Genomic DNA, 98,449 nt, shown 5'->3' on the forward strand with positions numbered 1-98,449 from the left:
TTCATGGCGTTTGGCAACGACATGGACAAGCACATCTATCTGCGCAACATCCAGGATACCAACGAGACGCTGTTCTACCGTCTGCTGCACAACCACTTGACCGAGATGCTGCCCATCATCTACACCCCGACGGTGGGCAAGGCGTGCGAGGAGTTCTCCAACATCTATCGCCGCGCCCGTGGCCTGTTTATCTCCTATCCGGACAAGGACAGGATCGATGACATGCTGCAAAACGCCACCAAGCAGAACGTCAAGGTGATCGTAGTGACCGATGGCGAGCGGATCCTGGGTCTGGGTGATCAGGGGATCGGCGGCATGGGCATTCCCATCGGCAAGCTCTCCCTCTACACCGCCTGTGGTGGCATCTCGCCCGCCTACTGCCTGCCGGTGGTGTTGGATGTCGGCACCAACAACCAGCAACTGCTGAATGACCCCTTCTATATGGGGTGGCGCAATCCGCGTATCTCGGGGGATGAGTACGCCGAGTTTGTCGATGCCTTCATTCAGGCGGTCAAACGCCGCTGGCCCGACATCCTGCTGCAGTTCGAGGACTTCGCCCAGAACAACGCCATGCCGCTGCTTAACCGCTACAAGAACGAGCTCTGCTGCTTCAACGACGATATTCAGGGCACTGCAGCGGTGACCTTGGGCAGCCTGATCGCCGCCTGCAAGGCCTCCGGCGCCAAGCTCTCCGAGAAGCGGGTTGCCTTCCTCGGGGCGGGCAGCGCCGGTTGCGGTATCGCCGAGCAGATCGTGGCGCAGATGAAGGCCGAAGGGCTGACCGATGCGCAGGCCCGCAGCCGGGTCTTTATGGTGGACCGCTTTGGTCTTATCACCGACAAGATCCCCAACCAGCTCGACTTCCAGCGCCGTCTCTCCCAGCCGGTGGAGCGGATCAAAGACTGGCCAGTGGGGGACAATATCTCCCTGCTGGAGGTGATGGAGCACGGTCGCCCGGACATCCTGATCGGGGTATCCGGCCAGCCTGGGCTGTTTACCGAAGAGGTGGTCAAGACCATGCACAAGCACTGTGCCCGTCCCATCATCTTCCCGCTCTCCAACCCCACCTCCCGGGTCGAGGCGACGCCGGCAGACCTCATCCGCTGGACCGACGGTCAGGCGCTGGTGGCAACCGGCAGTCCGTTTGCACCGGTGGAGCACAAGGGCAAGCGCTACGTCATCGCCCAGTGCAACAACTCCTTCATCTTCCCGGGGATCGGCCTTGGCGTCATCGCCTCCGGCGCCACCCGGGTGACCGACGCCATGCTGATGTCGGCCAGCCGCGCGCTGGCGGAGTGTTCGCCGCTGGTGAAAGGGGAGGAGGGTTCTCTGCTGCCGGATCTGGCGGATATCCATCAGGTCTCCCGCTACATCGCCAAGATGGTGGCCAAGACCGCCATGCTGCAGGGCAAGGCGGTGCAGACCCCGGACGAGGTGATCGATCAGGCCATCGACGCCAACTTCTGGCATCCGGAGTATCGCCGCTACCGCCGCACCTCGTTCTGATTTCTGCGAGAAGATGCAAAGCAAAAGGGATGCCTCGGCATCCCTTTTTACTGCACGTCTGACATGGTTATCGCCTCAAGATCAACTACTCGCTGGCGCCCTGTACGCCGGTGACGCGCACCTCGACCCGGCGATCCGGCCCAAGGCAGTCTATGAGGGCGGCTCTGGCCTTGATGTCGTCACACTGGTTGCCGGTGACCGGATTGCTCTCGCCATTGCCCTGAATGCTTACCTTGTCGGCAGGCAGCCCTTTGTTGATCAGAAAGTCGGCAACGGTTTGGGCCCGAGCTTCTGACAACCTCTGATTGCTGGCATCCGAGCCGATACGGTCGGTATATCCCATCACCACCGCACTGCCATCCTTGGGTTGTACATCGACGATCTGCTGGTAGAGAGCGTCCAGCGCGCTCATCCCCTCCGGTTTTAGGTCCGCTTTGCCAAAGGCGAACAACACATCGGAACTGAGGTTGAAGGTCTGATCTACCACCTCCGGTTCGGCCGGTGGCGGGGGGACCACGACCGGTGCGGGCGTGGGAGCCGGCTCTGTCGGCTGGCTGCGATTGGGATGGATCACTACTTCCAGGGTTGCTGTGCTGATGTCGCTGACCCAACGCTGGGTGCCGCTGTTTGCCTTGTCATTGTCAGGATCATCGCCGACCCTGACCAGATAACGATACCTGGCCTGGAGATCGACCCAGTCATGGAGCCGGGCCGTCACTCCCAGACCTGCCAACGGTGCCAGGTTGTCGTCCCCGCCATTGATCGATTCAACGTGATAGATATAGCCACCACCCTCGGCAAACACCGAGAACATCTCGCTGAGCGGCAAACGACCAATCACAGACAGGGTAGCTCCCTTGCTGTTGAACTCATGACCGCTGATATCCCAGTCACCTGTGGAGAGGTAACCAATTTCGGCGCCCAGGTTCTCCGTGAAGTTGTAGCCGCCAAACAGGGAGAGCGCAGTCGCATCCTTGCTGACATCCTGGCTGAAATCATTCAGATCGTGGGCTATCGCCCAGCCACCGCCTATCCCGGCATACCAGTCATGGACCGGTACCGCTTGTGCGCCTGTGCTCGCCAATGCCAGTGCAATCCACACAGGTTTTAATCTTATGTTCATCGCGTATCCTCGTCGATGTGTGGTTTAGTGGGGCTGCTTGTTGGTCAAACCCCACACTTATGTATAGGTGACAGGTTGTATTTAACCACTCAAGAGGTGTGGATTGCGGCCATAAGTGAACCTATGTCACTGAAACCATGCGGGAAGAGGAAAGATAGCCTGAGGTGGGCGGCATGGAAGACAATAAAAAGGAGGCCATATGGCCTCCTGCTTATCCAGGTGATCAGGATTATTGTGTGACTTGTTGCACACCGGTGACGCGCACTTCAACGCGGCGATCCGGCGCCAGGCAGGAGATCAGCTGAGCCTTGCCCTTGACGCTGTTGCACTGGGTGCCTGTGACCGGATTGGCTTCACCGCGGCCTTCGATGGCAACTTTGCCAGCCGGCAGGCCCTTGCCAACCAGGAAGTCGGCTACGGTACGGGCGCGTGCTTCGGAGAGTTTCTGGTTGTAGGCGTCAGTGCCGATACGGTCGGTGTAACCGACGACCACGGCACTGCCATCTTTTGGCTGTACGTCGACGATCTGCTGATACAGGGTGTTGAGCGCTGCGACACCTTCTGGCTTGAGGGTGGATTTGCCAAAGGCAAACAGCACGTCAGAGCTCAGGGCGAAGTTCTTGTCAACCACCACAGGTTCTGGGGTTGGCTCGGGTGCTGGTGCCGGAGCGGGGGCCACGTAAGTGGTGCGGTTCGGGTGCATCACCAGCTCCAGGGTTGCGACGCTCATGTCGCTCTCCCAGGTCTTCTGCTCGTCACCCAGACTCCACATGTAGCGGTAGCGGGCTTGCACATCGATAAGGTCGGAGAGCTTGGCTGTCACCCCCAGACCGGCCAGCGGCGCAGTGCCGTTGTCGCTGTTGCCATTGCCGTTGACGTGGTTGAAGTAGGCACCACCTTCGGCAAACACCGAGAAGATGTCACCCAGTGGCAGGCGGGCGATACCGGAGAGGGTTGCACCCTGGGTTTTGAAATCGGCACCGTCAACGCCCGCTTTACCGGCGTAGAGGTAGCCCAGTTCAGCTGCGTAGTAGTCGTTGAAGTTGTAACCGCCGAACAGGCTCAGCGCAGTGGCGTCTTTGTCAGTGTCTTTGCCAAAATCATCCAGACCGTGGGCATATGCCCAGCCTGCACCAACACCGGTGTACCAGTCATCGGCAGCCTGAGCTGTGGTGCCTGCGGCGGCCAGCGCCAGTGCAATCAGGGTAGGAGCCATTTTGAGTTTCATCGGTTTATCCTCGTTGTGTTAGCCCATGTCGGGCAATGCACTTGTTTTTATTGCTGCGAAAAATCGCCAGCAAAGTGGATAGCGAAGGCTTTGGACTCTCATGATGCATTGGCGTCATGGACAACAGACCGGACAAGAAGCGCTTTTTAGTGCTTATCCAATACCTTACAGGCGCAACTACTTTATGCTTTCGGGGCGGGGCAGGCAAGGGTAGGGAGGCGGGAGTGAGGGATGATGCAAGCGAGAATGAGGCAAACAAAAAGGGATGCCGCAGCATCCCTTTCTTTTGCATTATCTGAACGAGGTCAGATTATTGCTGAACTTCTTGTACGCCAGATACGCGAACTTCTACGCGACGATCCGGAGCCAGGCAGGAGATCAGTTGAGCTTTAGCGGTGATACCGTTGCACTTGGTGCCGGTAACCGGGTTGGCTTCGCCACGACCTTCGATGGCAACCTTGCTGGCAGCCATACCTTTGCTCACCAGGAAGTTGGCAACGGTACGGGCACGGGCTTCAGACAGCTTCTGGTTGTACGCGTCGGAACCGATACGGTCGGTGTAACCAACAACAACAGCGTTGCCATCTTTCGGCTGGAACTCAACGATCTGCTGGTACAGCGCATTCAGGGCTGCAACGCCTTCCGGCTTCAGAGTCTCTTTGCCAAAGGCAAACAGCACGTCTGAGTTCAGTGCGAAGTTCTTCTCTACAACTTGCGGAGCAGGAGCCGGTGCTTCTTCAACAACCGGGGCAGCTACCGGAGCTACGTAGGAAGTGCGGAACGGGTGGTATACCGCTTCCAGAGTAGCGATGCTCTGGTTGGCCTTGTAACGCTCACCGTTGGCGTGCAGGTCAGCCACGTCCCACATGTAGCGGTAACGAGCTTGCAGATCCAGCGCGTCATTTACCTTGTAGGTCACACCGGCGCCAGCCAGCGGGGAAACTTTAGTGTCGCTGGTGCCCAGGCCGTCGGTGTGACCCCAGTAGGCGCCGCCTTCAGCGAACAGGGAGAAGTCGTTGCCAACCGGCATACGGGCGATACCGGACAGGGTGGCACCCTGGCTCTCGTAACGGTTGCCGTCGGTGTTGCCACGACCGGTGTACTGGTAGCCCAGTTCGGTACCGAAGTTTTCGGTGAAGTTGTAACCCATGAAGGCGTTGGCGGCAGCCGCGTCTTCCTGGCCTACATTGGTGCTTTCCAGCTTGTTCAGGCCGTTGAAGTGAGTAGCACCGACACCGGCACCGAAGTAGATGTCGTCAGCGGCGTGAGCAGCGGTAGCACCCAGAGCAGCCATGGCGATGGCGATCATGGAAGGAGCCATTTTCATCATAAAAAAATCCTCGTTGAGATCGCACGTTATTCACGTGCTTCACACTTTGTAATTTATGTAAGCTGCAGGCTCCGCCGTACGGCTGGCGTCGAGTCTGGCAGATGACCCGGTACAACCGGGTTGCACACTCTCCTGGTGTGTCGAGTGCGCTGGCATGGCACGCAATGCGTGAGAAACCACTGCCAGGCAACTGATGTCATTCCGATGACGAGGCGCACTCTATGCCGATTTTAAAACATGATCAAGCTCACAAATGAGCCTTGTGGCAAATTGTGTCGTGACCTTAAATGGCTGTTTATCCAGATTAATTAGTGATCCAGATAGGCCCTGTGCAGTTTTTTTTCCAGTTTCATATAGGCCTGAACCCAGTCGGAGTGCGGGTTGGCAGGGTTTGCTCTGGCAGTGAACACCTCGAGGTAGTCTGCTTCCGTTGCACTTTTCAGCAGGGGAGTAAACGCCATCAGGTAGTGGCGGGCCAGATAGGGATCCAGGGGCCAGATGTTGAGGATGGCTCGTGCCACAGGCTGAACCGCGGCTGAACAGATGAAATGGCGGTGTCCCGCCTCCAGCCAGTCGGCCATCTCGCACATGCCCGATTCAGCTACCAGACCACCATCACCCGGGGCGCTTGCCAGCGCAATAGACTGGCCATTTACCGTGGTGAGCTCTTCATTGTTATGCAGGGCACCATCGTGGCTGCGCAAGGGTAGGTTATGCGATTCCTGTTCAAGAAACAGGCTGCAGCTCTCCGGCAGGGCGGCCAACAGCTCGCTGGCCTGGCTGGACATCAAGGCCGGAAGCCAGAATGCTTCGGCACGATATTGTGCACCTTGACTGAGCTGTTGTTGCAATTGGGCCGGGTCAGAAACCGGGTGCAGGCGAGAGATAATGCCGGGAAACGCCATACTTATTCCTCTTAATGGGTAGCTGGCGGATTATACGAGTTATTCTGGTGGCAACAATAAAGGTTTCTTTTCGAGACTGTTTACCTGAGACAGCTGAGCGATTACCATCCCCCGTTGAAGATAAGGGTTGTCGCCGAAAGGCGCTCATAAAGATAGAGGCTCGACCATAACGAGTCCGTACAAAACTGATACACTTGACTACGAGTCGTCGCGAAAAATAAAGACGGATTTAATCCGTCAAACGGAGTATGGAACATTATGAATTCAAATATCGTCACTGTTGGCAAGAAGATCCGTCAGATCCGTGAAGCGGTCGGTTTGAGCCGTCCGAAGTTTGCTGATTTGCTCGGTGTTCCCCCCACAACCCTGAAAAACTACGAGCTGGGTTACCGTGAAGTTGGGGGCGCCTTCCTGGTTGCCCTGGCGCACCACCCGGATCTGCACAAGTTCACCCTCTGGCTGCTGGCAGACAAGAAAGTCGCCGAAATCGGCCAGATTGGCCCGGATGACCTCGCCAAGGCGTGATCATCGATGTGAATAGAAATGCCGCCTTCGGGCGGTATTTTTTTGGGTCGCCGATCGATATTTTGATCTAACACGCTTTGAATTATCCATGCAGGCCAACGAGAATAAGCGGCCCCGAAAAGTGGGCCCCTGGTGGTATCTGGCCACCTGAACACTATTACATTCAGGATGATATGAGCAATCGTATGGAGTATGGGTATGAGCAGTAATGAGTTGGATAAACGCTATGGCCTGATGACTGCCATTGCGATGGTGGTCGGCGTGGTGATCGGCTCCGGTGTCTTCTTCAAGGCCGATGATGTACTGCGTCTGACTGGCGGTAATCTGGCCATTGCGCTGCTGGCATGGGCGCTGGGGGCATTTTCGATGATCTTCGGCGCGCTGGTGTTTGCCGAGTTTGCCCAGCGGATCGAAAAGTCCAACGGTATCGTCGATTATGCCGAAGCGGCATACGGCAAAATGTTTGGTTATCTGGTGGGGTGGTTCAAAGGCGTACTCTATTACGCCCCTCTTTCCGCCATCCTTGCCTGGGTCGCCGCTCTGTACACCATGATCTTGCTTGGTAGTGATAATCCGACCAACTCTGGTGCGACCTGGATACTGGCGGCTGTCTATATGACGGTCACCTATCTGATCAACTTCTACACCCCGGTCCTGGCGGGGAAGCTGCAAGTGGGCTCTACCCTGATCAAGTTGATCCCGCTGATCCTGGTTGCCATTGTGGGCACCATTTCAGGCTTGCTCAATGGTGTCACCGTGACCAACTTTGTGCAGGCAATGGATGGGATAGGAAGCACCGGAGGCACGCTGGCCACGGCCGTGGTTGCCACCGCCTTCGCTTATGAGGGGTGGATCGCCGCCGTGACCATCAACAGCGAAATTCGCGATTCCAAGAAGAATCTGCCCAGAGCACTGGTGATTGGCACCCTGATAGTCTTTGTGGTCTATGTCACCTATTTTCTGGGGATCGCCAGCGTCTTGCCGACGGACGAGATAGTGGCGCAAGGGGATAACGCGGTTAATCTCGCGACAACCAGCCTGTTTGGCGGGACTGCCTCGACCATTTTGACCGTGTTCGTGATTATCTCCTGCCTCGGCACCCTCAATGGTTTGGTATTGGCGACCATGCGTATCCCCTTCTCGCTGGCGATCCGCAATCAGGGGCCAGCCCCCAAGTGGATGAGCCGTATCGAACCGCATCACCACATGCCAATCAACTCGGCCCTCGCGGCAGCGCTGTTGTCGGTGATCTACTCAGTGCTGTGGTACTGCAGCATCAACGAGACATTCGGTCGTTACATCGCCCTGGACGAGATGCCGATCGTGCTGATTTATGGCCTCTATCTGTTCCTCTATGTCTGGTACATGCGCACCTTTACCGAGTTGGGCTGGATAAAGCGGTTTGTGATCCCGACCTGCGCCACCCTGGGCGCGCTCATCATTCTGTATGGCGGTATCACCAATCCCAGTCTGGGACTCTATCTGCTGGTCTCTGTGGGGGTGATTCTGCTCGGGTTGCTCTTCTACCGTAAGGAGTAACCGGGTAAGTAAGTTGAAAAAAAAGCGCCGAATGGCGCTTTTTCCATGTGTAAACCGCTGCATGTCGACAACTAACTGCCCAGCAACCCGAGGCGGCCTAGTTCATCCTTGAGCTGATCGAGATTGCGCTCGACACAGGCTTCCCCCTCGTTGATAGCATCGCTGGCGCGATGAAAATCCATGATGGAGAAGCTGCCAAGGCGCGGGCAGAGCTGGATCTCCGGCGGGTCACCGGCCATCCGGGCGCGGGTGATCCGCTCCTGCATGATGTTGATGGAGCCACTCATCACGCTCCACAGACCGGGGGTGGCTGGCGCGGATTCACCGCGATTGAGCCACTGGCTGAGCAGACCGCCGCTGCCGGGTTGATCCGGCTCGTCGGTCCAGGGTTGGTGCATATCGGTGTTGAGGTTGACCGCAATCACCACCTCGGCCCCCATGGCGCGGGCCAGCGAGATGGGCACCGGATTGACCACGGCGCCATCGACCAGCCAGCGGTCGTTGATCCGGGTCGGGGTTAGGATCCCCGGCATACCACAGGAGGCGCGCACCGACTGGCGCAGCGGGCCCTGTTGCAGCCAGATCTCGCGGCCGGTATCGAGCTCGGTGGCGATGCAGGCGAAGGGGATGGGCAGGCTCTCGAGATCGGGATCCCCCAGATGGCTGGCGGCAAGACCAAACACCTTTTCGCCGCGAAACAGACCGCCGGAGAGGGCCGGGTCGAGCAGGCTGACCACCTGCAGGCGGGTAAAGCCGCGCACCCAGGTTTCCAGCCGATCCAGTTCTCCGGCGGCATAGGCGGCACCGACAAAGCTGCCGATGGAGCAGCCAGCGATCAAATCCGGTTTGATGCCGAGACGTTCAAGGGCGCGGATGACGCCGATATGGGCCCATCCTCTGGCGGCGCCGCTCCCGAGAGCGAGCCCAACGCGGGGTTTACGTGGCACGACAGTCCTCCAAAAAAGGGGTTGAGGGCTCAGCTTACTCCGAGAGTCAGGAGGCGTCATCCTGCCATCTTTCGCTGCGGTTGCGACCGTTGGCCTTGGCCTGATAGAGCGCCACATCGGCGCGGCGTACCGCTTCGTGCAGGGGAAGGTTCTCCTGGTGGGGGAGATAGCCGAGGCTGATGGTGACCTCTAGCTCGGGTTCGATGGCGGCCCAGTCGTGATCTGCCACCGCCTTTCTCAGTCGCTCCGCCAGCTCGCCGAGCTGTGTTGCATCACTGCGGCCAATCAGCAGCAGAAACTCCTCGCCCCCCCAGCGGATCAGGCGGTCTGTGGGCCCAAGCTGCTGCTGGCAGATCTGCACCAGCCGGATTAGCACCATATCCCCCACGGCATGGCCAAAGTTGTCATTGACTCGTTTGAAGTGGTCTGCATCGAACATCAGGATCCCCGCTTGCAGCCGGGCCAGCTCTCCCGCCTGCTCCAGTAGCACCACATAGTGGCGGTTGAAAGCGCCGGTAAGGGCATCGTGGCAGGAGAGGTAGTTGAGCCGCTCGTTGAGGCGATGGGATCTCAGGTTGGAGAGGACGGCCAGCAGCATAAAGAGGATGGCGAGCAGGGTCGGCGCGGACTGGCAGAGCATGGCCCACACCAGCGGTAGCAGGGTCACGCTGTGCACCAGCCGCAACGGGGTATCAGGTATCGCCATGGTCAGCTGCAATGTGCCTTGCCGCCATTGATATTCGCCGGTCGGTTCGGTGTTTTGCGGCGCCACGGGTTGGCGCGCGCTGCTGGCCAGCACCTGGTGGTACTGATTGAGCAGCAGATATTCCCCCAGCGCCGGGGTCATCTGATCGAGCTGCTGCTGCAGGCGGGCGAGCAGCACATCCATGTTGATCATTCCCACCAGAGTTCCCTCTTTGTAGAGGGGCTGGGACATGGTGACCATGGGGCCGCGCCCGATAAAGTCCTCATAGGGGCGCGAGAGAACGGTCTTCTTGTCCGGATTGGTGCTGTGCAGCGCATCTTGCCAGAAGCTCTTCTGGTAGATGGTGGGATAAAAGCGAAACCGGCTGGAGGGTTGCCAAGGGTAGAGATAGATAAAGTTGTCCACACCGGTGAAGTAGACCCAGGCGATCTCGTTGCCAAGGCGCTGGCTGGCGGTGGCAAGCAAGGGGGAGAGGCTCAGGGCCAGATGAATGCGTGCCTCACGCTCGCTGCCGGGGGGCGGCAGCGGGCCATCACCGGTGAGGTTGCCTGCCAGTCCGGCAGGCAAATCACCGGGGAGCTTGTCGAGAGCCAGCCCCTCTGGCAGCGCCTCGATATGGCGATAGAGCTGGCGGGTGAGCACCGACTGGGGGTCGCTGCGCAGTCGCTCCTCAGCCTGCCCGCGCATCGCCTCCAGAAATACTTCGGTCCGTTTGAACCGATCCCGCAGGTAGATGGCACTGTTGAGGGTATCGCTTTGATAGAGGCGTTCAATCTGTTTCAGGCTTTGCCACAAAGTCAAACCAATCAGCAGGATGACCACGGCGAACAGGAGCCAGGTCAGGCGTGTGAGAAAACGGTGGCCAGACATGTTGGGCATAGGCAGTCAGTCGGGTTGCGAAGGAAATTGTCGTTAGTGTATGCGATGTGGTGTGAAAACAAACTGAACTACCTGAAACCGGGTGAGTTCACCATGCACCTGTTACGTTTTGTCACATTTATACATAGTCACGGCATAGTCTGGGGCTAAAATGGCCCCCACTCAGATTTCCCCTTCTTAACACTTCATGGATTGTTTGATGAAAATGCGTATCTGGATTGGCCTCGGCCTGCTCTCTCTGGTAGCGGCCATCTGGTGGGCGGTTGGCCACTTGCAACCAGCAGCCAAAGCCCCTTCCCGCGAGATAAATATTCGTACCCAGACCGTCGAGCAGAGTCTGGCCGAGCCGACTCTCAAGCTGGTAGGTAAACTGGCGGCCAACCACTCGGTGGTGATCACTCCCGAGGTGACCGGGCGCCTGGTCAAGATTGCGGTGCAGTCGGGTCAGCAGGTCAACAAGGGCGATACGCTGGTCGCGCTGGATGCGGGCAAGCAACAGGCGGAGCTGGCCGAGCAGAGTGCCAGTCTGCGCGACGAGAATCGCAAGCTGACCGAAATGCGCAAGCTGGTCGCCCGTGGAGCCGTCACCCAGTCGGTGCTGGAGGGGCAGGAGGCCACCGTTGATCAGGTGCAGGCGCGGGTCGATGCCGCCCGTTACGAACTCTCCCTGCGCACTCTCACCGCTCCCTTTGCCGGTACCGTGAGCCTGATTGATTTGAGCGAAGGGGCCCTGGTCAATAGCGGCGATACCCTGCTGCACCTCGACGATATCGACACCCTGCGCCTCGATCTGGCAGTGCCGGAGCGCTACCTTTCCCTGCTGCGCCCCGGCATGGCGGTGACAGCGACCAGCGCAGCCTGGCCGGATCAGCGCTTTAACGGCACCCTCACCACCCTCGATAGCCGTATCTCCAACGAGACCCAGAACATCAAGGCGAGGGTCGAGTTACCCAATAATAACGGCCAGTTGCGCCCGGGCATGCTGCTCAACGTGGAGCTCTTGCTCCCCTCCCGCCAGCTCACTCTGATCCCTGCCCAGTCGGTGGAGTACGCCGGCGAGCAGCGTTTCGTCTATCGCCTTGAGGCCGATGGCCGGGTCAAGCGGGTGCCAGTGGTGCTCGGCGAGACCGAGGGTGAGACTGTCTGGGTTACCGAGGGGCTGAAAGTCGGCGATCGCATCGTGGTCGAGGGGCTGGTCAACTTGCGTGATGGTGCCAAGGTGCACGATCTGGCGGAGGTAAATGGCTGATGTGGCTCTCCGATATCTCAGTACGCCGACCGCTGGTGGCGGTGGTGCTCAGCGCCCTGCTCAGCGTGTTCGGTCTGGTCGCTTTTAGCAAATTGACGGTGCGGGAGATGCCGGACGTGCAGATCCCGTCGGTCTCCATCACCACCACCTATGAGGGAGCGGCTCCCGCAGTGATGGAGAGTCAGGTCACCAAGCCCATCGAGGATCAGCTCTCCGGCATCAGCGGTATCAAGAATATCAACTCGGTGACCCGCAAGGGGCGCTCGATGATCACGGTGGAGTTCAAGCTTGGCTGGAACATGGTGGAGGGGGTCTCCGATGTGCGTGACGCCCTGACCCGTGCCAAGAGCAAGCTGCCGGAGGATGCCGACGACCCGCTGGTGACCAAGGATAGCGGCAGCGGTGATGTGGCGGTCTGGCTCAACTTCAGCAGCAGCCAGATGGACCGCACCGCCATGACCGACTACGCCAACCGGGTGCTGGTCGACCCCTTGAGTCTGGTGGACGGGGTGAGCGAAGTAGCGCTATCCGGCGATCTCACCCAGGTGATGTATGTGCGGCTGCGCCCGGCCGACATGGCTGCGCGCGGCGTCACGGTGGCGGATGTGCAGGATGCCCTCAAGCGCGAGAACATCGAGCTGCCGGGCGGCGAGATCCGCAACAACTCCATGACCATGTCGGTGCAGATTGCCCGGCTCTACCACACGGCTGAAGATTTCCAGCAGTTGCAGGTGCGTACCGCCGCCAACGGTCAGAGTGTCTATCTGGCCGACATTGCCGATGTGGAGGTGGGAGCCAAGAACGAAGACAGTGCCTACCAGCGCAATGGCCGCGAGAGTCTGGGTATCGGCATCGTCGCCCAGTCCACCGCCAACCCGCTGGCGGTGGCACAGGGGGTTGAGAAGAAGCTGGTGGAGATGCAGCGCTTTCTGCCGGAGGGGGCCAAGCTGGAGGTTGACTACGACTCCACCATCTTTATCAAGCAGGCCATCGACGAGGTATATGAAACATTGGCCATCTGCGCCGTGCTGGTGGTGGCGGTGCTCTATCTGTTCCTCGGGCAGGGGCGCACCACCCTCATTCCTGCCATCACGGTACCAGTGTCGCTCATCTCCGCCTTTATCGGCGCCTGGTATCTCGGTTTTTCCATCAACCTCATCACCTTGCTGGCGCTGATCCTCGCCATCGGTCTGGTGGTGGATGATGCCATCGTGGTGGTGGAGAACATTCACCACCATCTGCAGCGGGGTGAGTCACCCCTGCTGGCGGCCTGGCACGGCACCCGCGAGGTGGGCTTTGCGGTCATCGCCACCACGGCGGTGCTGGTAATGGTCTTTATCCCCATTGCTTTTATGGATGGCATGGTGGGCAGGCTCTTTACCGAGTTTGCGATGTTGCTTTCGTTGGCGGTGCTCTGCTCCTCGCTGGTGGCGCTGACCCTCACGCCAGCCATGGGCTCCTGGCTGATGCGCCCGCTCGACAAGCCGAACCGGCTGACGGCGGCCCTCGATCGCGCTTTGGGCCGGATGGAGGGGCACTATCGTCATCTGCTGCAGGGGCTGCTGCGTCGCTCGCGCTGGATGCCGCTGGCGCTGCTGCTCTGTCTGGCCGGTATCGGTGCCCTCTTTACCCAGCTGCCTAGCAGTCTCACCCCGACCGAGGATCGCGGTGTGGTCTTCGTCTTCGTCAAGGGGGCGGAGGGGACCAGCATCGAGCGGATGAAGCGCAACATGCAGCAGGTGGAATCGACCATCATGCCGATGCTGGGCCAGGGGGTGGTCAAGGCGATGAGCTTCAGTACCCCCGCCTTTGGCCGTGGCGGCGATCAGACCGGCATGGTGATCATCCAGCTCACCGACTGGGCCGAGCGTGATGTGACCGCCACCGAGTTTTCCCGCTCGCTCGGGGCCAAGCTGTCGGTTATTCCCGATGTGATGATCCGCACCTTCCAGCCAGGCTTCCGTGGCGGCTCTACCGCTGCGGTGCAGTTCGTGCTGCAGGGCAACGACTATGCCGAGCTCTACCAGCAGGGGCTAGAGCTGCAAAAAGCAGCGCAGGCCAGTGGCCTGATGATAAGCCCGGATCTCGACTACGCCGAGAAGACTCCTGAGCTGCAGGTGACCGTCTCGCGCGACAGCGCCAGCCAGCTCGGCATACCGGTCTCCACCGTTGCCAGCACCCTGCAGGCGATGTTGGGCGGGGTGAGCAAGACCACCTATGTGGACAGGGGCGAGGAGTATGACGTCTATCTGCGCGCCAACCAGAAGGAGTTCAACGGCATCTCGGATCTCGGCCGCATCTACCTGAAAGCGGCCAATGGCGAGATGGTGAGCCTCTCGACCCTGGCGACCGTCAAGCAGGTGGCGACCGCCAATCGCCTCAACCACTATCAGCGCCAGAAGGCGGTGACCCTGACCGCCGATGTGGCACCGGATCACACTCTGGGCGAGGCGCTCGACTTCCTCGATGGCTGGGCCAACGAGCATCTGCCGAGCGGTATGACGGTGGATTACGCCGGTGACTCCAAGGATTACCGCGACAATCAGGGGGAGATGGCGATGGTCTTCGGCCTCGCCCTGCTGGTGGTCTATCTGGTGCTGGTGGCCCAGTTCGAGAGCACCCTCACCCCGACTGTGGTGATGATGACGGTGCCGCTCGGCATCTTCGGCGGTCTACTTGGCCTCTGGTTGACGGGGCAGGAGATGAGCATCTACAGCCAGATCGGGATGATCATGCTGATCGGCATGGTGACCAAGAACGGTATTCTCATCGTCGAGTTCATCAACCAGTTGCGTCAGCGCGGTGAAGGATTCGAAGAGGCGATCATCGCGGGTTCGGTGCGCCGTCTGCGGCCGATCTTGATGACCTCGCTCACCGCCATCATCGGCGCTGTGCCGCTGATGCTCTCCATGGGGGCTGGCTACGAGAGCCGGATGGCGGTGGGGACCGTGGTCTTCTTCGGTCTCTCCCTGGCGACTCTGGTTACCCTGCTGGTGGTGCCCGCCACCTACCACCTGATCGCCCGTCACGCCAGCATGACCGGGCAGCGGGATCAGCAGGTAGATGAGGCGCTGGCCGCCAGGGGGGACACTTCTGAGCCATAACGGCAGTGTCCGATGCCAGCTTTGACTGGGGCCGCGGAGCGTATCAGTCCGCACCCGCAAGCGTGCAGAGCCCGATAGCCGGCTCTGCACGCGCCATCCCCCCGGACTGATAGCCCGTCGAGTGGTTAATCTTCACAACAAACCACTGGTCAAGTGGCTCGACAAACATCACGGTTCTACGGTGTGGCCGGTTACGGAGCCGTGCCGTGCGTGAAGCGGCCTATTCCCCGATCCCCCTCATCATCTCTTTTTCCCCTCCATTTCTGCGGCTTGAGAACGTTTTTACCTAATTGGCACTTTTATTGCTTTTGGTCCGTCAGCGTCAATGATTTGTCTGGGGACAGAAAATGGAAATTAGTGCAAGCAGCCTGATGCAAGAGATGCAGGCTCTCAAGGTAGAGGCCGGTGCAACCCCGCTGTCACAGCCTGGCCGTCAGGTGACCTCCGATTTTGGCCTGCTGTTGCAGCAGGCGCTCGGTAACGTCAACGAGTTGCAGGGCGCAGCCAATGATCTGCGCACCCGTTTCGATATGGGCGACAAGTCGGTGGATCTGGCCGAGGTGATGATCGCGGGCCAAAAATCCTCCATCGCCTTTGAGGCGACGGTGCAAGTGCGCAACAAGATGGTTGATGCCTACAAAACCATCATGAATATGCCGGTCTGAGCGATGACCGTGCATCATGACATGTCAGCAATAAGGACATAAATCGTGGCTACTGACCAAAATGGCGATCTGCTGATAAACGATGAGGGCACCGCCGCCCTCGATGCCAACGAGCAGAAGAGCTCGGCACTGGGATTCTTGTCCAATACCGATGTACTGCGCCAGATCACTCTGATCCTGGGGCTTGCCATCTGCCTGGCCATCGCCGTCTTCATCCTGCTGTGGGGCAAGGAGCCGGATATGCGCCCTCTTGGCACCTATACCACTCAGGAGCTGGTCAAGACCCTCGACTTTCTCGATCAGCAGAAGATCCCCTATGAGGTCGATGGCAAGAGCGTGCTGGTCAGTGCCGAGAACTTTGCCAGTATCCGGTTGGCACTGACCCGGGCCGGCCTCACCAATGCGGCCGATGTAGCCAATGGTGGAGAGGATATTCTGCTCAAGGACTCCAGTTTCGGTGTCAGCCAGCGGATGGAGGCCGAGCGCCTCAAGTTGAGTCGCGAGCGCCAGTTGGCGAGCGCCATTGAACAGTTCCAGAATGTGGCCAAGGCCCAGGTGCTGCTGGCCATCCCCAAAGATAACGTCTTTGCCCGCAACGAGCGCAAGCCCAGTGCTACCGTGGTACTCAACCTGAAAGGGGCGGCACTGGGGCAGGGGGAGGTGGACTCCATCGTCGATATGGTGGCCTCTGCGGTACATGGCCTGGAGCCGACTCGTGTCACCGTCACCGACCAGAATGGCCGCCTGCTTAATTCCGGCTCCCAGGATCCCGTCTCTGCCCAGACGCGCAAGGAATTTGCGATGCAACAGAAGCAGGAGCTGGAGTACAAGCAAAAAATTGACGCCATTCTGATCCCGGTGCTTGGCGCCGACAATTATACGGCGGAAGTGGATCTCTCCCTCGACTTCTCCCAGCAGGAGCAGACCCGCAAAACCTACAACCCGGATCTGCCTGCAGTGCGCTCCGAGATGACGTTGGAAGAGAACAGCTCCGGCGGCAGCAATGGCGGAGTGCCGGGGGCTCTCAGCAACCAGCCCCCTGCCGCGTCCAATATTCCTGAACAGGCCACTGGCGGTGATGGGGCCAGCGCTGCTGCCTCGGGGCGTTCTCGCAAAGAGGCGACCCGCAACTTCGAACTGGATACCACCGTCAGCCATACCCGGCGTCAGATGGGGGGCATTCGCCGCATGACCGTCTCGGTCGCGGTGGATTACAAGGCGGTGCCCGGTGCCGACGGGGCTGTGACCCGCGAAGCGCGCACCCAGGCGGAACTCGATACCCTGCGCCGTTTGCTGAGCGGTGGCCTTGGCTTTGATGTGACCCGTGGTGATACCCTCGAGGTGGTCGCCATTCCGTTCAATCGTCCCGAGCTTGATACCGTGGCCGAGGTGCCGCTCTACGATCAGCCCTGGTTCTGGCGTGCGGTACGGATTGCCGCCTCGGTACTGGTGATTATTGTCTTGATCGTCACCGTGGTTCGCCCCATGCTCAAGCGGTTGCTCTATCCGGATGCCAAGCCGGAAGGGGAAGTGGACTTTGACAACCACACCGTATTGGGGGGTGACGACGAGCTCAGCTTGCTGGCAGCCCAGGTTGAGGGAGAGCAGGTATTCGGGGTGCGCGATGGTCAGCTGAAACTGCCGGATCTGCACCGTGACGAAGATTTGCTCAAGGCGGTGCGTGCGCTGGTGGCGAACGAACCGGATCTGGCCGCTCAGGTCATTAAAGAGTGGGTAACCAAAGATGCCTGAAGAAACTAAAAGCCAGGTGACCGGCAACGACATTACCGACAGCCAGCGCCAGTTGCTGGATCAGATGTCCGGTATGGAGATGGCGGCTGTATTGATGTTGAGCCTCAACGAAGAGGATGCCGCCCAGATCTTCCGCCATCTCGAACCCAAGCAGGTGCAGCGGCTCGGTATGTCGATGGCCTCCATGTCCGATTTCAGTCACGATCGGGTGGCGGCGGTGCACCGTCAATTCATCGACGATATCCAGAAGTACACCAACATAGGTATCGGTAGTGAAGACTTTGTGCGCAAGGCGTTGGTGGCGGCCCTTGGCGAGGACAAGGCGAGCAACCTGGTGGACCAGATCATTCTCGGTTCCGGCGCCCGTGGCCTCGATTCGCTCAAGTGGATGGATGCCCGTCAGGTGGCCAGCATCATCCAGAACGAACACCCGCAGATCCAGACCATAGTGCTCTCCTATCTGGAGCCGGAGCAGTCCGCCGAGATCCTGAGCCAGTTCCCGGAGCAGGTGCGCCTCGATCTGGTGATGCGTATCGCCAACCTCGAAGAGGTACAACCGGCGGCACTGCAAGAGTTGAACGACATCATGGAGAAACAGTTCGCCGGTGCGGCCGGTGCCCAGGCAGCCAAGATGGGCGGCCTGAAGGCAGCCGCCAACATCATGAACTATCTGGATACCAATATCGAAGGCCAGTTGATGGACTCCATCCGCGAGTCGGACGAAGAGATGAGCCAGCAGATCCAGGATTTGATGTTCGTGTTCGAAAACCTCATCGATGTGGACGATCGCGGTATCCAGACTCTGCTGCGGGAAGTGCCTGGGGATCTGTTGCAGCGCGCCCTCAAGGGGTCCGACGATCAGATGCGCGAGAAGATCTTCAAGAACATGTCGAAACGGGCGGCAGAAATGCTGGCAGACGATCTGGAGGCCATGGGGCCGATCCGGGTCTCCGAGGTGGAGGCTGCCCAGAAGGAGATCCTCTCCATCGCCCGCCGTCTGGCGGATGCCGGCGAGATCATGCTGGGTTCCGGCGGTGGCGAGGAGTTCCTCTAAACCATGGCCAACTCATGTAACCTGTCTGCCGCCCAGTATGTTGTCTTGGCAAGGAGCGGCGCGAATAGATGAACAACAAGCTGCGTGGTTATGTGCGGCCTGAAGGGGAAGAGACCCGGGTAGAGGCCTGGGGCTGGCCCGAAATGGACGTGGTGGCTGAGGCCGAGACCAATGCGCTCGGTCTTGCACCTGACTGGTATCAGCAGGAAGAGGAGGTGGTGGAGCCGGAACCCGAGCAGGAGCCGACCCCCAGCATCACCGCCGAAGAGCTCGAAGCGATCCGTCAGGCCGCCTGGGAAGAGGGACTGACCGAAGGGCGCGAGGCCGGTTTTGCCAAGGGGCTCGAAGAGGGCAAACTGGAAGGATTGCAACAGGGTCATGCTGCAGGTCTCGAACAGGGGCGCGAGGAGGGGCTGGCCATGGGGCGCGATCTGGTGGAGCAGGAGATCGCCCACTGGCAGGGTCTCGCCGCACGCCTTGCCAATCCCCTGAGCGCGCTGGATCTGGCGGTAGAGCAGCAACTGGTCTCGCTGGTGATGCAACTGGCCCGCGCGCTCATTCGCCATGAAGCAGAGACCTCGCCCCGCATCCTGCTGGAGGCGCTCAAGGAGGGGCTGGCGTTGCTGCCTGCCGCCGAGCAGGGGGTGACTCTGATGCTGCATCCCGATGACATCACGCGAATCGAGCAGGCATTTGGCGCCGACGAGTGCGCCAAGCGGCACTGGCGACTGCAGAGCGATCCCACCCTCTCCCCCGGCGATCTGCAACTGGTCACAGAGCTCTCCAGCATCGATCTGACCCTCTCCGGGCGCATCGATCAGCTGCTGCGCAACTTCTTGCGGGACAATGCGTCGCAGAAACCGGCCTCGCAGGATCCACGCCCATAACCGATGCCGGACGTTACCGTCCGGCTGCACTTTTTAGCTTCCAGGAGGCCAGATGAGCGGCTCGCTACTGAACCGGTTGCAAGGGTACAAGGTACGCGACAGCGCCCCCAAACCGCCGGTTGCCGGCAAATTGACCCGGGTGGTGGGGCTGACCCTCGAAGCCATCGGCTGCCGTGCTGCCATCGGAGCCTTGTGTCGCATCGATACCCTGGATGGGACGCTGGAGGCCGAAGTGGTGGGGTTCTCGGGCGATCGCCTCTATCTTATGCCGAGTGAACAGCTCAAGGGGGTTATCCCTGGTGCCCGTGTGGTGCCCATCACCGAAGAGCACGGTATTCCTGTTGGCATGAACCTGCTTGGTCGGGTCATCGACGGCATCGGCCAGCCGCTTGATGGCCTCGGCCCCATTATATCGTCCCGGACGGTGCAGTTTGCCCAGCACCGCATCAACCCGCTCTCTCGCCGCCCGATCCATCAACCGATGGATGTCGGGGTACGCGCCATTAACGCCGTGCTGACGGTGGGGCAGGGCCAGCGGATGGGGCTGTTTGCCGGTTCCGGTGTCGGTAAATCGGTGCTGCTGGGCATGATGACCCGCGGCTCGGTGGCGGATGTGGTGGTGGTCGGCCTCATCGGTGAACGGGGCCGGGAAGTTAAAGAGTTTATTGAAGACATTCTGGGAGAGGAGGGGCGTGCCCGCTCCGTGGTGGTAGCGGCTCCCGCCGATGCCTCGCCGCTGATGCGGCTCAAGGGGTGTGAAACGGCGCTGGCCATTGCCGAGTATTTCCGCGATCAGGGGCTTAATGTGCTGCTCTTGATGGACTCTCTTACCCGTTACGCTCAGGCTCAGCGGGAGATCGCGCTGGCGGTGGGCGAGCCGCCAGCGACCAAGGGCTATCCACCGTCGGTATTTGCCAAATTACCGGCGCTGGTGGAGCGGGCAGGCAACGGCAGTGACGGCCAGGGCTCCATCACGGCATTCTTCACCGTATTGACCGAGGGGGATGACCTGCAAGATCCCATTGCCGATGCGGCGCGGGCGATCCTCGATGGCCACATAGTGCTGTCGCGCGAGCTGGCCGATGCGGGCCACTATCCGGCCATTGACATCGAGAAATCCATCAGCCGGGTCATGCCCATGGTCACTTCACCTGAGCACATGGAGTTGGCGCGCACCCTCAAGCAGTTTTACTCCCTCTATCAGCAGAACCGGGATCTCATCACCATCGGTGCCTACAGTCAGGGTTCCGACCCCCGCATCGACCGCGCCATCATTCAAAAACCCTACCTGGATCAGTTCTTGCAGCAGGGGATGCGCGAGGTCATTCACTACGATGATGGCCTGCAAGCCTTGCAGATGGTGGCGATGCCCTTGATGCGTTGATGACGGTTGGGAAGAGAGGGTGCGACTATGAGTAAAGGGTTGCTATTGTTGGCAGAGCGGCTGGCTGAGGCAGAGCAGCAGTGTGCGCTGGCGCTGGTGAAGGCGCAGCAGGATCTCAAGCTGTTTATGGATCAGCAAAATGCCCTCAACCAGTACCGCCAGATCTACCACCAGCAGTGGACCGATCGCGGTTTACAAGGGATTTCGCCCCAGCAAAACAGCCAGTATCACGCCTTTATCAACAAGCTTGAGCAGGCGGCGACCCAGCAATACGAAGGGGTGCTGCAGGTGCGTCAGGCGCTGGAGCAACGTCGTGGAGAGTGGCTGGCTGCCCAGCAGCGACGCAAGGCGGTAGAGCTGTTGCTGGAGAAGCAGGCGAGCCGCGAGCAGCAGAAAGCTCTGCGTCAGGAGCAGAAGATGCTGGATGAGTACGCCATGTTGCGGCGTTTTCATCAATCTGGCCTGTAACTTGCTTTGATCTGGACATTGTCGGCGGCCATCTCGTAGGGGGCCGCCAGAATTCAGGGATGCCATCATGATGCAGACAGTGTTGACACAAACGCCTTCGGCTGCGGCCAACGGATTGGACAAAGCGCCTCTGAGCAGCTCAGTCGAGAGCAATGGCATCGATCTGGGGGGGCGCGACAGCAAGGGTGATTTCGCCACTCTGATTGCCAAGGCCCGGAACAGCGAACAGGGCGCCGCCGAGGCTACTCAGGGCGATAAAAATGTCCGATCAGCCAAATCTTTGGCGACCGAGGGCGCCTCTCCCAAAGAGGAGGCCAGCAAGGAGCAGGAGCCTGGCGCCGACAACAAGGCGGAGGAGCTCCCTGCCACCGACTTTCTGCTCCGTCTGCAAGACTCCCTCAAGCTCGATACCTCGCTAGTGACACCCCAACTGGCGGTGGCGGCCCAACAGAGCGCCACTGCGGCAGACGGCAATCCGTTGCCGCAAGAGGGTGCGCTGGAGGGGATTGCGCTTGATGAAAGCGAGCAGTCCCCTGCAACTGTCAGGACTGTACGCCAACTTGCCGATCAGTCCGGGGCGCAGTCGCTTCTGGCTACGACTGGTAAATCTTCCCTTGAAACTCCGGTTTCACTCTCTGCAGGAGGAGTGATTGAGCAGGGCGACGCCTCGACCGCCGTACTGTCCTCCGCTCCCAACACTTCTGAGGGGAAGGATGCCGCCGCCACCCAAGATGGTCAGCCCGGGGAGAAAGTCTCTGCCAAGGGTGAAACTCTCGGGGCAGATGGCAAGCTCACCAAGCCCCTTACGGGGGCTGAGCGGATGGCCCAACTGGCCAGGGTGTTGCCGGTTGAGGCGTCCGCCAATGCGGCAAATAGTGGTGAGTCACCCGCAGTGAAAGAGGGAGATGACAGCAAATCCGACCCCGCTGCCAGCAGCGTCGTGACCGGCAAGGGACAAGCTGCTCAAGCCACGACTCAGGGGGCGGTGCTCAAGGCATTCGGTGAGGGGGGCAAACAACCAGATGCGGGTAGCTCAACCACTTCTACTGCCGTAGAGAGCACCGCTAATGGGTCTGGCAAGGGAGCTGATAAGAGTAGCGCCGAGGGGGGACAGCAGGCAGCGACAACCACATCCTCCAATCCAGGTGCGGCGCAAGTGACGACAGTGCAAAGTGCCACAGCCCAGAGCAGCGTGACGGCAAATGTGACGACTCAGACCGATAGCGCTGCCGCACCCGTGATGGTGGCGCCGCAGCAGGTGTTGGCGCAGTCCGAATCTCAGGGGCCGCAAGCGCCGCTGTCGAGCATTTCAGCCGGGATCAGGCAGATGGAAGTGACGGGCACCGACGAGGTGCGCAAAGCGGTTTCGCTTGAGGTAAAACCGAAGGCCGGTGAGTCTGAGAAGAGTCTTGTCGCTACGACATCGAGCAGCGAGAGCAGCCAGAGCCAGACTGTACAGCATGGCCAGAACAGCCAGCCTCAGCCCCAGGTGGCCGACAGCCGGGCGCCCGCCGCTGAGGGCACGTTGCGCCGTGAACCGCAGAATTTACCCCATTTGAAACTGTCTAGTCAGGAAGCACCCGCCGAATTGCACCAGAAGGTAAACCTGATGCTGGCCGACAAGCTGCAGCAGGCCGAGCTTCAGCTAGACCCCATCGGCCTTGGCAAGATGAAGATCAAGATCCAGATCGACGCATCCAGCCAGGCGAGCGTCCATTTTGTAGTCCAGCACGGACAGACCCGTGAGATGCTGGAGCAGGCGATGCCCCGTCTGCGTGAAATGCTGGCGGGGCAGGGGATCCAGCTTGGCCAGACCCAGGTGCAGCAGCAGTCACAACAGTCACCGCAGCAACAACAGCAGGGTCAGTCGGCGTTTGCCGGGCAGGGACAATCAGGAGAGGGACACTCCGGTCATAGCCATCTTGACGGGGAGGTCACTACGACCAACCCCAATTTGTCGGTGGAATCGACAAACGGTTCAGGAATAGATTTCTATGCTTGATGCAATCCCGAGTAAGTTTATGATATCGAACAAGTTTGAGACTAGGGTGGACAAGGGATGGCTGACGATAACGAATTGACGCTAAAAGACCCTGCTGCGGGCAAGAAAAAGAAGCTGATTATTATCATTGCCCTGGCGGTCATTTTGCTGGGCGGTGGTGGAGCTGGCGCCTGGCTTATGCTGTCCGGCTCGGATACCCCCCCTGCCGAAGCGGCGGAGGGTGCTGAGGCCAAACCCAAGGTGGAAGCACCCCAGCCATCCCTTTATGTCGGGATGCCGCGTCCCTTTGTCTTCAACGTCGCGGGAGCCCAGCGGGATCGACTGGTGCAGATCAAGATCCAGCTGATGGTGCGCGGCACCGCCGACGAGACGCTGGCCAAACAGAATATACCCCTGATTGAAGGCACCTTGCTGCGGGTGTTCAGTGCAGCCAGTGCCGAACAGCTGATGACCTTTGAAGGCAAGGAGAAGCTGCGCAAGGATTCACTGGAAGAGTGCCGTCGGGTGCTTAAGGACCTGGTCTCTTCCCCCGTTATCGAACAAGTGCTGTTTACCGGCTTTGTAATGCAGTAGGTGAAGCGTGAGCGATCTGTTAAGTCAGGACGAAATTGATGCCCTCTTGCACGGTGTCGATGATGTCGAAGAGGAAGAGATAGGCGGCGCCGGAGACCCCGGCGTTGCCCAGTTTGACTTCTCCTCCCAGGACCGCATCGTCCGTGGCCGGATGCCGACCCTGGAGCTGGTGAACGAACGTTTTGCTCGCCACATGCGGATCAGCCTGTTCAACATGATGCGTCGTACCGCCGAGGTCTCCATCAACGGGGTGCAGATGCTGAAGTTTGGTGAGTATGTTCATACCCTGTTCGTGCCGACCAGCCTCAATATGGTGCGTTTCCGGCCATTGAAAGGAACCGCACTCATCACCATGGAGGCACGACTGGTTTTCATCCTGGTGGAGAACTTCTTCGGTGGTGACGGGCGCTACCACGCCAAGATTGAGGGGCGCGAGTTCACGCCGACCGAGCGACGGATCATCCAGATGCTGCTCAAACTGGTGTTTGAGGATTACAAGGATGCCTGGGCGCCGGTGATGGACGTAGGGTTCGAGTATCTCGACTCTGAAGTGAACCCGGCGATGGCCAACATCGTCAGCCCGACCGAAGTGATTGTGGTGAGCTCGTTTCACATCGAACTCGATGGTGGCGGCGGCGATTTCCACGTGGCCATGCCCTACTCCATGCTGGAGCCGATCCGTGAACTGCTCGATGCCGGTGTACAGAGTGACAAGGGTGACACAGACGTGCGCTGGAGCAAGGCGCTGCGCGACGAGATCATGGATGTAAAAGTCGAGTTGAGGGCCAAACTGCTGGAGACCGAGCTTACACTGCGTGAGCTGATGGAGCTGCAGCCGGGAGATATTATTCCGGTCGACATGCCTGAACATCTGCTGGTTTATGTGGAAGATTTGCCCACCTTCCACGCCAAGATGGGGCGGACGAAGGAGAATGTGGCGCTCAAGATCACCGACAAGCTCAAGCGCCCGGAAGGGGTCAAGACCGAGATGCATCTGGTGACCCGGGGCGGTGTACGTATCGATGGTGAGGCCGAGCTGGAAGAGCTTGAGCGCAGCATCGAAGAACAACAGCGTTAATCGACGGTTTGCGGTTATGGACTGTCACGAAGCGGTATAAGGAAACAAGATGAGCGGAACAGAGGAAGAGGATCTGATGGCTGATGCCTGGGCGGCAGCACTGGAGGAGCAGGTGACGGCGGAAGCCAAACCGGCTCCGCTGGAAGAGCTCAAGGACGATGCTCCCATCAGTGCCGAGGAGCGGCGCAAGCTTGACACCATTCTGGATATTCCGGTCACCATCTCGATGGAGGTCGGTCGCAGCCAGATCAGCATTCGTAATCTGCTGCAGCTCAACCAGGGCTCGGTCGTGGAGCTGGATCGGGTGGCAGGCGAGCCGCTGGACGTGCTGGTCAACGGTACCCTGATCGCCCACGGCGAGGTGGTGGTGGTAAACGACAAATTCGGTATTCGCCTGACCGACGTCATCAGCCAGATTGAACGGATTAAGAAACTCAAATGATGCGTCTGCTGCTGTTGTGGCTGCCATTGCCGGTGTTTGCCGAGGTGGGGGGGGCCGCCAACCCTCCCAGCCTGAGTTCCTGGCTGCTCTCCAGCCTGATGGTGATCGGGCTTATTCTGGTGCTGGGTTTCTTGCTCAAGAAGAGCAAAATTGCCACCGCCATGGGGGGCGGGCAGATGAGAGTGATTGCTACGCTGCCTGTGGGCTACAAGGAGAAGTTGCTGGTGGTCAAGGTGGGTGAGCAGCAGCTGCTGGTCGGCGTAACGCCGCAGCAGGTCAACTTTCTCTATCGGCTGGAGGAGCCGCTGGACGAACAGCAGCCGCAGGCATTTTCCCAGCAGCTGGGTAAGTTGATGGGCAAACATGAAAAAAACTAACGGCTTGTTGTGGCAAAGCGGATTGCTGGCCAGCCTGTTGATTTCGCTGCTTTGCGCCTGGCCTGCGTTGGCGCAGGACGGCATGTCGGCAGTGACCGTCAAGACCATGGGGGATGGCTCTCAGGAGTACAGCCTGACCCTGCAGGTGCTGGCGTTGATGACGGCACTTTCGTTCCTGCCGGCAATGGTCATCATGATGACCTCGTTTACCCGTATCATCATAGTGTTGGGTATCTTGCGTCAGGCGATCGGTCTGCAACAGAGCCCCTCCAATCAGGTGTTGATCGGCATAGCCCTGTTCATGTCGTTCTTCATCATGTCGCCTGTGCTGGATCGCATAAATGACGAGGCACTGCAGCCCTATCTGGCCGAAACCATTGAGGCCAAGGAGGCGCTGGAACGGGCTGAATTGCCCATCCACCAGTTCATGCTGGCCCAGACCCGGATCAAGGATCTCAATACTTTTATGGAGATCGCCAACGTGCAGGTGGAGAAGCCTGCCGATGTGCCGCTGCGGGTGCTGATCCCGGCCTTTGTCACCAGCGAACTGAAAACAGCCTTCCAGATTGGCTTTATGCTGTTCTTGCCGTTTCTGGTCATCGATCTGGTGGTCGCCAGTATCTTGATGGCGATGGGGATGATGATGCTCTCGCCGATGATCGTCTCGTTGCCTTTCAAACTGATGCTGTTTGTGATGGTGGATGGCTGGAACCTGATCCTGGGTTCGCTGGCCAACAGTTTCGGACTGGGTGCCGGTTAACCGGTCCCATGCAAGGAGCCCGAACATGAGTCCAGAAACCTTTGTCGATGTATTTCGTGAGGCGCTCTGGCTGGTCAATATCATGGTCAGCGCCGTGATCCTGCCCAGCCTTGCTATCGGGTTGGTGGTAGCCATCTTTCAGGCCGCCACCTCCATCAACGAACAGACCTTGAGCTTTCTGCCCCGTCTCATCGTGACCCTTTTGGCCCTAGGGATTGGTGCTCACTGGGGAATGCAGAGTCTGATGGACTTCTTCATCCTGATGGTCAATCAAATTCCCGAGGTGGTGGGGTGACCTATACCACCGCTCTGATCATGGAGTGGTTGTCGTCCATTCTCTGGCCACTGGCTAGAATAAGCAGCCTTTTCATGGTGATGGCGGTATTTGGCAGCCGGCTGGTCGCCGCTCGGATCAGGTTGGGGCTGGCGGTAGCCGTGACGTTTCTGGTTGCTCCTCTGCTCCCTCCCATGCCCCCAGTGGAGCTCTTCTCTGCCGGCAGTTTTCTGGTCTTGGGCCAGCAGCTGTTGATCGGTATTGCGCTGGGGTTGATGACCCAGTTTCTGATGGAAAGCTTCGTGATGGCGGGGCAGGTGATAGCCATGCAAACCAGTCTGGGTTTTGCCACCCTGGTGGATCCGATGAATGGCCAGTCGGCCCCTGTGGTCGGTCAGTTTTATCTGATGCTGGCGACTCTGGTATTTCTGGCGCTTGATGGTCATCTGGTGATGCTACGCCTGGTTATCCTCAGTTTTGAGACGCTACCCATCTCCGATAGCGGTCTGTCACTCTCTTCTATGCAAACCCTGAGCGCGTTCCTGGGGGTCATGTATCAGGCCTCGCTGGTGATGGCCCTCTCTGCCATCGTGGCGCTGTTGCTCATCAACTTCGCTTTTGGCGTGATGACCCGGGCAGCCCCCCAGCTCAATATTTTCAGTATCGGTTTTGCCGTCAGCATGATGTCGGGTTTGCTTATCCTCTGGCTTACGATCGGCGGGTTCCTCGGCCATTTCGACACCTTGTGGGAGCGGGTGCAGGAGGTCAGTTGCGAGCTGATTGACACCCAATGTTTCGGAGGTGTCAATGGCTGATACCGACCAGGAACGTACCGAACAACCCACGGGCAAACGACTGCAACAGGCCCGTGAAAAAGGGCAGATTGCACGTTCAAAGGAGCTGGGAACAGCCAGTGTGCTGTTGTCAGCCGTATTTGGCCTGCTGTTTATCAAGGGTTACCTGGCGAACGCCATGCTCAAGGTGGTGACCATGGGCTTCACGCTGAACAGAGAGCAGGCTTTCGATCCCAATGCCATGGTTGCCATGGTGCCGGCGCTGCTGGGGGAACTGGTGTTTCCGCTCGGATTGCTATTCGCTCTGGTCGCTATTGCAGCTTTTATCGGCAATATCCTGATGGGGGGGATGAACTTCTCCACTGAAGCAATGATGCCGAAATTCAGCAAGATGAGCCCCATCAGCGGGTTCAAGCGGATGTTTGGGGTGCAGTCGCTGATTGAGCTGGTCAAGTCCATCGCCAAGGTGGTGTTCATCACCCTGTTTGCCTGGTGGATGCTCTCCAGCCAGTTTGATCATCTGCTCAACCTCTCCATGGAGGGATTCCCCGGTGGGATTATAGATGCCCTCGACCTTTTTTTGTGGATGCTGATCATTCTTTGCTGTGCCCTGTTGCCTATTGTGGCCATCGATGTGCCGTTCCAAAAATGGAACCATATGCGTCAGCTCAAGATGACCAAGCAGGAGGTGAAGGACGAGTTCAAGGATAGCGAGGGTAAACCCGAGGTAAAGGGCAAGATCCGCCAGTTGCAGATGCAGATGGCGATGCGCCGGATGATGGGGGATGTACCCAAGGCTGATGTGGTGATCACCAACCCGACTCACTACTCGGTAGCGCTCAAGTATGATGCGGGCAAACCCGGTGCTGCGCCCAAGGTCTTGGCCAAGGGAACTGATGAAATTGCAATGAAGATCAGGGAGATAGCTAGAGAATACGAGATACCCATCATGCCGTCACCGGCCTTGACCCGGGCTATCTACCACTCTACCGAGTTGGGCCACGAGATCCCGGAAGGGTTGTTTGCGGCGGTTGCCCAGGTTCTGGCCTATGTCTTCCAGCTCAAGAAATTCCGCCGTGGCCAGGGGCGCCGTCCTCAGCCGCTGGCTAAAGATCTGCCCATTCCGACCGAATATCGCAAATGACAAAGTTCTGACGTTGTCAAAATAAATTCATTGCATTTCAATGTGTTGCATTGTTGGCTTAATGTTTGCTTTAATCTGGCACCAGCAGGTTGACATTGAGAAGAGCGATGGAATTCAAGGCAGTATTGGGCCAGTTAAAACAGTCTCGGGGAGTATTGAGCAAAGGCCTTGGTACCCCTCTGCTGGTATTGGCCGCGCTCGGCATGGTGGTGTTGCCCATCCCGCCACTGATGCTGGATGTGCTCTTCTCCTTCAACATTGCGCTCTCTATCGTGGTGCTGCTGGTATCCGTCTATACCCGGCGCCCCCTCGAATTTGCTGCTTTCCCGACCGTATTGCTGCTGGCCACCTTGCTGCGGCTGGCATTGAACGTAGCCTCGACCCGGGTGGTGTTGCTGGAAGGTCACAATGGCAGTGCAGCGGCAGGCCATGTGATCGAGGCATTCGGTAATGTGGTGATCGGCGGTAACTATGCAGTCGGCATCATCGTCTTTACTATCCTGATGATCATCAACTTTGTGGTTATCACCAAGGGGGCCGGGCGGATCGCGGAAGTGAGCGCCCGTTTTACTCTGGATGCGATGCCGGGCAAACAGATGGCCATCGATGCCGATTTGAATGCCGGCCTCATCAACCAGGAAGAGGCGAAGAAGCGTCGCCAGGATGTGACCCAGGAAGCGGACTTCTATGGCTCTATGGATGGTGCTTCCAAGTTCGTCAAAGGGGATGCCATTGCGGGCATCATGATCCTCTTCATCAACATCATCGGCGGCTTTATCATCGGGATGATGCAGCATCATCTTACCTTCAGGGAGTCTGCCGAGATCTATACCCTGCTGGCGATAGGTGACGGTCTGGTGGCGCAGATCCCCTCCCTGTTGCTCTCTATCGCCGCCGCCATCATAGTGACCCGTCAGAATACCGATCAGGATATGGGCACGGCGGTATTGGGCCAACTGTTCGACAATCCCAAGGCCTTGATCATCTCTGCCGGTATCCTGCTGATGATGGGACTGGTGCCGGGGATGCCGCACTTCGCCTTCCTGAGTCTGGGGGCGATCGCTGCCGCTGGAGCCTGGTGGCTGCTGCGCCGCGAGAAGCTGGCGGTAGCCAAAGCAGCCAGCGGCGAGTTGATGCCGACCAGTACTGACCAGCCATCGCATGAACAGAAAGAGTTGAGCTGGGACGATGTGATGCCGGTAGACATCATCGGGCTGGAAGTGGGTTACCAGCTAATCCCGCTGGTGGATCGCAATCAGGGGGGCGAACTGCTCAACCGGATCAAAGGGGTGCGCAAGAAACTCTCGCAAGAACTGGGCTTTCTGGTGCCTGCCGTCCACATCCGCGACAACTTGGATCTGGCACCAAATCAATATCGCATTACCTTGATGGGAGTCAGTACCGGCGAGGCCAGCGTCTACCATGATAAAGAGATGGCCATCAACCCGGGGCAGGTATTCGGCCAAATTCAGGGGATTGCTACCCGGGATCCCGCGTTTGGACTTGAAGCAGTGTGGGTAGCCAAGGAGCAGGTGTCACAGGCGCAGACCCTGGGGTATACAGTGGTGGATACTGCGACCGTAGTTGCCACCCATTTGAGTCAGATCTTGACCAACCATGCCTCACTGTTGCTCGGCCATGACGAGGTACAACAACTGCTCGACATGATTGGCAAACACCAGAGCAAGTTGGTCGAAGGGTTGGTACCGGAAGTGATCAGCATGGGTAACCTTGTGAAGGTATTGCAGAATTTGCTCAATGAAGGGGTGCCAATCCGCGATATGCGCACTATCCTGCAGACCCTGGTTGAATACGCGCCGCGCAGTCCGGATCCGGAAGTGCTCACCGCGGCTTGCCGGATTGCCCTGCGTCGTCTGATTGTGCAGGAGATTGCCGGCCCAGACCCAGAGCTACCGGTGATAACATTGGCACCTGAATTGGAACGTATATTGCATCAATCCCTGCAGGCGGGTGGAGGTGATGGTGCCGGTATTGAGCCGGGTCTGGCGGAGCGAATGCAGCGCTCGCTGGTGGAAGCCACTCAACGACAAGAATTGGAAGGCCAACCGGCCGTGCTTCTGACATCGGGGATCTTGCGCAATACCCTGGCAAAATTTGTCAAGAATGCCATTCCTGGGTTGCGTGTTCTGTCTTATCAGGAAGTGCCCGACGACAAGCAGATCCGCATCGTCAGTGCGGTAGGGCAGAACTAGTTAGCGGAGACGATGGGTGAAGATTAAGCGGTTTTTTGCCAAGGACATGCGAACGGCTCTGGCCGAGGTCAAGGAGACGCTCGGGCCTGACGCTGTCATCATGTCCAACAAGAAGGTCACCGGAGGGGTAGAGATAGTCGCCGCAGTCGATTATCAATCCCAGGTTCCGGGGCCCAAAGATGCGCCGGTTCGCCGTCAGCTGAACGATGAGAGTGTCAATATTTCGTCTGCTGCTCGGCAGATGACCCGCCCCGAGCCCACAAAGGTTCAGGAACAGAACGAACATTATGCCGATACCCTGGCAGCCTTGCTGGCGCGCCAGCAGAAGCTCAAGCCGGGCAATGGGGCGCCAATGGGCAATACCCAATCGGCCGGTCTGGCCGCTGCCAATGCAGCGCCCAGAACATTGGCCGAGCAGGGGCAATGGGGCGCCGCCCCGGAACCTGTCAAGCCCAAAGCCCGGGTTGCCTCCGCCCAGCGTTCTTCTCAACCTGCTCAGCGGGATCAGGAGATGGAGGGGATGCGCAAGGAGATGGCCAGTATCCGCAAATTGCTGGAGCACCAGATCTCCGGTCTGATGTGGCAGGAAGTTGAGCGACGTGAGCCGATGCGGGCTCTGCTGATCAAGGAGCTCAAAAAGATGGGCTTTGACGATGCGTTTGCCGATCAACTGGCGGGGCTGATCCCTGAAGACATGCCCATCCATCAGGCGATGGCCCAGTTGGCGGAAGTGTTGACGGCTCAGCTCAAGATCAGCGAGGACGAGATTTTACGTCAGGGGGGCGCCGTTGCCCTGCTGGGGCCGACCGGGGTGGGCAAGACCACCACCATCGCCAAATTAGCCGCCCGTTTTGCCATGAAGTATGGTGCCGAGCAGGTGGCCCTTATCACCACTGACAACTACCGGATCGGTGCTCATGAGCAATTACAGACTTATGGCCGGATCATGGGCTGTCCGGTACGTCAGGTGCGTGATGCCGAAGAGCTGGCCAATGCCCTCTATCAGTTCCGCCACCGTCGGCTGGTATTGATCGATACGGCAGGCGTGGGGCAGCGGGATATCCGGCTGACCGAGCAGCTCGATACCCTGGTCAAGAATGCCAAGGTGAGGATCCGCAGCTATCTGGTGATGTCGGCAACCTCCCAGCGTCGGGTAATGCAGGAAGCGGTTGACCATTTCCGGCGCATTCCCTTGAGCGGCTGCATACTTACAAAGTTGGATGAGAGTCTGAATCTGGGCGAAGTAATTAACGTGTGTATCCAGAATGCCTTGCCTATCAGTTACATCACGGATGGGCAGCGGGTTCCGGAAGATATTCAGGTTGCCAATGCGGCGCAGCTTGTCGGCGCGGCCATGGGCTCGCTGGAGCGAGAAACAGAAGAGCCCTATTTCTGGGGCACAGGCTTTGGCGAGGCCGAAGATTCGGAGTTTTATGAGTAACATGTATATGGATCAGGCGAGTGGTCTGCGCAAAATGCGTCAAAACAATCGAGTAAAAGTGATCGCCGTTTCCGGTGGTAAAGGTGGCGTGGGCAAGACCAACGTGACCCTGAACGTGGCCGGAGCCATGGCGGCCCAAGGCAAACGGGTAATGGTGCTGGATGCTGACCTTGGTCTGGCCAACGTCGACGTCATGCTGGGGCTGCGGGTTCATCGCAATCTCTCTCACGTGCTGGCAGGTGAGTGCACTATCGACGACATTATCGTTGAGGGACCGTATGGCATGATGATTGTGCCTGCAACCTCGGGGACCCAGTCCATGGTCGAGCTTTCACCGGTACAACATGCCGGACTGATCCGCGCCTTCAGCGAGATGAAGACCCAGGTCGATATTCTGATGGTGGATACGGCGGCGGGGATCTCGGACATGGTGTTGAGTTTCACCCGTGCTGCGCAGGACATCATGGTGGTGGTGTGTGACGAGCCGACTTCCATTACCGATGCCTATGCCCTCATCAAGATCCTCTCCAAAGAGCACGGTGTATTTCGCTTCAAGGTAGTGGCAAATATGGTGCGCAGCCTGCGTGAAGGGCAGGAGCTTTTTGCCAAGCTGACCCGGGTAACCGATCGTTTCCTCGATACGTCACTGGAACTGGTTGCCTGCGTGCCTTATGACACCAATCTGCGTGCCGCCGTGCGCAAGCAGAAACTGATTGTCGAGGCGTTTCCCAAGTCGCCGGCGGCTTTGGCTTTCCGCGCATTGGCCAACAAAGCAGCTAGCTGGCCGGTACCAAACCAGCCTGGCGGTCATCTGGAGTTTTTCCTGGAGAATCTGTTGCAGACTCAGGCCACCACACAGGAAGGTTCCCGTGAATAAAGCCCAAGCGTACTTGCGTCATCAGGATTCCTATCTGCTGGTAGAGCGCCATGCTCCACTGGTCAAGCGGATAGCCCAGCATTTGCTGGCTCGCCTGCCAAGCAGTGTCTTGCTGGATGACCTGATACAGGCAGGTATGATTGGGCTGCTCGAAGCGTCACGGAACTTTGATGGTAGCAAGGGAGCCAGTTTCGAGACCTATGCCGGGATCCGTATCCGTGGTGCCATGCTGGATGAGATCCGGCGTGGTGATTGGGTGCCCCGTTCCGTGCATCGAAACAGCAGAGCGATTGCCGAAGCGATCGAAAATGTGGAGCAAGCCAATGGACGGGATGCTCGCGACGCGGAAGTCGCAGCGCAAATGGGGGTCTCTCTCGCTGATTATCATGTCATGCTGCAGGATGTCTCCTGTGGCAAGATCATCGGTATCGAGGATCTGGGGGTCAGTGAGGATGTGATCGGTAACCCTGATGAAGCTCCGTCAGGCTCGGGGTTTGATGAACTGGCCACAGAACGATTTCAAATTCAACTGTCGGAGCAAATTGGTCGCTTACCGGAGAGAGAAGCCCTGGTTCTCTCTCTTTACTACGATGAAGAGCTGAATTTACGTGAAATTGGCGAGGTTTTGAATGTGAGTGAGTCGCGCGTGAGTCAGATACATAGTCAGGCAATGCACAGACTACGCGCTCGTTTGAGAGATTGGCATCTATAAGTGTTTGTACTGGCTACACTGAGATGAAACTCTAAGGCATAATCCGCATGACACAACCCGTTTTTAGCATCATGTAAGTGAGCCACTGAGGTGGCTATTGAGGAGGGAATTTTGGACAAGAACATGAAAATCCTCATTGTTGACGATTTTTCAACGATGCGCCGGATTATCAAGAACTTGCTTCGCGACCTTGGGTTCAACAATACCCATGAAGCGGATGACGGCAACACAGCATTGCCGATGCTGAAAAATGGTGATTTCCAGTTTGTGGTTACCGACTGGAACATGCCAGGCATGCAAGGTATCGACCTGCTGAAAGCCATTCGTGTCGATGAAAAGCTCAAGCATCTGCCGGTACTGATGGTGACGGCAGAAGCCAAACGCGAGCAGATCATCGAAGCCGCGCAAGCCGGCGTTAACGGTTATATCGTCAAGCCTTTCACTGCAGCAACGCTCAAAGAAAAACTCGACAAAATTTTTGAACGCCTTGGCTAAGGAGCAGCAGGGATGATGGCCAAAACGAAAGCAATGATTTCGCTCGACCAGGCAAGGATGCTTGTTGCTCATCTGGAGCAAGGTGAATTCGAGCTGGCCGATGAACTGCTTGCCAATGTATGTGCCCCCAACGCAGCCGATCTGTTTGAAAAAGTTGGTCAGCTGACCCGACAACTGCATAACTCACTTCAAGAATTTCGTCTCGACCCCCGAATTCCCGATTTGGCCACCCATGACATTCCCGATGCGAGGGAGCGCCTCAATTACGTCATAGATATGACCGACAAGGCTGCTAATCGCACCATGGATGCGGTAGAGGCCAGTCTGCCAATAGCGGATCGCCTGAATGATAATATCCAGCTGGTGATGCCCAACTGGAATGCACTGATGTCCAGAGATATGAGCGTGGGGCAGTTTAAGTCCTTATGCCATCAACTTGATGATTTCATTAAGGCTTCTGAGTCAGATGCCGATAAGTTACGACAACTGCTGACAGAAATTCTGATGGCACAAGACTTTCAGGATTTGACAGGCCAGATGATCCGCAAGGTCATAAAACTGGTTCAGGAAGTTGAAACAAAATTAATAGAAATGCTGACTATGTTTGGTGAGGCTGCAGCTGAGCATTCAACTCGTACTCTCCCTGTGAATGGGATTGAAGCCGAAGGCCCAATCATGAATCCAGAGGCGCGTGCCGATGTAGTCAATGGTCAGGATGATGTGGACGATCTGCTGTCTAGCTTGGGATTCTAATGGAGTGACGCATGGCCTTCGAAGTTGATGAAGACATACTGCAAGACTTTCTGGTCGAAGCATCCGAAATATTGGAACAGTTGTCTGAGCAACTGGTCGACTTGGAAAAGCGGCCTGATGACAAGAATCTGTTAAATGCCATCTTTCGCGGTTTCCATACAGTAAAAGGTGGTGCCGGTTTCCTGTCTTTGGGGGAGTTGGTTGACGTATGCCACGGCGCTGAAAACGTATTTGATATCTTGCGTAATGGCAAGCGAACCGTGACTGCCGAACTGATGGACGTGATCCTGCAAGCGCTGGACGCCATAAACGTCATGTTCGCCCAAGTACAAAACCGTGAAGCGCCAAGTCCTGCGTCTGATGATCTGCTCCATGACCTCCACGAGTTGTGCAAGCCTGAAGGAGAAGAGCAACTCCGAACCGCGACAAGTGGCGCTATTGCCATGGAGCAGGAGGCTGTCACTCCTGTTGTTGAGGTTGTCTCCGACCCCGAGGTTGTTGAACCGATAAACCAGGCCAGCGATCCTGCTCCTGTTAACGGGGGCGGATCCATAGACGAGATTTCAGCTGATGAATTCGAGCGTCTGCTGGATGAGCTGCATGGCGTGGGGGGCACACCAACCAAGAGTGCGGCAGGAGCGACTGTTGCTGGCGAATCTGGCGATATAACCGATGATGAGTTTGAGGCCTTGCTGGATCAACTCCATGGTCAGGGACAGCACATGGGGGCGCCAGAGGTGAATCCTCTGAAGTCGGTGCAAAAAGAGGTGGACGAGCTTATCGATGATGATGAGTTTGAACGCCTGCTTGATGAATTGCATGGTCGTGGCCAAGGTCCTCAGAGTAGTATGGCACCTGCCGCACCTGCCGCACCTGCCGCACCTGCCGCACCTGCCGCACCTGCCGCACCTGCCGCGCCTGCCGCGGTGACTGCGCCCAAACCGACAACACCTGTAGCCAAACCTGTACAGGCTGACCCCGCAAAACCTGCCGAAGCAGCCAAGGCATCAGCGCCTGCCGCCAAGGCTACGCCAGCTCCTGCCGAAAACAGTGCAGTGCAAAGCGATACGACGGTGCGGGTGGATACCAAGACCCTTGATGTCATTATGAACATGGTAGGTGAGTTGGTACTGGTTCGTAACCGGCTGGTGAGTCTGGGTATTGCCAGTAATGATGAAGAGATGTCAAAGGCGGTTGCCAATCTGGATGTGGTAACGGCTGACCTGCAAGGTGCGGTGATGAAAACCCGCATGCAGCCAATCAAGAAGGTATTTGGTCGTTTCCCGCGCGTGGTGCGTGATCTGGCCAGAACCCTCAAAAAAGAGATTGAGCTGGTGATGGTTGGGGAAGAGACCGACCTCGACAAAAACCTGGTGGAGGCGCTCGCCGATCCTCTTGTTCACCTTGTTCGCAACTCCTGCGATCACGGGGTCGAAATGCCGGATGTGCGAGAGAAAGCGGGCAAGCCGCGGCAAGGGACGATCACCCTTAGCGCCTCCCAGCAAGGCGATCATATCCTGCTTTGCATTGAGGATGATGGCGCCGGGATGGACCCGGAAAAACTCAAGTCTATTGCGATCAGCCGCGGTGTGCTGGATGCAGATACTGCCGCGCGCATGAGTGATAACGATGCCTATAACCTGATCTTTGCCCCCGGATTTTCGACCAAGTCCGAGATCTCCGATATCTCTGGCCGTGGTGTCGGAATGGATGTGGTCAAAACCAGTATTGTCAGCCTCAATGGGTCAGTGCACATCGATTCTACCTGGGGTAAAGGCACCCGTCTCGAAATCAAGGTTCCGTTGACGCTAGCCATTCTGCCGACCCTGATGGTTGAAGTGGGTGAGCAGACCTTCGCGCTTCCCCTTGGTTGTGTGAACGAGATTTTCCATCTGGATCTGAAGAAGGCCAATATGGTCGATGGTCAGCTCACCATCATTGTGCGTGATAAGGCGATTCCCCTCTTTTATCTACACAAGTGGTTGATCCGTGGTACCAACAAGCGCTCACGTCAGGATACCGGGCATGTGGTGATCGTGCAGATTGGCACTCAGCAAATCGGGTTTGTGGTCGACAGCTTGATTGGTCAAGAAGAGGTGGTGATCAAGCCGCTCGATAATCTGCTGCAAGGCACCCCTGGCATGGCCGGGGCGACCATTACCAGTGATGGTGGAATTGCCCTTATTCTGGATGTGCCGAGTCTGCTCAAAGCATATGCGCGTAGACATTAATCGCTCAGGCCCAAGGAGTTAGAAAAACAACAATGGCAGTCAAGGTATTAGTTGTCGACGATTCGAGCTTCTTTCGCCGTCGGGTGAGCGAGATCATCAATCAGGATCCCATGCTGACGGTGATTGATACGGCCCAGAATGGACGTGAGGCGGTGGACAAGGCCATGTCGCTGCGCCCTGATGTGATCACCATGGACATCGAGATGCCCGTGATGGATGGTATCAGTGCAGTGCGGGAGATAATGGCCAAGTGCCCAACTCCCATTCTGATGTTCTCCTCACTGACTCATGAAGGCGCCAAGGCAACGCTGGATGCACTGGACGCCGGTGCTCTTGACTTCTTGCCCAAAAAATTTGAAGACATTGCCAGAGACAAGGACGAGGCGGTCAGACTGTTGCAACAACGGGTGAAGGAGATTTCCCGCAAGCGCTTCCTGATGACATCCGCTGCTCGCCCCAAAGCATCTGAACCGGTTCGTCCGCTAGGTAGCACAGCCGCCAGAGCTCCTGAGCGTCAGTCTGAGCTGCAACGCACTGTACCAAGTGCCTCATTCAAGCGAAGTGGCAAGAGTTATCAGTTGGTGGCGATCGGGACTTCTACCGGCGGCCCGGTAGCCTTGCAAAATGTGCTGACCAAGTTGCCGGGGGATTTTCCTCACCCAATCTTGCTTATCCAGCATATGCCAGCCACCTTCACCGCAGCTTTTGCTGCCCGTCTGAACGGATTATGCCAGATAGGTGTCAAGGAGGCCGAGGATGGAGACGTCCTCAAACCGGGCCATGCCTACCTGGCTCCCGGTGGCAAGCAGATGCTGTTGGAGGGTCGTGGTGCAGGCGCCCGTATTCGCATCGTTGATGGCAACGACAAGGTAAATTACAAGCCTTGCGTGGACATTACCTTTGCCTCTGCGGCCAAGACCTATGCCGACAAGGTATTGGCGATTGTGCTAACCGGTATGGGGGCTGATGGCCGTGATGGTGCCAGACTGCTGAAAGAGCAGGGCTCTACAATCTGGGCTCAGGATGAGGCTTCCTGCGTGGTATATGGCATGCCTCAAGCGGTTGCAAAGGCAGGTATTGCCAGTGAATCACTTCCTCTGGACAAGGTGGCCCAGCGTATTCTGGTTGAGTTGGGGCGCTAATCATGGGCTTGCTCGGTCTGCTCCTCGCACTGGGGGCTATTGCTATTGCCCAGCTGTGGCATGGTGGCTCCCTGTTGACGTTGTTGGACGGGCCTGCTTTTCTCATTGTTCTTGGCGGTACAGTTGGTGCCGTTACATTGCAGACCCCTGCCAAGTTTGTTTTGCTGGCATTGCGCCAGTGTCTATGGATTTTCAATCCGCCACGGCAGGATCTCTCTGCCCAGGCTGAACGGCTACAATCCTGGGCTGCCTTTGCACGCCAGCAGGGGCTGCTGGCCCTCGAAAATCAGGCTGAGCAGGAGGAGGACCATTTTACCCGCCAAGGGTTGAACATGATTGTCGATGGTGTCTCCACGGAGGATATTCGCATGTTGCTCGAAGCCGATATCGATATCGAGCAGGAGCGTAATGAACATGCGGCCCGGGTGTTCGAAGCCATGGGGGGATATAGTCCGACTATCGGGATTATCGGCGCTGTCTTGGGCCTTATCCAGGCCATGTTTCATCTTGAAGAGCCATCTGCTCTGGGGGCTGGCATCGCAGTGGCATTTGTGGCAACCATCTATGGTGTCGGGTTTGCCAACCTGATCTATCTACCGATAGCCAACCGGTTGCGAGCGTTTCACTATCACTATGCACTGTTTCAGGAGATGACCCTGGAAGGGCTGTTAGCCATTGCCCATGGTGAGAATGGTTTACAGGTTGAACGTCGGCTCAGGGCCTATTTGAAAGGAGAGTAGCCATGCGCAAGCGCTATCGTTTGCACTTGCAGGGGCGTGAACACCTTGACCGCTGGCTGGTCTCCTATGCCGATTACATGACGCTGATATTTGCTCTGTTTGTGGTGCTCTACTCTGTTGCGCTGGTGAACAAGGACAAATATCGTGCGGTGATAGATGGCATGAGTCAGGCGTTCAGTGTCATGCAGTCTCGCAGTGATGGTCTGCTGGAGGGGCAGGGCAATTCACTGTTGGAGAATGCTGTTTCTGCCTCCCCCTCGTTGCTGGAAAGCGCAACGTCCCCCTCTCCTTCACTTGCCCCCATTTCTGGTGTCCCTGTGCTGCAAGATGGCACGACACTTGCCAAACTTGATATGCAGTTGCAAGAGAGCATGGGGTCACTGGTGGATGCCGGGATAGTCAAAATGACGCAAGACGAGAACTGGCTGACTGTGGAACTCAGTTCAGGTCTGCTGTTTGGCAGTGGTAGCGCCTTTATGGGACCGAATGCTGCACCGGTAATCAATACTCTTTCAAGTATTCTCAAACCGGTCGATAACTATGTAAGGGTTCGGGGATATACAGATAACCAACAGATAAATAATGAAATTTATCGTTCTAATTGGGCGCTTTCTGCTGCGAGGGCCGAAGCGGTGCTCAATGGCTTGATTGCTGATGGCATCGCACCCCAGCGTCTGGCATTTGAGGCATATGGCGAGTTTTCCCCTTTTGCCGATAACAGCACCGAGCAAGGCCGGCTGCAAAATCGCAAGGTTGTGGTCGCAATCTCCAAATTCGCCTGGGTGCCGCCAGCTCCTGTGTCGGTAAAGCCCCCGGTGGTTGCCGAGCCGGTTCCTGCGGTGCAGCAGGCGGTGGATGCTGGAGAGATAAAGGTTATCTCTTTGCCCGGTGGCGGCATACGTATAACAACAAGGCAGGATTGATACAGTGATTGTTTGGACGGTTGCCAACCAGAAAGGTGGTGTGGGTAAAACCACCACAGTGGTCTCGCTTGCCGGGATCCTGGCCCAGCGTGGTCAGCGAGTGCTGTTGATTGACACCGACCCTCACGCCTCGCTGACTGCATATCTTGATTTTGATTCAGATCGTCTGGATGGAACCCTCTATGAGTTGTTTCAAGCTGTCAAACCGACAGCCGAGCTTGTCAATAAACTGACGCTTAAGACCAAGTTCGAGAATATCAATTTACTACCCGCATCTATTACCCTGGCGACTCTTGATCGGGTAATGGGAAATCGTGAGGGAATGGGGCTGGTGCTGAAGCGGGCGCTGCTGCGCATTCAGGATCAATATGATTATGTGCTGATCGACTGCCCGCCTGTGCTTGGGGTGATGATGGTCAATGCGCTGGCTGCCTGCGATCGTATTCTTGTGCCGGTTCAGACCGAGTTTCTCGCTCTCAAAGGGTTGGAGCGGATGATGAAGACATTCGAGATCATGCAGCGTTCCAAGCGTGACAAGTTCCGTTATACCGTGATCCCGACTATGTTCGACAAGCGTACCCGGGCCTCACTGATGACCTTGAAATCGATCAAGGATCAATATGGTGAATCGGTGTGGAATGCGGTGATCCCTATTGATACCAAGTTTCGGGATGCCAGCTTGTTGCACATCCCTCCATCCATTTATTCCCCCGGGAGTCGTGGTACCTATGCCTATGAGACGCTGCTCAACCATCTTGATGCCCTTGAACGGCAACGGGTTCATGAGGTGACGGCATGAGAGATACCATTCAAGTACGGGCAATGGATGACTATTTCCACTCCCTGCTGCTCGATGAGCCGCTGGTCATGGATGAGGTGGAAGACGTTCAATCCGCCCCTGTTTTACAGTTGCAACGTCAGCCCCAGAGTGTCCCCGAGGTGGTCGCTGCACCTTATTTGGAAAGCGATCCACGGCTTGCCCAGCTCGGTGAGCTATTGGCTCAGGTGGGACAAGTTCAGTTTGAAAATGATGCCTTCACTCAGGAGGTGACACTGACGGCCCCATTGGAGATTGTGGCCGAGGAGTCATTGTTGCCGGTTGAGCCTGAATGGCCTGAGGAGGTGCTGCTGCCCGAAGTTGCAGAGCCCCACACCACCATCTTGACTGAAACTGCGTTGGAGGTTGCTCCGGTAGAAGCAACTGAACCTGTCACTTGGGAGAATATCGATACCGGTAAAGAGTTTCAGGCCCTCTTTTTTGAAGTCGCGGGCGTGACGTTTGCGGTGCCGTTGACCGAGCTTGGTGGTATTCACCAGCTGGGCGAGATCACCTCCCTGTTTGGCCAGCCGGGCTGGTACAAGGGGATCATGACCTCCCGCGAGCAGAAGATGAATGTGGTCGATACCGCCCAGTGGGTCATGCCGGGTCAGCATCTCGAGATGGATGATTACAAGTATCTGATTATGCTGGGTGAATCCCCTTGGGGGCTGGCTTGTCATCATCTCAAAGGGACTGAATTGTTACACCGTGACCAGGTTAAATGGCGCCATCAGGAGGGCAAGCGCCCTTGGTTGGCGGGCATGGTCAAAGAAAAAATGTGTGCCCTGTTACACGTTCGTGAACTGCTCTTGTTGCTGGAGCGTGGGGTTAACATAGAAGGTCGCTGATAACTTCTGCAATCGAGCTGTTTTATTGCTAGTTTTAGCAGTAGACGTTTTCATAAAAGGAATAAAAACATGACAGAAAAGCGCAATATCGCACAGAATCTGGCCGAAGATGAAGTGCTGCAATGGGTAACCTTCCAGCTGGAAAACGAAACCTACGGCATCAATGTGATGCAGGTTCAGGAGGTGTTGCGCTACACCGAAATTGCACCGGTGCCGGGGGCGCCTGAGTACGTACTGGGGATCATCAACCTGCGTGGCAATGTGGTGACTGTCATCGATACCCGTTCCCGTTTCGGTCTGCCTTCCGGTGATGTGAGCGAAAATTCCCGTATTGTTATCATCGAGGCCGAGAAGCAGGTGATTGGCATCATGGTCGACAGCGTGGCAGAAGTGGTATATCTGAAATCTTCCGAAATCGATGCTGCTCCAGCTGTAGGTACCGAAGAGAGCGCCAAGTTTATTCAGGGGGTGAGCAACCGCGATGGGCAACTGCTGATCCTGGTTGACTTGAACAAGCTGCTCTCCGATGAAGAGTGGGAAGATATCGGTTCCCTCTGATAAGTAAGGTGATGTTTTGATAATCGAGATGGTTGCCTTGGGGATGTCCCTGATTGCCTTGGCGTTTGCCTCTTATATCTGGTTCAAGAGCAAGCGTAGCAAGCAGGAGTCCGAGGCTAGTGTGGCAACGCTGCAAGGTCAGTTGGAAAGCTTGCGCAAGCAGATGATGGAGCTTCATACCGGCGCCATCGGCATGGGACAGCGGTTACAGTCGGTAGAAGGGGCGATGCAGCAGGTCAATGAACGCCAGCAAGAATTGACCATGCAGGATCCCGAGCGACGGCTTTACAGTCGAGCGGCCAAGATGGTCGAACTGGGCGCCGACCTTGATGAGGTCATGAGTGAGTGTGAGTTGCCAAAGGCAGAAGCCGAGCTCTTGATATCGTTGCGAAAAGGCCGCTCTTGATGATTCAGGAAGGCAACTTGCCTTCCTGAATTTTTTCTGTTGCATGTATGGCGCTCTTTCATGGAGCGCCATGTACAGTGATCGAGAAGAATAGTTATTTGCTAATACTGGTTTGTTATGAGGTTTCCAGTTTGATCTATTTGGATGCCTTTGATTGTCATCATTTTCCACGCCTATTTTTCCTTGTGCGCGATCTTCTCCACAAAAACAGTGGATGAAGGGCATCTTGGAAAAGACGTATTCCAATACTGTGTTAAGATGCAAGCCGCTTCATTTTCTCTGAAAAAATCTCCATGCTGCTTCAAGTTAACAATCTGAGCTGCGTGCGTGAAGATCGCACTCTGTTTGAACATCTCTCCTTTGCGGTAGTTCCCGGTGATCTGGTGCAAATTGAAGGTCCCAACGGGGTTGGCAAGACCAGCCTGCTGCGTCTGCTGACTGGCCTGTCTCAGCCGTTTTCCGGTGAAGTGTGCTGGAATGGTGAAAATATTCGCCATTGCCGTGATGAGTACCATGCCAATCTGCTCTATCTCGGTCATCAGCCCGGGGTCAAAGCTGCCTTGACTCCGCTCGAAAATCTCGCCTTTTACCAGAAGCTGCATCATGTATCCCGGCAGACAGTGGATTTGTGGCAGGTGCTTGCCCAGGTTGGGTTGGCCGGTTTTGAAGAGAACCCGACCGGACAGCTCTCGGCAGGTCAACAGCGTCGGGTGGCTCTGGCCAGGCTCTGGCTCAGTGACAAACCGGCTCTCTGGATCCTGGATGAGCCTTTTACCGCCATTGATAAGCAGGGGGTCAAGGTGCTGGAGAGGTTGTTTCTGGCTCATGCCGAGCGGGGGGGGATGGTGATCCTCACCACTCATCAGGATATGACGCTGATGCAGGGTCGACTGAAAACACTCTCGCTTACGCCCTTGCTGCAGGAGTAGTTTCGATGTTGCGTGCCGTCATGTATTTGATCCACCGCGAGTTATTGATGGCCCTGCGCCAGCGTGCAGATATTCTTAACCCGCTCTGGTTTTTCCTTATTGTCATCACCCTGTTCCCACTCGGTATCGGCCCTGAGCCCAAGTTGTTGGCTCGCATTGCTCCCGGCATCATCTGGGTGGCAGCCTTGCTGGCGGCCATGCTGTCGCTGGAGCGACTGTTTCGCGACGACTTTGGCGACGGTTCGTTGGAGCAGATCATGTTGATGCCCCATTCACTCGGGTTGCTGGCGCTGGCCAAAGTGATTGCTCACTGGTTACTGACTGGATTGCCGCTGCTGCTGATTTCGCCCTTGCTGGCAATTTTGCTATCGCTGGATATGAACAGTTATCTGGCGGTAGTCGCCACTCTGGCTCTCGGCACACCGGTGCTGAGCCTGCTCGGTGCAGTCGGGGTTGCCCTGACGGTCGGGTTGCGCAAGGGCGGAGTGCTGCTCAGTCTGCTTATCCTGCCGCTCTATATTCCGGTACTGATTTTTGCCACCTCTGCAATTGATGCGGCGGGGATGGGCTTGCCCTATGGCGGACAGCTTGCCATTCTGGCCGCCATGCTGGTTGGTGCCCTGACGCTGACGCCGTTGGCCGTTTCGGCCGCATTGAGGGTCAGTCTTAACTGATGATCTATTGGTAGAACGCAACATGGTTTCGCATGGGGCATTCTTTTCCAGAAATAAAGTTGCGATGGATCAAGCGGATTGCCGCTTATTGCTTTCGAGGTATTTGATGTTATCCCGAGGTCAGTATGTTAGGCCTCGCCAAACAATTAATAACAAAAAGGTTTGTGAGTTATGTGGAAATGGTTGCACCCTTACGCTAAACCCGAACGGGCCTATCGGCTGGCTGGGACCCTGTTGCCCTGGTTTGCTGTGATAAGTCTGCTATCGTTCATCATCGGCACTGTCTGGGGACTGGCTTTTGCACCCGCCGATTATCAGCAGGGTGACTCCTTCCGGATCATCTATATCCATGTTCCTTCCGCCATTCTTTCGATGGGGGCCTACTCCACCATGGCAGTTGCCGCCTTTATCGGGCTGGTATGGCAACTGCGGATGGCGGACATGACGGTGGCGGCTATCGCACCTGTCGGCGCTGTGTTCACTTTTATTGCACTGTTTACCGGTGCCGCCTGGGGCAAGCCCATGTGGGGAACCTGGTGGGTGTGGGATGCACGGCTCACCTCTGAGCTGATCCTGCTGTTTCTCTATCTCGGCGTGATTGCCCTCTACAACGCCTTCAGTGACAAGGTGGTTGCTGGCCGTGCTGCCGGCATTCTGGCACTGGTGGGGGTGATCAACCTCCCCATCATTCACTACTCGGTGGAGTGGTGGAACACCTTGCACCAGGGGGCCACTATCACCAAGTTTGACAAACCCTCCATCTCTCCCGAGATGCTTTGGCCACTGCTCATCATGATCTTGGCGTTTGTTGCCTTTCTCGGGGCCCTTACCCTGATGCGTTTTCGAAACGAGCTCTTGATGCGGGAGTGGCATCGTCCCTGGGTTCAAGAGATTGCCGAACAGGAGAAGTAAGCATGCACTTTGCCTCATTCAGTGACTTTTTGGCGATGGGCGGTTACGCCTTCTACGTCTGGCTCTCCTTCGGTCTGACCCTGCTCTGTCTGGTCGGTATCATCATTTCTACCCGCATGAAAACCCGTCGTCTGTTTAATGAGTTACGCAGCAAGCAGGCACGCGAGAGCCGTCGCAAGGCGGCCCGGCAGATGGAGAACACCCTATGAACCCGAGACGCAAAAAACGCCTCACCATCATTCTGGCCATCACCCTGGGCCTCGCCACCGTGAGCGGCCTAGTGCTTTACGCCCTCAGTCAGAATATCGACCTCTTCTATACCCCGAGCGAGCTGGTGGAAGGGAAGGGGCCGGACAAGATCAAACCGGAAGAGGGGCAGCGCCTGCGCATTGGTGGTCTGGTGGTCCCCGGCACTGTCAAGCGCGATCCGAACAGCCTCAAGGTTAGCTTCAACCTGATCGACAATGGTGGTCATCAGGTGATGGTGCAATTTGATGGCATCCTGCCGGATCTGTTCCGCGAGGGGCAGGGGATTGTGGCGCAAGGAACTCTCAAGGATGCCACCACGGTCGAAGCGTTCGAGGTACTGGCCAAACACGATGAAAACTACATGCCGCCAGAAGTGGCCGATGCCACCAGTGGCATGCACTTCAAACCTGAATACACCGATGCGCAGTTGAAGGGGAATAAGCCATGATCCCGGAATTAGGACAGTTTGCGCTGATCCTGGCCTTTGCCACCTCCCTGTTGCTGGGTAGCTATCCGCTGCTTGGCGCAAGTCGGGGGCGTCTTGGCATGATGTCGGCGGCTCGTCCGCTCGCCTATGCCCAGTTTTTGTTGCTGCTGCTGTCGTTTCTCTGCCTGACCTGGGCCTTTATCGATAACGACTTTACCGTGCAGTATGTGGCCACTAACTCCAACAGCTTGCTGCCGCTCGCCTATCGTATCTCGGCGGTGTGGGGGGCCCACGAAGGTTCCCTGCTGCTGTGGGTACTGACCCTAGGTGGCTGGACTGCGGCGGTAGCCATGTTCAGCCGCCGTCTGCCGCTCGATGCGGTGGCGCGGGTGCTCGGCGTGTTGGGGCTGATCTCGGTCGGTTTCACCGCCTTCGTGCTGTTCACCTCTGATCCCTTCACCCGCACCTTGCCCTATTTTCCGGTCGATGGCCGTGACCTCAATCCGCTGCTGCAGGATCCGGGTCTCATCTTCCATCCGCCGATGCTCTACATGGGTTATGTAGGATTCTCGGTGGCATTTGCCTTCGCCATAGCCTCATTGATGACCGGTCGTCTTGATGCAACCTGGGCCCGCTGGTCGCGCCCCTGGACCATGGCGGCCTGGGTATTCCTGACCCTCGGCATAGTGCTGGGCTCCTGGTGGGCCTACTACGAGCTCGGTTGGGGCGGCTGGTGGTTCTGGGATCCGGTAGAAAATGCCTCCTTCATGCCCTGGTTGGCGGGTACCGCTCTGCTGCATTCGCTGGCGGTGAGCGAGAAGCGCGCCACCTTCAAGGCGTGGACCGTGCTGCTGGCCCTTTCGGCCTTCTCGCTGAGCCTGCTCGGTACCTTCCTAGTGCGCTCCGGCGTGCTGGTGTCGGTGCATGCGTTTGCCTCCGACCCGACCCGCGGCCTGTTTATTCTCGGCTTCCTGCTGGCGGTGATCGGTTCATCCTTGCTGCTGTTTGCCTTTAAAGGTTCGCAGGTGAAAAGCCACGGCAAGCATGAGCTGTGGAGTCGCGAAACCCTGCTGCTTTGTAACAACATCATGCTGGTGGCTGGCCTGCTGACTGTGCTGCTTGGCACCTTGCTGCCGCTGGTGCACAAGGAGCTGGGGCTGGGGAGCATCTCTATCGGTACTCCCTTCTTCAACCATATCTACAGTTGGCTGATCATTCCGTTTGCCCTGCTGCTGGGGGTTGGTCCGCTGTTTCGCTGGCGCCGCCAGGAGCTTGGCGAGCTCAAGGGCAAGGTGATTCTTGCGCTGGTGCTGAGCCTGGCAGCAGCCCTGCTGTTGCCGCTGATCTTTGCCGAAACCTTCAAGCCGTGGGCTGCGGTGGGGATTGGTCTGGGGGCCTGGGTCATCGTTACCAGCCTGCAGGAGACCTGGGTGCGCGCGACCCACAAGCACAGCTTTGCGGTCGGTGTGCGCAAGCTTGGCAACAGTCACTGGGCTATGATCCTTGGCCATGTGGGGCTGGCAGTCAGCATCATAGGTATCGCCTGCACCCAGAACTACAGCATCGAGAAGGATCTGCGGATGCAGGCGGGTGATCGGGTGCACTTTGCCGATTACGAGTTCGTTTTTGCCGGGATCAAAGAGAAGAACGGCCCCAACTACGATGGCTTCAAGGGCGTGCTGGAAGTGCACAAAAATGGCAAGCAGGTCGCCCTGCTCAAGCCCGAGAAGCGGATGTACACAGTGACCCGGATGCCGATGACCGAAGCGGCCATCGATGCCGGTTTCACGCGAGATCTTTATGCGGCCCTTGGCGAGCAGCTAGACAACAATGCCTGGGCAGTGAGGATCTACTACAAGCCGTTCGTGCGCTGGATCTGGTTCGGCGGCGTCTTTATGGCTATCGGTGGCGTGCTGGCGATGCTCGACAAGCGTTACCGTTTCGGCCGTCGTGAGGAGGAAGCCAAGGCATGAACAAAAAGGTCTGGTTGTTTTTAATTCCCTTTATCGTTTTTTTGCTGGGGGCTGTGTTCCTGTTCAAGGGGCTCTACTCCGATCCCACCAAGCTCGAATCCGTGATGGTGGGCAAGGAGGTACCGGTGTTTACCCTGCAGGACATTTACGATCTGAACAAACAGCACGATCGCAGTATCCTGACCGGTCGCCCCATGCTGCTCAACGTCTGGGCCACCTGGTGCCCGACCTGCTACGGCGAGCACACCTACCTCAAACAGTTGGCAGGGCAGGGCATTCCCATCATCGGCATGAACTACAAGGATGAGCGCGACAAGGCGATCAAATGGCTGGCGGAGCTGGGCAACCCCTATCTGGTCAATCTCTATGATCCGGACGGCATGCTGGGACTGGATCTTGGGGTGTACGGCGCGCCGGAGACCTTCTTTATCGACAGCAAGGGGATCATCCGTTATCGCCACGTGGGGGATATCAATCCCGAGAACTGGGTGTCGACCCTCAAACCCATCTTTGATGCCATGAAGTGAGGGGCGTGCTGATGAGAGTATTTATTGCTTCCCTGCTGCTGTTGCTGGGATGGGTGGTACAAACGCCGGTCATGGCTGCTATCGATGTCTACACCTTCGACAACGACAATCAGGAGCAGGTCTTTCGCGAACTGACCAAAGAGCTGCGCTGCCCCAAGTGCCAGAACCAGGATATCGCCGATTCCAATGCGGGGCTGGCCAAGGACTTGCGCGACAAGACCTACCAGATGGTGCGCGAGGGTAAGGATAAAGAGGAGATCGTGGACTATATGGTTGCCCGCTATGGCAACTTTATTCTCTATAACCCGCCCCTGATGGCATCGACCCTGATCCTCTGGCTTGGCCCGCTGTTAGTGATCGTTATCGGCATCGGCGTGGTGGTGATACGTAGCCGACGCTCTGCGGCAACGTCAGAGCCTGTGGAAAGCACCCTGAGCGATGAAGAGCAGCGTCGCCTGGCCGAGCTGCTCAAAGAGGAAGAGAAACAATGACCGCCTTTTGGATTGTGATTGCGGCCCTGCTGGTGCTGGTGAGTCTGGCTCTGGTGTTACCGTTGTGGCGCAGTGAGGGAAACCAGAGCATCAGTCGCTCGGCGCTCAACAAACAGCTCTATCGTCAGCGCTTGCTAGAGATTGGCGAGGAGCGAGAGCAGGGTGTGCTTGCCGAGGAGCCCGAATCGCTGGTCGAGTTGCAGCGCAGCCTCTTGGATGATATTCCCGATGTGGAGCAGACAGCCCGCAGTGGCAAGAGTCTGAGCTGGATCCCAGGTGTGCTGGTGCTGGTGGTGGTGAGCCTGGGTATCTACTACAAGCTGGGTTCATGGCAGGAGGTGAGCCGCTGGCAGGATGCCAGCAACCGTCTTGGTGAGCTCAGCAACCGCATTCTGGTGGAGCGTGATGCCCAGGTAACCGAGCAGGATCTGCTGGACTTCACGCTGGCACTGCGTACCCGCCTAAAGGATGAACCGAACGACTACCGCGGCTGGTTGCTGCTCGGACGTTTGGCGCTGGATGGCAATGATCCCGAGATGGCCAACGATGCGCTGTCGCGTGCCTACAAGCTTGCTCCCCAGAAATCGCTGGTGGCGGTGCCCTATGCCCAAGCGCTGATGATGACGGGGGAGGAGGTGCAGGCCGATGCACTGCTGCGTGCAGCCATCGCGCAGGAGCCTGATAATATCGAGGCGCGCTCCGTCTATGCCTTTATGGCGCTGCAGAAAGAGGACTTCCAGACCGCGCTGTCTCGCTGGCAGGCGATGTTGCCCTTGATGGAAAAAGGCTCTCCCCGTTATGTGATGGTTGAGCGCTCCATGGAGTATGCCCGCACGCAGCTCAAGCAGCGTGGCATAGAGGTGACGAATTCAGGCGCAGCCAAAACGGGAACAGAGCAGGTAAAGCAGTCTGACGTTAATGAGGGAGAGTTCCCCATCCACATCACGCTGGCTGCGGGCATCCAGATGCCGGAAGATGCTCACCTCTTCGTCTTTGCCGTGGTGCCCAACGGACCACCCATGCCCATCGCGGTGAAACGTATCGCTGGGCCAACCCTGCCTGTCACCCTTTCACTGGGGGATGGTGACGCCATGATGGAGGGCAGCAAGCTGGAAGCGTATCCAGAACTGCAGTTCAAGGCGCGTCTCTCGCGTGGTGGCAATGTGATGAACAAGGAAGGAGCCTTCGAAGGGGTATCCGTGCCGGTCAAGACGGCCGAGATCCCTGCTGCTCCGATTGACATCCGCATCGATCACGCCCTCTAATATGCCTTTGGATAACCCGGCTCCTGGATAGGGGCCGGGTTATCTATACTTCTGATAAATCAAAATAAAACGTCAGGACAATCATATGTATCTTCGTTCAGGGGCCATACTGGCAGCCCTCTTGCTGGCTGGCTGTGCCGGTGGTCCACCCAAGCCTGGCCCAGAGAGTCTGGATCTCAATCCCGGCATGAATAATCCGGGCGCAACCAGTACGGCGGCCGATCCGCGCGATCCCTTCCAGGGGGCCAACCGGGCCATGTGGGCGGTCAACTATGATGTGCTGGAGCCCTATGTAGCACGTCCTGTGGTACATGCTTACGCTCGCTATATTCCGGTGGGGGTGAAGGATGGCATTGCCAACTTTGTTGCCAACTTTGATGAGCCAAGCAGCATGGTGAACCATCTGATCACCGGTGATTTGAAGGGGGCAGGGACCAACCTGGGGCGCTTTACCCTCAACACCACCGTCGGTCTGTTGGGTATCTTCGATGTGGCCAAACATGCCGGCCTCGAGCGCAACAAGCTGGAGATGGACACAGTGCTGGGCAGGGCCGATATCGGTAATGGTGCCTACATCATGGTGCCTGTTTACGGTCCGACCACCACTCGGGAGCTGGTTGGTGACACCATTGACACCATCTACTTCCCCTATGCCTTGCTGACTATCCCGTTAAGGGTTACTCATTGGGTTCTGGATGGCTTGGGCAATCGCGCCAAGCTGATCGATCAGGAGCGGATCATCGACAACTCCCTCGACCCCTATGCGCTAACCAAGGACTTCTACCTGCAATATAACCAGGGCAAGGTGACGGGCAAGCAGACCGAGCTGAAAGCGTCTCAGCAAGAGCAGGCCGACGATGCCAATCTGGATGAATACATGGACGAGCTGGACCAGTAAACTGGCTATCTCGATATGTAAAAGGCGCCTGCGGGCGCCTCTTTCATTTACGCAGCCATCTAGATATAAAAAAACGCCCCGCAGTGCGGGGCGTTTTGGCAAGCGAGGCTGATTAGGCAGCCAAGTTCTTGGCCACGAATTCCCAGTTAACCAGAGCCCAGAAGGTTTCCATGTACTTCGGACGCAGGTTGCGGAAGTCGATGTAGTAGGCGTGCTCCCACAGGTCAACGGTCAGCAGCGGGGTGGTACCGGCTTCAGTCAGCGGGCAGCCAGCGTTGGAGGTGTTGACGATAGCCAGAGAGCCGTCAGCTTTTTTCACCAGCCAAGTCCAGCTGGAACCGAAGTTGCCGATGGCTGATTTGGTGAAGGCATCTTTGAACTCGGCGAAGGAGCCGAATGCCTTGTTGATAGCATCAGCCAGGGCGCCAGTCGGCTCGCCACCGCCATTCGGGGAGAGGCAGTGCCAGTAGAAGGTGTGGTTCCAGATCTGGGCGGCGTTGTTGAAGATGCCGCCGTTGGAGGTCTTGATGATCTCTTCCAGAGACTTGCCTTCAAACTCGGTACCCGGCACCAGATTGTTCAGGTTGACCACGTAGGTGTTGTGGTGCTTGCCGTGGTGATATTCCAGAGTTTCCTGGGAGATGTGCGGTTCCAGAGCGTTGATTGCATAGGGCAGAGCGGGAAGTTCGAATGCCATTTTCTACTCTCCATTGGCTGGACCGTGCGAAGGCGACGGTTGCAAGACATTGCGTACTCTTTTCTATATGTGAAAAGAGTTGTTTTTAAAATGATGGGGCTGGGTAGCCCAAAGCCAAGGGATTGTAGCAGTATCAAAGATGGCCTAACAACTCTTGATTGGCGCCATGATCGCGATCAATCCTGTGTGGGTTCTTTGCGCAATTCGAGCCGGGTCACCCCTTTGTCAGTTTGTGCTCGGGCAAGATTGCAGTAGAATGGCCGCCGAAATCGCTCTAGTGAGGCACCTATGGAAACTATTGAAAAGATTAAGCAGCAGCTGGCTGACAACCCCATCATCATCTACATGAAGGGCTCCCCCAAGCTACCCAGCTGTGGCTTCTCTGCCCAGGCCTCCCAGGCTCTGATGTCCTGCGGCGAGCCGTTTGCATACGTTGATATCCTGCAAAATCCGGATATCCGCGCCGAATTGCCAAAATTCGCCAACTGGCCGACCTTCCCCCAACTGTGGGTTGAAGGTGAGCTGATCGGTGGCTGTGACATCATGATCGAGATGTTCCAGGCTGGCGAGTTGCAGGCTCTGATCAAAGAGACTGCTGCCAAGTACAAGAAAGATGATGCTGCAGCTGAGTAATCGGTTCGGTATTGTCGAGAGGGAGCCACACTGGCTCCCTTTTTTATTGTCCCGGTTCTGGCAGGCAAGCAACTGATTGCCGGTTGCAAAAAGCAACACAATTGCCCTGAAAAATCTAATCTTTACGGCTTTGTTTTGGAGTTGTTTATTATATTATTTTCTAATCTCTGATTACTTTTTTTAATCCATTTGGATTCAAGTGTTGCTGCCATCACATTTTTTGATAATTTCACCGTAACGCAGTCTCTTTGTAGATTCTTTTGTGTTTATGCTCACATTAATTGCAAGTGATAGAACCTAGTATCGCTTCGCCCTGTGAAATAAAACCCTACAAATTAATAAATTAAAAGAGATTTGCGATGAAGATGTATAGCAATCTGCCCATTGGTCTTCATGATATCACTGAAGCCAAAAAAAGACTGACCAACCATATATACAAGACCGCGCAATTACCCTCTAACTACATCAGCGAACGTTGTCATGGCGAGGTTTACCTCAAGCTTGAAAACATGCAACGTACAGGCTCTTTTAAAATTCGTGGCGCCTTCAACAAGCTCAGTTCATTAAGTCTGGAAGACCGACAAAAAGGTGTTGTCGCCTGCTCGGCGGGTAATCATGCCCAAGGTGTATCACTCTCCAGTGCTATGCTGGGAATTGATGCCAAGGTGGTCATGCCTTGCTGTGCCCCCAAATCAAAAATTGCTGCAACCAGTGACTATTCAGCCAAAGTGATCCTCCATGGAAATAGCTTCAATGACACCATTGCCAAAGTCAGCGAAATCGTGGAAATGGAAGGCCGCGTATTTATCCCCCCCTTCGACGATGCAAAAGTGATTGCCGGTCAGGGCACCATTGGCCTGGAAATTATCGAAGATTTGTATGATGTCGATAACATCATAGTGCCGATTGGCGGTGGTGGTCTGATTGCCGGTGTCGCCATGGCCATCAAATCCATCAACCCGACTATCCGGGTGATTGGCGTGCAGTCGGAGAATGTCCACGGCATGGCGGCTTCATACTACGCAGGCACCATTACCAATCACAGAACCAGCAGCACGCTGGCTGATGGCTGTGACGTGGCAAGACCCGGCACCCTGACCTATGAAATTGTCAAAGAGCTGGTCGATGACATCGTTCTGGTCACTGAAGATGATATTCGCCACAGCATGGTTGACCTTATTCAGCGCAACAAGGTGATTACCGAAGGGGCGGGAGCTCTGGCCTCGGCAGCGCTGCTGAGCGGCAAGCTGAAACATTATGTCGAAGGCAAAAAGACCGTCAGCATTATTTCGGGTGGCAATATTGACCTGACCCGGATCGCCGAAATTATCGAACAGAACAATATTCGTCAATTTAGCCTGTAAGGAATGCAGTCATGATATTAGACAGTGTTGTCACTGGCAGTAAAGAGAATACGCGTGCATGGCGTAAATCGGATACCACATGGGGATTAGGTCTGTTCGGTACTGCTATCGGGGCGGGGGTCTTGTTCTTTCCAATCCGGGCCGGATATGGTGGCCTGATCCCAATATTAATCATGCTGGTGCTGGCTTACCCCATTGCATTTTATTGCCACAGAGCGTTGGCCAGATTATGTCTTTCTGGCAGCAATCCATCGGCAAATATTACCGAGACCGTTGAAGAGCATTTTGGCAAAATGGGTGGGGTAGTAATTACCTTCCTCTATTTCTTTGCCATTTGCCCACTGCTGTGGATATATGGTGTGACGATCACCAATACCTTTATGGCATTTTGGGAGCATCAACTACAGTTGGTTCCGCTTAATCGAGGTGTGGTTGCACTGGCATTGTTGATGTTGATGGCATTCGTGATCTACTTCGGTAAAGATCTGATGGTCAAGGTGATGAGCTATCTGGTCTTTCCCTTTATTGCCAGTCTGATCGTTATCTCTCTCTCCCTTGTCCCGTACTGGAACAGTGCCGTCTTTGATCAGGTCAATCTGAGCGAGATATCGATGTTTGGTCACGATGGTATTCTGGTTACCGTCTGGCTGGGGATCTCCATCATGGTCTTCTCCTTCAACTTCTCGCCGATTGTCTCCTCTTTCATCGTCTCCAAACGGGAAGAGTATGAGCAGGAGTTCGGTCGTGATTTTACCGAGAAGCGCTGCTCGAAGATTATCTCCGGTGCCAGCATGCTGATGGTGGGCGTGGTGATGTTCTTTGCCTTCAGCTGCCTCTTTACCCTGTCACCGCAAAATATGGCGGAAGCCAAAGCCCAGAACATTCCGGTGCTCTCCTATCTGGCCAACCACTTCTCTTCAATGACGGGCAGCAAGTCTGCGTTTGCCACCACTTTGGAGTATGCGGCGTCCATCATTGCACTAGTTGCCATCTTCAAATCCTTCTTTGGCCACTATCTGGGGACGCTGGAAGGGTTGAACGGCCTCATCCTCCGCTTTGGCTACCAGGGCGACAAGAGCAAGGTTTCCAGTAAAAAACTCAACATGGTCAGTATGTTGTTCATCATGGGCTCCACCTGGCTGGTTGCTTATGTGAACCCCAACATCCTCGACCTGATTGAGGCAATGGGGGCGCCGATCATCGCTTCCCTGCTCTGTCTGCTGCCGATGTATGCCGTCAACAAAACACCTGCGCTGGCCAAATATAAAGGCCAGGCCAGCAACGTGTTTGTCACCATCATCGGTGTGCTGACCATCCTGAATATTGTTTCCAAGCTGTTCTGAAAACCTTTTCTGCAAGTCATCAGCCATTCAGACCCTGACCTCTTGGCGGGGTCTGCATGGCGCAGTCAGAAGCGCGCAATAACCGGTTCTTGGTTGGTCCAATTATTTGGGCCCAGGGCAAGACTATCCGTTATTTGGCCACCACAAACAGTGGTAAATATGTTCTGACTGCAGTGACTCGACAGCATAAATATCGAGGCGATGTAATGAAGTTTGATTCGTTGGTTCTGGTTATCAATTGCGGCTCTTCGTCGGTCAAATTCTCGGTACTGGATAGTAAAACCTGCGAGGTGGTGATCGCCGGCATGGCCGATGGTATCGAGACCGAACATCCCCAGCTGAAAATTGATAAAAACCCGGCCACCCCCTTGCCGGAAAACAACCATAGCTGCGCATTGGCGGCGATTGCAGAAGAGCTGAAACTGCGCGGTTTGCTCGATGCTATCACCCTGGTGGGCCATCGCATTGCCCATGGCGGCAATGAGTTCAGCGAAGCGGCCATCATTGACGAGCGGGTACTGGCCAAAATCAGGCAGGTCTCGCCACTGGCCCCGCTGCACAACCACGCCAATCTGAGCGGCGTGATGGCCGCCCGCCAGCTATTTCCCGACCAGCCCCAAATTGCGGTATTTGATACCGGCTTTCACCAGACCCTGAAGCCGGAAGCCTATATCTATGCGCTGCCTTATCAATATCTGCAGGATTACGGCGTGCGCCGCTATGGCTTCCATGGTACCTCCCATCGCTATGTGGCCGAGCAGGCCTGCGTATTTATGGGGCTGGATGAGCAGCATGCCGGTCTGGTCATCGCCCATCTGGGCAATGGCGCCTCTATTTGTGCAGTACAGGATGGCAAGAGCGTCGATACCTCGATGGGGATGACGCCGCTGGAGGGGCTGATCATGGGCAGCCGCAGCGGTGATATCGATTTTGGCGCGCTGGCCTATATCGCCAGCAAGACGGGGCAATCCATCGAGGATATCGAGCGGGTATTGAACAAGCAGTCCGGCCTGCTGGGTATTTCGGGGCTCTCCTCGGATATGCGGGTATTGGAAGCGGCCTATCACGAAGGACATCCCGGGGCAAAATTGGCCATTCACGCTTTTGTCCATCGTATTGCCCGCCATATCGGCGGCCATGCCACCTCATTGCGCCGGCTGGATGCCGTTATTTTCACCGGCGGGATCGGCGAGAACTCGGCCTTTATCAGAAAGCTGGTATGCGAACGACTTCAGGTATTTGGCGTAGCGATCAGCGAGCCGTTTAACCAGCGTCCCAATAGCGAGGGCTGCCGGGTGATTTCGGCGGCAGAGTCCATGGTGCTGGCGGCAGTTATTCCCACCAATGAAGAGAAAATGATCGCGCTGGATGCCATTCGTCTGGGGCAGCAGGTTCGTCAGGCCGAGTGCGTCTGACATCTTCCACTGTAGTGTCATGAGTAGTGAATGAGGTTTATTTGATGAAAGTTGATATGCAATTGGATCAGGATAAATTCCGTCAGGCATGGCAAGGGTTTGCCGGTGAAAACTGGAAGCACGAGATCAACGTCCGTGATTTTATCCAGCAGAACTACACCCCCTATGAAGGTGACGAACAGTTTTTAGCAGATGCGACCGAATCGACCACCACCTTGTGGAACAAGGTGATGGAGGGGATCCGCATCGAGAATGCCACCCACGCGCCGGTCGATTTTGATACCAATATTGCCACGACCATCACCGCCCACGGGCCGGGCTATATCGAGCAGGGGCTGGAAAAAATCGTTGGCCTGCAAACCGACAAGCCCCTTAAAAGAGCACTGCACCCGTTTGGCGGCGTAAATATGATCCGCAGCTCTTTTGAAGCATATGGCCGGGAGATGGATCCCGATTTTGAATATACCTTCAGCGAATTGCGCAAAACCCATAATCAGGGAGTGTTCGACGTCTACTCTCCCGAGATGTTGCGCTGCCGAAAATCGGGAATTTTGACCGGTTTACCGGATGGTTACGGCCGTGGTCGCATTATCGGAGATTATCGTCGGGTCGCGCTCTATGGCATAGATTATCTAATCCGTGAGCGGGAGCTGCAGTTTGCCGATCTGCAACCGGCGCTTGAGCGGGGAGAGCAGCTGGAGCAAGTGATCCGCCAGCGCGAGGAGCTGGCCGAGCACAAGCGGGCACTGGTGCAGATCAAGCAGATGGCGGCCAACTACGGCTTTGACATCTCCGGGCCGGCACGCACTGCCCAGCAGGCAGTCCAGTGGCTCTACTTTACCTATCTGGCGGCGGTGAAGTCGCAAAATGGCGGGGCCATGTCCCTCGGTCGCACCGCCACCTTCCTCGACATCTATATCGAGCGGGATCTGAAGGCGGGGCTTATCAGCGAGCAGGATGCCCAGGAGCTGGTCGATCACTTCATCATGAAGATCCGCATGGTGCGCTTCCTGCGCACCCCCGAGTTTGACTCCCTCTTCTCCGGCGATCCCATCTGGGCCACCGAGGTGATCGGCGGCATGGGGCTGGATGGTCGCACCCTGGTGACCAAGAACTCCTTCCGCTACCTCCACACCCTCAAGACCATGGGGCCGGCGCCCGAGCCCAACCTCACCATCCTCTGGGCGGAAGGATTGCCGCGGGCCTTCAAGACCTATGCGGCCCGCGTCTCCATCGATACCTCATCCCTGCAGTATGAGAACGATGACCTGATGCGCACCGACTTCGAGAGCGATGACTACGCCATCGCCTGCTGCGTGAGCCCCATGGTGATCGGCAAGCAGATGCAGTTCTTCGGTGCTCGCGCCAACCTGGCCAAGACCCTGCTCTATTGCATCAACGGCGGCGTGGACGAGAAGCTGAAGATCCAGGTTGGTCCGAAAGTGGCGCCCATCATGGACGAGGTGCTGGATTACGAGACCGTCATGGCCAGCCTCGACAGCTTTATGGATTGGCTGGCGGTGCAGTACATCAGCGCGTTGAACCTGATCCACTACATGCACGACAAGTACAGCTATGAGGCCTCGCTGATGGCGCTGCACGATCGCGACGTCTATCGCACCATGGCCTGCGGCATTGCCGGTCTGTCGGTGGCGGTCGATTCGCTGGCGGCCATCAAGTACGCCCGGGTCAAGCCGGTGCGCGATGCTGACGGGCTGGCGGTCGATTTCGTGATTGAGGGGGAGTATCCCCAGTACGGCAACAACGACGAGCGGGCCGACTCCATTGCCTGCGATCTGGTCGAGCGCTTCATGAAGAAGATCCAGGCGCTGCCGACCTACCGCAATGCGGTACCGACCCAGTCGATCCTGACCATCACCTCCAACGTGGTCTATGGCCAGAAGACCGGCAACACCCCGGATGGCCGCCGCGCCGGTGCCCCGTTTGCCCCGGGGGCCAACCCGATGCACGGTCGGGATCGCAAGGGGGCGGTTGCTTCGCTCGCCTCGGTGGCCAAGCTGCCGTTCAAATACGCCAAGGACGGGATCTCCTACACCTTCTCCATCGTGCCGGGGGCGCTCGGCAAGGAACCCGCCAATCGCGAGAACAATCTGGTGGGGCTGATGGATGGCTACTTCCATCACGAGCGGGATGTGGAAGGGGGGCAGCACCTCAACGTCAACGTGATGAACCGCGAGATGCTGCTGGATGCCATCGACAATCCGGACAAGTACCCCAGCCTGACCATCCGGGTCTCCGGCTATGCGGTGCGCTTCAACGCCCTGACCCGCGAGCAGCAGGACGTCATCTCCAGAACTTTCACCAACATGATGTAACTCTCATGCCCGGGGTGAGCAGGCTTGCTCCGGGCCTACTTTTTGTTTGTCAGCACGAGGAAGTAACAGATGCGACAGGTTATCACTACCAAAGCGGCGCCGGGCGCCATCGGCCCCTATGTGCAGGCCACCCGGATTGGCAACATCCTCTACACCTCCGGTCAGATCCCGCTGGACCCGGTGAGCGGCGACGTTGCGGAGGGGATCGAAGCGCAGACCCTGCGCTCCCTGCAAAACGTACAGGCGATTGTCGAGGCGGCAGGCGGTCAGGTGCGCAACATCATCAAGACCACGGTGTTTGTCTCTGATCTGAACGACTTTGCTGTGGTGAATCAGGTCTACAACGACTTTTTCACCAAGCACGATGCCATGTATCCGGCGCGATCCTGTGTGGAAGTGGCCCGCTTGCCGAAGGATGTAAAGATCGAGATTGAGGCGATTGCTGCGCTGTAACCCCATCGGGTGTGGGTCAGCAAGCCAAAACAAAGCGGCTGCCATTGGCAGCCGCTTTTTCTATCTGGTCATCGGGCTGATCAGGCGATTCGCTCGATACGAGCCATGTAGAAACCGTCGAAGCCGGTCTCGGACGGGCTTACGGTGTGATCGTCACGCAGACGGAAGTTCTCGTTGGCCGCGAGGAACTTGTCCACCTGCTGGCGGTTCTCCTGCGGCAAGATGGAGCAGGTTGCATAGACCAGCAGACCACCCACCTTCACCATCTGGCTGTAACGCTGCAGGATTTCTTCTTGCAGCGCGACCAGCACCGGCAGACGCTCGGCGGTATCACGCCACTTGGCATCCGGATTGCGCTTGAGTACGCCCAGACCGGAGCAGGGCACGTCCAGCAGTACGCGGTCGGCGCTCTCTTTGAGGCGCTTGACGGTCTTGCTGCTGGTGATGACCCGGGTCTCCACGTTGTGGGCACCGGCGCGACGGGCGCGCTGCTTGAGGTTCTCCAGCTTCCACTCTTCCACATCCATCGCCAGAAGACGGCCTTTGCCCTGCATCATGGCGGCGATGTGCAGAGTCTTGCCACCGGCCCCGGCGCAGGCGTCGATGACGCGCATGCCCGGGGTGACCTCCAGAGCCGCAGCAACCAGCTGGGAGCCTGCGTCCTGCTGCTCGAAGCAACCATCGGCAAAGGCCTTGGTACGGAACAGGGCGGCGTCCGAGGTGACCTGCAGGGCAGTCTCCACACCATCAACCGGAATGGTGGTGACCTGCTCTTTGGCCAGAATGGCTTGCAGCTCATCACGGGTGCACTTGAGGGTGTTGACCCGCAGGTAGCGCTTGGGCATCCAGGCCAGAGCGGCACGCTCGGCAGGCCAGGCTTCACCCAGCTGTTCGCTGCCCAGTTTCTCCAGCCAGGAAGGGCAGCCATCCATCAATACCGGGTTCTTCTTCGCCTCGGTCAGACGGCGGCGGAATGCTTCTTCATTGAAGCGATCCAGGGTCGGGTTGTTGGGCTGGGCAATTTTGTGGAAGGCGTGCCAGCTGTGTAGCAGCGGCCAGACATTCTTTTCGGCCTGACGGACCTGGATGCCGGTCAGGAAGCAATAGAGGCTGAGACGACGCAGCAGGTCGCCGGTGACCAGGGCAATCCTTGCCTGTTCTTGCGGTTTGAGTTCGATGCCGGAGAAGTGACGGGCATAAGCGCGGTCGAGGGTAAGACCCTGACCGAGCACATCGTCAACAATGGCAACGACCAGATCCCCGAAACGGGGCAACAGTGGGGATTTGAGCATGAGATTAACCTTGGCCAGATAAAGATGAACCGCACCTTTGTGAAGAGGGGCAGTTCTAAAATTGACAAATCCGCGCAATGATAGGGGTTAGACGGGGTTGGCGCAACACTCCCACTCGGGAATGGTGGAAAGGGTTGCTTCAGCTTTGTATTGATGTGGCCGAATAAAAATAAAGTACAGGCCGCAATTCAGGCGATTGCATTAATACAAGGACTAAAAACAATGCATGTGACGAAATACTCTACGGTTGCCTTGCTGATGGCCAGTATGCTGGGCTCAACCAGCCTGATGGCCAGCGAATGGGGCACGGTTGCCGCCAGAGCAACAGCAGATGAGGGCTATGAGGTGCGGGCCCATCAGTTCCGGGTCGCCAAGGTGCCGCTCGACTATTTTGCCGGGTTGCAAGCGGGAGCCAACAAGCTGACCTTGCCGCTACCCGATGGGGGGGAGGTCACCTTTGCTCTGGAAGCCTACGACTTGCTGCCTGCAGATCTTGCCGCCAAGTATCCGCAGATCCGCACCTTCAAGGGGTACAACCCGGCGCATCCGATAGAGACGGGGCGCTTCGATCTGGGGCCACAGGGTTTCCATGCCATGTTCAGCCATCAGGGCAAGATGGTGTTTGTCGATCCGCTGCGCAATGCCGAAGGGTATGCCGTCTATTACCAGCAGGATGCCCATAGTCGCTTGGAGGATGAGGCGGACAAGGTGCTTGGCCATGATGCCGACAGGGCGTTGCAGCAAAGGGTGCAGGTGGATGGTAATGTGCGTAAGCGCTACACCATCGCCATTTCGGCGACGGGGGAATATACCCGATACCACGGAGGCTCCAGGGTTCTGACCATGGCGGCCATCACAACCCTGCTCAACCGAGTGAATCAGGTCTATCAACAGGATGTGGGGGCCGAGTTTGTATTGGCCAGTGGCAATGACAACCTGGTCTTTACCGATCCGGCCAGCGATCCCTTTGATAACACCAATGCGGATGCTGATCTGAACGTAGATGTGCAGGCTCAGGCGTTTGCTGCCGGGGATGTGGGGGCATTTGATATCGGCCATGTCCTCAATACTGGAGGCGGTGGTTTGGCGAGTTTGGGGGTGTTATGTGTTGATACCCTGCCACCCTATTACGCCTATGGCGCCAAGTCATCTGGCATGACGGGTTCAAAAGAACCAGTCGGTGATGCTTTCTTTATAGACTATGTGGCCCATGAAATTGGCCACCAGTTTGGTGCCGAGCATACCTTCAACGGCACGACCGGCAATTGTGGTGCGGGTAACCGTGCTGAGGAGCAAGCTTGGGAGCCGGGCAGTGGCAGCTCCATCATGGCCTATGCCGGCATCTGCGGTGAGGAGAATATCCAGCCACACAGCGATCCCTATTTCCATAGCAAGTCCATCGAGCAGATGCGAGCTCATATGGCGAGCGTATCGACCTGCGGAACCACGCTCGCGTTGAGCAATAATGCTCCGCAGGTTGCGGCCGGCAACGATTATGTGATCCCGGCCAATACGCCCTTTGCCCTGAAGGGGGCGGGGGCGGATCTGGATGGTAACCCTCTGCTCTTCAACTGGGAGCAGATCGACAAAGGCACCGAATCGAGCAGCGTCGCTACCATGGTTGACGATGGCTCCCGGCCGCTGTTTCGTTTTGTCTCTCCCACGGCATCGCCGGAGCGGATCCTGCCGAGTTTGCCATCCCTGCTCTCCGGCACGCTTGCCAAAGGAGAGGCCTGGCCGACCACCAACCGGGATCTCAATTTCAGACTGACGGTGCGAGATGGTCAGGGTGGCGTTGCCAGCGATGACATGAAGGTGCAGGTGGTCAATACCGGCACAGCATTTCGCATCACCAGCCCAATTTCCGGGGTCACCCTCACGCCCGGGGGGAGTCAGTCACTGACATGGGACGTGGCTGGCACCACGTTGCCACCCATCAGTTGCAGCAAGGTGGATATATCTGTAACCCAGGACGAGGGTGCTAGCTGGGCACTCCTCGTCTCCAGCCAGCCCAACAGCGGCTCTGCCACAGTGACCCTGCCGGGCAACCTCACCAGCAGTGTCAGGCTGAAAGTGGCTTGCAGCGACAACATCTTCTTTGCCATCAGTCCCCTCAAATTGCCTCTGGTGCAAGGTGGCTCTAATTCAGGTGGCGGTGGTGGTGGCGGGGTGCTCGGATTGTGGACGCTAGCACTGGCGCTGCTTGGCTGGCAACGGAGGCGCACATGAGGGGAATCCCCCTGTTGCTGCTTGCCATGCTCGGCGGTTGTCGGGTCGATGCCAGCACCCTGGAGCAGGAGCTGAGTGCAAACCTTGCCAGGCAGGATTACCGCCTCATCGTGATCGCGGGGCGGGGAGAGTTCGCCCCCGGTATTGCAGCCGAGCAGCAGGAGGAGGCTAAGGGACGCTGTGGGGTGCGTTATCTTGATGGGCTGGGTGATGTCATCAGGCCCGGCCAGCACGAAACGCATGCCAAACTGAGTGCCTACGCCAGCGAGTTTAACCGGCGCATGGTGATTCATTGCCCGATAGCATCGGGCGCGGATAAGCAGTAATACGCCAACGAACCAATCCAAATGGGGGGATATTCAGCCCCCTCTCTATCCGTGAAGGCGCCAATGGCGCCTTCACTTTTTTCCGTTGTTGAATCGGGTCAGTCTGTATCGCCTGAGATGGGGAGCGTGGGTGTAGCACGATGTCTCAGCGTGACAGAAGTTTTGTGCGAATTTTCTTTTCTGTCTGTCACGCAGATCGTCAATTGACGCTGCACCATACTTGTTGTCACCAAGGTAGGGCAAGGAGGCTCTATGAAGCATGGCATTGCGGTGATTATCACCAGTTTGTCTGTTCAGATTGCAGCAGAACCACAGTGGACCTTCATGGATGAAAACTTGGAAAGGGGAGGGATCTATGATGTGCGAGCTGAAAAGGTCAGAGTGGTGGTTCCTGACAAGCCTTTTGAGCCCGGGCATCTCGCCAGTGTGTTGACTTTGCCACTGCCGGATGGCACTACGGTGCAGTTTGATGTTCATCCCAATGCCTTGCTCCCGGAGCCTTTGGCCCAGCGCTACCCTTCTATCAATACTTACAGTGGGAAGGCTATCGATCGGGCGGCGGATACAGGCCGATTTGATGTCACCATACATGGTTTTCACGGTATGTTTACCCATCAGGGGCGTACCTTTTATGTCGATCCGCTTCAGAATGGTTTCTCCTATGCCGTTTATGAACAGCAAGATGCCTGGCGGCGACAGGATGTGGATCAGGTGATTGATCCTCATGGTATCGAGCGTGAGCGAGCTGTGCTGGTCGATGGCAATTTGCGCAAGCGCTATACCATCGCCATCTCGGCAACCGGGGAATATACCCAGTATCACGGTGGTACCAAGGTTGCAGCACTCTCGGCGATTGCAACACTGCTTAATCGGGTCAATGAAGTCTATCGCCGTGATGTGGGGGCCGAGTTTCAGCTTGCAGCTGATACGGATAATGTGATTTTCACCGATCCTGCGACGGATCCTTTCACCAACTCGACCCAGGATATCGCCATCAACCAGACCCAACAGGGGGTGTTGCTCAATCCTTCTTTTGATCTGGGCCATCTGCTGGCGACATCAGGCGGCGGGGTGGCGACCCTGAGATCTTTATGCAACCCTTTCAGCCGTTCACGGGGCATGACCGGAGGCTCACAGCCTATCGGTGATGCATTCTTTATTGATTATGTGGCTCACGAATTGGGGCACCAGCTGGGGGCAGAGCACTCCTTCAATGGCATGGCCGACAGTTGTGCCACGGGTCGCAAGGCTAGCTCAGCCTGGGAACCGGGCAGTGGCTCGACCATCATGGCCTATGCCGGGATCTGTGGTGAGGAGAATCTGCAGGTTAACAGCACACCTTTCTTTCACAGCAAGTCGATCGAGCAGATGCGGGCTCTGATGGCCTCTCTGCCCTCCTGCGGCACCGACCTGGCGCTTGCCAATAACGCGCCGGTTGTGGATGCGGGGGGCGATAGGGTGATCCCCGCCAATACGCCTTTCACTCTTGTCGGTAGTGCGCTGGATCTGGATGGAGATGCCTTGAGTTACACCTGGGAGCAGGTGGATCTGGGCAACGCATCCAGCAGTTTGGCCACCATGGTGGATGATGGGTCACGCCCGCTGTTTCGCTTTGTCTCGCCAACTTCGGATCCCCGCCGAACCTTGCCTGCCATGAGCTCGCTGATCACGGGTGTGCTGGCCAAAGGGGAGGCGTGGCCAGCGACCAATCGCAATCTCCAGTTCCGCCTTACCGTACGTGATGGTCAGGGGGCGGTCAGCAGTGATGAGATGGTGGTGCAGGTGATCAATACCGGCGCGGCATTTGCCATCACAGCCCCGCAGATTGGCGCCATGGTGGCGGGTAGCACTCAGCTAGTGACATGGAATGTTGCCGGTACCGATCAGCCTCCTATCAACTGTCCCAGCGTGGATTTGGCACTGACACAGAATGGCGGTTCTAGCTGGACTACGCTGGCAAGCGGGCTTGTCAATAACGGTTCGGCCAGTGTGGTGTTGCCTGCACCGTTGATCAGCACGGCTAGGCTGAAGCTGGCATGCAGCAATAATATTTTTTTCTCTATCAATGGGATAAGAGGTAATGCGTCGGCCACTACGGAAAGTGCAACTGTCATTACCGACAACAATACGGGTGGCGGCGGCGGTGGTGGTGCGGTGAGTATCATTGTGATCATCCTGATGGGAGGTGCAGCCGGATGGCGCAGGTATTACGGTTAGCCGTCAGTTTGCTGTTTCTGCATATCTGCGCAGCGCCTGTTGTGGCCGCATCACTGACCGAGGCAATAGATGAGAGTCTTGCTGCTCAGGATTATCGGCTCATCGTGCGCGGCGGGCGTGGCGGCATGGCCCCGGGGGTTGTGGAGTCATTGCAAGCAGAAGCGAGAACCCGGTGCGGAGTCCGTTATCTGAAAGGGTTCGGCGATGTGATTGAGATGGGCAAGGAGGCGGAGTTTGAGCAGCGGATTGACTATGCCACCCGATATAACCGACAGATGCTGGAAAGGTGCATGCCGGAGGCGATTCAGAGGTAATAGTTTGCAGGTAAACACAGCGGGGAGGCAGTTGCCTCCCCGCTGTGTTATGGCTTGTCACTGACAGATGAGCGGAGCACAATGCCTGCGTCACTCTCTTGATGGTCGTGGAACCATTATTTATTTGAAGGAAAATCAAGATGATGGATGTTGCTGATCTGCGCCGTGAATACTCCCGTGGCGGGCTGCACCGGGCCGATCTGCCGGCCGAGCCGCTGGCGCTGTTCGAGAAGTGGTTGGCGCAGGCCTGTGAGGCCAAACTGACCGATCCCACCGCCATGGTGGTAGCGACGGTGGATGCCGATGGTCAGCCCTGGCAGCGCACTGTGCTGCTCAAGCACTACGACGCCCAGGGGATGGTCTTTTACACCAACATGGGTAGCCGTAAGGCGCAGCAGCTGGAAGGCAATCCTCGAATCAGCCTGCTCTTCCCCTGGCACACGCTGGACAGACAGGTTCATGTGACCGGTCGGGTGGAGAAGATGAGCACCTTCGAGGTGATGAAGTATTTCCACAGCCGTCCCAAGGATAGCCAGATCGCTGCCTGGGTCTCCAAGCAGTCGACCCGCATCTCGGCCCGCGGCGTGCTGGAGGCCAAGTTCCTCGAGCTCAAGCAGAAGTTTGCCAATGGCGAAGTGCCGCTGCCGAGCTTCTGGGGCGGATTCCGGGTGGTGATCGAGACGGTGGAGTTCTGGCAGGGGGGCGAGCACCGGCTGCACGACCGCTTCTACTACACCCGCGACGGGGATGGCTGGCATATCGAGCGTCTGGCACCCTGAGCGCGCTATTCGAATCTGTTTTCACAAGGAGTGTGTATGCGTCTGTATGGTGATCTGCGTTCCGGCAACTGCTACAAGGTGTGGCTGCTGGCCCGCTGGCTGGATCTGCCCCTTGAGTGGGTAGAGGTGGATATTCAGGCGGGGGATACCCGTACCCCCGCATTTCTGGCCATGAACCCCAACGGCAAGATCCCGGTGCTGGAGATTGGCCAAGGCGATACGCTGGCGGAATCCAACGCCATCCTCTTCTATCTGGGGCAAGGCAGTGCCTTGTGGCCAACCGATCCGCGCCAGCAGGCCGAGGTGCTCAAATGGATGTTCTTTGAGCAGTACAGCCATGAGCCCTACATCGCGGTGGCCCGCTTTATCGTTCACTATCTCGGCCGACCCGAGTCGCAGGAGGCGCGGCTCGACGGGCTGAAAGCCGGTGGCGAGAAGGCGCTGGCGGTAATGGCGCAGCAGCTGAAACAGAGCCCCTACCTGTGCGGTGATGCGCCGACCATCGCCGATATCGCCCTTTATGCCTACACCCATGTGGCAGAGGAGGGGATCTTCTCTCTGCAGGGGTGGCCCGCTATCCGTAGCTGGATCGCCCGTATCGAAGCCCATCCCCGTCACCTGACGCTGCCAGCGGCCTGTCAGGCCAGCTGATGGAACTGCTGATCGAGGCCAGTCTGTGGCAACCGCAGTGGGCTGCGCTGTTGCTGCACTGGCAGCAGCAAGGTCATCGCTGGCAGCTGCTGCTGGGCAAAGAGGCGGCGGCCGCCCTCGATCAAACCGATGCACCCTGGGCGAGCAGCCCTCCAGACGGGGTGTTCTGCCCGGGAGCCCTGCTGGCTGCCTGGCTCGATGGGGATCTGCTGGTGGATTTTCATGTTGATCCCAGCCGCCAGATCCTGATCAGCGCCTCTACTTCCCTATTGACCCTCGCCAGGGAGCAGGGACTGCTCACCCTTGGCCCTGTGGGGGCCGATCTGCCGCTCACCCCCGAGGCCGATTTGGGCGCCGTGCTAAATCGCCTGCTGGCGCGCCGCGTGACGGTGCCGACCCTGGTTGAGGATCATCCGCTATCAGGCGTCGCGCTGCGACCGCTGCAGGCCGCCGATGATCGCGAGATAGTACGCTACTGCAACGACGAGGCGCTGGCCCGCTACACCCTTAATATTCCTCATCCCTATCCGCCGGAGGGGGCCCGCGACTGGCTGGCGCTCAGCTGGCGCAAGGCGGCGCTTGGTCTTGGCTGGAGCTGGGCCATCACCTTGCCAGAGGAGCAAGGTGCGGCGTTGCTTGGGGTGATCTCCCTGCACTGGAATGGCGAGCTCGCCTGGTGGGTGGGCGTGCCCTGGCAAAATCGCGGTCTGGCTACTCGGGCCGCTGGCTTGGTCAAGGGGTTCGCCTTTGACCAACTGCAACTGCCTGCGCTGACGGCTCGCCATATGCCAGACAATTTAGCCTCCGGCCGGGTGATGGCAAAAGTGGGGATGCACTATCGCGGGCGGCGCCATATCAGTGGTCGCCAGCCGTGTGATGTGAGTTACTGGCGACTGGATCGCGCCCCCTCCTTACCCAATCCCTTGGCCGAGGAGATTGCCTGCTGGCTTGCTGATGAGCGGATCGCCGTGGTGATCCTGTGGGATCCTGTAACGTTGGATCGGCAGAGTGCCAACGGCAAGCTGGCCATCTCGCTCTTTGTGGATGAGAGGGGCGCGGGGGAGGAGTCCTGCTCTATTCGCTGCCCGCCGCATCTTGAGAGGTCTCTGGAGGTGCACTGTTACCCCGTCGAACTGCTGGAGCAGGCCGAACCGGAGCAGTTGTCCCATCTTGGCGGCGTCTTGCTGAAAGACAGGGATGAACAGGGGCTGGCGTGGTTGCTGCAACTGGCCGCACTGCAGCGTCAAGGGCCCGAGCTGCTTAGCCGCGAGGAGCGCGCATCACGGCTCCACTGGTTCAACCAATTGATGGCGCAGGCGCTGGGCGGCAACGGTGACTCGCCGCAGATACGCTATCAGCAGTTACGGCTGCTGGTGGAGCTGCCGGAGCTGGTCGATGAGCTGGATGGCTGTTGGTATCAAACGCCAGAACTGACCTTTGAGCGGTTGGCGCGGGAGGCTCCCGCCCTCTGGTTTGCCTACCGGGAGGCGATGAACAGGGTCACCCCGGCTACGCTAACCGCCTTGCAGCAGCAGTTTGCAGCTCGTTTTCCTGAGTGCACCCTCCCATTTTTGGACAAAGGTACTCAGAATGACCAGCCGTTGTGTGGAATAATGCCCGCTCTGCTGTACGAGGAGTAATACCTGATGTTGAGAACCGAGCGCCCCGGTGACATGCTGCCGGTCTATGAGCTGCTGAGTGCCGCCTTCGGTCGTTCCGATGAGGCCGAACTGGTCAACCGCCTGCGCGAATGTGGCGCTGCCGTGGTGACCATGGTCGAAGAGGAAGAGTACGAGTTCATGGGGCACCTGATGCTAAGCCCGATCACCATTAACGGCATGGAAGGGCCCTGGCTCGGTCTGGCGCCGGTCGCGGTTCATCCCGACTGGCAAGGCCAGGGGATTGGCTCGGATCTTATCCGTGAAGGGCTTGATACGGCGCTCGAGATGGACTGGAAAGGGGTGGTGGTACTCGGGGATCCGGCCTATTACAGCCGTTTCGGTTTCCGCCCGGCCAGCGAGTTTGGCCTGCACTGCATCTATGAGGTACCTGCCGACTGCTTTATGGCGATGGAGCTGCAGGAGCGCGGTTTTTCGGGTGTGCAGGGTGAGGTGCTCTATCACCCCCTGTTTGATGAACTCCCCGACGAGCTGCCGGACGCGCAGGCAGAAGTGTCCCATTTATAGCGAGACGTCGCAGCGATAAGCCATAGCGAAAAAGCCCTCATTGAGGGCTTTTTCATCTTGTATTGATCCCTGCCGGGCTTATTCGAGCAAATTGGCTCAGGCAATGATGTCGAGCTGGGTGCCCTTGCGATTATCTTCGCCCACCATGTCACCCATCTGCTGGGCGAGCGGGCTCTGCTGGAATTGCATGTAGTCGCTGAGATTCTGCTGGCGCTGGTAGCGATTCGCAGCCTGATACATATCAGCCGTGCTCGGGCCCGACTTGCTGTCGCTCTCCTGACCGCTGGCCTCCAGGTAGCGCTCCACCACGGCTTTATCTTGCTGGTTAGCCGTATAAGAGACCGCCATGGTTCTGCGAGCCGTTGCTTTCTCTTCGCTCTGTGCCTGCAATTCATCCTTCTTGGTCAGTGCTTCGTTACGGGCCTGACTGACCTGCTCGGGCGTGACAGCGGGAGAGGAGGGGTATTTGCCGTAATCGGGCAGCGGCATGGGCCGGGAGGTGATTTGCATGGTGGCGCTTCTCTTGTGAACAGGGATGGACGCATGATACCCATCCATGTTAGCTCAATAAATCACCACCTGTCGGTTCATCAAGAGTGGGTTCAGTTTCGCACATCGATTGTTAATTGAACCGCATCTGAGTGACAAAAAAGGCGCCATAAGGCGCCTTTTTATCCTTCGGTTACTGCCGGATCAGTTGAAGAACCAGTAACCGCGGTTGACCAGACGGGTCAGCAATTGCAGGAAACCGGCCTGATCGGCCAGCTCCACCATGTCGGCCTGAGTGATGATGTCTTTGTCACACAAGAGCGAAATGGCTGCTGCGTCTTCGCTCTGCAGAGTCCAGGCTTCGCCGTCGATGAAGCATTGCTGGCTCTCGCCGCTAAACCAGACGGTGCGCAGACCCGGTACCTTGATGGCGGGCTCGCCCTGGGTCAGCAGGTCGGCCACTTCCTCGGCACTGTAGTCCGGCTCTACCGGATTGACGTCCAGATCGTGCTTGGCCTCGGAGATCATGGTGCCGAACCACTCCTTGAACAGGGTCTCGTCATCGAGTGCCTGTTGCATCAGCTCGCGCAGACGGTGCAGCTCGTGGGGCTGGATCTCGCCGTGACGGGCACGGGGCTTGAGATCGGCATCGCCGTAACGCTCGGTGCGCACCTCGTTGTCGATCAGGTGATCGGCAAAGGAGGAGATAAGCGCCTTGGCATCCGGCGCGCGGAAGCCCACCGAGAAGTTCATGGAGGGCTCGATGGCGTAGCCTTCGTGGGGGAATCCGGGCGGAATGTAGAGGATGTCGCCCGGCTCCATGATGACGTCGATGATCGCTTCGAACGGCTCGCAGTGCAGCAGGGCGGCGTGGGCGGCAAACTCGTTGAGGGGCTTGGCATCGCCAACCCGCCAGTGACGCTTGCCGATACCCTGGGTGATGAACACGTCGTAGTTGTCGATGTGGGGGCCGACACCCGCGTGCGGGGTGGAGAAGCTCACCATCACATCATCAAAGCGCCAGCCCGGAATGAACTGGAACGGCACCGCCAGCTCGTTCACCTCGGGGGCCCAGTGGTTGCAGGCCTGTACCAGAATGGTCCAGTTCTCTTCGCCCAGATGGTCGTAGGATTCGAAGGGGCCGTGGGCCGCATCCCACTTGCCGTCGAAACGGGTGACCAGACGGGACTCTACCACCTCTTCCATGGCCAGACCCGCCAGCTCGTCCGGGCTGATGGGATCCTGAAAGTCCTTGAAGCCGCCCTTTATAAGGAGCGGGCGCTTCTGCCAGTAGTGCTCGAGGAAGTGAGCGATATCCAGATTGAGTTCGTACATAGATCTTCTCGTCAAAGGGTTCGACAAAGGTCAGGAGAGGTCTTGCCAGAGGCGGCTGCCGGCCTCGGGCAAGCCCTCTTGCAAACCGTGTATAGGGTGCCACATAAAATAACCGGGGCCCTGTTGCAGATCATGCACAGGGCCCCGGTGGTCTCATTTATTCGCTTATTTCAGCAGATCAACCAGACGCTGGGCGTCACCGATGTAGTTGGCCGGGGTCAGCTTCTTCAGCTCAACCTTGACCGCTTCCGGCAGCTCCAGGGTGTCGATAAAGGTGCGCATCCCTTCGGCATCGACACGGCGGCCACGGGTCAGCTCCTTGAGCTTCTCGTAGGGCTTCTCGATGCCGTAGCGGCGCATCACGGTCTGGATAGGCTCGGCCAGCACTTCCCAGTTGGCATCCAGATCGGCGGCCATGGCGGCGTCGTTGGCTTCCAGCTTGGAGATACCCTTGAGGGTCGCCTGATAGGCAATCAGGGAGTAACCCACCGCCACACCCAGGTTGCGCAGCACGGTAGAGTCGGTGAGGTCACGCTGCCAGCGGGAGATGGGCAGCTTGCTCGCCAGATGCTGGAACACGGCGTTGGCCAGACCCAGATTGCCTTCGGAGTTCTCGAAGTCGATGGGGTTGACCTTGTGCGGCATGGTGGAGGAGCCGATTTCACCGGCGATGGTGCGCTGCTTGAAGTGACCCAGGGAGATGTAACCCCACACATCGCGGTCGAAGTCGATCAGGATGGTGTTGAAGCGGGCCATGGCGTCGAACAGCTCGGCGATATAGTCGTGCGGCTCGATCTGGGTGGTGTAGGGGTTCCAGGTCAGACCCAGGGAGGTAACGAACTCCTCGGAGAACTGGTGCCAGTCCACTTCCGGATAGGCGCTGATGTGGGCGTTGTAGTTGCCGACTGCGCCGTTGATCTTGCCGAGGATCTCCACCGCCATGATCTGCTTGTACTGACGCTCCAGACGGTAGGCGACGTTGGCCATCTCCTTGCCCATGGTGCTCGGGGTCGCCGGCTGGCCGTGGGTGCGGGAGAGCAGCGGCATGTCACGGTACTCATGGGCCAGACGCTTGATCTCGCCGATCAGCTTCTCGCAATAAGGCTTGATGACCTCTTCACGGGCGGTTTTCAGCATCAGACCGTGGGAGTTGTTGTTGATGTCTTCCGAGGTGCAGGCGAAGTGGATGAACTCGCTGACAGCCGCCAGCTCCGGGTTCACTTCGACTTTCTCTTTGAGGAAGTACTCCACCGCTTTCACATCATGGTTGGTGGTGCGCTCGATCTGTTTGATGCGGGCGGCGTCACTCTCGTTGAAGTTGCTGACGATGCCATCGAGCAGGGCGTTGGCGGCCGCGCTCAGGGCAGGGACTTCCGGGATCCCGGCGTGGCTGGCCAGTTTTTGCAACCAGCGCACCTCGACTTCGACGCGAAAACGCAGCAGGCCGAATTCGGAGAAGATAGGGCGCAGGGCATCGGCCTTGTCGCCATAACGACCGTCAATCGGGGAAACAGCAGTCAGCGCGGACAGCTCCATGGGGTGAACTCCTGATGATTTATGTGGGGGATCCGTATCCACTCGCGCGTGGGGCTGAGTCGTCATCAAGGCGGATGTGCGGCTGTTCACCCTGATGTCGACCTCGGCTGGCCCGCGCGCGAGCCGATGATTAGTAACGTTTGGCCAGCTCCACCATCTTCTTGCGGGCGAAGATGATCTGGGTGCGGCTGCCACCGAGCTGACGCCACAGCACGCAGGCTCGAATGCCTGCCAGCAGCAGGGCGCGCACCTTGTGCTGCACCAGCGGTTGCTGCAGGAACAGCGGGGTACCCGCCACCTGGATGCGCGGCCCGATCGGGCTGATAAGATCGCTGTAGATGCTCGCCATGTTGGCCAAAATCTGCTCGTCGAGCAGATCGAAGTGCTGTTGCTGGCGGCCAATCTGGCTGATCCGCTCACCCAGCATATTGAGAATGTCCTTGCGCTTGGCCAGCTTGCGCTCCAGCGCAATCAGGCTTACCACGTAGCGGGTCAGCTCGGCATTCTTCTGGCTGCCGTCGGCACCCAGCTGTTCGACCAGCGCGCGGTAGCCGTCGCGAATGGCCAGATGGGTGTTGTTGAACACCTCGAGCGGTTGGCTCGGGTTGGTCACCAGAATGCTGGAAAGGCTCTCGCGCAGGGCAGCCTCGTCACAGCTGCCGTCTCGGGCCACCTTCTGCACCAGATACGCGGCCTGGCAGATGCCGGCAAAGGCCATGGTTCTGTCTTGGAATTTATCGCTCACGTCTGCTGCCTTCTGTTAAGGATTCAAACCGGATGGCTGAAACGCTGTTCGATGATGCCGCCGCCCAGACACACTTCCCCGTCGTAGAAGACGGCGGATTGGCCTGGGGTCACCGCAGCCTGCTTCTCGTCGAAGATGACCCGGATGGTCAGATCGTCGATGGGCTGGATCAGGCAGGGGATATCCTGCTGACGGTAGCGGGTCTTGACGGTGCAGCGACGCGGCTCGCGAATGGGAGTGCGATCCACCCAGTGCAACTGGCTGGCAATCAAACCATCGGAGTAGAGGCGGGGATGTTCGCCCTGCGCCACCACCAGCACGTTGCGCTCGACCTCTTTGTCGACCACATACCAGGCCTCTTCGGTGGCATCTTTGCGACCACCGATGCCGAGCCCCTTGCGCTGGCCCAGGGTGTGATACATCAGACCCTGATGCTCGCCAATCACCTTGCCATCCACGGTCTCGATTTTGCCGGGCTGGGCGGGCAGGAACTTGGCCAGGAAGTCCTTGAACTTGCGCTCACCGATAAAGCAGATACCGGTGGAGTCTTTCTTCTTGGCGGTGATGAGATCCAGCTGCTCGGCGATGCGGCGCACCTCCGGCTTCTCCAGATCGCCAACCGGGAACAGGCTCTGACCCACTTGCTTTTCGCTCAGGGTATAGAGGAAGTAGCTCTGATCCTTGTTGGTATCGAGACCGCGCAGCAGGCGCGGGCGGCCGGTGCTGTCGTCACGGCGCACATAGTGGCCGGTGGCGATGTAGGTGGCACCCAGCTCTTCGGCGGCAAATTCGAGGAACGCCTTGAACTTGATCTCCTTGTTGCACAGGATATCCGGGTTCGGCGTGCGGCCAGCCTTGTACTCTTCGAGGAAGTGCTCGAACACATTGTCCCAGTACTCGGCCGCGAAGTTGATGGTGTGGAGTTTCATCCCCAGCTTGTCGCAGACGGCCTTGGCATCAGCCAAATCCTGGGCGGCAGAGCAGTACTCGTCCGTGTCGTCTTCTTCCCAGTTCTTCATGAACAAGCCTTCGACCTGATAGCCCTGCTGCTGGAGCAGGTAGGCCGAGACGGAAGAATCCACGCCGCCGGACATGCCGACGATCACCTTGATTTGGCTGTTGTCTGTCATTAGTCGAAGTTACCAGTTCGTTTAAACGGGGCGTATTCTACCAGAGTTTTGCGCCCCCGGTCACATATCCATGCCGCAGTTCCCATCAGGAGCCTGATAGCAGGAAATCGTTTTTCTGTTGTTGGCATTTGTTGCCGAAAAAGAGTGTCAAATGGCCTCAAATAAAGGCCTTGAGTGCCGACAGTGGCAGCCGTGTTCCCGCCAGATAATCCTGAATGCACTGCCACACCAAGGGGCTTCTCAGGGCCGGTTTGCACTCGGCGATCTCCTCCAGCGTGAGCCAGTGGCAGGCGAGGATATCGCCGTCAGGATCCTCTGGATGGTGCTGACCCGGCGCTTTTTCAAGGTCGAAGATGATGGCGGTGCGCACATAGGTGGCTTCGCTGTCGGCCGGTTTGTAGAGATAGGTACCAAGCCAGGCGGTCGGCGTGGCGGTCAGACCCGTCTCCTCTTTGAGCTCGCGGCAAGCCGCTTCAAGCAGGTTTTCCCCCGGCTCCACATGGCCGGCGGGTTGGTTGAAACGGCGCTGGCCTTTTATCTCCTCTTCCACCACCAGAAAGCGCCCCTGCCACTGCACCAGGGCGGCGACCGTCAGGCGCGCCTCCATGCGGGCGTGGCTGGTGGCCGATTGCTCTGTCTGATTGCTCATCATGACTCCTTGTCGTTGCTATTGGGATTGCCCGCACGGGCCGGTCGGCGTGCCGTTCCTCGCCCGCTGCTGCGGGGTTTGCTGCCGGTCGGGTTCGTGGCTGCGCGCTCGGTTGGGTGAATGCTGCGGGGGCGTTCGTCCCGTCTCGGCTGGCTGGCCCGCCGTGGCGCATCTCCTGCCGGTTTGGCCGGTTTGGCGGTATGAGCACCTGAACGGGATGAGGAGGGACGCGTGCTGCGGGTGGAGCTCGGCTCCAGCTCGGGGGCGGGTAGGCTGCGGCTCTCGCCGGGTGCCAGTCCATCCAGGGTCCAGTCGCCGATGGCGTAGCGAATAAGGCGCAAGGTGGGGTGGCCGATATGGGCGGTCATCCGCCGTACCTGCCGGTTGCGCCCCTCGATAATCTTGATCTCCAGCCAGCTGGTGGGGATCTCTTTGCGCTCGCGAATGGGCGGATTGCGCGGCCACACCGCAGGTTCATCCATAATGCGCGCACCGGCGGGCAGGGTCATGCCGTCATTGAGCTCCACACCGGCGCGCAGGGCGGCCAGTTTCTCCTCGCTCGGGATGCCTTCCACCTGCACCCAGTAGGTCTTGGGGGTCTTTTCCCCAGGCTGGGTGAGACGCGCCTGCAGCTTGCCATCGTTGGTGAGCAGCAGCAGCCCCTCGCTGTCGCGATCGAGCCGCCCTGCGGCATAGATGCCGGGCTCGCTGATGTAATCCTTGAGGGTCTCGCGGCCCGCCTCGTCGGTGAACTGGCAGAGCACCATGTAGGGCTTGTTCAGCAGGAGCAATTTGCGATCCTCTGGGGCCAGCTCCGGTTTGCGGGGGGATGCATGGCGGGTTGCGGCTGGTTTGGCCGCCGTGCGTGGGGCGTTATCGCGCGGCGTACGGTTGACAGAGAGACGGGAGCGGGGAGATTTCATCGGATACACACTTCAGACAGACGATGGCAGCGAGTGTACCACAGGGTGCTGAGGGCAGGATGAATGGCTGTGGCGTCACAACAAGCAGTGCCCAGAGCCAATTCGCCTAGCTCAGCAGGCTCTCGATGACGATAGCCTGACGGGCGGGGGCCGAGCCCGCCAACAGCAGGGCGTGGCTGACCACATCGTCGATCATCGCCTGCGCCAGTCGGGTAAGGGGGCGCAGGGTCTCCCGTCCGCTACCAACCGGCACCGCCAGCAGAATAATGGTCTGCACCGGCCCGATTTGAGAGCCCCACTCAATGGGCTCCTTGCAATTGAGCAGGGTCAGCGCTGGCTGGCTGATCCCTTCGCTCAATACATGAGGCATGGCAAGGCCGGGGCGGATGATGGTGGCCGAGACCTGCTCGCGCCGCTCCACTGCGGCGGTCAGTGTGGCGCGGTCGGTGATCAGCTCGGTGGGCAGCAGATCGATCAGATGCTCGAGCGCTTCGGCTTTGGTCAGCGGTTCGGGGCTGTGGGCCAGCTGGCGCAGGGCAAAATGGTAGTCGGGCAGGGCGTTGGCCAGTCGCAACTCCGCCAGCGCGGCGGTGCGCGAGCGAACCAGCGGTTGACCCAGCTCCCCGCACCAGCAGGTGAAGGCCATGTGGGCGAGCTCGGCATCGCACCCTTCAATTTGCAACTGGCAGAGATCGCCGGGTTGGGTGGCGAGGGTCAACAGGGAGAGCTGGTTGCTGGCGGCAACGGTCTGACGCCGGGTGAGGTTGGCGCAGCGGATGGTGGATTTGAACATCCCCGCCAGCCGGTTCAACTGCTTGGCCTGGGTGATGCTCAACCCCTGCTGGCAGTAGAAGGTAATTTCGCGGGTCAGCATCAGGCCGGGATCGGCAGAGCCTTGAGTACGGCGTTGGCATCCAGCAGCACGGTTTCCAGTCTCACCTGATGGATGGTGCAGCCAAGGAAGCGCTCTTTCTGCTCAATCTCGATATCGGAGGCAATCAGCACCAGGTCGGCGCTGGCAATATCGCGGGCGGTCAGCATGTTCTCCATGCCCATGGCGCCCTGAGTCTCGACCTTGATCTTGAGTCCCAGCCCAGTGGCGGCTTTTTGCAGGGCATCGGCAGCCATATAGGTATGGGCGATACCGGTCGGGCAAGCGGTGACGGCGACGATCTTCATCTGCTCTCTGTGATGCTGACAAGGGGGAGCAACAAGATAGCGCCAGCGGGGGGCTTTTACCAAAAGTCCATATGAAAAGTGGGATCTTGATGGGGATATGCCCGTCCCTTGAACGGCTGTACTGGCTGATATGGGCCAGCCGGAAGTGGATTTTCTCCAAACAACAAGGGCCACCCCTGTGGGTGGCCCTGAACAATCTGCGTCTGTTGTTATGGCTATCAGGCGGTCTGGGCAGCCAGCTCGGCGGCTTTCAGTTCGCGCTTGATGCGGCGGATCTTGCGCTCTTCGGCGACCGCGACACAACCCATCAGTACCAGACAGGCGGCGGCTGCGATATCCAGCGCCGCGAAGGTGCCGGTCCAGCCGGTCAGACCGAAGATGGGGGTGCCATCAGCAATCATGCCCAGACCCAGTTTGGCGAAGCTGTCACCAATCAGGTAAGCAAAGGTGCCCTTGACGCCATCGGCTACGCTGATGCCCTGCTTGGGGACGAAGCCCACGGCGGCGACGCCGATCAGCAGTTGCGGACCAAACACCAGGAAGCCCAGGGTGAACAGAGAACCCAGGAACATAAACTGGGTGGTCGCATGCTGGTAGAGACCCAGGGTGGCGATGATCAGCGCCAGCGCCACGCAGGCAACCAGACCACGACGGCCATTGGCCAGATCGGAGAGGTAACCCCACATCAGGGTGCCGACCAGTGCGCCCACCTCGAAGAAGGTAAAGCCCTGAATAGCCACGTCTTTGGAGAAGCCCAGCTCCTGGTGGGCATAGACGGTGGACCACTGGTCGATACCGATACGCACCACGTAGAGGAAGATGTTGGCAAAGCAGAGCAGCCAGATCACCTTGTTGAGCAACACGTACTTCACGAAGATCTGCCACTTGGTCAGCTGCTGCTCTTCGGTAGCGATATCCTCTTCGCTCGCCACTTCGTCAAACAGCTCTTCCACCTTGCCAAGACCATAGGCTTCCGGTGAATCGCTACCAAAGCGCAGGCCAATAAAGCCGACGATCAGCGCGATGATGGAGGGGAAGATAAACATGCCGAGCACGTTGCCATCGAACAGGTAGTTGGCACCGAACAGCGCCACACCGGCCGCACCGGCACCGCCCACGTTGTGAGAGAGGTTCCACATACCCAGATAGGTGCCGCGCTTGTTGCGAGGGGTCCACTTGGTGATGGTGGAGTAACTGCAGGAGCCACCACAGCTCTGGAAGAAACCGCTCAGGGCGTAGAAGAAGATCATGAAGTAGAGGCTGAAACCGGTGCCGCCCATGCTGGCACTGAAGCCCAGCATGCAGAGTGCGGAGAGGATCAGCATCAGCGGCAGGAACTGCTTGGTGTTCTTGCCGTCGGCATAGTAGGAGACGATGGTCTTGCCCACCCCGTAGGTGATGGAGAAGCCAAGGCCGATCATGCCAAGCTCGGTCATGGAGAGACCGTACTCCTGGATCATGTCATTTTGCGCAATGTTGAAGTTCTTGCGGATCAGATACATGGTCAAATAGCCAATAAATACAACCAGATAAGATTGCATAAACGGCTTGAACCAGAGCTTGCGCCGGGCTTCGACCGGCAGGTCCAGGGTGGGGACCCGGACCTGTTGGAGCAATTTCAACATCTTCGTTCATCCTCTGCGAGATAGACGGTATTTCCGCCGCGCCCCTCATTTGTAGATAGGTTGTTCGAGGTCACGCCACGGAAGGGGGAACGGAACGTCGGGGCTGTCAGCCGTTGCTGTGCTCGACGCTCCATCCATATAAACCCGGGCCCGGCACGGGATGACGGGGCGCATTGCCCATCGCGGTGCGGGTCACGACATCAGGTGAGGTGACTCTAATTAGAGGGGCAACAAATGGCTTGAGAGCCATCCCTAGTGGGGCTAGGAAATTTTCCTAGTTTTTGCGCTTTCGCGGACAAAGCGTGAGAAACATCACACCGCTGACGCCAGATTGCTGCCATTTCAGCCAGTTTGGCGCTCTGTGTGAGGTCTGGGCTGGTGGGATGGATAGGCCAGAAGGGAGCCAGGGAAAGGAAAGGGGATAGACGAGGAAGAGTGCTTATCGACCACTATTTCTCGGGGGGCGATATTGGGAAATACGGCTCGCCAGCCATCCCAAAAACAAGAGGCCACCCCGTGGGGTGGCCTCTTTTATGCTCTACGAGCCGCGATGGCGAGGGGAACTCAGGCCGCCTTGGCCAGAGTTACCTCGTCACTCTTTTTTACCCGCAGCTTTTTCAGGGCAACAGCGACCACACCGGTGACGATGGCACCGCAGATCATGCAGAGCAGGGCCAGCAGCGGCTTGTTGACGGCACCCAGCAGAGCCACGATAGGGCCACCGTGGGCAACGCTGTTGGTGATGCCGAACAGGAAGGCCATCACAGCGGCGGTCATGCTGCCCAGCACGTTGGCCGGAATGACGGCCAGCGGGTCACGGGCGGCGAACGGAATCGCCCCTTCGGAGATACCCACCAGACCCATGGCACCGGCGGCTTTGCCCGCTTCGATCTCGGACTCGTCGAAGATGCCGAGCTTGCGACCGAGCACGGTAGCCAGCGACATGCCAAGAGGCGCAGCCGGGATGGCGCAGGCCATGGCCCCCATGAACTGGGTCTGACCGGAGGCGATCATGCCGACGGAGAAGAGGAAGGCCACCTTGTTGACCGGGCCACCCATATCAAAGCCGGCCATACCACCCAGCACGATACCCAGCAGCACCAGACTGCCACCACTCATGGAGAGCAGCATGGCGTTGAGGCCAGTCATCATGTCGGCAATCGGGGCGCCGATGATGAAGATGAAGACCGCAGCGATAAAGAGCGACCCGACGATGGGGGCGATCAGGATCGGCACTAGCGGTTGCACCATCTTGTGGTACTGACGGGTGGCAATCCAGCGCACCAGATAACCGACCAACAGGCCTGCAATGATGGCACCGATAAAGCCGGTACCGGCGTCAGCGCCGTAGAAGCTGCCGTTGTTGGCGATCCAGCCGCCGATAAAGCCCGGTGCCAGTGCCGGACGATCACCGATGGCGTAGGCGATATAGCCCGCCAGAATGGGGATCATCAGGGTGAAGGCGGCCACGCCCACGTTGAGGATCTGGTTCCACATGCTCCCTTCCGGGATCTGCATGCCGCTCGGAGTCGGGTTGCCGCCGATGGCCAGTGACAGGGCGATAAGCAGACCACCGGTCACTACGAACGGGATCATGTGCGATACGCCGTTCATCAGGTAGCGATAGAGATCCGAGCTGCCGCCGCTGGCGCGCTTCTCGTCACCCTTCTTCTCATCCTTGTCAGCCACATAGGCGGGGGCTTTCAGCGCCTGCTCAATCAGACCCTTGCCATCCTTGATGGGGGCTTTTACGCCGGTCTTGATGAGCGGCTTGCCAGCGAAGCGGGCCATGTCCACCTGCTTGTCACAGGCGACCACGATGGCGGTGGCGCGGGCAATCTCGTCTGCGGTCGGGCTGTTCTTGACACCGATGGAGCCGTTGGTCTCCACCTTCACCTCATAACCCAGCTCCTTGGCGGCGCGCTCCAGCGACTCGGCCGCCAGATAGGTGTGGGCGATACCGGCCGGGCAGCCGGTGACACCGATAATAAAGCCTTTGCTGGTGGTCGGGGCCGGGCTCTGCTCCTCTTTCTTGGTCAGCAGCAGCGCCAGCGCATCGGCCGGGGTTTTTGCCGCCAGCAGTTTGGCGATAAAGCCCTCTTCGATCAGCTTGCCGGAGAGCTCGGCCAGCACTTCGATATGGTGGTTGGCGCCGCCATCGGGGGAGGCGATCATAAAGAAAATGTGGGACGGCTTGCCATCTTCGGCGCCGTACTCGATGCCGTTGCGGCTGATGCCGATGGCGACCGCCGGATTGCATACCGCCGCACTCTTGGCGTGGGGCAGGGCCACGCCCTCTTCAAAGCCGGTGTTACCCAGCTCTTCGCGGGCCCACAGATCCTTGATAAAGGCCTGCTCGTTGCTGACTTTGCCTTGCGACGCCAGCAGGCGGGCCATTTCGGTGAAGACCTCTTCCTTACGCGTCGCTTTCAAATCGAGGTTGATCAGATGTTCATTGATCAAGGTGGTGATCATGGCGCTCTCCCCGCTTCCGGTGACGGAAGCTATGCGTGAGTACGTATCGACGTACTGGATAAAAATGACCTGTTCATTATCGTGGCTCGCTCGCCCCATCCCTATCGGACAAATGTGCTAATCACTGGATTTTTGTGCGCAGTAAAACGCGATGTGATGAAGATCCCGTTTTCAGGCAGGACTCACCATTTTCAGGTTATTGCTAATTTTGTCTTTAAAAACAAATAAATGGATTGTGGTTGGTCTCGTAGCCAGGTTTGTAATGCGTCATGTCAATAACATGTCAATAAATTAATCACCAGCAGGGTCTGGATTTATATGTGGTTTTAAGGCGTTATCAGATGTGACCCTTCTCACAAAAAGTCGCCATTTCGTCGGGCGGATTAGGATTTTTATGCGCCTGATGGCGGAGGCCAATCGCATTGGCTGGGCGAGCGCAGAGGGGCGTTGTTTGGGAAGAAAGTGTGGTGGCAAGAGAGGGATGGCCGAAAAGAGAGAGGTGATAACACGAACGTTCGAATACGCTGCGCTATTCGAACCTGCGGATTACACCATATGCGCCACCGACCCCAGCCAGTTGGGAACTTGTTGCCGATACCACTCCAGATATTGCTGTGCCTGCGGCTTCTCTCTTCTGGTCAGCAGATTGGTGACCTCAATAATCAGCCAGCACTTGGCCATGACGAGATGGCGGAGCAACCGGTCGCCAGAGAGCAGCGAACTGTGGCGCAGATAGCGTTCAATGATGGTTTCATATTCAGCCAGCGAACCCATCCGCGGCACCAGCGGGGCCAGATCGATGGCCGGACTACCATAACCAAATCGCTCCCAGTCAAACAACACCAGCTCACCATTGTCGCGGGTGCCCCAGTTTCCCTCGTTGCTATCTCCCGAAATCAGGTATGACTCCTCGAATAGTTCGTGGCCGACTTGCTGGATATGGCGGATCTTCTCGTTTACCGCTTCCGGCAGGCAGAGTACAGAGAGCGCCTCGTTGGTGTCGGCGAGCGACCAGCCGTGAGTTTTCACCGCAAAGTCGGGCTGATAGTTGGCGTTATGCAGGCAGGCCAGCTGAGCAAAGGTCTGTTCGTTGTGGTGCAGCTGCGTGAGCGTGACCGGATGAGGGATCTGCTCAAGGAACAGGGTCTCCCCTTCGACCTTGAGCAGGGAAGGAGTGTTGAGCCCGCTCAAATGCAGTGCGGCGCGTTGGTAGAAATGGCGCTCGACAGGCGATGCGCAGCTTTTTCTGATACAGGGCTTGCCATCCAGCAGCTGGATATTTACTGAAGCGCCCCCCATTTTCGCCAACTCCTGTTGCGTCATCCTCTACCCCGTTAGCTATGAGTTGTCAGGTGCGTGAGATAGCTATTTACTTCTGCCCGAGTCGTGAAACGGTGCTTGTCGTTTGGGAATCGATCAAACAGCTCGCGATGGAATTGGCGGGAGCTTTTACCGGCTCGCTGCCCATATTCCGATGCCCACACCAGCAGTTGTTGAAAGCTCTTTTCGGCTGCCACTGCATCCCGTTGCCTGGCACTTTGTGATCCACGCGATAGCAGTGAATCACGGCATACTGACCAGTCGAGATCCAGAAAGAGAAGGGTATCAGCGGCATCAAGCAGTTGCTCGGCCAGGGCACCAAATACCCCTTCGACCATCCATGATGGCTCTTGAGCAAGGGTTTGAATGGCATGATCAATCTCATGCTGGGGCCGTTTTTGGTTAAAGCCGCCCGGCTGCCAGACGATAGTGTCCAGATTGACCTCGCGGATAGTTAACTGCTCAGCCAATCGAGCTGCCAACCAGCTCTTGCCCGATCCCGAGTTGCCAATAATCAGAATACGTTTCATCTATGAGTGCTCTTTTCTGGAACAGATATCTGGAGGCGGGAAAGTAGAGGTGATGACGCGAATATCCGATACGTCTTGCTATTCTAACCTATGTGCTACGAAATTATTTTATAAACCTGTATGGATTAAAACATTAATTTTCATTGTTTTCAGGCTTATCGTCTGTGAGGGATAAAAAATGTGAAATCAGCATTAACATTACTCGGAGAACTTCAATTATTATTGTTGTTGATATTATAATTAGCGTGATTTCAATGGCGGTATAAAAAACATCCCTGCTAGGTAATAACGCATGATTTGGATAGTTTATTAGAGGAATGCCCACAACCCTGAAATATGGTAGTAGCAAAGATAGAAAAAGAAATACAACTAAGGCTATGACATCAACTTTTAAGCTATCTATAAATCCATTGAATGAACCGAACTTTCTTTTCATGTTGCTGGTTAAGCTTATTATGACGCTTAATATAATTGAAATCCCAGCTATAATACCTCCGAGAATTGCGCCTAATATTCCCGGAGTGTTGGACTCTATAATTATGTAGGCTTGCTTATCTCCAGAGGAAAGTGATAAGGAAATTAAGAAGATACTAATGAATATTGCCAATGTTTTTAACATTTCATTTTTCTTCTATTATATCGTTGTAGTCGTATTGAGGTCTGTATAACTCAACAATTTGAATTAATTCTTCAACATCATAGTTATTAAGTTGTAACTCTGTAATTCCTTTACCTTCCATAACAACTATAGTTGCTGTTTTCTCGCTTTTAACTTGCCATAGCTGGGTTTTATGCCCAAATAACTTTCCTTTTAATGACCAATTTCCGCCACCTTTTCTACACCATCTAACCATGTTGTTTAAAAATCCATCTGTCTTTAGGTTTAATTTCTTGTCCTTATTTTCAAAAGTGGTTGTAATTTTGTTAGCGTTAGTGACTTCAGCAGTGTCAATAAGCGCTTTTTTCATTTCCATTTCAGTATGGCCGAATAGATTGGGAGGTAGCAACTCGAAGGAGACTGATTCTACAAATTCAAACCTGTCATATTCCTCCCAAAAATTATTGCTTTCTTCATTTAAAACTGGCTCTATGTCTACTCTTAACCCTAGTTCCGCCAGTTCTATGTTGTTGGCAATTTTGATGAAAGCTTTGCATGCCGCAGTTGGTGTTGTAAAAACGGTCGTCTTTTTTTCTAATAGGATCACCTGCTGTTGCCTATCCCACAGCCAAACCATTGGTGGGTAATCATCGATACTATATTCGTTAAATTCTGAGTCATGACCATGTAAGCTTTTGGCTTTTGCAACCATTCCTCCCATCACGCCACGATTTCTGCCATCAACAAGTACCTTTATGGAGTAAAGTTTTTCACCGTATTCATCTTCTGGTGGATTTTCAACTGCGTGAAAAATTGCATTTTCAAAAGAAAAAATATCTTTCGACATATTTTCATTAATAAATAACTGTGGCTCTGTCGCGACTAAAGATACTCGTAATGCATAAAAGTTCATTATTGTATTCTCAGTATTAAATATTTTATTTAAATAATTCTGTGGCATACATCGACTTTAACCATCTATTTAAATAGAGGTTAACGCCATTCACATTCTGGTTTGAGAAGGTAAACGGAGTGCTCCCTTAGGAAAGAGCTAGCGTTTTCGCTTCGACCACCAGTGTATTGATTAGAATCATGCTGGGGTAATTGGTGAAAACCCACGCTACCGCCCGTGGATTACAGCCTCCAGCCTGCTGCGGTTATCCGGCGATGTAGTGGATGGCGAAACGGCTGCACAGGGTTATCTCTGCAAGAGTGGTTGCCAAGTGGAGCATATTAATCGAGAGAGGGGCAGGGTAAAACCGCAGTCGGGCAAAAACCTGCCAAAGATCAATAAATTGCTTAATAAGCGGCTGTTATCTGACCGCTTGGCGCGGCGACCGCAAGCTGAGCGTCACTTCTTGCTGGGTACTACCGCCACTCAATACTCCAGAAACTTCTCCCCGCACCGCTCACAAATAAGATGTTTTACATGGGTAGTCTGGTAGGCCAGTGTTTCACCAAACGCCCAGTTGGTGATGCTGCTGGAAGTAAAGGCTTGCCAGAAGGCTTTGCGCGGATCCTGGGGCATGATGTCCTGGCTGTGATCGCGGGCGACCAGCACCACGATATGGCGGGTACGCTCGCCGCATTTGTCACAGCGATGGATTTCAGTTGGCGGATTCTGGTCGTGCGGGTTGCTCATAAAGGGGCTCGTGAAGAGAGTGGACGCCCATCATATTCCTCTCCACTTGGCTCTCAATCTCTCCTTGCCGGCGCAGTGAGCAGGCTCACATTTTGCGCCCCCTCTTTGTTATTTGCCCGCGCGCCGCAGCCGTGTGCTTCTGGCCGATGCCCACTTCTGCGGTTTGCTGGTGAGCGGTGATGATATGGCGGTTGGGGCGAGCTCGGGTTGCTGCAGATGGGCCAGCCTTGCCAGCTCAAGCCGACTCCCGCTTTTGCAGATTGGGGGTGATGATATGGCGGTTGGGGGCGAGTTCGGGTTGCTGCATCCGGGTCAGCAGTCGTTTTGCCGCCTGACGGCCGATTTCGCGGGCCGGTGAGCTGACAAAGGTGAGGGCGGGGGAGGTGAGTTCTGCCTCCGCCACATCGTCAAAACCGAGCAGGGCCACCTGCTGGCCGATGTAGTTGTCCTTGCCCACGGTGCGGCCGCTCGCCTCGACGCCATAGATGGCGCCGAGCGCCACCTCGGGGTAGTGGCAGAGCACGGCGGTCACCTTGGGGTGCTGGTGCAGCAGCTGGGCGATGGTGTCGGCGGCGCTGCGCTGGGTGCGCTCGCACTCCAGTACCCACTCCGGTTTGAAGGGCAGGCCATATTGCAGCAGGCTGGCGCAGTAGCCGCCGATCCGCTCGGCGCGGGTGAGGGAGTCGGCCCGCCCGCCGACATAGGCGATATGGCGGTGGCCCTGCTCGATAAGGTAGGTGGTGGCCTGCTTGGCGGCGTGGGTGTTGTCGGGGCCGATAAAGTCGACGTCATCACGATAGTAGGAGCGGGCGGCGCACACCACCGGCAGTTCGGAGTCGAGCAGGGTCTCCAGGGTTTTGGCCGCCGCGCCGCGCACCGGATTGAAGATGATGCCCGCCACCCCCTGCCGTGACAGGGAGTGGATGCTCTGCTGCAGCCGCTCCGGGCTGTGGCCGCACTGGGTCAGAAACAGCAGATAGCCCTGCTGCTCAAGCACCTCGCTCACCCCGGCGGTCACCTCGGTATAGAAGGGGTCGGTGATGTCGCGCAGGATCAGCCCCACCAGATTGGACTGCTGGCTGCGCAGGTTGGCGGCGGCACTGTTGGGCACATAGTCGAGCTCTTTTATCGCCTGCTGCACCCGCTCGGCGGTGGCCGGCGAGATGCGCCCCTTGCCGTTGAGCACCATGGAGACGGTGGTGACCGACACTCCCGCCCGCTGGGCGACATCGGTGATCTTGGTGGCTTTGGCAGAGAGGGATTTGGGCGACATAGGGCGAACGGATGACGGACAGTTGAGAGCGAGGCTCAAGCATACCTGCTCATATGCCCAAGTGAAACGTTACATCACCATCTGGCCGATCCGGCTCACAAATTTGGATCCTGCTGCCAGCCAGCCCCCTTATTCTGTGATCCTGTCGGCACTTGTAAATTGATAAAACGTTTTATCATCCAGCAAAACCTGATGCTGACCCGCGCCTCTGCGTCGAAATTGCCACGAGCAGCCACGGGGAAAGCCGCAGATATTGCTGTCTATTCACAAGGAGCCGTTTCATGGCCAAGCCTCAAGCCAAATCCACCATATGGGAGTTCCTGCAGAGCCTCGGCAAGACCTTTATGTTGCCGGTCGCCCTGCTGGCCTTCTCGGGCATCCTGCTCGGTGTCGGCAGCTCGCTCACCAGTGATGCGGTCAAGCAGAGCATGCCCTTCCTCGACAATACCGTGCTGCAACTGCTGTTCCTTTGGATGACCAAGGTGGGGCTGGTGGCCTTTATCTATCTGCCGGTGATGTTTGCGGTGGCCATTCCGCTCGGACTGGCGCGAGAAGAGAAAGGGGTCGCGGCCTTTGCCGGTTTCGTCGGCTATGCGGCGCTCAACCTCTCCATCAACTTCTACCTCACCGTGGCTAACGTCATCGGTGACGCGGCGGCGGAGAAGGCCTACGGGGTGAAATCGATCCTCGGCATCAGCTCCATCGACACCGGGATTCTGGGGGCCATCATCGTCGGGGTGATCGTCGCCAAACTGCACGCCCGTTTCTACACCTACAAGATGCCCGATGCGCTCGCCTTCTTCGGCGGTGCCCGCTTCGTGCCCATCATCACCGCGCTGGTGCTGGGTGTGGTCGGTCTGGTCGTGCCGTTCGTCTGGCCCTGGTTTGCTGCCGGCATCAATGGCATCGGGGCGCTCATCTCCCACGCCGGTCCCTTCGGCCCCTTCCTGTTCGGTACCGGTGAGCGCCTGCTGCTGCCGCTCGGTCTGCACCACATTCTGGTGGCGCTGATCCGCTTTACCGAAGCGGGCGGCATCCAGCTGGTATGCGGTCACGAGGTGAGCGGCGCCCTCAATATCTTCTACGCCGAGCTCTCCTGCGCCGACACTTCCGGCTTCTCTGTCTCTGCCACCTCCTTCCTCTCTCAGGGCAAGATGCCAGCCTTCCTCGGCGGCCTGCCGGGTGCGGCGCTCGCCATGTATCACTGCGCCCGCCCTGAAAATCGCGGCAAGATCAAGGCACTGCTGGTCTCCGGCGTGGTGGCCTGCGTCATCGGTGGTATCACCGAGCCGCTGGAGTTCCTGTTCCTGTTCGTGGCGCCGGTGCTCTACGTTATTCACGCCATCCTGACGGGTCTGGGCTTTATGACCATGGGGCTGCTCGGCGTCACCATCGGCAACACCGACGGCAACCTCATCGATTTTCTGGTGTTCGGCGTGCTGCAAGGCGCCGCCACCAAGTGGTATCTGGTGCCGGTCGCGGCTGCGATCTGGTTTGCCATCTACTACAGCGTGTTCCGCTTCGCCATCGTGCGCTTTAACCTGAAAACCCCCGGCCGCGAAATCGAAACCAGCGAGGCTGCCCAGCCCGCGGGCAAGAAGGCTGGCAACAGCGGTTACAACGGTGAAATCATCCTTAACGCCCTGGGCGGCGCCGATAACATCTTGGCGCTCGATAACTGCATCACCCGCCTGCGGATGTCGGTGCAGGACATGAGCCGGGTCGATGACAAGGTATTGAAAGCAAACGGCGCCATCGGGGTGATCAAGCTCGACGAGCACAACCTGCAGGTGGTGATCGGCCCGCAGGTGCATCTGGTGAAAAACCAGCTGCAGAGCCTGATGGGGGCCTGAACCGGCCAATAAGAACCGAACGGGGGGCGCAAGCCCCCCTTGTTTGCCTCTCCCAATATGTCTCCTGTTTATGGAGGGAGAAACTTCATGCACGATATTTATGACTTCGACCATGTGGTCGACCGCCACGGCACCTACTGCACTCAGTGGGACTATGTAGCCGACCGTTTTGGCCATGCCGACCTGCTCCCCTTTACCATCTCCGACATGGATTTCGAGACCGCCCCCTGCATTCGCCAGACGTTGGCAACCCGACTTGAGCACGGGGTATTTGGCTACAGCCGCTGGAATCACGACGACTTCAAGGGGGCGGTGAGCAACTGGTTTGCCCACCGCTACGGGGCGAGCCTCGACCCCGAGACGCTGGTGTACGGCCCCTCGGTCATCTATGTGATTGCCCAGCTGGTGAGCCTCTGGTCGGCGCCGGGGGAAGGGGTGCTGGTGCATACCCCCGCCTACGACGCCTTCGGCAATATGCTGGCTGCCAACGACAGGGTGCTGCTGCCCTGTCCGCTCAAAAAAACAGAGGGGAGTTACCAGATCGACTGGCAATGTTTCGAGCAGCAAGCGGCCCGCTCCGATTGCCGGATTTTGCTGCTCTGCAGCCCCCACAACCCCACCGGCCGGGTCTGGACGCGGGATGAACTCGGCCGGATGGCCGCTATCTGCCAGCGCCATGGGGTCAAGGTCATCTCGGACGACATCCATATGGATATGAGCTTTGCTCGCTACCTGCCGTGGAGCGAGGTGGCGCCGGACGATCACTGGGCGCTGGTTAGCTCGGGCTCCAAATCCTTCAATATTCCCGCCCTTGGCGGCGCCTATGCCTTTATCGCCAACGCCGAGGCGCGCGCCGCCTATCTGCAACGGCTCAAGGCGGCCCACGGCCTCTCATCGCCGCCCATTCTCGGGGTGCTGGCCCATATCAGCGCCTATCGGGACGGCGCTGGCTGGCTCGATGCGCTCAAATCCTACCTGCACGGCAATCTCGCCCATGTGGCGGCGCGGCTCAACGCGGCTTTCCCCGCCATCGACTATCGGGTGCCCGAGGGAACCTATCTCGCCTGGATTGATCTGCGTGGCCTTGGCATCGACTCCCCCGAACGGATGGATGCGCTGCAAACTTTGCTGGTGGAGAAATACCGGGTCGCCATCATGCGCGGCGACACCTACGGCCCGGAAGGCACAGGCTATATCCGACTCAATGTCGGCTGCCCGCGTTCAAAGGTCGATCAGGGGCTCGACGCTCTGATCGGCGCGCTGGGGGAGCTGGTGTAAGGCAAATCCATTCAACATGAGAAACATAACGGGGCCATCAGTGATGGCCCCGTTATGTGGGGAAATATAAAAAACCGCCCCGGATATCCGGGGCGGTTTTTATTTGGTGATACCGAGATGAGTCGTGGACGACACAAGGGCTCAGCGATAGCGGCCACGTACCGAGCTGCTGGCGCGGCCGGCCATCTTGATCAGGCTCTGGCGGGTGTGCAGGTGGCAGAGCGCGACGCCGAGGGCATCCGCCGCATCCGCCTGCGGGGTGGCGGAGAGTTTCAGCAGATGGGTCACCATATGCTGCACCTGCTCCTTGGCGGCACCGCCAGTGCCCACCACTGCCTGCTTGATCTGGGTAGCAGAGTATTCGCTCACCGGCAGATAGGCGTTGACCGCGGCGACGATGGCGCTGCCCCGGGCCTGCCCCAGTTTCAGGGCCGAGTCGGCGTTGCGGGCCATAAAGACCCGCTCGATAGCAAACTCGGTGGGTTTGAACTGGGTGATGATCTCGCATACCCCGTCATAAACCTGCTTGAGGCGCTCCGGCAGCTCGCCGCAATCGGTGCGGATGCAGCCAGAGCCCAAGTATTCGGCCTTGCCGCCCACGACCCGGATAACCCCGTATCCGGTGATCCGTGAACCCGGATCGATGCCCAAAATAATGCTCATGGGTGTTGATTGCTCTAAACGCGAGTGATGGCCGCCAAGATAGCAAACTGTGGCCCGTTTGGCTGTATATCCCGGGTCAAGCGTGCAAAGATTGGCCAGCCTGCAGGATGGCTACCCCTTGAACAATTCTATGGTGTCGCCATCCTGCAGGCTGCCTGCGCCACGCACCACTACCCGATCACCCTGCTTGAGGGCACCGCTCACCGCCACCTGCTGGCTGTCGCCAAACAGCACGGTGACCGGCACCCGATTCACCTTGAGCGCCTTGCCGCTTCGCGCTACCTGATAGACCACGCTGCCATCGGTGCCGAGCACCAGGGCGTCCCGGGGCAGCAGCATGCTCTGTTGCTCCCCCAGTGGCAGGGCAACCCGTACCGGCGAGCCGATGATGAAAGTGCCCGCTTCCGGTTTGAGGCGCAGCTCGATGAGGCGCGACTTGGGATCGGCGCTGGCGGCCCGCTGGTAATAGACGCCGTGACCGCTCAGCTGCTCCCCCTCCACCCGCAGCCGGGTTTGCGGCGCCAGCTGTTGGGCCCAGAGGATGGGGGCCTGCAGGCGGATATCCGGCTGATCCGGGTTGACCAGCTCCAGCGCCTGCTCGCCCGCGTCCACATGCTCGCCGGGCTGGATGAAGTGGTTGTTCACCACCCCGTCGAACGGGGCATAGATGTGGCTGCGGCGCAGCTGTTCTTCAATCTGGTTCACCTGTATGGCGGCCAGCCGCTCGGCCAGCGCGGCCTGCTCCACATCGTAACTGGCCTTGTCGTACTGGCTTTGGGAGGCGCTCTTTTGCTGGTGTAGCCGGGTGATCCGCTGGGATTCGGCGCGGGCGAAGCGCAAGTTGCTCTGCCATTTCGCCTGCTCGGCGCGAGCCTGCTCCAGCGAGAGGCGCAGTGCCGCACTGTCGAGGCGCAGCAGCTCGTCCCCTTTTTTGACCCGGCTGCCAAATTCGGCGATCCACTCCACCCGGCCGCTTACTTCGGCGCTGAGCGCCGCCTGCTGACGGCTCGCCACCGTGCCGCTGACCCAGATATTGGCGGCCGCATCCCCTTGGGTCACATCCGCCAGGGTCACCATCTTGCCCTGATCGGCCAATACCGGTAGCGCACTGCCTGCAATCAGCGCAGCGCCAGCCAACATTCGGGTAATCATATGTGTCATCGATGAGCTCCTTGCTCAGGCCCGCTGGCGCAGGGGTTGTGGGATCGCCACCTGCTCCCCGAGACGCAGGAAGGCAGGCAACAGGATCAGGGTAAACAGGGTACTGCAACTCATGCCGCCGACAATGACGGTGGCGAGCCCGCGGTAAATTTCGCTCCCCTCACTCGGGCTCAGCATCAGCGGCAGCATGCCGAAGATGCTGGTGAGGCTGGTCATGGCGATGGGGCGCATCCGGCTTTGCAAGGCATCAGCCACCGCCAGCTGACGGCTCATACCGTCCCGTTCAGCGGTGCGGGTCTGATGCACCAGCAGGATGGCGTTGTTGACCACCAGTCCCAGCAGGATGACAAAGCCGATGATGGTGAGCAGGTCCATCGGCAGCGGCACCAGCAGCCCGCTCAGTTGCAGCGCCAGCACGCCGCCAACCGAGGCAAGGGGCAGGGTGAGCAGCACCAGCAGGGCATCCTTGATGGAGGCAAACACCCCCCACAGCAGCACCAGCAGGATCACCACGGCGAACAGGAAGATGGTCCCCAGATTGTCGAGCGCCTGTTGCAGGCTGTCGGCATTGCCGGCAATGCGCAGCTCGCCACCGGCGGGCAGCAGGGGGCGGATGGCGGCAAAACTGCGGTTTTTCAGGGTGTCGATCACCTGCTCCATGGTCATGCCCGCCGGGGGCGCTATCTGCAGGATGATGCTGCGACGCCCATCGGCCCGGAAGATACTGGCCGGGCCCATGTCGTGCTCCACCCGCAGCAGCTCGCCAAGGGGGACGATGCGCCCGGAGGGGGTGGCCAGCGGCACTGCCTTCAGTTCGTCCGGATTGGCGGAGCTCTGCCCCATCAGCATGATGTCGAGCCGATCCTCGCCGTCGAAATACTCGCCAACCCGCAAGCCGTCGCCAAAGGTCTGGATGATGGTGGGCAAGGGCGTGCGATCCCAGCCCACTTCGGCAAGGCGCCGATCTTGCGGCACCAGTTTGAGCTCGGGGGCGGTGAAGTCGAGACTCGGTTCGGGCCGGACCTGTGCTCCTGGCAGGTCCTTGCTGAGGATCCCCATGCTGGCACGGGCCGCCTGATAGAGCTCGGGCAGGTTACCCCCCTGCAGCAGCAGGGAGACGCCGTTCTCGCTGTCAAAGCCGCCAAACAGCGACCCCTGACCGCCGAACACCCTGGTGTCGGGAATACCCACCAGCAGCTGTTTCATCAACAGGCTCTCCAGCTCCTTGATGCGGTTTTCGTCTTTGGGGCGCACGCCAATCTGGGCGCCCCCCGGGTAGCGCAAGATGTAGTAGTTCTTGAGGGCAGGCTCTTTCTCCCCCTTCATGTAGGGGGCGAGGCGGGCGATCAGGGTATCGATCACCTCTTCGCGCTGGGCCTTGAGGTTGACCCCGGGGGTGAAGTTCATCCAGACATCCACCGCGTCCCGTTTTACGTCTGGCAGATAGTCCATCTTGGGCAGCAGCGCCCAGGTGGCCAGTACCGGCAGACTCATCATCAGGGTGATGACCGTCCAGCGCTGGCGTGAGGTCGAGGTCCAGCGGATCACGTGACGGGTGGTGCGCTGCCACAGCGACGCATAGGGGTCGGTCAGCGTTTCATGTCCCATCCAGCGCGCCGCCACCGCAGGCAGCACGATGACGGCGACCAGCATGGAGACCGTCACGGCGCAGGCGATGGTGAGCGCCAGATCGGCAAACAGTTGGCCCTCCACATCGTTGAGCAGCAGCACCGGCAGGAAGATGGCGACCGTGGTGAGGGTGGATGCCACCAGCGCCGTCCACACCTGACGGGTACCTTCGAGCGCCGCCTCCGCCTTGCTCAAATCCCCCCGCTCGTGGCGTCGGTAGATACTCTCCAGCACCACGATGGCGGCGTCGAGCACCATGCCGACGGCAAAGGCGATGCCCGCCAGCGAGATGATGTTGAGGGTGCGATCCATCACCTTGAGCAGGCAGAAGGTGAGCATGATACTGATGGGGATGGCGAGGGCAATCATCAGGGTCGCCTTGAGCTGGCGCAGGAAGAGCCAGAGGATGGCGCAGGAGAGCAGCACCCCGAGCCCCAGGTTGGCAGTGACCATGCTGACGGCGCGATTGATATAGAGGGAGGCATCGAATGACTGCTCCATGTGCAGCCCGACCGGCTCCAGCACCTCGCGGTTGAGCTCGTTCACCCGAGCCTTGATCGCCTCAAGGGAGGCCAGGGCATTGGCGCCGCTCTCCTTGAAGATCTGGGCGGCGATGGCGGTATTGCCGTTCTGGATCCGTAGCACCGGGTTCTCTTCCCGGGCCACCCTTACTTCTGCTACATCCCGCAGATAGATGGGTAGGCCATTGCGCCAGTCCACCACCTTGTCCCCCAGCGTCTCGACATCGTAACGACCGGCGAAGCGCAGCTTGTACTCCCAGCGACCGATGTCGAGGGTACCGGCCGACACGTCCCAGCCGGTGGTGGCGCGGCTGGCCAGTACCGGGATCTCCACTCCCAGCTCGGCGGCGCGGTAGGGGTCGAAGCGGATCTGGATCTGGCGCTCGTTGATCCCCTCGACTGCGACCGTCGAGACCCCTTCGATGCGCTCCAGCTCGGGTTTGACCCGCGCCTCGATCAACGCCTGATGATCATCGATCACCCCCTTGGCACCGGGCAGCTGCTGGATGAAGAAAAAGGTGAGGGTATCGTTGCTGCTGTAGTTGTTGACGTAGGGGCCGCCGATCTTGTCCGGCAATCCCGAGACCCGGTTCAGTCGCGAAATCACGTCGAGTTGGGCCCGTTGCATGTCTGTGCCGAGGGCAAACTCCATGTCGATTTCGGTAAAGCCGGGATAGCTGTTGCTGACAAGGCTCTTGAGCCCTTGCACCCCCTGCATCTCCTGTTCGATGGGGTCGGTGATCTCCGACTCCATCTCCTGGGGCGAGGCTGAACGCCAGCTCACCGAGATGTTGAGGTGTGGACGGTCGATGTCGGGGAACAGCTGGATCGGCAGTCCCCGGATACTGAGCAGGCCCAGCAGGAAAATAAGCACGATCGAGACCGCCACCCAGATGGGGCGTTCGATCGCCGTTTTGGCGAGGTTCATTCACTCTTCCTGAGTTGTTGTTATCGGCCATTCCGCTGGCCTTGCTTCCAAAGCCCCTGCAACAGGGACTCAAGCATTTAACTGGAATTCTCCCGGCTTGTAAATGCATGGTTAACAAACAAAAAACCGGCCACGAGGGCCGGTTTGGTACTGGTTTGCCAAGGGGTCAGGCGGCGTGCTCGACCTTGTTTGGCTGCTTGCTTGGTTGCTGGGAGAAGCCTTCCAGCTCGCCCGGGGCGAAGTTGTCCACCTGAATGGCTTCGTAGCGCAGGGCATCGGCGGCCAGCAGCTTGTCTGCCTCGTCCTTGCTCAGGATGGAACCGGCCAGCGCAGCGGCAACCAGCTCCGGCAGGGCCAGTTTGCGGGGCAGTTTGCCCTCTTTCTGGGCCTGCACCAGTTTCTTCTCGTAGGGCTGCACGGCGACCATGGCCTGGAAGGCGCGCTCCATCAGACCGACCGGGTCCGCCTCGTCCTTGCCGACGTAGCAGAGGGCGGTCAGACGGTCGCGGAACTCGCCCGGTTTCATCATGGCCAGACAGATGGCGTGGCAGCGATCGTCGGCCGGCATCTTGTAACCCACGCCAAACGGGAACACCACGCGCTTGAGTACGGCACCCACCACCTTGTTCGGGAAGTTCTGGAAGAAGCCCTCGAACGCCTTGCCAATCAGGTAGAGGTTGCGCTCCACCGCGTACTGCACGAACGGCAGATCGGAGACCATACGGCCCTGATCCTCGTAGTGCTTGAGGGTGGCGGAGGCCAGATAGAGGTGGCTCAGCACGTCACCCAGACGGGCGGAGATCATCTCCTTGCGCTTGAGATCGCCACCCAGCATCAGCATGGAGACGTCGGCGCACAGTGCCAGTCCTTTACTCATGCGAGACAACTGCTTGTAGTAACGGGCGGTTTCGCCGGCCACCGGCGCGCTGTTGAATTGACCCAGAGTCAACCCCTGGAACAGGGAACCGAAGAAGTTGCCGGCGCCAAAGGCGATGTGTTTCATCAGCAGGGTGTCAAACTTCTCGAGACCGCGCTCCACGTCGGTATCGGCCGCCGCTTCCAGCTCGGCAAAGACGTACGGGTGGCAGCGGGTGGCCCCTTGCCCGAAGATCATCAGGTTGCGGGTCAGGATGTTGGCCCCTTCCACCGTGATGGCGACCGGAATCCCCATGTAGGCGTAGCCGGTGTAGTTTTTCGGGCCCAGCTGGATGGCACGACCGGCGTGGATGTCCATGGAGTCATCCATGATCTGGCGCGCCATCTCGGTCATGTGGTACTTGGAAATCGCAGTGACGATGGCCGGCGCCTGACCCAGGTCCAGGGAACCGGCGGTCATGCGACGGGCCCCTTCGAGCTGATAGGTGAGGCCGCCGATACGGGCCAGCGCCTCTTGAACACCTTCAAACTTGCCGATGGACATGCCGAACTGCTTGCGCACATAGGAGTAGGCGCCCACGGTGCGGCTCGCCATGTGACCGCAAGCGGTGCCCAGAGCAGGCAGCGAGATGCCGCGACCGGCGGAGAGGCACTCCACCAGCATACGCCAGCCGCGACCGGCGTAATCCGGGCCGCCAATGATCCAGTCGAGCGGAATGAACACATCCTTACCGAAAGTCGGACCGTTCATGAACGCCAGACCCATGGGGTAGTGGCGATCGCCAACGCGCACACCCGGGTGGCTGGTGGGGATAAGCGCGCAGGTGATACCGAGCTCTTCCTTGTCACCCAGCAGCTTTTCCGGGTCATAGAGTTTGAACGCCAGCCCCAGCACGGTGGCTCGTGGCGCCAGGGTGATGTAGCGCTTGTTCCAGTTGAGGCGAATACCCAGCACCTCTTCACCCTTGTGCATCCCTTTGCAGACGATCCCCTTGTCAGGAATTGCGCCTGCATCGGAGCCCGCTTCCGGCCCGGTCAGGGCGAAGCAGGGCACCTCTTTGCCACTGGCCAGCCCCGGCAGCCAGAAATCTTTCTGGGCCTGGGTGCCATAGTGCATCAGCAGCTCGCCCGGGCCGAGGGAGTTCGGCACCATGACGGTGACCGCCACGCTCAAGCTCTTGGTGGCGATGCGGGTGACGATGGTGGAGTTGGCAATCGCCGAGAACTCGCGGCCGCCATAGGATTTCGGGATGATCAGGGAGAAGAAGCCTTCCTTCTTCAGATAGTCCCACACCGGTTCCGGCAGGTCTTTGGTTTCGTTGACGATCTTGAAGTCATCGACCATGGCGAGCAGGGTTTCGACCTGATTGTCGATAAAGGCCTGCTCCTCTGCGGTCAGCTCGGCCTTGCCGTAGCCGTGCAGTTTTTTCCAGTCGGGGTTGCCGCGAAACAACTCGCCATCCCACCAGACGGAGCCGGCTTCCATGGCCTCCCGCTCGGTGGCTGACAAGGGCGGCAATATCTTTTTGAAGATGCCGAACACCGGACGGGTTACCACCTTTTTACGGATGGAGGGTACGCCGAGCACAACGGCTATCGCCAGCACCAGCAGGACAAGCAATGTGATCATACCGAAGTTCCTTCTATTTCACTGTTTCCGTTGATTTATTGTTGGTTGTTACACGGCCAGGGAGAGCCTGGTCGACTCCACGGGCGCCCCGACTCCGGACGCCAGATAAGGAATAACGTTGCGCACCAGCCCTTCCACATCGAGCTGCTGTCCAAAGTCGGCCAGGGCGATGTCGCGCAGCGCATCGGCGGAGGCCATGGTGAATACGACGGTGCCCAGGGTGAAGTGCAGGCGCCAGAAGAGATCCGCTGGCGACAGGGCCGGATTGGCCTTGGAGATGGCCTGGGTGATCCGCTGCAAAATGGGGCCATAGTGGGCGGTGATAAAGCGGCGCAGGTGGCCCTGGCTGTCGATATAGCCGCGCCCCAGCAGCTGCATGAAGATGGCCGGGCCGTTGGCCCGCACCGCCGATAGCTTCATCAGCGGTTCGACAAAACTTTCAAACAGTTGCAGCAGGGTCAGCTGCTCCTGCTCCATCAGTACCCGCAGGCGGGCATCCAGATCGGGCATGAACAGGCTCAGATAGCGGTCGAGCACCGCCTGGATCAGCTCCTTCTTGGAGCCGAAGTGATAGTTCACCGACGCCAGATTGACGTCGGCCTCACTGGTGATCAGACGCAAAGAGGTATCGGCGAATCCCCGCTCGGCAAACAGCACTTCAGCGGCGTCGAGAATACGGTTTTTGGTATCGATTTTACTCACAGGACACCTCACTTAAACGAATGTTTAAAAAGTACGTTTCATAACGTGAAGTGTCAAGAGAATGTGAATGAGTGTTAGCGGAATGTTTTTTGTTAAAAGGGGCAAAAAGATTGGAACTAACTCCACAGCAGGAGACTCTATATCAATGCCACTGCAATTAAACATTAAGTCTCGCCCAACCTGCTTCTTGCTAGTTGGGCATTTTTTTGCGCGTTTGTTACCGGTTTGCGGCTTGCAGGCAAAAAAAAGGCTATGTCCCAATTACGTGTTGCATGGGGCGCCCCAGGGCCTCATACAAACACACTTTGATATTTACGCCTTTTCC

General features: G+C 57.8%; 91 protein-coding genes (1 of these 91 cut by a window edge). 61 read left to right on the top strand and 30 right to left on the bottom strand.

The window, feature by feature from the left end:
* A protein-coding gene (locus G5332_RS12150; RefSeq protein ID WP_100654267.1) for an NAD-dependent malic enzyme crosses the window boundary here: on the top strand, nucleotides 1–1,506 show its 3' portion. The gene continues 189 nt to the left of window position 1, outside the view; only the last 1,506 of its 1,695 coding nucleotides appear in the window; its start codon lies off the left edge, out of view; it ends in the stop codon at nucleotides 1,504–1,506.
* 85 nt (nucleotides 1,507–1,591) lie between these two features.
* Here the strand turns inward: G5332_RS12150 and G5332_RS12155 are convergent, their stop codons facing one another.
* The 4 genes from G5332_RS12155 to G5332_RS12170 form a co-directional block, all read right to left on the bottom strand.
* Nucleotides 1,592–2,629 (bottom strand): OmpA family protein, encoded by a 1,038-nt coding sequence (locus G5332_RS12155; RefSeq protein ID WP_421206207.1) that lies wholly within the window; start codon nucleotides 2,627–2,629, stop codon nucleotides 1,592–1,594.
* A 229-nt stretch (nucleotides 2,630–2,858) separates the two neighbouring features.
* Entirely contained in the window at nucleotides 2,859–3,857 is a 999-nt protein-coding gene (ompA, locus tag G5332_RS12160; protein WP_216951824.1) for a porin OmpA, read from the bottom strand.
* Between the two features lie 310 nt (nucleotides 3,858–4,167).
* The gene (ompA, locus tag G5332_RS12165; RefSeq protein ID WP_421206209.1) at nucleotides 4,168–5,187 is read right to left on the bottom strand and encodes a porin OmpA; all 1,020 of its coding nucleotides are present in this window, start codon (nucleotides 5,185–5,187) and stop codon (nucleotides 4,168–4,170) included.
* Between the two features lie 308 nt (nucleotides 5,188–5,495).
* Nucleotides 5,496–6,092 (bottom strand): hypothetical protein, encoded by a 597-nt coding sequence (locus G5332_RS12170; protein WP_421206210.1) that lies wholly within the window; start codon nucleotides 6,090–6,092, stop codon nucleotides 5,496–5,498.
* Nucleotides 6,093–6,350: 258 nt separating this feature from the next.
* Between G5332_RS12170 and G5332_RS12175 the strand changes: the two genes are divergently transcribed.
* Both G5332_RS12175 and G5332_RS12180 read left to right on the top strand, forming a co-directional pair.
* A complete protein-coding gene (locus G5332_RS12175; RefSeq protein ID WP_005338367.1) occupies nucleotides 6,351–6,617 on the top strand; it encodes a helix-turn-helix domain-containing protein in 267 nt (88 codons plus the stop codon).
* Between the two features lie 198 nt (nucleotides 6,618–6,815).
* Nucleotides 6,816–8,156: an APC family permease gene (locus G5332_RS12180; protein WP_421249690.1), complete on the top strand. Its 1,341-nt coding sequence runs from the start codon at nucleotides 6,816–6,818 to the stop codon at nucleotides 8,154–8,156.
* A gap of 71 nt (nucleotides 8,157–8,227) precedes the next feature.
* Here the strand turns inward: G5332_RS12180 and G5332_RS12185 are convergent, their stop codons facing one another.
* Entirely contained in the window at nucleotides 8,228–9,103 is an 876-nt protein-coding gene (locus G5332_RS12185; protein ID WP_100654262.1) for a patatin-like phospholipase family protein, read from the bottom strand.
* Between the two features lie 46 nt (nucleotides 9,104–9,149).
* Complete coding sequence (locus G5332_RS12190) at nucleotides 9,150–10,688, bottom strand: sensor domain-containing diguanylate cyclase (RefSeq protein WP_245097045.1); 1,539 nt, start codon at nucleotides 10,686–10,688, stop codon at nucleotides 9,150–9,152.
* A gap of 199 nt (nucleotides 10,689–10,887) precedes the next feature.
* Between G5332_RS12190 and G5332_RS12195 the strand changes: the two genes are divergently transcribed.
* The 41 genes from G5332_RS12195 (at nucleotide 10,888) to G5332_RS12395 (ending at nucleotide 51,199) form a co-directional block, all read left to right on the top strand.
* A complete protein-coding gene (locus tag G5332_RS12195) occupies nucleotides 10,888–11,937 on the top strand; it encodes an efflux RND transporter periplasmic adaptor subunit (protein ID WP_421222773.1) in 1,050 nt (349 codons plus the stop codon).
* On the top strand, nucleotides 11,937–15,041 hold the full coding sequence (locus tag G5332_RS12200) for an efflux RND transporter permease subunit (RefSeq protein WP_421172542.1): 3,105 nt from the start codon (nucleotides 11,937–11,939) through the stop codon (nucleotides 15,039–15,041). Before G5332_RS12195 ends, G5332_RS12200 begins: the two co-directional genes overlap by 1 nt.
* Before the next feature lie 347 nt (nucleotides 15,042–15,388).
* The gene (gene fliE / locus G5332_RS12205; RefSeq protein WP_042011636.1) at nucleotides 15,389–15,706 is read left to right on the top strand and encodes a flagellar hook-basal body complex protein FliE; all 318 of its coding nucleotides are present in this window, start codon (nucleotides 15,389–15,391) and stop codon (nucleotides 15,704–15,706) included.
* A gap of 45 nt (nucleotides 15,707–15,751) precedes the next feature.
* Nucleotides 15,752–17,458: a flagellar basal-body MS-ring/collar protein FliF gene (fliF, locus tag G5332_RS12210; RefSeq protein ID WP_266134068.1), complete on the top strand. Its 1,707-nt coding sequence runs from the start codon at nucleotides 15,752–15,754 to the stop codon at nucleotides 17,456–17,458.
* Nucleotides 17,451–18,512 (top strand): flagellar motor switch protein FliG, encoded by a 1,062-nt coding sequence (fliG, locus tag G5332_RS12215; protein WP_216951816.1) that lies wholly within the window; start codon nucleotides 17,451–17,453, stop codon nucleotides 18,510–18,512. The genes fliF and fliG overlap by 8 nt, the downstream gene beginning before the upstream one ends.
* A 68-nt stretch (nucleotides 18,513–18,580) precedes the next feature.
* On the top strand, nucleotides 18,581–19,399 hold the full coding sequence (fliH, locus tag G5332_RS12220; protein WP_216951815.1) for a flagellar assembly protein FliH: 819 nt from the start codon (nucleotides 18,581–18,583) through the stop codon (nucleotides 19,397–19,399).
* Between the two features lie 52 nt (nucleotides 19,400–19,451).
* Entirely contained in the window at nucleotides 19,452–20,783 is a 1,332-nt protein-coding gene (fliI, locus tag G5332_RS12225) for a flagellar protein export ATPase FliI (protein ID WP_421172543.1), read from the top strand.
* Nucleotides 20,784–20,810: 27 nt separating this feature from the next.
* A complete protein-coding gene (gene fliJ / locus G5332_RS12230; RefSeq protein ID WP_216951813.1) occupies nucleotides 20,811–21,251 on the top strand; it encodes a flagellar export protein FliJ in 441 nt (146 codons plus the stop codon).
* Nucleotides 21,252–21,318: 67 nt separating this feature from the next.
* Nucleotides 21,319–23,253: a flagellar hook-length control protein FliK gene (locus G5332_RS12235; RefSeq protein WP_421311263.1), complete on the top strand. Its 1,935-nt coding sequence runs from the start codon at nucleotides 21,319–21,321 to the stop codon at nucleotides 23,251–23,253.
* Nucleotides 23,254–23,310: 57 nt separating this feature from the next.
* On the top strand, nucleotides 23,311–23,826 hold the full coding sequence (gene fliL / locus G5332_RS12240; RefSeq protein ID WP_227341088.1) for a flagellar basal body-associated protein FliL: 516 nt from the start codon (nucleotides 23,311–23,313) through the stop codon (nucleotides 23,824–23,826).
* Between the two features lie 7 nt (nucleotides 23,827–23,833).
* Nucleotides 23,834–24,904 carry a flagellar motor switch protein FliM gene (fliM, locus tag G5332_RS12245; RefSeq protein ID WP_005343961.1) on the top strand — a complete coding sequence of 357 codons (1,071 nt, stop codon included), beginning with the start codon at nucleotides 23,834–23,836 and terminating at the stop codon, nucleotides 24,902–24,904.
* A 49-nt stretch (nucleotides 24,905–24,953) separates the two neighbouring features.
* Nucleotides 24,954–25,346, top strand: coding sequence for a flagellar motor switch protein FliN (gene fliN, locus G5332_RS12250; protein ID WP_005343964.1), 393 nt, complete (start codon nucleotides 24,954–24,956; stop codon nucleotides 25,344–25,346).
* On the top strand, nucleotides 25,343–25,723 hold the full coding sequence (gene fliO, locus G5332_RS12255) for a flagellar biosynthetic protein FliO (RefSeq protein WP_216951810.1): 381 nt from the start codon (nucleotides 25,343–25,345) through the stop codon (nucleotides 25,721–25,723). Before fliN ends, fliO begins: the two co-directional genes overlap by 4 nt.
* On the top strand, nucleotides 25,710–26,483 hold the full coding sequence (fliP, locus tag G5332_RS12260; RefSeq protein ID WP_421209533.1) for a flagellar type III secretion system pore protein FliP: 774 nt from the start codon (nucleotides 25,710–25,712) through the stop codon (nucleotides 26,481–26,483). Before fliO ends, fliP begins: the two co-directional genes overlap by 14 nt.
* Nucleotides 26,484–26,508: 25 nt before the next feature.
* A complete protein-coding gene (gene fliQ / locus G5332_RS12265; RefSeq protein WP_005334727.1) occupies nucleotides 26,509–26,778 on the top strand; it encodes a flagellar biosynthesis protein FliQ in 270 nt (89 codons plus the stop codon).
* A complete protein-coding gene (fliR, locus tag G5332_RS12270) occupies nucleotides 26,775–27,572 on the top strand; it encodes a flagellar biosynthetic protein FliR (RefSeq protein ID WP_216951808.1) in 798 nt (265 codons plus the stop codon). The genes fliQ and fliR overlap by 4 nt, the downstream gene beginning before the upstream one ends.
* Complete coding sequence (gene flhB / locus G5332_RS12275) at nucleotides 27,565–28,695, top strand: flagellar biosynthesis protein FlhB (RefSeq protein ID WP_216951807.1); 1,131 nt, start codon at nucleotides 27,565–27,567, stop codon at nucleotides 28,693–28,695. The genes fliR and flhB overlap by 8 nt, the downstream gene beginning before the upstream one ends.
* Before the next feature lie 107 nt (nucleotides 28,696–28,802).
* A complete protein-coding gene (gene flhA, locus G5332_RS12280; protein WP_216951806.1) occupies nucleotides 28,803–30,908 on the top strand; it encodes a flagellar biosynthesis protein FlhA in 2,106 nt (701 codons plus the stop codon).
* Between the two features lie 16 nt (nucleotides 30,909–30,924).
* On the top strand, nucleotides 30,925–32,349 hold the full coding sequence (gene flhF / locus G5332_RS12285) for a flagellar biosynthesis protein FlhF (RefSeq protein ID WP_227341085.1): 1,425 nt from the start codon (nucleotides 30,925–30,927) through the stop codon (nucleotides 32,347–32,349).
* Between the two features lie 34 nt (nucleotides 32,350–32,383).
* The gene (locus G5332_RS12290; protein ID WP_408082997.1) at nucleotides 32,384–33,226 is read left to right on the top strand and encodes a MinD/ParA family protein; all 843 of its coding nucleotides are present in this window, start codon (nucleotides 32,384–32,386) and stop codon (nucleotides 33,224–33,226) included.
* Nucleotides 33,219–33,938 carry an RNA polymerase sigma factor FliA gene (locus tag G5332_RS12295; protein WP_216951804.1) on the top strand — a complete coding sequence of 240 codons (720 nt, stop codon included), beginning with the start codon at nucleotides 33,219–33,221 and terminating at the stop codon, nucleotides 33,936–33,938. Before G5332_RS12290 ends, G5332_RS12295 begins: the two co-directional genes overlap by 8 nt.
* Nucleotides 33,939–34,049: 111 nt before the next feature.
* A complete protein-coding gene (cheY, locus tag G5332_RS12300; RefSeq protein ID WP_041234108.1) occupies nucleotides 34,050–34,433 on the top strand; it encodes a chemotaxis response regulator CheY in 384 nt (127 codons plus the stop codon).
* Between the two features lie 12 nt (nucleotides 34,434–34,445).
* A complete protein-coding gene (locus G5332_RS12305; RefSeq protein ID WP_216951803.1) occupies nucleotides 34,446–35,186 on the top strand; it encodes a protein phosphatase CheZ in 741 nt (246 codons plus the stop codon).
* Nucleotides 35,187–35,197: 11 nt separating this feature from the next.
* Nucleotides 35,198–37,417, top strand: coding sequence for a chemotaxis protein CheA (locus tag G5332_RS12310; protein WP_421311264.1), 2,220 nt, complete (start codon nucleotides 35,198–35,200; stop codon nucleotides 37,415–37,417).
* Between the two features lie 32 nt (nucleotides 37,418–37,449).
* The gene (locus G5332_RS12315) at nucleotides 37,450–38,559 is read left to right on the top strand and encodes a protein-glutamate methylesterase/protein-glutamine glutaminase (protein WP_266134061.1); all 1,110 of its coding nucleotides are present in this window, start codon (nucleotides 37,450–37,452) and stop codon (nucleotides 38,557–38,559) included.
* A gap of 2 nt (nucleotides 38,560–38,561) precedes the next feature.
* Nucleotides 38,562–39,299: a flagellar motor protein gene (locus tag G5332_RS12320; RefSeq protein ID WP_227341082.1), complete on the top strand. Its 738-nt coding sequence runs from the start codon at nucleotides 38,562–38,564 to the stop codon at nucleotides 39,297–39,299.
* A 2-nt stretch (nucleotides 39,300–39,301) separates the two neighbouring features.
* Complete coding sequence (locus G5332_RS12325; protein ID WP_421172546.1) at nucleotides 39,302–40,222, top strand: flagellar motor protein MotB; 921 nt, start codon at nucleotides 39,302–39,304, stop codon at nucleotides 40,220–40,222.
* A 4-nt stretch (nucleotides 40,223–40,226) separates the two neighbouring features.
* Nucleotides 40,227–41,021, top strand: coding sequence for a ParA family protein (locus G5332_RS12330; protein WP_266134059.1), 795 nt, complete (start codon nucleotides 40,227–40,229; stop codon nucleotides 41,019–41,021).
* A complete protein-coding gene (locus G5332_RS12335) occupies nucleotides 41,018–41,890 on the top strand; it encodes a chemotaxis protein CheW (RefSeq protein ID WP_421311265.1) in 873 nt (290 codons plus the stop codon). The genes G5332_RS12330 and G5332_RS12335 overlap by 4 nt, the downstream gene beginning before the upstream one ends.
* Nucleotides 41,891–41,959: 69 nt before the next feature.
* Nucleotides 41,960–42,448 carry a chemotaxis protein CheW gene (locus G5332_RS12340; protein WP_005343991.1) on the top strand — a complete coding sequence of 163 codons (489 nt, stop codon included), beginning with the start codon at nucleotides 41,960–41,962 and terminating at the stop codon, nucleotides 42,446–42,448.
* A gap of 28 nt (nucleotides 42,449–42,476) precedes the next feature.
* The gene (locus tag G5332_RS12345; protein WP_005334692.1) at nucleotides 42,477–42,854 is read left to right on the top strand and encodes a DUF2802 domain-containing protein; all 378 of its coding nucleotides are present in this window, start codon (nucleotides 42,477–42,479) and stop codon (nucleotides 42,852–42,854) included.
* 293 nt (nucleotides 42,855–43,147) lie between these two features.
* Nucleotides 43,148–43,783, top strand: a complete 636-nt coding sequence (gene ccmA, locus G5332_RS12350; RefSeq protein WP_216951798.1) for a cytochrome c biogenesis heme-transporting ATPase CcmA — start codon at nucleotides 43,148–43,150, stop codon at nucleotides 43,781–43,783.
* A 5-nt stretch (nucleotides 43,784–43,788) separates the two neighbouring features.
* Nucleotides 43,789–44,457 (top strand): heme exporter protein CcmB, encoded by a 669-nt coding sequence (gene ccmB, locus G5332_RS12355; RefSeq protein ID WP_216951797.1) that lies wholly within the window; start codon nucleotides 43,789–43,791, stop codon nucleotides 44,455–44,457.
* A 171-nt stretch (nucleotides 44,458–44,628) separates the two neighbouring features.
* Entirely contained in the window at nucleotides 44,629–45,369 is a 741-nt protein-coding gene (locus G5332_RS12360; protein ID WP_216951796.1) for a heme ABC transporter permease, read from the top strand.
* Nucleotides 45,370–45,371: 2 nt separating this feature from the next.
* Complete coding sequence (ccmD, locus tag G5332_RS12365) at nucleotides 45,372–45,578, top strand: heme exporter protein CcmD (RefSeq protein WP_216951795.1); 207 nt, start codon at nucleotides 45,372–45,374, stop codon at nucleotides 45,576–45,578.
* Nucleotides 45,575–46,066, top strand: a complete 492-nt coding sequence (ccmE, locus tag G5332_RS12370; RefSeq protein WP_005344003.1) for a cytochrome c maturation protein CcmE — start codon at nucleotides 45,575–45,577, stop codon at nucleotides 46,064–46,066. The genes ccmD and ccmE overlap by 4 nt, the downstream gene beginning before the upstream one ends.
* A complete protein-coding gene (locus tag G5332_RS12375; RefSeq protein ID WP_216951794.1) occupies nucleotides 46,063–48,018 on the top strand; it encodes a heme lyase CcmF/NrfE family subunit in 1,956 nt (651 codons plus the stop codon). The genes ccmE and G5332_RS12375 overlap by 4 nt, the downstream gene beginning before the upstream one ends.
* A complete protein-coding gene (locus G5332_RS12380) occupies nucleotides 48,015–48,545 on the top strand; it encodes a DsbE family thiol:disulfide interchange protein (protein WP_227341077.1) in 531 nt (176 codons plus the stop codon). Before G5332_RS12375 ends, G5332_RS12380 begins: the two co-directional genes overlap by 4 nt.
* A gap of 11 nt (nucleotides 48,546–48,556) precedes the next feature.
* A complete protein-coding gene (locus tag G5332_RS12385) occupies nucleotides 48,557–49,036 on the top strand; it encodes a cytochrome c-type biogenesis protein (protein ID WP_227341076.1) in 480 nt (159 codons plus the stop codon).
* Nucleotides 49,033–50,301, top strand: coding sequence for a c-type cytochrome biogenesis protein CcmI (gene ccmI, locus G5332_RS12390; RefSeq protein ID WP_421206223.1), 1,269 nt, complete (start codon nucleotides 49,033–49,035; stop codon nucleotides 50,299–50,301). The genes G5332_RS12385 and ccmI overlap by 4 nt, the downstream gene beginning before the upstream one ends.
* A gap of 85 nt (nucleotides 50,302–50,386) precedes the next feature.
* Entirely contained in the window at nucleotides 50,387–51,199 is an 813-nt protein-coding gene (locus G5332_RS12395) for an MlaA family lipoprotein (RefSeq protein WP_021229893.1), read from the top strand.
* A gap of 112 nt (nucleotides 51,200–51,311) precedes the next feature.
* Here the strand turns inward: G5332_RS12395 and sodB are convergent, their stop codons facing one another.
* Entirely contained in the window at nucleotides 51,312–51,896 is a 585-nt protein-coding gene (gene sodB / locus G5332_RS12400; RefSeq protein ID WP_005334664.1) for a superoxide dismutase [Fe], read from the bottom strand.
* A gap of 288 nt (nucleotides 51,897–52,184) precedes the next feature.
* Between sodB and G5332_RS12405 the strand changes: the two genes are divergently transcribed.
* The 6 genes from G5332_RS12405 (at nucleotide 52,185) to G5332_RS12430 (ending at nucleotide 59,440) form a co-directional block, all read left to right on the top strand.
* Nucleotides 52,185–52,529, top strand: a complete 345-nt coding sequence (locus G5332_RS12405) for a Grx4 family monothiol glutaredoxin (protein WP_005353650.1) — start codon at nucleotides 52,185–52,187, stop codon at nucleotides 52,527–52,529.
* Nucleotides 52,530–52,888: 359 nt separating this feature from the next.
* Nucleotides 52,889–53,893, top strand: coding sequence for a bifunctional threonine ammonia-lyase/L-serine ammonia-lyase TdcB (gene tdcB, locus G5332_RS12410; protein WP_421259461.1), 1,005 nt, complete (start codon nucleotides 52,889–52,891; stop codon nucleotides 53,891–53,893).
* Between the two features lie 11 nt (nucleotides 53,894–53,904).
* Entirely contained in the window at nucleotides 53,905–55,236 is a 1,332-nt protein-coding gene (gene tdcC, locus G5332_RS12415; RefSeq protein WP_421259462.1) for a threonine/serine transporter TdcC, read from the top strand.
* A 206-nt stretch (nucleotides 55,237–55,442) separates the two neighbouring features.
* Nucleotides 55,443–56,651, top strand: a complete 1,209-nt coding sequence (gene tdcD / locus G5332_RS12420; RefSeq protein WP_421259463.1) for a propionate kinase — start codon at nucleotides 55,443–55,445, stop codon at nucleotides 56,649–56,651.
* 44 nt (nucleotides 56,652–56,695) lie between these two features.
* Entirely contained in the window at nucleotides 56,696–58,987 is a 2,292-nt protein-coding gene (gene pflB / locus G5332_RS12425) for a formate C-acetyltransferase (RefSeq protein ID WP_421259464.1), read from the top strand.
* A 69-nt stretch (nucleotides 58,988–59,056) separates the two neighbouring features.
* The gene (locus G5332_RS12430) at nucleotides 59,057–59,440 is read left to right on the top strand and encodes a RidA family protein (RefSeq protein ID WP_216951785.1); all 384 of its coding nucleotides are present in this window, start codon (nucleotides 59,057–59,059) and stop codon (nucleotides 59,438–59,440) included.
* A gap of 80 nt (nucleotides 59,441–59,520) precedes the next feature.
* On the opposite strand, the gene G5332_RS12435 is transcribed toward G5332_RS12430, so the two are convergent.
* Nucleotides 59,521–60,732: an RsmB/NOP family class I SAM-dependent RNA methyltransferase gene (locus G5332_RS12435; RefSeq protein ID WP_058052860.1), complete on the bottom strand. Its 1,212-nt coding sequence runs from the start codon at nucleotides 60,730–60,732 to the stop codon at nucleotides 59,521–59,523.
* A 222-nt stretch (nucleotides 60,733–60,954) separates the two neighbouring features.
* On the opposite strand from G5332_RS12435, the gene G5332_RS12440 reads away from it, so the two are divergent.
* From G5332_RS12440 to G5332_RS12475, 8 genes are all read left to right on the top strand, one after another.
* Nucleotides 60,955–62,961, top strand: coding sequence for a reprolysin-like metallopeptidase (locus tag G5332_RS12440; RefSeq protein ID WP_421172552.1), 2,007 nt, complete (start codon nucleotides 60,955–60,957; stop codon nucleotides 62,959–62,961).
* Nucleotides 62,958–63,287 (top strand): hypothetical protein, encoded by a 330-nt coding sequence (locus G5332_RS12445; RefSeq protein ID WP_216951783.1) that lies wholly within the window; start codon nucleotides 62,958–62,960, stop codon nucleotides 63,285–63,287. The genes G5332_RS12440 and G5332_RS12445 overlap by 4 nt, the downstream gene beginning before the upstream one ends.
* Nucleotides 63,288–63,539: 252 nt before the next feature.
* Nucleotides 63,540–65,504: a reprolysin-like metallopeptidase gene (locus G5332_RS12450; RefSeq protein WP_421172553.1), complete on the top strand. Its 1,965-nt coding sequence runs from the start codon at nucleotides 63,540–63,542 to the stop codon at nucleotides 65,502–65,504.
* A complete protein-coding gene (locus G5332_RS12455; protein WP_227341066.1) occupies nucleotides 65,483–65,818 on the top strand; it encodes a hypothetical protein in 336 nt (111 codons plus the stop codon). The genes G5332_RS12450 and G5332_RS12455 overlap by 22 nt, the downstream gene beginning before the upstream one ends.
* Before the next feature lie 140 nt (nucleotides 65,819–65,958).
* Nucleotides 65,959–66,597: a pyridoxamine 5'-phosphate oxidase gene (gene pdxH / locus G5332_RS12460; protein ID WP_005353629.1), complete on the top strand. Its 639-nt coding sequence runs from the start codon at nucleotides 65,959–65,961 to the stop codon at nucleotides 66,595–66,597.
* Between the two features lie 36 nt (nucleotides 66,598–66,633).
* Nucleotides 66,634–67,248: a glutathione S-transferase family protein gene (locus G5332_RS12465; RefSeq protein WP_421249687.1), complete on the top strand. Its 615-nt coding sequence runs from the start codon at nucleotides 66,634–66,636 to the stop codon at nucleotides 67,246–67,248.
* Nucleotides 67,248–68,888: a GNAT family N-acetyltransferase gene (locus G5332_RS12470; protein WP_323912677.1), complete on the top strand. Its 1,641-nt coding sequence runs from the start codon at nucleotides 67,248–67,250 to the stop codon at nucleotides 68,886–68,888. The genes G5332_RS12465 and G5332_RS12470 overlap by 1 nt, the downstream gene beginning before the upstream one ends.
* Nucleotides 68,889–68,894: 6 nt before the next feature.
* Nucleotides 68,895–69,434, top strand: coding sequence for a GNAT family N-acetyltransferase (locus G5332_RS12475; protein ID WP_167556828.1), 540 nt, complete (start codon nucleotides 68,895–68,897; stop codon nucleotides 69,432–69,434).
* A gap of 96 nt (nucleotides 69,435–69,530) precedes the next feature.
* Here the strand turns inward: G5332_RS12475 and G5332_RS12480 are convergent, their stop codons facing one another.
* The 17 genes from G5332_RS12480 to G5332_RS12560 all read right to left on the bottom strand — a co-directional run bounded on the left by G5332_RS12480 (nucleotide 69,531) and on the right by G5332_RS12560 (nucleotide 86,883).
* A complete protein-coding gene (locus G5332_RS12480) occupies nucleotides 69,531–69,944 on the bottom strand; it encodes a hypothetical protein (RefSeq protein WP_088868771.1) in 414 nt (137 codons plus the stop codon).
* Nucleotides 69,945–70,127: 183 nt separating this feature from the next.
* Complete coding sequence (locus tag G5332_RS12485; protein WP_216961583.1) at nucleotides 70,128–71,258, bottom strand: cupin domain-containing protein; 1,131 nt, start codon at nucleotides 71,256–71,258, stop codon at nucleotides 70,128–70,130.
* A gap of 165 nt (nucleotides 71,259–71,423) precedes the next feature.
* Nucleotides 71,424–72,794 (bottom strand): adenylosuccinate lyase, encoded by a 1,371-nt coding sequence (gene purB / locus G5332_RS12490; RefSeq protein WP_159157326.1) that lies wholly within the window; start codon nucleotides 72,792–72,794, stop codon nucleotides 71,424–71,426.
* 130 nt (nucleotides 72,795–72,924) lie between these two features.
* Nucleotides 72,925–73,539, bottom strand: a complete 615-nt coding sequence (gene hflD / locus G5332_RS12495) for a high frequency lysogenization protein HflD (RefSeq protein ID WP_005334622.1) — start codon at nucleotides 73,537–73,539, stop codon at nucleotides 72,925–72,927.
* A 23-nt stretch (nucleotides 73,540–73,562) separates the two neighbouring features.
* The gene (gene mnmA, locus G5332_RS12500) at nucleotides 73,563–74,669 is read right to left on the bottom strand and encodes a tRNA 2-thiouridine(34) synthase MnmA (RefSeq protein ID WP_127006697.1); all 1,107 of its coding nucleotides are present in this window, start codon (nucleotides 74,667–74,669) and stop codon (nucleotides 73,563–73,565) included.
* Nucleotides 74,670–74,826: 157 nt separating this feature from the next.
* Complete coding sequence (locus tag G5332_RS12505; protein ID WP_421311266.1) at nucleotides 74,827–75,318, bottom strand: NUDIX hydrolase; 492 nt, start codon at nucleotides 75,316–75,318, stop codon at nucleotides 74,827–74,829.
* The gene (rluE, locus tag G5332_RS12510) at nucleotides 75,318–76,241 is read right to left on the bottom strand and encodes a 23S rRNA pseudouridine(2457) synthase RluE (RefSeq protein ID WP_421311267.1); all 924 of its coding nucleotides are present in this window, start codon (nucleotides 76,239–76,241) and stop codon (nucleotides 75,318–75,320) included. The genes G5332_RS12505 and rluE overlap by 1 nt, the downstream gene beginning before the upstream one ends.
* Before the next feature lie 106 nt (nucleotides 76,242–76,347).
* On the bottom strand, nucleotides 76,348–77,115 hold the full coding sequence (locus G5332_RS12515; RefSeq protein ID WP_420924941.1) for a PTS sugar transporter subunit IIA: 768 nt from the start codon (nucleotides 77,113–77,115) through the stop codon (nucleotides 76,348–76,350).
* Nucleotides 77,115–77,420: a PTS fructose transporter subunit IIB gene (locus G5332_RS12520; RefSeq protein WP_005334611.1), complete on the bottom strand. Its 306-nt coding sequence runs from the start codon at nucleotides 77,418–77,420 to the stop codon at nucleotides 77,115–77,117. The genes G5332_RS12515 and G5332_RS12520 overlap by 1 nt, the downstream gene beginning before the upstream one ends.
* Nucleotides 77,421–77,638: 218 nt before the next feature.
* Nucleotides 77,639–79,045, bottom strand: coding sequence for a hexose-6-phosphate:phosphate antiporter (gene uhpT / locus G5332_RS12525; protein ID WP_005353611.1), 1,407 nt, complete (start codon nucleotides 79,043–79,045; stop codon nucleotides 77,639–77,641).
* 564 nt (nucleotides 79,046–79,609) lie between these two features.
* Nucleotides 79,610–81,520, bottom strand: coding sequence for a PTS fructose transporter subunit IIABC (locus tag G5332_RS12530; RefSeq protein ID WP_421311268.1), 1,911 nt, complete (start codon nucleotides 81,518–81,520; stop codon nucleotides 79,610–79,612).
* 546 nt (nucleotides 81,521–82,066) lie between these two features.
* A complete protein-coding gene (locus tag G5332_RS12535; RefSeq protein WP_234922378.1) occupies nucleotides 82,067–82,843 on the bottom strand; it encodes a phosphotransferase family protein in 777 nt (258 codons plus the stop codon).
* Nucleotides 82,844–82,854: 11 nt separating this feature from the next.
* On the bottom strand, nucleotides 82,855–83,370 hold the full coding sequence (locus tag G5332_RS12540) for an AAA family ATPase (protein ID WP_421311269.1): 516 nt from the start codon (nucleotides 83,368–83,370) through the stop codon (nucleotides 82,855–82,857).
* A 133-nt stretch (nucleotides 83,371–83,503) separates the two neighbouring features.
* Nucleotides 83,504–83,989, bottom strand: a complete 486-nt coding sequence (locus G5332_RS12545) for a hypothetical protein (protein WP_201950036.1) — start codon at nucleotides 83,987–83,989, stop codon at nucleotides 83,504–83,506.
* Nucleotide 83,990: 1 nt separating this feature from the next.
* Nucleotides 83,991–84,929 (bottom strand): hypothetical protein, encoded by a 939-nt coding sequence (locus G5332_RS12550; protein WP_421311270.1) that lies wholly within the window; start codon nucleotides 84,927–84,929, stop codon nucleotides 83,991–83,993.
* 417 nt (nucleotides 84,930–85,346) lie between these two features.
* A complete protein-coding gene (locus tag G5332_RS12555) occupies nucleotides 85,347–85,610 on the bottom strand; it encodes a hypothetical protein (protein WP_201950049.1) in 264 nt (87 codons plus the stop codon).
* 235 nt (nucleotides 85,611–85,845) lie between these two features.
* Complete coding sequence (locus G5332_RS12560) at nucleotides 85,846–86,883, bottom strand: Mal regulon transcriptional regulator MalI (RefSeq protein ID WP_103252222.1); 1,038 nt, start codon at nucleotides 86,881–86,883, stop codon at nucleotides 85,846–85,848.
* A 281-nt stretch (nucleotides 86,884–87,164) separates the two neighbouring features.
* Here G5332_RS12560 and malX point away from each other — a divergent pair, with 281 nt between their 5' ends.
* Nucleotides 87,165–88,736 carry a maltose/glucose-specific PTS transporter subunit IIBC gene (gene malX / locus G5332_RS12565; protein WP_421172562.1) on the top strand — a complete coding sequence of 524 codons (1,572 nt, stop codon included), beginning with the start codon at nucleotides 87,165–87,167 and terminating at the stop codon, nucleotides 88,734–88,736.
* 87 nt (nucleotides 88,737–88,823) lie between these two features.
* Entirely contained in the window at nucleotides 88,824–90,014 is a 1,191-nt protein-coding gene (locus tag G5332_RS12570; RefSeq protein WP_376891929.1) for a MalY/PatB family protein, read from the top strand.
* Nucleotides 90,015–90,155: 141 nt separating this feature from the next.
* On the opposite strand, the gene ruvC is transcribed toward G5332_RS12570, so the two are convergent.
* The 5 genes from ruvC to G5332_RS12595 all read right to left on the bottom strand — a co-directional run bounded on the left by ruvC (nucleotide 90,156) and on the right by G5332_RS12595 (nucleotide 98,124).
* A complete protein-coding gene (gene ruvC, locus G5332_RS12575; RefSeq protein WP_005334512.1) occupies nucleotides 90,156–90,677 on the bottom strand; it encodes a crossover junction endodeoxyribonuclease RuvC in 522 nt (173 codons plus the stop codon).
* A gap of 111 nt (nucleotides 90,678–90,788) precedes the next feature.
* On the bottom strand, nucleotides 90,789–91,838 hold the full coding sequence (locus G5332_RS12580; RefSeq protein WP_421172563.1) for an efflux RND transporter periplasmic adaptor subunit: 1,050 nt from the start codon (nucleotides 91,836–91,838) through the stop codon (nucleotides 90,789–90,791).
* Between the two features lie 15 nt (nucleotides 91,839–91,853).
* A complete protein-coding gene (locus G5332_RS12585) occupies nucleotides 91,854–94,916 on the bottom strand; it encodes an efflux RND transporter permease subunit (RefSeq protein WP_421311271.1) in 3,063 nt (1,020 codons plus the stop codon).
* Nucleotides 94,917–95,082: 166 nt separating this feature from the next.
* The gene (locus tag G5332_RS12590) at nucleotides 95,083–97,422 is read right to left on the bottom strand and encodes an acyl-CoA dehydrogenase (RefSeq protein WP_421211583.1); all 2,340 of its coding nucleotides are present in this window, start codon (nucleotides 97,420–97,422) and stop codon (nucleotides 95,083–95,085) included.
* A gap of 48 nt (nucleotides 97,423–97,470) precedes the next feature.
* Nucleotides 97,471–98,124, bottom strand: a complete 654-nt coding sequence (locus tag G5332_RS12595) for a TetR/AcrR family transcriptional regulator (RefSeq protein ID WP_005334507.1) — start codon at nucleotides 98,122–98,124, stop codon at nucleotides 97,471–97,473.
* A gap of 67 nt (nucleotides 98,125–98,191) precedes the next feature.
* Here G5332_RS12595 and G5332_RS12600 point away from each other — a divergent pair.
* On the top strand, nucleotides 98,192–98,449 hold a 258-nt coding region (locus G5332_RS12600), incomplete at its 3' end, for a hypothetical protein (RefSeq protein WP_421311272.1).

The organism is Aeromonas sp. 603757 (genome assembly GCF_049171255.1).
GTDB classification, from domain to species: domain Bacteria; phylum Pseudomonadota; class Gammaproteobacteria; order Enterobacterales; family Aeromonadaceae; genus Aeromonas; species Aeromonas veronii_A.

Excerpts from the sequence above, each read along its gene's own strand:
- fliL (WP_227341088.1), top strand. The coding sequence starts at position 23,311 with ATGGCTGACGATAACGAATTGACGCTAAAAGACCCTGCTGCGGGCAAG.
- G5332_RS12395 (WP_021229893.1), top strand. The coding sequence starts at position 50,387 with ATGTATCTTCGTTCAGGGGCCATACTGGCAGCCCTCTTGCTGGCTGGC.
- pdxH (WP_005353629.1), top strand. The coding sequence starts at position 65,959 with ATGATGGATGTTGCTGATCTGCGCCGTGAATACTCCCGTGGCGGGCTG.
- G5332_RS12555 (WP_201950049.1), bottom strand. The coding sequence starts at position 85,610 with ATGAGCAACCCGCACGACCAGAATCCGCCAACTGAAATCCATCGCTGT.
- ompA (WP_216951824.1), bottom strand. The coding sequence starts at position 3,857 with ATGAAACTCAAAATGGCTCCTACCCTGATTGCACTGGCGCTGGCCGCC.
- G5332_RS12200 (WP_421172542.1), top strand. The coding sequence starts at position 11,937 with ATGTGGCTCTCCGATATCTCAGTACGCCGACCGCTGGTGGCGGTGGTG.
- tdcD (WP_421259463.1), top strand. The coding sequence starts at position 55,443 with ATGAAGTTTGATTCGTTGGTTCTGGTTATCAATTGCGGCTCTTCGTCG.
- G5332_RS12515 (WP_420924941.1), bottom strand. The coding sequence starts at position 77,115 with ATGCTGACCCGCGAAATTACCTTCTACTGCCAGCAGGGGTTGAGCATC.
- G5332_RS12465 (WP_421249687.1), top strand. The coding sequence starts at position 66,634 with ATGCGTCTGTATGGTGATCTGCGTTCCGGCAACTGCTACAAGGTGTGG.
- G5332_RS12580 (WP_421172563.1), bottom strand. The coding sequence starts at position 91,838 with ATGACACATATGATTACCCGAATGTTGGCTGGCGCTGCGCTGATTGCA.
- G5332_RS12310 (WP_421311264.1), top strand. The coding sequence starts at position 35,198 with ATGGCCTTCGAAGTTGATGAAGACATACTGCAAGACTTTCTGGTCGAA.
- G5332_RS12175 (WP_005338367.1), top strand. The coding sequence starts at position 6,351 with ATGAATTCAAATATCGTCACTGTTGGCAAGAAGATCCGTCAGATCCGT.
- G5332_RS12320 (WP_227341082.1), top strand. The coding sequence starts at position 38,562 with ATGGGCTTGCTCGGTCTGCTCCTCGCACTGGGGGCTATTGCTATTGCC.
- G5332_RS12430 (WP_216951785.1), top strand. The coding sequence starts at position 59,057 with ATGCGACAGGTTATCACTACCAAAGCGGCGCCGGGCGCCATCGGCCCC.
- G5332_RS12170 (WP_421206210.1), bottom strand. The coding sequence starts at position 6,092 with ATGGCGTTTCCCGGCATTATCTCTCGCCTGCACCCGGTTTCTGACCCG.
- G5332_RS12315 (WP_266134061.1), top strand. The coding sequence starts at position 37,450 with ATGGCAGTCAAGGTATTAGTTGTCGACGATTCGAGCTTCTTTCGCCGT.
- fliN (WP_005343964.1), top strand. The coding sequence starts at position 24,954 with ATGAGCGGAACAGAGGAAGAGGATCTGATGGCTGATGCCTGGGCGGCA.
- G5332_RS12570 (WP_376891929.1), top strand. The coding sequence starts at position 88,824 with ATGCACGATATTTATGACTTCGACCATGTGGTCGACCGCCACGGCACC.
- G5332_RS12235 (WP_421311263.1), top strand. The coding sequence starts at position 21,319 with ATGATGCAGACAGTGTTGACACAAACGCCTTCGGCTGCGGCCAACGGA.
- ccmD (WP_216951795.1), top strand. The coding sequence starts at position 45,372 with ATGCACTTTGCCTCATTCAGTGACTTTTTGGCGATGGGCGGTTACGCC.
- G5332_RS12545 (WP_201950036.1), bottom strand. The coding sequence starts at position 83,989 with ATGTTAAAAACATTGGCAATATTCATTAGTATCTTCTTAATTTCCTTA.
- G5332_RS12485 (WP_216961583.1), bottom strand. The coding sequence starts at position 71,258 with ATGTACGAACTCAATCTGGATATCGCTCACTTCCTCGAGCACTACTGG.
- ruvC (WP_005334512.1), bottom strand. The coding sequence starts at position 90,677 with ATGAGCATTATTTTGGGCATCGATCCGGGTTCACGGATCACCGGATAC.
- G5332_RS12190 (WP_245097045.1), bottom strand. The coding sequence starts at position 10,688 with ATGCCCAACATGTCTGGCCACCGTTTTCTCACACGCCTGACCTGGCTC.
- G5332_RS12340 (WP_005343991.1), top strand. The coding sequence starts at position 41,960 with ATGACAGAAAAGCGCAATATCGCACAGAATCTGGCCGAAGATGAAGTG.
- G5332_RS12155 (WP_421206207.1), bottom strand. The coding sequence starts at position 2,629 with ATGAACATAAGATTAAAACCTGTGTGGATTGCACTGGCATTGGCGAGC.
- G5332_RS12550 (WP_421311270.1), bottom strand. The coding sequence starts at position 84,929 with ATGCCACAGAATTATTTAAATAAAATATTTAATACTGAGAATACAATA.
- G5332_RS12520 (WP_005334611.1), bottom strand. The coding sequence starts at position 77,420 with ATGAAGATCGTCGCCGTCACCGCTTGCCCGACCGGTATCGCCCATACC.
- G5332_RS12530 (WP_421311268.1), bottom strand. The coding sequence starts at position 81,520 with ATGATCACCACCTTGATCAATGAACATCTGATCAACCTCGATTTGAAA.
- fliG (WP_216951816.1), top strand. The coding sequence starts at position 17,451 with ATGCCTGAAGAAACTAAAAGCCAGGTGACCGGCAACGACATTACCGAC.
- G5332_RS12590 (WP_421211583.1), bottom strand. The coding sequence starts at position 97,422 with ATGATCACATTGCTTGTCCTGCTGGTGCTGGCGATAGCCGTTGTGCTC.
- G5332_RS12380 (WP_227341077.1), top strand. The coding sequence starts at position 48,015 with ATGAACAAAAAGGTCTGGTTGTTTTTAATTCCCTTTATCGTTTTTTTG.
- fliI (WP_421172543.1), top strand. The coding sequence starts at position 19,452 with ATGAGCGGCTCGCTACTGAACCGGTTGCAAGGGTACAAGGTACGCGAC.
- G5332_RS12560 (WP_103252222.1), bottom strand. The coding sequence starts at position 86,883 with ATGTCGCCCAAATCCCTCTCTGCCAAAGCCACCAAGATCACCGATGTC.
- ompA (WP_421206209.1), bottom strand. The coding sequence starts at position 5,187 with ATGATGAAAATGGCTCCTTCCATGATCGCCATCGCCATGGCTGCTCTG.
- G5332_RS12195 (WP_421222773.1), top strand. The coding sequence starts at position 10,888 with ATGAAAATGCGTATCTGGATTGGCCTCGGCCTGCTCTCTCTGGTAGCG.
- fliJ (WP_216951813.1), top strand. The coding sequence starts at position 20,811 with ATGAGTAAAGGGTTGCTATTGTTGGCAGAGCGGCTGGCTGAGGCAGAG.
- G5332_RS12535 (WP_234922378.1), bottom strand. The coding sequence starts at position 82,843 with ATGACGCAACAGGAGTTGGCGAAAATGGGGGGCGCTTCAGTAAATATC.
- malX (WP_421172562.1), top strand. The coding sequence starts at position 87,165 with ATGGCCAAGCCTCAAGCCAAATCCACCATATGGGAGTTCCTGCAGAGC.
- pflB (WP_421259464.1), top strand. The coding sequence starts at position 56,696 with ATGAAAGTTGATATGCAATTGGATCAGGATAAATTCCGTCAGGCATGG.
- ccmE (WP_005344003.1), top strand. The coding sequence starts at position 45,575 with ATGAACCCGAGACGCAAAAAACGCCTCACCATCATTCTGGCCATCACC.
- G5332_RS12440 (WP_421172552.1), top strand. The coding sequence starts at position 60,955 with ATGCATGTGACGAAATACTCTACGGTTGCCTTGCTGATGGCCAGTATG.
- G5332_RS12325 (WP_421172546.1), top strand. The coding sequence starts at position 39,302 with ATGCGCAAGCGCTATCGTTTGCACTTGCAGGGGCGTGAACACCTTGAC.
- ccmI (WP_421206223.1), top strand. The coding sequence starts at position 49,033 with ATGACCGCCTTTTGGATTGTGATTGCGGCCCTGCTGGTGCTGGTGAGT.
- sodB (WP_005334664.1), bottom strand. The coding sequence starts at position 51,896 with ATGGCATTCGAACTTCCCGCTCTGCCCTATGCAATCAACGCTCTGGAA.
- mnmA (WP_127006697.1), bottom strand. The coding sequence starts at position 74,669 with ATGACAGACAACAGCCAAATCAAGGTGATCGTCGGCATGTCCGGCGGC.
- G5332_RS12405 (WP_005353650.1), top strand. The coding sequence starts at position 52,185 with ATGGAAACTATTGAAAAGATTAAGCAGCAGCTGGCTGACAACCCCATC.
- uhpT (WP_005353611.1), bottom strand. The coding sequence starts at position 79,045 with ATGTTGAAATTGCTCCAACAGGTCCGGGTCCCCACCCTGGACCTGCCG.
- G5332_RS12180 (WP_421249690.1), top strand. The coding sequence starts at position 6,816 with ATGAGCAGTAATGAGTTGGATAAACGCTATGGCCTGATGACTGCCATT.
- G5332_RS12375 (WP_216951794.1), top strand. The coding sequence starts at position 46,063 with ATGATCCCGGAATTAGGACAGTTTGCGCTGATCCTGGCCTTTGCCACC.
- G5332_RS12360 (WP_216951796.1), top strand. The coding sequence starts at position 44,629 with ATGTGGAAATGGTTGCACCCTTACGCTAAACCCGAACGGGCCTATCGG.
- G5332_RS12445 (WP_216951783.1), top strand. The coding sequence starts at position 62,958 with ATGAGGGGAATCCCCCTGTTGCTGCTTGCCATGCTCGGCGGTTGTCGG.
- G5332_RS12435 (WP_058052860.1), bottom strand. The coding sequence starts at position 60,732 with ATGCTCAAATCCCCACTGTTGCCCCGTTTCGGGGATCTGGTCGTTGCC.
- fliE (WP_042011636.1), top strand. The coding sequence starts at position 15,389 with ATGGAAATTAGTGCAAGCAGCCTGATGCAAGAGATGCAGGCTCTCAAG.
- flhA (WP_216951806.1), top strand. The coding sequence starts at position 28,803 with ATGGAATTCAAGGCAGTATTGGGCCAGTTAAAACAGTCTCGGGGAGTA.
- fliH (WP_216951815.1), top strand. The coding sequence starts at position 18,581 with ATGAACAACAAGCTGCGTGGTTATGTGCGGCCTGAAGGGGAAGAGACC.
- G5332_RS12305 (WP_216951803.1), top strand. The coding sequence starts at position 34,446 with ATGATGGCCAAAACGAAAGCAATGATTTCGCTCGACCAGGCAAGGATG.
- G5332_RS12540 (WP_421311269.1), bottom strand. The coding sequence starts at position 83,370 with ATGAAACGTATTCTGATTATTGGCAACTCGGGATCGGGCAAGAGCTGG.
- G5332_RS12585 (WP_421311271.1), bottom strand. The coding sequence starts at position 94,916 with ATGAACCTCGCCAAAACGGCGATCGAACGCCCCATCTGGGTGGCGGTC.
- ccmB (WP_216951797.1), top strand. The coding sequence starts at position 43,789 with ATGTTGCGTGCCGTCATGTATTTGATCCACCGCGAGTTATTGATGGCC.
- G5332_RS12385 (WP_227341076.1), top strand. The coding sequence starts at position 48,557 with ATGAGAGTATTTATTGCTTCCCTGCTGCTGTTGCTGGGATGGGTGGTA.
- G5332_RS12455 (WP_227341066.1), top strand. The coding sequence starts at position 65,483 with ATGGCGCAGGTATTACGGTTAGCCGTCAGTTTGCTGTTTCTGCATATC.
- G5332_RS12475 (WP_167556828.1), top strand. The coding sequence starts at position 68,895 with ATGTTGAGAACCGAGCGCCCCGGTGACATGCTGCCGGTCTATGAGCTG.
- fliQ (WP_005334727.1), top strand. The coding sequence starts at position 26,509 with ATGAGTCCAGAAACCTTTGTCGATGTATTTCGTGAGGCGCTCTGGCTG.
- purB (WP_159157326.1), bottom strand. The coding sequence starts at position 72,794 with ATGGAGCTGTCCGCGCTGACTGCTGTTTCCCCGATTGACGGTCGTTAT.
- ccmA (WP_216951798.1), top strand. The coding sequence starts at position 43,148 with ATGCTGCTTCAAGTTAACAATCTGAGCTGCGTGCGTGAAGATCGCACT.
- tdcC (WP_421259462.1), top strand. The coding sequence starts at position 53,905 with ATGATATTAGACAGTGTTGTCACTGGCAGTAAAGAGAATACGCGTGCA.
- tdcB (WP_421259461.1), top strand. The coding sequence starts at position 52,889 with ATGAAGATGTATAGCAATCTGCCCATTGGTCTTCATGATATCACTGAA.
- rluE (WP_421311267.1), bottom strand. The coding sequence starts at position 76,241 with ATGAAATCTCCCCGCTCCCGTCTCTCTGTCAACCGTACGCCGCGCGAT.
- G5332_RS12470 (WP_323912677.1), top strand. The coding sequence starts at position 67,248 with ATGGAACTGCTGATCGAGGCCAGTCTGTGGCAACCGCAGTGGGCTGCG.
- G5332_RS12450 (WP_421172553.1), top strand. The coding sequence starts at position 63,540 with ATGAAGCATGGCATTGCGGTGATTATCACCAGTTTGTCTGTTCAGATT.
- G5332_RS12345 (WP_005334692.1), top strand. The coding sequence starts at position 42,477 with ATGGTTGCCTTGGGGATGTCCCTGATTGCCTTGGCGTTTGCCTCTTAT.
- G5332_RS12505 (WP_421311266.1), bottom strand. The coding sequence starts at position 75,318 with ATGAGCAATCAGACAGAGCAATCGGCCACCAGCCACGCCCGCATGGAG.
- G5332_RS12290 (WP_408082997.1), top strand. The coding sequence starts at position 32,384 with ATGCGTCAAAACAATCGAGTAAAAGTGATCGCCGTTTCCGGTGGTAAA.
- fliO (WP_216951810.1), top strand. The coding sequence starts at position 25,343 with ATGATGCGTCTGCTGCTGTTGTGGCTGCCATTGCCGGTGTTTGCCGAG.
- G5332_RS12335 (WP_421311265.1), top strand. The coding sequence starts at position 41,018 with ATGAGAGATACCATTCAAGTACGGGCAATGGATGACTATTTCCACTCC.
- G5332_RS12480 (WP_088868771.1), bottom strand. The coding sequence starts at position 69,944 with ATGCAAATCACCTCCCGGCCCATGCCGCTGCCCGATTACGGCAAATAC.
- flhB (WP_216951807.1), top strand. The coding sequence starts at position 27,565 with ATGGCTGATACCGACCAGGAACGTACCGAACAACCCACGGGCAAACGA.
- fliP (WP_421209533.1), top strand. The coding sequence starts at position 25,710 with ATGAAAAAAACTAACGGCTTGTTGTGGCAAAGCGGATTGCTGGCCAGC.